Source organism: uncultured Dokdonia sp., assembly GCF_947492815.1.
In the GTDB taxonomy this organism is placed as follows: Bacteria; Bacteroidota; Bacteroidia; order Flavobacteriales; family Flavobacteriaceae; genus Dokdonia.
Map to the genome: position 1 here is coordinate 1 of NZ_CANLOB010000006.1, position 115,343 is coordinate 115,343.

The 115,343-nt window shown below is 33.5% G+C and carries 118 protein-coding genes and 1 riboswitch (1 of these 119 running past the window's edge); of the genes, 83 read left to right on the forward strand and 35 right to left on the reverse strand.

Features of this window, described 5'->3' with window-relative positions; all coding sequences use genetic code 11:
- Positions 1 to 156 precede the first annotated feature (156 nt).
- The 3 genes from Q1A01_RS07730 to Q1A01_RS07740 all read right to left on the reverse strand — a co-directional run bounded on the left by Q1A01_RS07730 (position 157) and on the right by Q1A01_RS07740 (position 3,858).
- The gene (locus Q1A01_RS07730) at positions 157 to 1,617 is read right to left on the reverse strand and encodes a magnesium chelatase (RefSeq protein ID WP_299678450.1); all 1,461 of its coding nucleotides are present in this window, start codon (positions 1,615 to 1,617) and stop codon (positions 157 to 159) included.
- A 264-nt stretch (positions 1,618 to 1,881) separates the two neighbouring features.
- Positions 1,882 to 3,003 (reverse strand): VWA domain-containing protein, encoded by a 1,122-nt coding sequence (locus Q1A01_RS07735; protein WP_299678453.1) that lies wholly within the window; start codon positions 3,001 to 3,003, stop codon positions 1,882 to 1,884.
- 324 nt (positions 3,004 to 3,327) lie between these two features.
- Positions 3,328 to 3,858 carry a fasciclin domain-containing protein gene (locus tag Q1A01_RS07740; RefSeq protein ID WP_299678456.1) on the reverse strand — a complete coding sequence of 177 codons (531 nt, stop codon included), beginning with the start codon at positions 3,856 to 3,858 and terminating at the stop codon, positions 3,328 to 3,330.
- A 576-nt stretch (positions 3,859 to 4,434) separates the two neighbouring features.
- Here Q1A01_RS07740 and Q1A01_RS07745 point away from each other — a divergent pair.
- The 14 genes from Q1A01_RS07745 (at position 4,435) to Q1A01_RS07810 (ending at position 20,562) form a co-directional block, all read left to right on the forward strand.
- The gene (locus Q1A01_RS07745) at positions 4,435 to 7,575 is read left to right on the forward strand and encodes a hypothetical protein (protein ID WP_299678459.1); all 3,141 of its coding nucleotides are present in this window, start codon (positions 4,435 to 4,437) and stop codon (positions 7,573 to 7,575) included.
- A 61-nt stretch (positions 7,576 to 7,636) separates the two neighbouring features.
- On the forward strand, positions 7,637 to 9,559 hold the full coding sequence (locus Q1A01_RS07750; RefSeq protein ID WP_299678462.1) for a S9 family peptidase: 1,923 nt from the start codon (positions 7,637 to 7,639) through the stop codon (positions 9,557 to 9,559).
- 43 nt (positions 9,560 to 9,602) lie between these two features.
- On the forward strand, positions 9,603 to 10,295 hold the full coding sequence (locus Q1A01_RS07755; RefSeq protein WP_299678465.1) for a DUF2490 domain-containing protein: 693 nt from the start codon (positions 9,603 to 9,605) through the stop codon (positions 10,293 to 10,295).
- Between the two features lie 111 nt (positions 10,296 to 10,406).
- Complete coding sequence (locus tag Q1A01_RS07760) at positions 10,407 to 10,772, forward strand: hypothetical protein (protein WP_299678467.1); 366 nt, start codon at positions 10,407 to 10,409, stop codon at positions 10,770 to 10,772.
- Complete coding sequence (locus Q1A01_RS07765; protein WP_299678470.1) at positions 10,769 to 11,242, forward strand: hypothetical protein; 474 nt, start codon at positions 10,769 to 10,771, stop codon at positions 11,240 to 11,242. The genes Q1A01_RS07760 and Q1A01_RS07765 overlap by 4 nt, the downstream gene beginning before the upstream one ends.
- A 130-nt stretch (positions 11,243 to 11,372) precedes the next feature.
- Complete coding sequence (locus Q1A01_RS07770; RefSeq protein ID WP_299678473.1) at positions 11,373 to 12,179, forward strand: helix-turn-helix transcriptional regulator; 807 nt, start codon at positions 11,373 to 11,375, stop codon at positions 12,177 to 12,179.
- A 71-nt stretch (positions 12,180 to 12,250) separates the two neighbouring features.
- A complete protein-coding gene (locus Q1A01_RS07775) occupies positions 12,251 to 13,969 on the forward strand; it encodes a serine hydrolase (protein WP_299678476.1) in 1,719 nt (572 codons plus the stop codon).
- Positions 13,970 to 14,155: 186 nt separating this feature from the next.
- Positions 14,156 to 15,004, forward strand: a complete 849-nt coding sequence (locus Q1A01_RS07780; RefSeq protein WP_299678479.1) for a hypothetical protein — start codon at positions 14,156 to 14,158, stop codon at positions 15,002 to 15,004.
- Positions 15,005 to 15,205: 201 nt separating this feature from the next.
- On the forward strand, positions 15,206 to 16,048 hold the full coding sequence (locus tag Q1A01_RS07785; RefSeq protein WP_299678482.1) for a Sir2 family NAD-dependent protein deacetylase: 843 nt from the start codon (positions 15,206 to 15,208) through the stop codon (positions 16,046 to 16,048).
- An 84-nt stretch (positions 16,049 to 16,132) separates the two neighbouring features.
- Positions 16,133 to 16,873 (forward strand): 5'-methylthioadenosine/adenosylhomocysteine nucleosidase, encoded by a 741-nt coding sequence (locus Q1A01_RS07790; protein WP_299678483.1) that lies wholly within the window; start codon positions 16,133 to 16,135, stop codon positions 16,871 to 16,873.
- A gap of 300 nt (positions 16,874 to 17,173) precedes the next feature.
- Complete coding sequence (locus Q1A01_RS07795) at positions 17,174 to 17,614, forward strand: hypothetical protein (protein WP_299678486.1); 441 nt, start codon at positions 17,174 to 17,176, stop codon at positions 17,612 to 17,614.
- Between the two features lie 210 nt (positions 17,615 to 17,824).
- Positions 17,825 to 18,616 carry a hypothetical protein gene (locus Q1A01_RS07800; RefSeq protein ID WP_299678489.1) on the forward strand — a complete coding sequence of 264 codons (792 nt, stop codon included), beginning with the start codon at positions 17,825 to 17,827 and terminating at the stop codon, positions 18,614 to 18,616.
- A 101-nt stretch (positions 18,617 to 18,717) separates the two neighbouring features.
- Positions 18,718 to 20,100, forward strand: a complete 1,383-nt coding sequence (locus Q1A01_RS07805; RefSeq protein ID WP_299678492.1) for a DUF2971 domain-containing protein — start codon at positions 18,718 to 18,720, stop codon at positions 20,098 to 20,100.
- A gap of 75 nt (positions 20,101 to 20,175) precedes the next feature.
- Positions 20,176 to 20,562, forward strand: a complete 387-nt coding sequence (locus tag Q1A01_RS07810; protein ID WP_299678495.1) for a VOC family protein — start codon at positions 20,176 to 20,178, stop codon at positions 20,560 to 20,562.
- A gap of 6 nt (positions 20,563 to 20,568) precedes the next feature.
- Here the strand turns inward: Q1A01_RS07810 and Q1A01_RS07815 are convergent, their stop codons facing one another.
- Complete coding sequence (locus Q1A01_RS07815; protein WP_299678498.1) at positions 20,569 to 21,780, reverse strand: DUF418 domain-containing protein; 1,212 nt, start codon at positions 21,778 to 21,780, stop codon at positions 20,569 to 20,571.
- A gap of 367 nt (positions 21,781 to 22,147) precedes the next feature.
- Positions 22,148 to 23,224, reverse strand: a complete 1,077-nt coding sequence (locus tag Q1A01_RS07820) for a methyltransferase (RefSeq protein ID WP_299678501.1) — start codon at positions 23,222 to 23,224, stop codon at positions 22,148 to 22,150.
- A gap of 662 nt (positions 23,225 to 23,886) precedes the next feature.
- Here Q1A01_RS07820 and Q1A01_RS07825 point away from each other — a divergent pair.
- Positions 23,887 to 25,104 carry a bifunctional alpha/beta hydrolase/OsmC family protein gene (locus Q1A01_RS07825; protein ID WP_299678504.1) on the forward strand — a complete coding sequence of 406 codons (1,218 nt, stop codon included), beginning with the start codon at positions 23,887 to 23,889 and terminating at the stop codon, positions 25,102 to 25,104.
- Positions 25,105 to 25,280: 176 nt separating this feature from the next.
- Positions 25,281 to 25,529 carry a GlsB/YeaQ/YmgE family stress response membrane protein gene (locus tag Q1A01_RS07830; RefSeq protein ID WP_299678507.1) on the forward strand — a complete coding sequence of 83 codons (249 nt, stop codon included), beginning with the start codon at positions 25,281 to 25,283 and terminating at the stop codon, positions 25,527 to 25,529.
- 117 nt (positions 25,530 to 25,646) lie between these two features.
- Here the strand turns inward: Q1A01_RS07830 and Q1A01_RS07835 are convergent, their stop codons facing one another.
- Positions 25,647 to 27,539: a TonB-dependent receptor plug domain-containing protein gene (locus tag Q1A01_RS07835; RefSeq protein WP_299678510.1), complete on the reverse strand. Its 1,893-nt coding sequence runs from the start codon at positions 27,537 to 27,539 to the stop codon at positions 25,647 to 25,649.
- Positions 27,540 to 27,605: 66 nt separating this feature from the next.
- Positions 27,606 to 27,838: riboswitch (cobalamin riboswitch) on the reverse strand.
- Between the two features lie 91 nt (positions 27,839 to 27,929).
- On the opposite strand from Q1A01_RS07835, the gene Q1A01_RS07840 reads away from it, so the two are divergent.
- The 4 genes from Q1A01_RS07840 to cobC are packed head-to-tail and all read left to right on the forward strand — an operon-like array spanning position 27,930 to position 30,821.
- Complete coding sequence (locus Q1A01_RS07840) at positions 27,930 to 28,433, forward strand: bifunctional adenosylcobinamide kinase/adenosylcobinamide-phosphate guanylyltransferase (RefSeq protein WP_299678513.1); 504 nt, start codon at positions 27,930 to 27,932, stop codon at positions 28,431 to 28,433.
- Between the two features lie 16 nt (positions 28,434 to 28,449).
- A complete protein-coding gene (gene cobT / locus Q1A01_RS07845; protein ID WP_299678516.1) occupies positions 28,450 to 29,484 on the forward strand; it encodes a nicotinate-nucleotide--dimethylbenzimidazole phosphoribosyltransferase in 1,035 nt (344 codons plus the stop codon).
- A complete protein-coding gene (locus Q1A01_RS07850; protein ID WP_299678518.1) occupies positions 29,485 to 30,246 on the forward strand; it encodes an adenosylcobinamide-GDP ribazoletransferase in 762 nt (253 codons plus the stop codon).
- Entirely contained in the window at positions 30,231 to 30,821 is a 591-nt protein-coding gene (gene cobC, locus Q1A01_RS07855; RefSeq protein WP_299678521.1) for an alpha-ribazole phosphatase, read from the forward strand. Before Q1A01_RS07850 ends, cobC begins: the two co-directional genes overlap by 16 nt.
- A 3-nt stretch (positions 30,822 to 30,824) precedes the next feature.
- Here the strand turns inward: cobC and Q1A01_RS07860 are convergent, their stop codons facing one another.
- Positions 30,825 to 31,472: a diphthine--ammonia ligase gene (locus Q1A01_RS07860; protein WP_299678524.1), complete on the reverse strand. Its 648-nt coding sequence runs from the start codon at positions 31,470 to 31,472 to the stop codon at positions 30,825 to 30,827.
- Between the two features lie 86 nt (positions 31,473 to 31,558).
- Between Q1A01_RS07860 and Q1A01_RS07865 the strand changes: the two genes are divergently transcribed.
- Positions 31,559 to 32,707 carry an ABC transporter substrate-binding protein gene (locus tag Q1A01_RS07865; protein WP_299678527.1) on the forward strand — a complete coding sequence of 383 codons (1,149 nt, stop codon included), beginning with the start codon at positions 31,559 to 31,561 and terminating at the stop codon, positions 32,705 to 32,707.
- Positions 32,708 to 32,954: 247 nt separating this feature from the next.
- A complete protein-coding gene (locus Q1A01_RS07870; protein ID WP_299678530.1) occupies positions 32,955 to 34,064 on the forward strand; it encodes a hypothetical protein in 1,110 nt (369 codons plus the stop codon).
- 4 nt (positions 34,065 to 34,068) lie between these two features.
- Here Q1A01_RS07870 and Q1A01_RS07875 read toward each other — a convergent pair whose 3' ends face one another.
- Both Q1A01_RS07875 and Q1A01_RS07880 read right to left on the reverse strand, forming a co-directional pair.
- Positions 34,069 to 34,491: a hypothetical protein gene (locus Q1A01_RS07875; protein ID WP_299678533.1), complete on the reverse strand. Its 423-nt coding sequence runs from the start codon at positions 34,489 to 34,491 to the stop codon at positions 34,069 to 34,071.
- Entirely contained in the window at positions 34,478 to 35,062 is a 585-nt protein-coding gene (locus Q1A01_RS07880) for a sigma-70 family RNA polymerase sigma factor (RefSeq protein ID WP_299678535.1), read from the reverse strand. The genes Q1A01_RS07875 and Q1A01_RS07880 overlap by 14 nt, the downstream gene beginning before the upstream one ends.
- A gap of 262 nt (positions 35,063 to 35,324) precedes the next feature.
- Between Q1A01_RS07880 and Q1A01_RS07885 the strand changes: the two genes are divergently transcribed.
- From Q1A01_RS07885 to Q1A01_RS07905, 5 genes are all read left to right on the forward strand, one after another.
- Positions 35,325 to 36,278, forward strand: coding sequence for an FRG domain-containing protein (locus Q1A01_RS07885; RefSeq protein WP_299678536.1), 954 nt, complete (start codon positions 35,325 to 35,327; stop codon positions 36,276 to 36,278).
- Positions 36,279 to 36,389: 111 nt separating this feature from the next.
- Entirely contained in the window at positions 36,390 to 37,301 is a 912-nt protein-coding gene (locus Q1A01_RS07890; RefSeq protein ID WP_299678539.1) for a hypothetical protein, read from the forward strand.
- 166 nt (positions 37,302 to 37,467) lie between these two features.
- A complete protein-coding gene (locus tag Q1A01_RS07895) occupies positions 37,468 to 38,400 on the forward strand; it encodes a LuxR C-terminal-related transcriptional regulator (RefSeq protein WP_299678542.1) in 933 nt (310 codons plus the stop codon).
- Between the two features lie 115 nt (positions 38,401 to 38,515).
- Positions 38,516 to 38,947: a VOC family protein gene (locus Q1A01_RS07900; RefSeq protein ID WP_299678545.1), complete on the forward strand. Its 432-nt coding sequence runs from the start codon at positions 38,516 to 38,518 to the stop codon at positions 38,945 to 38,947.
- A 140-nt stretch (positions 38,948 to 39,087) separates the two neighbouring features.
- Entirely contained in the window at positions 39,088 to 39,426 is a 339-nt protein-coding gene (locus Q1A01_RS07905; protein ID WP_299678548.1) for a DUF6249 domain-containing protein, read from the forward strand.
- A 166-nt stretch (positions 39,427 to 39,592) separates the two neighbouring features.
- Here Q1A01_RS07905 and Q1A01_RS07910 read toward each other — a convergent pair whose 3' ends face one another.
- Positions 39,593 to 41,788, reverse strand: a complete 2,196-nt coding sequence (locus Q1A01_RS07910; RefSeq protein ID WP_299678551.1) for an ATP-dependent DNA helicase RecQ — start codon at positions 41,786 to 41,788, stop codon at positions 39,593 to 39,595.
- Between the two features lie 85 nt (positions 41,789 to 41,873).
- On the opposite strand from Q1A01_RS07910, the gene Q1A01_RS07915 reads away from it, so the two are divergent.
- The 4 genes from Q1A01_RS07915 to lptB all read left to right on the forward strand — a co-directional run bounded on the left by Q1A01_RS07915 (position 41,874) and on the right by lptB (position 44,913).
- On the forward strand, positions 41,874 to 42,839 hold the full coding sequence (locus tag Q1A01_RS07915; RefSeq protein ID WP_299678554.1) for a KpsF/GutQ family sugar-phosphate isomerase: 966 nt from the start codon (positions 41,874 to 41,876) through the stop codon (positions 42,837 to 42,839).
- A complete protein-coding gene (gene tatC, locus Q1A01_RS07920; RefSeq protein ID WP_299678557.1) occupies positions 42,839 to 43,684 on the forward strand; it encodes a twin-arginine translocase subunit TatC in 846 nt (281 codons plus the stop codon). Before Q1A01_RS07915 ends, tatC begins: the two co-directional genes overlap by 1 nt.
- 60 nt (positions 43,685 to 43,744) lie before the next feature.
- Positions 43,745 to 44,095 (forward strand): carboxymuconolactone decarboxylase family protein, encoded by a 351-nt coding sequence (locus Q1A01_RS07925; RefSeq protein ID WP_299678560.1) that lies wholly within the window; start codon positions 43,745 to 43,747, stop codon positions 44,093 to 44,095.
- Between the two features lie 77 nt (positions 44,096 to 44,172).
- Positions 44,173 to 44,913: an LPS export ABC transporter ATP-binding protein gene (gene lptB, locus Q1A01_RS07930; protein ID WP_299679040.1), complete on the forward strand. Its 741-nt coding sequence runs from the start codon at positions 44,173 to 44,175 to the stop codon at positions 44,911 to 44,913.
- 67 nt (positions 44,914 to 44,980) lie between these two features.
- Here lptB and Q1A01_RS07935 read toward each other — a convergent pair whose 3' ends face one another.
- Positions 44,981 to 45,358 carry a MotA/TolQ/ExbB proton channel family protein gene (locus tag Q1A01_RS07935; protein WP_299678564.1) on the reverse strand — a complete coding sequence of 126 codons (378 nt, stop codon included), beginning with the start codon at positions 45,356 to 45,358 and terminating at the stop codon, positions 44,981 to 44,983.
- Between the two features lie 30 nt (positions 45,359 to 45,388).
- Entirely contained in the window at positions 45,389 to 46,423 is a 1,035-nt protein-coding gene (locus Q1A01_RS07940) for a serine hydrolase domain-containing protein (protein ID WP_299678567.1), read from the reverse strand.
- A 223-nt stretch (positions 46,424 to 46,646) separates the two neighbouring features.
- Here Q1A01_RS07940 and Q1A01_RS07945 point away from each other — a divergent pair, with 223 nt between their 5' ends.
- From Q1A01_RS07945 to folE, 3 genes are all read left to right on the forward strand, one after another.
- Positions 46,647 to 47,699 (forward strand): sensor histidine kinase, encoded by a 1,053-nt coding sequence (locus Q1A01_RS07945; protein ID WP_299678570.1) that lies wholly within the window; start codon positions 46,647 to 46,649, stop codon positions 47,697 to 47,699.
- Entirely contained in the window at positions 47,696 to 48,397 is a 702-nt protein-coding gene (locus tag Q1A01_RS07950) for a LytTR family DNA-binding domain-containing protein (RefSeq protein WP_299678572.1), read from the forward strand. The genes Q1A01_RS07945 and Q1A01_RS07950 overlap by 4 nt, the downstream gene beginning before the upstream one ends.
- Positions 48,398 to 48,529: 132 nt before the next feature.
- The gene (gene folE, locus Q1A01_RS07955) at positions 48,530 to 49,225 is read left to right on the forward strand and encodes a GTP cyclohydrolase I FolE (protein WP_299678575.1); all 696 of its coding nucleotides are present in this window, start codon (positions 48,530 to 48,532) and stop codon (positions 49,223 to 49,225) included.
- A 129-nt stretch (positions 49,226 to 49,354) separates the two neighbouring features.
- Here folE and Q1A01_RS07960 read toward each other — a convergent pair whose 3' ends face one another.
- Entirely contained in the window at positions 49,355 to 50,380 is a 1,026-nt protein-coding gene (locus Q1A01_RS07960) for a hypothetical protein (RefSeq protein ID WP_299678578.1), read from the reverse strand.
- A 591-nt stretch (positions 50,381 to 50,971) separates the two neighbouring features.
- Here Q1A01_RS07960 and cysS point away from each other — a divergent pair.
- The 5 genes from cysS (at position 50,972) to Q1A01_RS07985 (ending at position 55,085) form a co-directional block, all read left to right on the forward strand.
- Positions 50,972 to 52,456, forward strand: a complete 1,485-nt coding sequence (gene cysS, locus Q1A01_RS07965) for a cysteine--tRNA ligase (RefSeq protein ID WP_299678581.1) — start codon at positions 50,972 to 50,974, stop codon at positions 52,454 to 52,456.
- Positions 52,456 to 52,707 (forward strand): membrane protein insertion efficiency factor YidD, encoded by a 252-nt coding sequence (gene yidD / locus Q1A01_RS07970; protein WP_299678584.1) that lies wholly within the window; start codon positions 52,456 to 52,458, stop codon positions 52,705 to 52,707. Before cysS ends, yidD begins: the two co-directional genes overlap by 1 nt.
- A 72-nt stretch (positions 52,708 to 52,779) precedes the next feature.
- Entirely contained in the window at positions 52,780 to 53,712 is a 933-nt protein-coding gene (gene lgt, locus Q1A01_RS07975; protein WP_299678587.1) for a prolipoprotein diacylglyceryl transferase, read from the forward strand.
- A gap of 4 nt (positions 53,713 to 53,716) precedes the next feature.
- The gene (locus Q1A01_RS07980) at positions 53,717 to 54,205 is read left to right on the forward strand and encodes a DUF192 domain-containing protein (RefSeq protein WP_299678590.1); all 489 of its coding nucleotides are present in this window, start codon (positions 53,717 to 53,719) and stop codon (positions 54,203 to 54,205) included.
- Positions 54,206 to 54,239: 34 nt separating this feature from the next.
- Positions 54,240 to 55,085 (forward strand): class I SAM-dependent methyltransferase, encoded by an 846-nt coding sequence (locus Q1A01_RS07985; RefSeq protein WP_299678593.1) that lies wholly within the window; start codon positions 54,240 to 54,242, stop codon positions 55,083 to 55,085.
- 116 nt (positions 55,086 to 55,201) lie between these two features.
- On the opposite strand, the gene Q1A01_RS07990 is transcribed toward Q1A01_RS07985, so the two are convergent.
- The 7 genes from Q1A01_RS07990 to Q1A01_RS08020 form a co-directional block, all read right to left on the reverse strand.
- Positions 55,202 to 55,354 carry a DUF4295 domain-containing protein gene (locus Q1A01_RS07990; protein WP_299678596.1) on the reverse strand — a complete coding sequence of 51 codons (153 nt, stop codon included), beginning with the start codon at positions 55,352 to 55,354 and terminating at the stop codon, positions 55,202 to 55,204.
- A gap of 7 nt (positions 55,355 to 55,361) precedes the next feature.
- The gene (gene rpmG / locus Q1A01_RS07995; protein ID WP_299678599.1) at positions 55,362 to 55,544 is read right to left on the reverse strand and encodes a 50S ribosomal protein L33; all 183 of its coding nucleotides are present in this window, start codon (positions 55,542 to 55,544) and stop codon (positions 55,362 to 55,364) included.
- A 21-nt stretch (positions 55,545 to 55,565) separates the two neighbouring features.
- Positions 55,566 to 55,802, reverse strand: a complete 237-nt coding sequence (gene rpmB / locus Q1A01_RS08000) for a 50S ribosomal protein L28 (protein WP_299678602.1) — start codon at positions 55,800 to 55,802, stop codon at positions 55,566 to 55,568.
- Positions 55,803 to 55,878: 76 nt separating this feature from the next.
- Positions 55,879 to 57,126, reverse strand: coding sequence for a CinA family nicotinamide mononucleotide deamidase-related protein (locus tag Q1A01_RS08005; RefSeq protein ID WP_299678605.1), 1,248 nt, complete (start codon positions 57,124 to 57,126; stop codon positions 55,879 to 55,881).
- 5 nt (positions 57,127 to 57,131) lie between these two features.
- On the reverse strand, positions 57,132 to 57,473 hold the full coding sequence (locus Q1A01_RS08010; RefSeq protein ID WP_299678608.1) for an Hpt domain-containing protein: 342 nt from the start codon (positions 57,471 to 57,473) through the stop codon (positions 57,132 to 57,134).
- Positions 57,474 to 57,475: 2 nt separating this feature from the next.
- Positions 57,476 to 58,087: a fumarylacetoacetate hydrolase family protein gene (locus tag Q1A01_RS08015; RefSeq protein WP_299678611.1), complete on the reverse strand. Its 612-nt coding sequence runs from the start codon at positions 58,085 to 58,087 to the stop codon at positions 57,476 to 57,478.
- A gap of 12 nt (positions 58,088 to 58,099) precedes the next feature.
- Positions 58,100 to 58,876, reverse strand: coding sequence for a 3'-5' exonuclease (locus Q1A01_RS08020; RefSeq protein WP_299678614.1), 777 nt, complete (start codon positions 58,874 to 58,876; stop codon positions 58,100 to 58,102).
- A gap of 112 nt (positions 58,877 to 58,988) precedes the next feature.
- Here Q1A01_RS08020 and Q1A01_RS08025 point away from each other — a divergent pair, with 112 nt between their 5' ends.
- From Q1A01_RS08025 to Q1A01_RS08040, 4 genes are all read left to right on the forward strand, one after another.
- Positions 58,989 to 59,621 carry a hypothetical protein gene (locus Q1A01_RS08025; protein ID WP_299678617.1) on the forward strand — a complete coding sequence of 211 codons (633 nt, stop codon included), beginning with the start codon at positions 58,989 to 58,991 and terminating at the stop codon, positions 59,619 to 59,621.
- A 126-nt stretch (positions 59,622 to 59,747) separates the two neighbouring features.
- Positions 59,748 to 60,356 (forward strand): hypothetical protein, encoded by a 609-nt coding sequence (locus Q1A01_RS08030; RefSeq protein WP_299678620.1) that lies wholly within the window; start codon positions 59,748 to 59,750, stop codon positions 60,354 to 60,356.
- Between the two features lie 8 nt (positions 60,357 to 60,364).
- Positions 60,365 to 60,880, forward strand: a complete 516-nt coding sequence (locus tag Q1A01_RS08035) for a hypothetical protein (RefSeq protein WP_299678623.1) — start codon at positions 60,365 to 60,367, stop codon at positions 60,878 to 60,880.
- Positions 60,881 to 60,985: 105 nt separating this feature from the next.
- Complete coding sequence (locus Q1A01_RS08040; protein WP_299678626.1) at positions 60,986 to 61,600, forward strand: hypothetical protein; 615 nt, start codon at positions 60,986 to 60,988, stop codon at positions 61,598 to 61,600.
- 65 nt (positions 61,601 to 61,665) lie between these two features.
- Here Q1A01_RS08040 and Q1A01_RS08045 read toward each other — a convergent pair whose 3' ends face one another.
- From Q1A01_RS08045 to Q1A01_RS08070, 6 genes are all read right to left on the reverse strand, one after another.
- Positions 61,666 to 62,499, reverse strand: a complete 834-nt coding sequence (locus tag Q1A01_RS08045; protein WP_299678629.1) for a reverse transcriptase family protein — start codon at positions 62,497 to 62,499, stop codon at positions 61,666 to 61,668.
- Positions 62,499 to 62,789, reverse strand: coding sequence for a helix-turn-helix transcriptional regulator (locus Q1A01_RS08050; RefSeq protein ID WP_299678632.1), 291 nt, complete (start codon positions 62,787 to 62,789; stop codon positions 62,499 to 62,501). The genes Q1A01_RS08045 and Q1A01_RS08050 overlap by 1 nt, the downstream gene beginning before the upstream one ends.
- Positions 62,790 to 63,621: 832 nt before the next feature.
- Entirely contained in the window at positions 63,622 to 64,929 is a 1,308-nt protein-coding gene (locus tag Q1A01_RS08055) for a dihydrolipoamide acetyltransferase family protein (protein ID WP_299678635.1), read from the reverse strand.
- Positions 64,930 to 65,019: 90 nt separating this feature from the next.
- Complete coding sequence (locus tag Q1A01_RS08060; RefSeq protein WP_299678638.1) at positions 65,020 to 66,138, reverse strand: glycosyltransferase family 2 protein; 1,119 nt, start codon at positions 66,136 to 66,138, stop codon at positions 65,020 to 65,022.
- 4 nt (positions 66,139 to 66,142) lie between these two features.
- Entirely contained in the window at positions 66,143 to 66,760 is a 618-nt protein-coding gene (gene recR / locus Q1A01_RS08065) for a recombination mediator RecR (protein ID WP_299678641.1), read from the reverse strand.
- A gap of 3 nt (positions 66,761 to 66,763) precedes the next feature.
- Complete coding sequence (locus tag Q1A01_RS08070) at positions 66,764 to 67,405, reverse strand: protein-L-isoaspartate(D-aspartate) O-methyltransferase (protein WP_299679043.1); 642 nt, start codon at positions 67,403 to 67,405, stop codon at positions 66,764 to 66,766.
- Positions 67,406 to 67,536: 131 nt separating this feature from the next.
- On the opposite strand from Q1A01_RS08070, the gene Q1A01_RS08075 reads away from it, so the two are divergent.
- From Q1A01_RS08075 to miaA, 12 genes are all read left to right on the forward strand, one after another.
- Entirely contained in the window at positions 67,537 to 68,496 is a 960-nt protein-coding gene (locus Q1A01_RS08075; protein ID WP_299678645.1) for a Gfo/Idh/MocA family oxidoreductase, read from the forward strand.
- A gap of 10 nt (positions 68,497 to 68,506) precedes the next feature.
- On the forward strand, positions 68,507 to 69,172 hold the full coding sequence (locus tag Q1A01_RS08080; protein WP_299678648.1) for a hypothetical protein: 666 nt from the start codon (positions 68,507 to 68,509) through the stop codon (positions 69,170 to 69,172).
- 190 nt (positions 69,173 to 69,362) lie between these two features.
- Positions 69,363 to 70,250 (forward strand): 3-hydroxybutyryl-CoA dehydrogenase, encoded by an 888-nt coding sequence (locus Q1A01_RS08085; protein ID WP_299678651.1) that lies wholly within the window; start codon positions 69,363 to 69,365, stop codon positions 70,248 to 70,250.
- A gap of 12 nt (positions 70,251 to 70,262) precedes the next feature.
- A complete protein-coding gene (locus Q1A01_RS08090; RefSeq protein ID WP_299678654.1) occupies positions 70,263 to 70,757 on the forward strand; it encodes a hypothetical protein in 495 nt (164 codons plus the stop codon).
- Positions 70,754 to 71,335 (forward strand): GrpB family protein, encoded by a 582-nt coding sequence (locus Q1A01_RS08095; protein WP_299678657.1) that lies wholly within the window; start codon positions 70,754 to 70,756, stop codon positions 71,333 to 71,335. Before Q1A01_RS08090 ends, Q1A01_RS08095 begins: the two co-directional genes overlap by 4 nt.
- 22 nt (positions 71,336 to 71,357) lie before the next feature.
- Entirely contained in the window at positions 71,358 to 71,834 is a 477-nt protein-coding gene (locus tag Q1A01_RS08100) for a YcxB family protein (protein WP_299678660.1), read from the forward strand.
- A gap of 4 nt (positions 71,835 to 71,838) precedes the next feature.
- Entirely contained in the window at positions 71,839 to 72,471 is a 633-nt protein-coding gene (locus Q1A01_RS08105) for a M23 family metallopeptidase (RefSeq protein ID WP_299678663.1), read from the forward strand.
- A gap of 3 nt (positions 72,472 to 72,474) precedes the next feature.
- Positions 72,475 to 73,713 carry a DUF1015 domain-containing protein gene (locus Q1A01_RS08110; protein WP_299678665.1) on the forward strand — a complete coding sequence of 413 codons (1,239 nt, stop codon included), beginning with the start codon at positions 72,475 to 72,477 and terminating at the stop codon, positions 73,711 to 73,713.
- An 18-nt stretch (positions 73,714 to 73,731) separates the two neighbouring features.
- Positions 73,732 to 74,388: a YggS family pyridoxal phosphate-dependent enzyme gene (locus Q1A01_RS08115; protein WP_299678668.1), complete on the forward strand. Its 657-nt coding sequence runs from the start codon at positions 73,732 to 73,734 to the stop codon at positions 74,386 to 74,388.
- Between the two features lie 298 nt (positions 74,389 to 74,686).
- Positions 74,687 to 76,066 carry an exonuclease domain-containing protein gene (locus Q1A01_RS08120; RefSeq protein ID WP_299678671.1) on the forward strand — a complete coding sequence of 460 codons (1,380 nt, stop codon included), beginning with the start codon at positions 74,687 to 74,689 and terminating at the stop codon, positions 76,064 to 76,066.
- Between the two features lie 70 nt (positions 76,067 to 76,136).
- Complete coding sequence (locus tag Q1A01_RS08125; protein ID WP_299678674.1) at positions 76,137 to 76,952, forward strand: ion transporter; 816 nt, start codon at positions 76,137 to 76,139, stop codon at positions 76,950 to 76,952.
- On the forward strand, positions 76,945 to 77,859 hold the full coding sequence (gene miaA / locus Q1A01_RS08130; protein WP_299678677.1) for a tRNA (adenosine(37)-N6)-dimethylallyltransferase MiaA: 915 nt from the start codon (positions 76,945 to 76,947) through the stop codon (positions 77,857 to 77,859). Before Q1A01_RS08125 ends, miaA begins: the two co-directional genes overlap by 8 nt.
- A 37-nt stretch (positions 77,860 to 77,896) precedes the next feature.
- On the opposite strand, the gene Q1A01_RS08135 is transcribed toward miaA, so the two are convergent.
- The 8 genes from Q1A01_RS08135 to recN all read right to left on the reverse strand — a co-directional run bounded on the left by Q1A01_RS08135 (position 77,897) and on the right by recN (position 87,135).
- Entirely contained in the window at positions 77,897 to 78,604 is a 708-nt protein-coding gene (locus Q1A01_RS08135; RefSeq protein WP_299678680.1) for a response regulator transcription factor, read from the reverse strand.
- Positions 78,605 to 78,606: 2 nt separating this feature from the next.
- Complete coding sequence (locus Q1A01_RS08140; RefSeq protein ID WP_299678683.1) at positions 78,607 to 80,139, reverse strand: HAMP domain-containing sensor histidine kinase; 1,533 nt, start codon at positions 80,137 to 80,139, stop codon at positions 78,607 to 78,609.
- Between the two features lie 97 nt (positions 80,140 to 80,236).
- Entirely contained in the window at positions 80,237 to 80,830 is a 594-nt protein-coding gene (gene coaE / locus Q1A01_RS08145) for a dephospho-CoA kinase (RefSeq protein WP_299678686.1), read from the reverse strand.
- 262 nt (positions 80,831 to 81,092) lie between these two features.
- A complete protein-coding gene (locus Q1A01_RS08150; protein ID WP_299678689.1) occupies positions 81,093 to 82,043 on the reverse strand; it encodes a CdaR family protein in 951 nt (316 codons plus the stop codon).
- 9 nt (positions 82,044 to 82,052) lie between these two features.
- Complete coding sequence (locus Q1A01_RS08155) at positions 82,053 to 83,054, reverse strand: glycosyltransferase (protein ID WP_299678692.1); 1,002 nt, start codon at positions 83,052 to 83,054, stop codon at positions 82,053 to 82,055.
- Between the two features lie 674 nt (positions 83,055 to 83,728).
- Complete coding sequence (locus tag Q1A01_RS08160) at positions 83,729 to 84,550, reverse strand: SDR family oxidoreductase (protein WP_299678695.1); 822 nt, start codon at positions 84,548 to 84,550, stop codon at positions 83,729 to 83,731.
- A gap of 86 nt (positions 84,551 to 84,636) precedes the next feature.
- The gene (locus Q1A01_RS08165) at positions 84,637 to 85,020 is read right to left on the reverse strand and encodes a hypothetical protein (RefSeq protein ID WP_299678698.1); all 384 of its coding nucleotides are present in this window, start codon (positions 85,018 to 85,020) and stop codon (positions 84,637 to 84,639) included.
- Positions 85,021 to 85,434: 414 nt separating this feature from the next.
- A complete protein-coding gene (recN, locus tag Q1A01_RS08170; RefSeq protein ID WP_299678701.1) occupies positions 85,435 to 87,135 on the reverse strand; it encodes a DNA repair protein RecN in 1,701 nt (566 codons plus the stop codon).
- A 280-nt stretch (positions 87,136 to 87,415) separates the two neighbouring features.
- On the opposite strand from recN, the gene Q1A01_RS08175 reads away from it, so the two are divergent.
- The 10 genes from Q1A01_RS08175 to Q1A01_RS08220 all read left to right on the forward strand — a co-directional run bounded on the left by Q1A01_RS08175 (position 87,416) and on the right by Q1A01_RS08220 (position 96,041).
- Entirely contained in the window at positions 87,416 to 88,120 is a 705-nt protein-coding gene (locus Q1A01_RS08175) for a hypothetical protein (protein WP_299678704.1), read from the forward strand.
- 8 nt (positions 88,121 to 88,128) lie between these two features.
- Positions 88,129 to 88,416: a hypothetical protein gene (locus tag Q1A01_RS08180; RefSeq protein WP_299678707.1), complete on the forward strand. Its 288-nt coding sequence runs from the start codon at positions 88,129 to 88,131 to the stop codon at positions 88,414 to 88,416.
- A 232-nt stretch (positions 88,417 to 88,648) separates the two neighbouring features.
- Positions 88,649 to 89,365: a hypothetical protein gene (locus Q1A01_RS08185; protein WP_299678709.1), complete on the forward strand. Its 717-nt coding sequence runs from the start codon at positions 88,649 to 88,651 to the stop codon at positions 89,363 to 89,365.
- An 81-nt stretch (positions 89,366 to 89,446) separates the two neighbouring features.
- A complete protein-coding gene (locus tag Q1A01_RS08190; protein ID WP_299678712.1) occupies positions 89,447 to 90,004 on the forward strand; it encodes a hypothetical protein in 558 nt (185 codons plus the stop codon).
- Between the two features lie 214 nt (positions 90,005 to 90,218).
- The gene (locus Q1A01_RS08195) at positions 90,219 to 90,560 is read left to right on the forward strand and encodes a hypothetical protein (RefSeq protein ID WP_299678715.1); all 342 of its coding nucleotides are present in this window, start codon (positions 90,219 to 90,221) and stop codon (positions 90,558 to 90,560) included.
- Positions 90,548 to 91,051, forward strand: coding sequence for a hypothetical protein (locus tag Q1A01_RS08200; protein WP_299678718.1), 504 nt, complete (start codon positions 90,548 to 90,550; stop codon positions 91,049 to 91,051). Before Q1A01_RS08195 ends, Q1A01_RS08200 begins: the two co-directional genes overlap by 13 nt.
- A gap of 285 nt (positions 91,052 to 91,336) precedes the next feature.
- Positions 91,337 to 91,897 carry a hypothetical protein gene (locus Q1A01_RS08205; RefSeq protein WP_299678721.1) on the forward strand — a complete coding sequence of 187 codons (561 nt, stop codon included), beginning with the start codon at positions 91,337 to 91,339 and terminating at the stop codon, positions 91,895 to 91,897.
- Positions 91,898 to 92,356: 459 nt separating this feature from the next.
- A complete protein-coding gene (locus tag Q1A01_RS08210; RefSeq protein WP_299678724.1) occupies positions 92,357 to 92,989 on the forward strand; it encodes a hypothetical protein in 633 nt (210 codons plus the stop codon).
- Between the two features lie 182 nt (positions 92,990 to 93,171).
- Positions 93,172 to 94,284: a hypothetical protein gene (locus Q1A01_RS08215; protein WP_299678727.1), complete on the forward strand. Its 1,113-nt coding sequence runs from the start codon at positions 93,172 to 93,174 to the stop codon at positions 94,282 to 94,284.
- 122 nt (positions 94,285 to 94,406) lie between these two features.
- Positions 94,407 to 96,041, forward strand: coding sequence for an alanine/glycine:cation symporter family protein (locus tag Q1A01_RS08220; protein ID WP_299679046.1), 1,635 nt, complete (start codon positions 94,407 to 94,409; stop codon positions 96,039 to 96,041).
- 206 nt (positions 96,042 to 96,247) lie between these two features.
- On the opposite strand, the gene Q1A01_RS08225 is transcribed toward Q1A01_RS08220, so the two are convergent.
- On the reverse strand, positions 96,248 to 96,952 hold the full coding sequence (locus Q1A01_RS08225; RefSeq protein WP_299678730.1) for a hypothetical protein: 705 nt from the start codon (positions 96,950 to 96,952) through the stop codon (positions 96,248 to 96,250).
- Between the two features lie 144 nt (positions 96,953 to 97,096).
- Here Q1A01_RS08225 and Q1A01_RS08230 point away from each other — a divergent pair, with 144 nt between their 5' ends.
- The 18 genes from Q1A01_RS08230 to Q1A01_RS08315 all read left to right on the forward strand — a co-directional run.
- Positions 97,097 to 97,513 carry a hypothetical protein gene (locus tag Q1A01_RS08230; RefSeq protein WP_299678733.1) on the forward strand — a complete coding sequence of 139 codons (417 nt, stop codon included), beginning with the start codon at positions 97,097 to 97,099 and terminating at the stop codon, positions 97,511 to 97,513.
- 31 nt (positions 97,514 to 97,544) lie between these two features.
- Positions 97,545 to 98,423 (forward strand): helix-turn-helix domain-containing protein, encoded by an 879-nt coding sequence (locus tag Q1A01_RS08235; RefSeq protein ID WP_299678736.1) that lies wholly within the window; start codon positions 97,545 to 97,547, stop codon positions 98,421 to 98,423.
- 95 nt (positions 98,424 to 98,518) lie between these two features.
- Positions 98,519 to 99,391, forward strand: coding sequence for a nuclear transport factor 2 family protein (locus Q1A01_RS08240; protein ID WP_299678739.1), 873 nt, complete (start codon positions 98,519 to 98,521; stop codon positions 99,389 to 99,391).
- Positions 99,392 to 99,396: 5 nt separating this feature from the next.
- Entirely contained in the window at positions 99,397 to 99,762 is a 366-nt protein-coding gene (locus Q1A01_RS08245) for a hypothetical protein (RefSeq protein WP_299678742.1), read from the forward strand.
- 318 nt (positions 99,763 to 100,080) lie between these two features.
- The gene (locus Q1A01_RS08250; RefSeq protein ID WP_299678745.1) at positions 100,081 to 101,103 is read left to right on the forward strand and encodes a hypothetical protein; all 1,023 of its coding nucleotides are present in this window, start codon (positions 100,081 to 100,083) and stop codon (positions 101,101 to 101,103) included.
- Positions 101,104 to 101,690: 587 nt separating this feature from the next.
- On the forward strand, positions 101,691 to 102,545 hold the full coding sequence (locus tag Q1A01_RS08255) for a hypothetical protein (protein ID WP_299678748.1): 855 nt from the start codon (positions 101,691 to 101,693) through the stop codon (positions 102,543 to 102,545).
- A gap of 87 nt (positions 102,546 to 102,632) precedes the next feature.
- A complete protein-coding gene (locus tag Q1A01_RS08260) occupies positions 102,633 to 103,643 on the forward strand; it encodes a hypothetical protein (protein ID WP_299678751.1) in 1,011 nt (336 codons plus the stop codon).
- 27 nt (positions 103,644 to 103,670) lie between these two features.
- Positions 103,671 to 104,036, forward strand: coding sequence for a glyoxalase (locus tag Q1A01_RS08265; protein WP_299678754.1), 366 nt, complete (start codon positions 103,671 to 103,673; stop codon positions 104,034 to 104,036).
- 188 nt (positions 104,037 to 104,224) lie between these two features.
- Entirely contained in the window at positions 104,225 to 104,908 is a 684-nt protein-coding gene (locus Q1A01_RS08270) for a TetR family transcriptional regulator C-terminal domain-containing protein (RefSeq protein ID WP_299678757.1), read from the forward strand.
- A gap of 148 nt (positions 104,909 to 105,056) precedes the next feature.
- A complete protein-coding gene (locus tag Q1A01_RS08275; RefSeq protein ID WP_299678760.1) occupies positions 105,057 to 106,382 on the forward strand; it encodes an AarF/UbiB family protein in 1,326 nt (441 codons plus the stop codon).
- Positions 106,383 to 106,649: 267 nt separating this feature from the next.
- The gene (locus Q1A01_RS08280; RefSeq protein WP_089371592.1) at positions 106,650 to 107,657 is read left to right on the forward strand and encodes a beta-ketoacyl-ACP synthase III; all 1,008 of its coding nucleotides are present in this window, start codon (positions 106,650 to 106,652) and stop codon (positions 107,655 to 107,657) included.
- A gap of 161 nt (positions 107,658 to 107,818) precedes the next feature.
- Positions 107,819 to 108,127 (forward strand): hypothetical protein, encoded by a 309-nt coding sequence (locus Q1A01_RS08285; RefSeq protein ID WP_299678774.1) that lies wholly within the window; start codon positions 107,819 to 107,821, stop codon positions 108,125 to 108,127.
- 414 nt (positions 108,128 to 108,541) lie between these two features.
- A complete protein-coding gene (locus tag Q1A01_RS08290; protein ID WP_299678777.1) occupies positions 108,542 to 109,444 on the forward strand; it encodes a toll/interleukin-1 receptor domain-containing protein in 903 nt (300 codons plus the stop codon).
- Positions 109,445 to 109,492: 48 nt separating this feature from the next.
- Positions 109,493 to 110,158 (forward strand): hypothetical protein, encoded by a 666-nt coding sequence (locus Q1A01_RS08295; protein WP_299678780.1) that lies wholly within the window; start codon positions 109,493 to 109,495, stop codon positions 110,156 to 110,158.
- A 728-nt stretch (positions 110,159 to 110,886) separates the two neighbouring features.
- The gene (locus tag Q1A01_RS08300) at positions 110,887 to 112,059 is read left to right on the forward strand and encodes a hypothetical protein (protein WP_299678783.1); all 1,173 of its coding nucleotides are present in this window, start codon (positions 110,887 to 110,889) and stop codon (positions 112,057 to 112,059) included.
- 69 nt (positions 112,060 to 112,128) lie between these two features.
- Positions 112,129 to 113,838 (forward strand): S41 family peptidase, encoded by a 1,710-nt coding sequence (locus tag Q1A01_RS08305; RefSeq protein WP_299678786.1) that lies wholly within the window; start codon positions 112,129 to 112,131, stop codon positions 113,836 to 113,838.
- A gap of 328 nt (positions 113,839 to 114,166) precedes the next feature.
- Positions 114,167 to 115,153: a toll/interleukin-1 receptor domain-containing protein gene (locus tag Q1A01_RS08310; RefSeq protein WP_299678789.1), complete on the forward strand. Its 987-nt coding sequence runs from the start codon at positions 114,167 to 114,169 to the stop codon at positions 115,151 to 115,153.
- A gap of 128 nt (positions 115,154 to 115,281) precedes the next feature.
- Positions 115,282 to 115,343, forward strand: partial view of a hypothetical protein gene (locus Q1A01_RS08315; RefSeq protein ID WP_299678792.1) — the 5' portion only. It continues 718 nt past the right edge of the window; the window shows 62 of its 780 coding nt (coding positions 1-62); its start codon is at positions 115,282 to 115,284; the stop codon falls past the right edge of the window.

Consider the following 115,343-nt stretch of genomic DNA (forward strand, 5'->3'; position numbering starts at 1 on the left):
TCCAGAAATATAACTCCCATACAGATCATTAAATCGCATTCCATTTGATAATGGGTACTTACTTAATTTCTTATATTTAGGAAGACGAGACGGAAAGTTTTCTGTTTTTTGTCCTAAAATCTACAAAAAACAGAAAACAACCACCCATTTTACTTCCTACGACAATCCAGAAATATAACTCCCATACAGATCATTAAATCGCATTCCATTTGATAATGGGTACTTACTTAATTTCTTATATTCTACAAGTGCCCAGAGAACGAATTCTTTTACAAAATAAGAATCGGCGGTTTCTATAGTAGGTTGGTGTTTTTTTAGTAAAGCTGTCAATGGTGTGATACTATCCAGTTTTTCTTTATACGCTGCATCAGAAAGATCATCCTCTAGGACAAACCCACTTTGCTCAAAGAACCAAGACAATACTTCACCATACGGATCTTCATCTGTTTCTTTTGTTAGTTTTTCGATCTTTGGAAAGTAATCATCAAAGAGTGATTTTGTAGCCTCTCCAATTAAAGTTTTAGCCACAAAAGCTGCTCCCTCCTGCTCTCCTTCATACACTAACTCTACCTTTCCAGTAATCGCAGGTACAATCCCCATCAAATCACCAAAACGAATAGACGTTTGTGTCTCTCCGCTTATTAACATACGACGCTCTGCCGTACTCATTAAGTTCTCAAAAGCTGTGATACTCATACGTGCACTAATCCCACTCTTCTCATCAATAAACTCACTCTCACGTGCAACGAAACTAATTTCTTCCAATAAATCTCTCACCAAATCCGGCACATGTACCTTATCCTTCTGGCGCTCATCAAGACGCGCTTCCTGTTCTGTAATAGCTCTAGCGGTGGCCACATCTTCTGGATAATGCGTTAATATTTGCGAACCAATACGATCTTTCAGTGGCGTTACAATACTCCCACGATTCGTATAATCTTCAGGATTGGCGGTAAAAACAAATTGCATATCCAATGGCAAACGCAGTTTAAAACCACGAATCTGAATATCTCCTTCCTGTAAGATATTAAATAAGGCTACCTGAATACGCGCCTGCAAATCTGGCAACTCATTAATCACAAAAATACTACGATTTGCACGTGGAATCATCCCATAATGAATCACGCGATCATCCGCATAGCTTAATTTTAAATTAGCGGCCTTAATCGGATCTACATCTCCTACAATATCTGCTACCGTTACATCGGGAGTCGCTAGTTTCTCAGCAAATCGTTCCGAACGATGTATCCATTCTATAGGCGTTTCATCACCTTTTTCAGCAATCAATTCTGTCGCATAACGAGAAATCGGTTGCAACGGATCATCATTAATTTCTGATCCCGCTACAATGGGCATCCATTCATCTAATAGATTTACCATCTGTCTCGCCAGACGTGTTTTTGCTTGTCCGCGAAGTCCAAGTAAATTGATATTATGACGTGATAAAATCGCACGCTCTAGTTCTGGAATCACCGTATTTTCATATCCGTGTATTCCTGTAAATGTAGGCGCTCCCTTTTGCAATTTTTCAATTAAATGTTCGCGAAGCTCCTCTTTAATACTTCGTGATTCCCAGTTGGATGCCTTTAATGCTCCTAATGTTTTGATGTCTTTCATATATTTTTAAAAAGAGAAAAGAGTATAGAAAATAGAATATAGACCTAACTATACTCACTTTTTCACTTCTTTTCAAATGTTTTATTCTCTAGTTGGTCATTTCGGTACTATTTTCTTTCTGCCTTTCGGCGAAATCAAATCACTCAATGACCTATGTTTCTCTTACTATCCAACGTCCTGATTCCAGAAGCGAAGCGATCCTAACCCCATTTTCGCGACAGCGAAAACCAAAAATCTATGTTCTATATTCTTTTATCTTTATTCTTATTTAATACGTTTCTTCCGATTCGTTTCATAATCCTGAAAAATCATCTCTCCTAATCCCTTAAGTCCTGTATAAAAAGCTTTCCCTTGATTGGCTTCCGTAAAGGCATCTACAAATTGTTGCAAATACGGATCACTCGCAATCATAAAGGTGGTAATAGGAATATGTAATTTTCGCGCTTGACGCGCTTTTGCATAACATTTCCCTACAATATGCTGATCTAAACCATTTGGGTTTTTATAATACCGCCCATCTTTAAGACGTAAACAACTTGGTTTCCCATCCGTAATCATAAAGATTTGTTTGTTGGTATTACGCTGTCTGCGTAAAATATCCATAGCCAATTCTAAACCAGCCACTGTATTGGTATGATAAGGACCGACTTGTAAATACGGTAAATCCTTAATTTTAATAGGCCAGGCATCATTTCCAAATACAATAATATCTAAGGTATCTTTTGGATAACGTGTTGTAATGAGTTGTGCCAATGCCATCGCTACTTTCTTAGCTGGTGTAATTCGATCTTCCCCATACAAAATCATACTATGCGAAATATCAATCATCAACACGGTACTCATCTGCGCTTTGAAATGCGTTTCTTCCACCACGAGATCACTTTCGCGTAAGTTAAAATCTCCGACTCCATTATTTATTTGAGCATTCCGCAAACTTTCTGTCATAGAGATACGTTCTAGCGGATCGCCAAAACGGTACCCACGATAATCACCCGTATGCTCATCGCCTCGTCCACTCATTTTAGAACGGTGATTTCCTTGCGCGCTTTTCTTTAGTTTTCCAAAAATCTGATCTAATGATCGTTGTCGAATTGCACGTTCTGTCTTTTCTGTAATAGCACCACCTTTGGTACCATCAGGACGTACTTCTTCTCGGATATACCCTTTATCTTTTAATTCCTGTACAAAATCATCTAAGGTATACGCATCATTGGTCAAATTGTATTCTTGATCCAATTGCTTTAACCAATCCATCGCTTCATCAAAATCTCCTGATGTATGCGTGATAAGTTCTTGGAAAATATCAAGCAGTTTATCAAATAACGACTGACTCTCTGCTTCGTAGGGTTTAAAGACAAACCCTTTTCGTCTTTGTTCTTTTTTCATGCACTATAAAAATACGATAATTGTGGCAAATTACGCTTTCGCGAAAGCGGACTTAACATCGCTTTATGAGTAAAATAATATTTTGTATAAACTAAAAAACAATGAAACCGAATACCTTTTCCCCGTCCTAAAGGGTGAAGTATTCTAAAAATCTACTTATGTAAAGAATTTTTGTTCCCTTCAGGGCGAGGAAAACAAAAATTACGCTTTCGCAAAAGCAGACTTAACATCGCTTTATGGTTCCTAGGGTATGTCTGTATAATATGATAAAAATTACAAAAAATGCCTCCAAAGAGGCATTTATCAAAACTATATCAAAAGTACTTATGACTTTGGCATTAGCACACTTTCGATGGCATGTATGACTCCGTTTGAAGCATCTACATCTGTCATAATAATTACTGACGTACCACCTTTTGCATCTTTGATGACGACATTATTGCCGTTCATTTTTAACGTTATTTTCTCTCCTTTTACTGTATTTACGGAAAATTTTCCGCCATTATCTTTAATTGCTTTTACAACATCTCCAGCTTTATATTCTCCAGCAACTACATGATACATTAAAATATCTGTTAATGCATCTTTGTTTTCTGGTTTAAGCAATGTTGCTACTGTTCCATCAGGTAATTTGTCAAAAGCTGCATTGGTAGGCGCAAATACGGTAAACTGATTTTTTCCTGATAATACATCTACGAGTCCCGCTGCTTTTACTGCTGCTACTAGTGTAGAAAAATTTTCGTTACCCGCTGCAATCTCAACAATGTTTTTATCTTGACGGATAGTTCCTTCTTTTTCTGTAAAGGATAAAAAACTCATAGAGACACATACTAAAACTACTACTAATTTTTTCATAACGATTGGTTTTTAAATTCTGTTTAAAGATATAATCAAAATGATAAACAAAATATTAAAAGTTCGTTAATTTCTTAATTCCCCATTTGGGATACGTCAAAAATATAAGGAAGCTTATTAAAAATTTCAAGCTGAATTCCCTTTTCTCCACCCCTTCTTTTACCACAAAACAAACGCTCTTTCCTTCAGCTAGGGAAGGTAGATATATCGAGGCACGAGATATAGACGGAAGGGAGAGAAAAGTTACCTATAAATATCTTTCCCCCAGCAAAAGACTAGAGTGAGCTATTCTAAAACTGAACTCAAATATCTGTTTTTGCTACTATCAATGTTTGAAAATATGTTAATTACGCTTTCGCGAAAGCGAACTTAACAACCCTTTAAGATTTTGAACTTTCACATTTCCTTAACTTAGTCCGTTCAATAAAAAATTGATATGCTTTTACTACCAAAACCAAGTAGTATTTAGAAACTCTAAAAGCATACATTGCTACAAATTAAAATAACCAAATGAAACACTTTTTCTCACTCCTTTTCTTGTGCCTTTGTACTATTGCGAGCGCACAAAAATTAGACATGTCTGTACTTCAAGACATGGAACCTCGTAATATTGGACCTGGCGGTATGTCTGGTCGTGTAACGGCTATAGACGTCGTAAACGACAATCCAGATGTGATGTATGTAGGTACCGCTTCTGGAGGACTCTGGAAATCTACCTCTGGAGGGATTAAGTGGGACCCTGTTTTTGATAATGAATTAACAGCTTCTATTGGAGCCGTTGCCATCCAACAATCTAATCCAAGTGTGATTTGGGTAGGAACGGGAGAAGGAAATCCTCGTAACTCTTTAAATGGAGGATATGGGGTGTATAAATCCTTAGACGGCGGAAAGACATGGCAATCTATGGGGCTTGAAAAAACAAGACATATCCATCGTGTGATTATAGATCCTACCAATCCTGATGTAGTCTATGTAGGGGCTATCGGATCACCATGGGGCGTACATCCAGAACGTGGTGTTTTTAAAACTACCGACGGTGGAAAGACATGGAACAAAATCCTTTTTGCTAATAATAAAACAGGCGTTGCCGATATGGTGATGGACCCAACTAATCCTAATAAACTTATCGTTGCCATGTGGGAACACAAACGTGATCCTTGGTTTTTTAAATCAGGTGGTGAAGGTTCTGGATTACATATGACACATGATGGCGGAAAGACTTGGAAAAAGCTATCAGATAAAGATGGACTTCCAAAAGGAGAGTTAGGACGTATTGGTATTTCTATTGCACCTAATAAACCTAATGTGGTATATGCACTGATTGAAGCAAAAAAGAATGCATTATATCGCTCTGAAGATGGAGGTTTTAACTGGAAAAAAGTAAATGATAAAAGTGATATTGGAAATAGACCTTTTTACTATTCTGATATTCATGTAGATCCGGATAATGAAAATAGAATCTTTTCTGTATTTACCTATGTAAATGTATCTGAAGATGGCGGAAAGAATTTCTCTCAACTCATGGGAGCCTATGGTGTAGATAATGGAGTTCACCCAGATCACCACGCATGGTGGATTCATCCAGATAACGGTCAGTTTATGATTGATGGAAATGATGGAGGAATGAATATCACTAAGGATGGCGGAAAGACGTGGCGTTTTATTGGTAATTTGCCAGTAGCACAGTTTTACCATATTAGTGTAGATAATGAGTTTCCATATAATGTATATGGAGGAATGCAAGATAACGGAAGTTGGAGAGGTCCTGCGTATGTTTGGAAAGCACAAGGAATTCGTAATAGCTACTGGCAAGAGATTTCGTTTGGTGATGGATTTGATGTAGTACCAGATAAAGATGATAGCCGTTACGGTTGGAGTATGAGTCAGCAAGGATTTGTAAGTCGTTATGATTGGAAAACTGGAAATAACTATGGAGTAAAACCTACCCATCCAGATCCAGATGTATTTTTACGTTTTAACTGGAACTCGGCTATTAATATTGACCCATTTGATAATAGTACCATATACTTTGGAAGTCAGTTTGTACATAAGTCGACAGATAAAGGATTGACATGGAAGGTGATTTCGCCAGACTTAACAACCAACGACCCTGAAAAACAAAAGCAATCGGAATCTGGAGGATTATCTATGGATGCAACAGGAGCCGAAAATCACACCACTATTCTAGTCATTGAGCCATCACCTTTAGAGCGCAATATGTTCTGGGTAGGAACCGATGATGGTCGTGTACACTATACCACCGATGGTGGAAATAACTACACAGAAGTTACCAAAAACATTAAAGGATTACCTGAGGGTAGCTGGATTGTACAAATCAAAGCGAGTAATAAAAAGCAAGGAGAAGCCTTATTGGTAGCAAATGATTACCGTCGTTTCAATTATACACCGTATGCGTATCGTACACGTAACTACGGAAAAACTTGGGAGCGTATTGTAGATAGTAATGATGTACAGAGTTACACCCTTTCTATTATTGAAGATATTGAAGAGCCTAACTTGATGTTTTTAGGTACCGATGATGGGCTTTATATCTCATTAGATGCTGGGTCAAGCTGGGAAAAATGGACTAAAGGATTCCCTACTACTTCGGTAAAAGATTTAGTGATTCAGCCGAGAGAGCATGACTTAGTGATTGGAACCTTCGGTCGCGCGGCATGGGTACTAGATGATATCAGACCACTACGTGCTATTGCAAAGGACAAAAGTACGCTTTCGCGAAAGCTACAACTCTTTGATCCTCCTACAGCATACCAAGCAGCCTACCAACAACCTACAGGAAGTCGCTTTGGTGGTGATGCCCTTTACAATGCAGAAAATAGAGATCGTGGTGCACATATTTCTTATTATGTAACCAAAGTTGAAAAAGAAGCGTCTAAGAAGAAAGACGAAGATGAAGAGGATGAAACTTCTGACGATTCGGAAGTTAAAAAGGTTACTTGGGATTCTATCCATTTAAAAATATATGACGGCGATAGACAAATACGCCACTTAAAATGGAAGACACCAGATAGTACTGGGATTCATAAAACAAGATGGTTTATGAATGAAGCTGGTGGTGATAGACCATCACGTACTATTCGCAAGCGTAAAAATGAACCAGGAGGTGTTTCTGTAAAGCCAGGTACCTATCGTTTAGAAATGACTTACGGAGATCAGACAAGTACCTCATCTATTACGGTGGAGTCTGATCCTAGATTGGATGTACCTCAAAAAGCAATTAATGATGAGTATACCTCTGGAAAGACATTAGAAGGACTCACGCAAACAGCTGCTGATGCTGTAAAACAATTGGTTGAAAGTAAAACTATTGCGCAAGATTATAAGAAAATGCTGAAAAAGCTTGATAAAGACGATGCGCATAAAGAAGATCTGAAAGAGATTGGAAAAATGGTAAAACGTATAGATGAAGTCATTGCGTTATACTTAGGTAAAGAAGATAAACGTCAAGGAATTACACGTAATCCTGAAATGACAGTAATGCGTCGTATTGGTTTGGCTCGTGGTTATGCTGGTAGTCGTCCTAACGGACTCACAGCTACTGAAAACTTGTTGATCCAACAAGCAAAAGATCAGTTGCAAGAAGCATTAGAAACTACAAACACTTTCTTTACAGATGAGTGGACACCGTTCCAAACAAAATTAGAAGGACTGGATGTAACCCCTTTTAAAGAAATAAAGAGCTTTAAAATGGATTAAGAATATATACAGCCCCTCTCAAAAAAGAGGGGCTTTTTTAAACAACTAACAATCTAATCATATGAAAAAAGCAGTTTACCTTATCGTGTGCTTTACTTTAATTCTTTTCTCCTGTAAAGAACAAGTAAAAGAAAAATCACAAGAAGAACGTACCGTTGCACAATACTCTATTGAGCAATTTATGGATAATGAAAGTGCTGGGGCCAATGGCTTTTCTGCCAATAAATCCAAAGTATTAATTACCAGTAATCGCTCTGGTATTAATAATATCTACAGTACTCCTGTTAAAGGTGGTGAGCTTACGCCTATCACCCAAAGTGATAGTAGTTCTATATATGGAATCTCTTACTTCCCTAAAGACGACCGTATCTTATTTAGCATGGATGGGAATGGAGATGAAATTTTTAAAATCTTTATGAAAGATGAAAATGGTATCAAAGCCTTAACCCCTTTAGAAGGTGTTCGTACAAATTTTAGAGGGTGGGCAAAAAATGGAAAAAGTTTCTTTTATGGAAGTAATGAACGTGATCCACAATTCTTAGATCATTATGAAATGAATATTGAAGATTTTTCTTCTAAAATGATCTACAAAGTAGAAAGCGCTCGTGATTTTAATGCTATGAGCGACGATGGTAAATACATTACACTCTCTGAGGCCATCAATACCAATGATAGTGACTTGTATATTGTTAATACAGAAACCAACGAACAAAAGAAAGTGAATGCAACACAAAGTGGTAATGGGCATTTAGACTTTTCTCCAGATGGAAAAACATTGTATTTTTCTACAGATGCTGGAGCAGAAAATTCCTATGTAGCTAGTTATGATATTGCTACAGGAACGGTAGAGCGCGTCACAAATAATGAATGGCCGGTATTTAGTTATTACTTTACTCATAATGGAAAATACAATGTTTTCTTTACCAATGAAGATGCTAAGACCGTGATGAAAGTAACAGAAGCTGCTACTGGAAAAACCATTGAATTCCCAGAAATAGATGGGCAGTCTGTAACCAGTGCTAGTTTTTCAAGAGATGAATCTATGGCTTTACTACGAGTAGGAAACTCTGCAAAACCTACCAATATGTATGCCTATGATATGAGTACCAAGGCATATTATCAATTAACAGATGTACTCAATAAAGAAATCAATGCTGATGATCTTGTAGAAGGAAAAGTCGTTCGCTTTAATTCTTTTGATGGTGTCGAAGTACCTGCCATTTATTACCAACCGAAACAAGCAAATGCAAATAATAAAGTTCCAGCTATCGTTATGGTACACGGAGGTCCTGGAGGACAATCCAGACTCAATTTTAGTTCGCGTACACAATTCTTAGTAAATCATGGATATGCGGTACTAGCTGTTAATAATAGAGGAAGTAGCGGATACGGAAAAACGTTCTATATGATGGACAACCAAAACCACGGAGATAAAGACCTTAAAGACTGTATCGCTGGGAAAGATTGGCTAGCAGAACAAGATGTCATTGATGCCGATAAAATTGGCATTATGGGTGGATCTTATGGTGGTTTTATGACTATGGCAGCGCTTACATCTGCTCCAGAAGAATTTAAAGTAGGAGTAAATTACTTTGGTGTGACCAATTGGATGCGAACGCTTAAAAGTATACCACCATGGTGGGCTTCTTTTAAAGATGCTTTGTATGAAGAGATGGGAGATCCACATACAGAAGATTCTATTCGTTTAAAGCAAATCTCTCCACTATTCCACACTGACAAAGTAACTAAACCTTTATTAGTCTTACAAGGTGCTCAAGATCCTAGAGTACTTCAAGTAGAAAGTGATGAGATTGTAGCAGGTGTTCGTAAAAATGGAGTTCCAGTAGAATATGTGCTTTTTGAAGACGAAGGACATGGATTTGTTAAAAAGGAAAACCAAATAGAAGCTACAAAAAAAGTAATCGAATTTTTAGATCAATACCTAAAAGGCGATACAAGTAAGCTAGAAAAAACCGATCTTTAGTACTTTAATTCATTCAAAAAAACGACAATACATTATTAATTCTATGAAAAAAATATTTTTAGCGCTCGTACTCGTACTTATAACTACAAGCACCTATGCTCAAAACAATGGAGAAGATGATTTAGGAGCTTGGTATATGCTATTTACCAACAATAGAGTATCTGAAAAATTAAGTATCCATGCAGAAGTACAATATCGTAACTACGAGTTTGCAGATAATTTTAATCAATTGTTATTACGTACGGCGTTAAATTACCATATTTCTGATAAAGCTATGGCCTCTTTTGGCTATGGCTTTATTAGTACCGATCCTACATTTCCTGAACCAGATGGTGAAGAAAACATCTCAGAGCACCGTATCTATCAACAGTTTGTACTTCGTAACTCGGTGGGGAAATTAAAGTTTTCACATCGTTATCGTTTAGAACAGCGTTTTATAGATAATCCCCTTTCGGGAAATGATACGCAGCATCGTGCCCGTTATTTTTTAAGGCTTACATATCCTCTTAGTGACAAATGGTTCTTAACAGCGTATGACGAAGTGTTTATTAATTTACAGAATGAATTCTTTGGTCAAAACCGTTTATATGGTGCATTAGGATATAATATTTCTAAAAATCTAAGTACGCAAGTAGGCTACTTAAAAAATGATTTTAGAGTAGATACTTTTGATCGTTTTCAAATTGCTTTCTTTCTAAAAACAGACTTGAGAAAGAAGAAGAAAGAGGATTCGTAAATAGTAGCATCTAAAAAAAATAGATTGTATTTTTAAAATCACTTAATAAAATTTATTAAGTGATTTTATTTTTACTCCTTTTATAAAATGGATATTTTTCAAAAATATGGCTTGAGCTTAAACAATGATTACATTAGAAAGTATAGGTCTAGTAAACCTTGGTATGAAATTATAGCTTTTGCCTTGGAAGATTTTAGGGGTGATTATAAAGAGCTTCTTCATAATGCTTTATTATATAAAAAAATTATATATGAAAATCCAATGGAAAATAATCAAAAAGGGATGATCTCTGATGAAGAATATTATAAATATTGGGGGCTTATAAATGAAATAGAAGGTTATGGCTTTAATCATTTTTGGATAGATCTGTATAAAGATAAAGCCATTATTTCAGATCAATTTGATCCAAATTATAATAATGGATTAGAAATTCCTATTGATGATTGGATAGATATTCTAAAAGAATGTATGAAATGATTCGATCAGATACTACTTTAAACCAAATCGTTACATTTCTTGAATCCATTGATATCCTAGTACTAGAAAAAGAGTTGCCAGATGAAACCTTTCTTCCTGGATTACATCTATATGGAAATACCATTCAAGTAGATTTCAAAAAATTAAAATACCCTGGAGACTTATTACATGAAGCTGGTCATATAGCAACTACTGAAAAAGAACTAAGACCTCTAATAGGCACTAAAGAAATGGACCCAGCTTGGCCTTCAGATGGTGATGAGATTGCAACAATACTATGGTCATATGCTGCAGCAACTCATCTAAGCATTGATCTTACCATTCTATTTCATGCAGGAGGCTATAAAAATGATTCAGAATGGCTTATTGAGCAATTCACCAATAAGAATTATGTTGGATTACCATTACTTGAATGGATGGAGTTATGCGATAGTAAAGAATTTCCTATAATGAATAAATGGTTGCGATAAAATGGTATACAGCGTTTTTAGATGTAGCTATACATAAATTTCATTCTCTAGATAAAAAAGAGTATATTTTATCATAGAAAAATAAAAGATAACAATCATTAGTTATAGTATCTATAAGTGCTAGCAAAAAATGAAAGTATTAACAAAAGGACAATATTACGGTGATCAAAATTTAGAGGTGTCCTTTAATGGAATTCTGTTATCACGCTATATCTATACAGGTGCTAAAACGGATTGGCATTATCATGAAAATCCTTATTTCATGTATGTATTACAAGGCAATATGATGGATTGTAATACGAGAGCCAAAACACTTTGTCCTTCTGGAAGTTTAATGTTTAATAACTGGCAAGAATCTCATTATGGAAGTATGCATTCTGATACTGCAAGTGGATTTCATTTAGAGTTTGAAAGAACATGGTTTGAAAAGAATGGCATCGATTTGCAGATATTAGAAGGGAGTCAGCTTATTGAGAATCCACAATTACATCTTCTTTTTGCAAAACTATATAGAGAACTACTACTCTCAGACACCTATAGTAAAGTGTCTGTTGAATTTTTACTGCTTCAAATATCGGAAGCCTTAAGCAATATCAAAACGACACATATTCAAAAACCACCTATCTGGATAGAAGACTTAAAAGAATTGTTACACTACGATACAGCAGAACTAAGTCTGAAATATTTATCCGATCAATTACAGATACATCCTGTACATATTTCAAGAGCAGCTCCCAAACACCTTTCTATGAGTCTTGGGGAATATATACGGCAACAAAAACTTAAAAAAGCGATTCCGCTTTTGTTTGACAACTCTAAGTCATTAACAGAAATTACGTACCAAGCAGGTTTTTCAGATCAAAGTCATTTTAATCGGGTATTTAAATCTCATTTTGATATGAACCCCAGTTCGTATAGAAAAATACTAAAGAAATAGACGTAATGTTAATTTCATACAATTTCTGAATACCAGTATGCTGTAAGTTTGTAACTTAAACTTATAAAACAATGCTTAAACACATAACAATTCTAATAATACTATCGGTATCTATACTCACCAGTTGCGCTCAAAATGTTCAACAAAATTATGAGGGTGAATGGATAGGCTTTTTACCAAATAAAAATAGTTTCAATTTTCAGGTATCACTAGAGAGATTAGAAAACGACAACTATCATTTAATGATCATTAATGATGAAACACTTATTGATGAACCTATTGTTTCCTCTATCGAGGATGGCGTACAATTTACTTTGAACAACAGCTTGTTTTTCAATCTAAATTATAGTCAAGATACACAAACACTGACGGGTTTTATTAAAGGAGGAAAGCTTTTATACCATGTGAGTTTACAAAATAAAGGAAGTAACAAATTTGTCGGAGCATGGAATCCGTTTATGCAAGATAATGGCTTGCAATCTGATGATGTGATGCTGTATGTAGAATCCATGCAAGATGAAACACTCGTTGCTTTTCCTTTTTTCGGAGATCAACGATTTAGAGGCATGTGGACGCAAGACTTTACACAGAAAGGAAACATCCTTGAATTCACAGATGGGATGACCGGATTCAATTTTCGCGCCAAGCTATTAAAAACAACTATTGAATTAGAGATGTTTATGGCAGATGTCTTTATTACAAAAACCAGTTTAACCCACACCAATGATGGTTGGGAATATCATTCAGATTACGTACACCAACTACAAAACACAAATACACCTGCACAATTAAACGATGGTTGGGAAACAACCAATATCGATGCGTTTGGGATCAACAAAAGTGACCTAACACGATTAATAACTGATGTTGAAACTCAAAAATTAGTCAATACACATAGTATCCTTATCGCTAAGGAAAATAAACTCGTATTTGAAACCTATTTTGATGGATTTAACTCCCATATCCCTCATGACCTGAGATCGGCATCTAAAAGTATTTCTTCAGCTATTATTGGGATTGCGATTGATGACAACATCATAGAAAATGTTGATGAAAAATTATATGACTTTATCCCTAAACAATATCAATACACAAAAGACGCTCAAAAAGCAGCTATCAAACTCAAAGATTTGTTAACGATGAGTTCGGGATTGGATGTGAATAATCAAGCATCAGAAAACAATTATCAAGATCTGCGTTTCTCTAATAATTGGTTAAAGACCGTATTAGAAGCACCTATGGTCAAAGAACCAGGCGCCTATGCAGATTATGGATCTGCCAATCCATTCTTGCTAGGCGTTTATTTAAATGAACGTTTAGACATGCCTCTTGAAACCTATATGGACGAGAAGTTATTTACACCTTTAGGCATCACCAATTATATCAATCAGACAGATGATTCTGAGGTGACACCCTATTTTGGTGGCGGTATGTTGTTAACACCACGAGACCTCCTCAAATTTGGACAACTCTACCAAAATAAAGGGAAATGGAAAGGGCAACAGATTATCTCTAAAAAATGGGTGGAAGCCTCTTTTGGAAAATACGTACGATTACAAGACTACAATGATAAAAACTTGTATGGATATCTATGGTGGCATGACACCTATGAAGTCAATGGAAAATCCTATGAAGCAATTGAAGCTAGAGGTGCTGGCGGGCAATTTATTTTTATTCTTCCTGCACTAGAATCTGTGGTAGTGATCACTTCAGGGAATTTCAGAAACCGTAAAGGCAATCAACCCAGAGAGATTTTAAAGGACTATATTATTCCCGCATTGGTAAATTAGAAATTAGCGCGTATTATTATTTAGTGTAAACTCATACAATACTGGAGAAAAAGAAATGAAACCTTATAACTTAATTATTAAACAAAACTAAACAACACATACATACGTTATGTATTACATCAATCAATCTTAAAACTCATGCGCCTATTCCTTCGTTATTTTTTATGCTCGTTATGTATTCCATTTATGGCTTACGCTCAACAAGTAAATCCTGCCCTCACCTATTTGGGACAAAAACCACCAACAGTACAACCTGAGGTATTTGCTCCTGAAATCATTTCAAAAAAAGGCGAGTATGAGTTTGGATCTGTTTTTAATAGAGATGCTACACAGTTTTTTTACGGAGTACAGCTAGAAGGACGAACCGTTATACGCTATTCAGAACTTAAAGGAAACACATGGACAACACCTATAACCATTTTATCAAACCCAAAATATGGATTTAATGATCCTTTTTTATCTCCAGATGAACAACGATTATATTTTATTTCTCAAAAAGCACTAGACAGTTCAGGAGTCAAACAAGATCATGATATCTGGTATGTGCAACGTAACGGCAATAGTTGGTCAGAACCCATCAATGCTGGGCCGAATATCAACTCACCTTCTGAAGAATATTATATCTCCTTTACAAAGGAGGGTTCCATGTATTTTTCATCCAATAAAAACCAGAATCACTTTGATATTTATACTTCCGAATATACGAATGGTAAATTCCAAGAAGCGATAAAATTAGGACCATCCATTAATACCACTAGCTATGAAGCTGATGTCTTTGTGGATCCTAATGAGAAGTATGTGATTTTCTGCGCCACACGCTCTGAAGGATTAGGAAGAGGTGATCTCTACATTAGTTTCAAAAACCCAAATGGATCATGGACAAAATCTGTCAATATGGGAACCACCATTAATACTGAAGGTCACGAACTCTGTCCTTTTGTTTCTAGCGATGGAAAGTATTTCTTTTACACAAGTAACCAAGATATTTATTGGGTAAGCGCAAAAGTGATTGAGGAGTTACGACCTCGTAAGTAATCTTTTTTCCGCTTTCGCGAAAGCGTATACAAGAAACATAGGAGTCAGAACAAAACAATAAAACAAAAAGGCTCCTCCTCTCAATGCTTCTATTGTCTTTGTTATAACTCAATGATAAAAGAGTAAAAAAGGCTCAAAATTCATACATAAATTAAGTCTCATCAGGTCAATTATTGATTCATTTTCTAGTACTTTAGATATATGATTACAAAAAAGATTAAAGACCAATTACGATTTTGTTTAGAAAAGGGAAAGAAGATTTCATTTCTGGTAGGTGCAGGAATCTCAGCAGAAAGTGGAATCCCTACATTTCGTGGCGAGGGTGGTTATTGGGTTGTGGGCTCTAAAAATTACAAAGCACAAGAAATAGGAACAAAAAAATTCTTTGATGTAGCATCCCATGAAGTTCTTAAGTTCTACTTATACCGTAAATCTGTAACCGAGTATGCACAACCTAATGAGAGTCATTTTATGCTTAGAGAGATTGAATCTTTGATAGAAGATAATTTTGCGTTGATTTCTCAAAATGTAGATAGTTTACACAAAAAAGCGGGTAGTTCTGAAGATAAGACCTACCTCATTCATGGAGATCATGACTTCTTAAGATGTGGCGATGATTGTTCAACAGAGTTATATCCTTTTCCTAAAGATATACAATTGAAAAGCAGAGGAAAAGATCAACTCACAGAAGATGAAATTAAAATCTTAAAATGTCCAAAATGTGGTGAAGATCTAAGACCACACGTATTATGGTTTGATGAATATTACAATGAAAAATTCTTCAAAAAAGACACTGTACTTCGAATTTCAAAACAAACAGGTATCTTATTTATTTTAGGAACTTCTGGTGAGACAACCTTACCACAGATAATTGCTAAGAATGTACTTTCAAAAAATGGTACTGTCATAGAAGTTAATATTGATGACAGTTATTTCTCTGATTTACTGAAAAATAAAAAAAACGGTATGAGTATAAGGTCCAAAAGCAGTCCTTTTTTACTAGAATTAAAAACTGAAATTGAAAAACTTGTAATAACACTATAACGGTTCATTACTCACATCACTATATATACACATCCTAAATAGGAAAAAGCTACATTTGTGATTTCACACGTATAAAAGCAAAGAATGATCGGAATCATGAGTGCCATGCAAGAAGAAATTCAAGCATTGTTGAACCATTTAGAACATACAGAACAGTACACAAAAGGAAAGCGAACGTATTATAAAGGGACTCTTTTTAGAAAAGAAGCCGTATTAGTATTTTCCCGCTGGGGAAAAGTTGCGTCGGCAACAACAGCCACTCAATTAATCAATGATTTCGATGTAAACGAACTCATCTTTACGGGAGTAGCTGGAGGTATCCATCCTGATATGAATATTGGTGATATTGTTATTGGAAAGCAACTCGTGCAACATGATATGAATGCCTCCCCTTTATATGATATTTTTGAAATCCCTTTATTACATAAAACCTTTTTTGACACGCATCCAGAAAAAAGAAAACAACTCACAACTGCATGTCAACAATTCATTGATACGTATACCGATGTGATTCCAACAAAGGAAGCAAAAAGCCTACACATCTCAGATCCTAAAGTGGTGATAGGCGACATCGCAAGTGGAGACCAATTTATAAGCAAAGCATCACAAGTGCATTTTCTAACGACCCATTTGGAATCTGTAGTATGTGCAGAAATGGAAGGAGCTGCTGTGGCACAAGTATGCTACGAATATGAAATACCATTTTCTATCATCCGTATTATATCAGATAAAGCCAATAGTGAGGCCCTTGTAGATTTCCCTCTTTTTGTATCGCAAATCGCTAGTAACTATGCATTTGAGATTTTTAAAAATTATCTGCAATAAAAGGGAGTCAAGACTGGAAAAAATCAAGACTAAAAATAATATGTCTTAAAGTGTAACGGTCTTACGTCATGGAGCGTAGCGATCTTGAATCTTTTTAATAAATTGTGGAAAACCGTAAAATACTGTGAGTTAGGATATCTATATTCATCACTTGATAGCCGTTTGTAATGAATATAAACGTTTATGGTTTCTAACACCTATTCAAAACTCACTTATATACAGTTTATTACAAATCTATCTTTGAAAATTCAGTGTATCTGTACGATATAAACTAGTTAGCAACAAGGCAAAACAAACATTATGAAAAAACACAAAGACATACTCGAATCTCAAAAAAGATTTGTTCAACGCAGAGAAGACTTTTTGGAATTAAACTATAAATTCTATGATAATCTCGTAAGACAAATTGGAGAAGAACTTGAAATTCCAAACGGAAGTTTAATTAAATATAAAGCGGGAACTAATGACAACATAAATATTATCGAAAAATGGATGGAACTAAATGATGATGAAAGTTGCTCAATGCGTGTCGGAATAGTTGCTGATAATATTAGTCATACTGTAAGTCTTTCCAATTACAAAAATGGAAACGATTTTACTTTGAGCGTTATTTGTGAAGATGAACACAAAGAATTTGAATATAACTTGAAAACAGTTCAACCCGATTCAATTGACTTTAAAGACGTAACAACCTTCATTTCAGACTCTTTAGTTGGAAGTTATGACAAATGGAAATTTTAAAGAAATTCCAGAAAAGCCAGTTGCTAAAAAAAGCTATAATTAATACGGGGTTTAGTGTTAATCAAAAGGAAAGTGTATTTTTACTAAGTCCACAAAATATTTTGATTTGTCTTTAGAACAAAAAAGATAAAACAAAATAAAAAATTTTGACTAAGTGCTAAACTTCGTATTAAATATAGCTAAAACGTTGTGCGTCATATAATAAAACCATTGGGAAAGAAAAAAATAAAAATAGATTCATTTAATCCTTATGAAAACCGTTTTCCAAATCGGAAACTGGTTACAAGAGATGCTTTGTTATTAATTAAGCAATTACGTTCTGATGGATATAAAGTAGTTGTTGAACCTGAAAATAAACAACCCCTACAATATCTTTATAAGAAAGGAATAGCTGATTTTTTTGCTGACCCTGTTAATATAACTTTAATAGGTATTCCAATTGCAATCCTAACAAACGTAATCTCTAATGAACTTCAAAAGCTATTTGATAAAGATGAGACACTCGATAAAACGAACATAAATATCAAAATTGATAACTCAACTAAAACTTATAATTATCTAGGTATTCCACAAGACAAAAACAATACAAAGCTCATTAAGAAAAAACGCAAAGATTTAAAGGAAGGATTTGATAGGTGTTTTGAAATTAAATCACCTTATGATGATTTACCTACACCGGTATTTCTACAACATAAACCAAAAATTATTGGTTGGTGTGAACTTTGGAGTGATGATGACGGATTAAAATCTAACATGAAAATAATTGATAAAGTTGTAAAGAGAAGAATTTCTCAAAATCGACTTAACGGAATAAGCGTTACAGGAATAGCAACGAAAACTGAATGCTCTATATGTAAATCTGATTTTGTCTATTGCGAGCATATTCCCGGAAAAAAATATAAAGGCGAAAAATGTCTTAACAAAATAATTGAAAGTGATTATGTTGAATCAAGTATCGTAAAAGAACCTATTAATTCTCAATGCTTGATTGATTACAAATAATTAACAAACAAGTGAATATAAAAAACGTCTGTGTTTAACCGAAAAGTTAAGGTTTCAAAATCCGCTACTATTCTCATACTAGACCGTTAGCTATAAGTTAAATGAACTATAAAGAATCAGAAATAGAAAATATTTTTCTCAAAAGACTTAAGGAAAGTCTTGAGGATAAAAGTTTGAGAATCGTTAGTCAAGATAGGTGGAAAACACCTCTTTTGATAAGGTGGTTCGATATAGTTATATATAAAGGGAATAACCCCTTAGCAGTAATTGAAATTAAAGGCACGCTTGCTAACAAAAATACTTTAGCAAGAGCTACAGACCAAGTAAGATCATCACTTTCAATAACAAATGCTCGATTTGGAATTGTTACTGATAATGAAATATTTTTAATTTATGATAGAAATGAAAAAGAAAATGATTTTGTTCAATTAAATTTCAACGAACTACTAGGGAGAATCACTAATGTCGTGAATGTTACGACAAACGAAAGAACAAAAAGGCAAATTTTATCGATTATAAAGGAATCAGCAGAAATCCACTTATCTCAAAACTTTGAAATTTCAAATTTTCTAAAAGATGAAAAAATTATAAGTAAAATAAAATTCGATCCTAACAGAAACTCATATTATTTTGAGGACAGACTTAAAAATATAAAATCATTTGAAAATCAATTTTTCAATAAAATTTTCGAAGAATTTTCAGAAACAAAAATTTGCAGATATACAACACTAGATACACTTTTTAGTATGTTAAATTTCATTTCTTTTAGAATGAATGGTTTAGTTGGAATGAATGATAAATCTGAAGTCAACTATGTTGATAATTACTTAAATGGAGTTGAAAGACCGCTTTCCAAAATGCATCATAATACAATAATTGCATTAAACAAAAGATATATCACATCTTGTTCTAAAATATCTAGAAAAGATGAACTGACATTGTGGAGATTATATGCAGACGATGGAACTGGTGTTTGTTTGGTCTTTAATATTAAAAGAGAGAATCTTAATGATAAAGTTCTTATTCAAAGAGTAAAATATGCTGACCAAAATGGAAATCATCCTGAACTAGATTTTCTAAAACATATTCGAGAAGGTGTAGAAGCTTTAACTGGATTTACGTTTGAATTCAGAAACATTGGGTTATGGAAACATTTTTTTAAACCCTTTGACTATAAAATTGAGGAAGAAGTAAGATTGTTAGTAATTGAAGATCCAAATCTTAATCCATTAAACTCGAATTGGGTTAAAACCTATACGCATTCTATAATTAATCCATTTATTGATTTTCAACTTAATAATAGTGCTTTCCCAATTCATTTATCAGAAATTATTTTAGGGCCTAAATCGCCTGAACAAGATTCTAACACAGTTCAATTACGGGAAATGGTAAGAAGAAAGAGGAGTCATATTAATTTAAATAAAATAGACTCGGATTTGAAAGGACTAAAAATAACGACATCAAAAATCAAGCATTATAGATAAAAAAACTTCGCTAGCACTCATTGCAAACAAGCTTTAACAACAACTGCTTTTAAACCCAAAAACCCATCTTACTAAATGATTACGTTTTCATTCAATCACATCGCGCTTTCGGTTAAAGATGTAGATGCATCTATAGCATTTTATCAAAAGGTATTCCAACTTGAAGAAATTAAGAATACAGCTTCAGATTCAAAAACGAGGTGGCTATCCCTTGGCGAAGGAAAACAACTTCATTTGATTCCGCGTCCAAATGCAGAAATAAAAATAAATAAGGCTGTTCATTTTGCATTAGCAACATCAGATATTGATACATTTATCACACATCTAGCAGCATTAAACATTGAATACTCTGACTGGAAAAATACCCCAAACAAAGACTATGTGCGAAACGATGGAATCAAGCAGGTGTATTTTCAAGACCCTGATGGATATTGGATTGAAGTAAATAATGACACCCTATAGATGCTATTAATTCTTCTTTCTAATCCCCAACACCTTCCCATACGAAATACATCGCCAGATCCATTCTAAAGGGCCAAACTTAAAGAAGGAAAGCCAGAATTTACTCAGTAACACTTGTCCTATAAAAACACCCATAGCGAGTCCCATAGTCTGTATAGGTGATAAGGTTTGATACCATTGTAATCCTACTGAAGAGAATATCAATAACCCGACGAAGCTTTGTAGCAAATAATTAGTCAATGCCATACGTCCTGCATATTGTAAGGGACTTAGTAACTTTTTCCAAAATGAGTATTGAAAGGCATATGCGACCAACCACACAAGGAATAATGCCATTAAGGTATCGCTTATCTGCATACCATAGATAAACAACGTTCGCCAAAAAGAATCTTTCCAGATTTCAGTTTCCCATAAAAAGAATAGGAAAATTACTCTATACACATTAGAAAGTACAGCGATCCATAATACTGGCTTTTTGATACGTTGTATCCCTCTCGGAATATCTTGTAACCATCCCTTCTTCCCTATCGTTAATCCTACAATAAACATCGTAAATGCAATAGGCATTAAAGAAACAAATAAAACGGCTAGATTGCTTTTGTATTCTTGTATGCGTAACCGCATCCCATCCAAATAGGAGCCTTCTCGAATAGTAGTCACGATCGTTTCTGGAGTGTAACTGTTTAAATAGATTTCTGGTTGGTATCCTAAGGCAGCGGTGATCCATTCAAATAATGATCCATAAAATGGAAATAAGAAGATCACCAGCGCAATAATGATAAGCTGCTTAGGTTTCAGCTGTACTAATAGTAAGGTACAGAGTCCTAAAAAGGCATAAATATGAATCACATCACCAGACCATAAAAAGAGAATATGTGCGACACCAAACAAAAATAACGCGCCCATTCGGCGGAAAAAGAAGGACATCGGTATCCCTTTTCGCTTTAAGTTTACTAATTGAATACTAATCCCTACCCCAAATAATAAAGAAAATATCGGGAAGAATTTTCCATAAAAGAAAAGCTGTTGGAATCGAACGGCTAGTATATCTAGAGATGAAGTCCATTGTTGTGAAAATGCATCTTGATTCATAAAGACACAATTCATAATTTCTATATTGACTACAAATATGCCTAGGAGCGCAAAACCTCTAAGGACATCAAGGATAACAATTCTATGAGAAATGGGTGCTATCTTTTCAGTAGACGGATGTGTCATAAATCTCTTTGAAAGTAATTCAAAAATACAATATAGAAATGGGAATCTTGATCCAAATTTTCATAAGCGTATCCTGAATGTAGCTCAATTTACACTACAACACATTTTTTTTTTAAATTTTTAACTCTTAAATATTTAAACTTCTAAACACATCAACTCTGTTGACTTCGATACAATTTTAAATCATCACGTTGTTCTGATGTAAAACCACTCAGTCTCCCAGCTTTAACTCCATTTAAAAATTAGACATTAGGTACTTTTTCTGTAAAAATGTACCGAAGCTATCTTCTCTTCAACCTATCAACGTTTAGCAAATAACTTTTAAACATTTAAACTCTTAAATTTTTACGTCCTTAAATAGTTAAACTCACAAACTCACCTTATGTATTAATACCCAAAGTTCGACTTCTTCAGAGCCACGCCAATTCTGATCTCGCTTTGTCAAACTAGAAGCTTCTTTTACACGTTTCTTAAAACAGCGTTTTAATTGAAATCTCCCTCCTTCAGAAAGTTCTTTTTCAATAGGGTGTGTTGTTTTAAAGTTTGTAATTTGAAATAAGTTTGAGAATAAAATTACAATCTGTCCTTCTGGTAATAATCGTTGTTTTGCTTCCGCGAAAAAATCAGGAAATAAATGCTCATCATAATAAATAGCAGCATCAACATCGTCTTCTTGATTGGTTTTGGGTAACCAAGGTGGATTGAAAATAATGAGTTCTGTCGGGGTATCATAATTACCAAAAAGAGAGGCGAAATCTAACGCAATTTTTCTTGACAATTTCGTGTCTGACATAAAATCAGCCAATCCAATAATAGCATTTGGATTAATATCTGTACCATGTATCTTTTGAAATCCATATTTTAGAAGTTGTAAAGAAAGTACACCGCTTCCTATACCTACATCTATAGCCGTTTTTTTAGGACCTTCATAGCGTTTTAACCAGTTGTCAAAAAGAGTAAGATGATCAAAACGTGTTGGAAAATAAGTACCATAATAGGGATGTATCTTATTACGTAATACTGGTATGGAAATTCCATTAGTATACCATTGCCACGAACTGTTGAGTCCTTGTACTTGTGGAAATGATAATACAAAATCAGGTATTTCTGGATATAATTTTTTCAGCCAACCAATAGAAGGTGCTTTCTTTAAGGCTACTTTATGATCTTCAATTTCAATGAGAATACGATTAGATAATTTATGATATGTAGATCGAAACGTACGTTGTTCTTGAAATGATGTGTTAGGTAGTTTTTTATTAAGATAATTTTTTAATGCTTTGAGTACTACTAAGCCGTTGCTATAGAAATCTGATATGACTATAGATTTTCCTGCTTCTAAGGTTTTGATAGTTTGTATAACATCGGTCTTATTATCAAATAGGATTATGTGTTTTTTACTCGTAATAGGAGTTGGTCTGTTTACTCGTATTTCTGTACTCATAATATCATCTTTATTAGGTATTGCGTGAGGGATTGCAGTGGAAATCCCGCAGCCTGATCCCGATTGTGATCGGGAGAAGTGCGAGGAATTGTATCGGAAAGCCCGACCTTTATTCTGAATATAATTCAGGATAAAGGGCACGCCCATCTATAAAAAACAGGAATACCTGTATTTTTTTGGGTACAAAAATGGAATGAACATTGGTACTAAATAAAGTCATATTCTTTTGCATTAAAACGAATTGCAACGTAATGATAGCGGCAAAACGTATCGTTAAAATCACTAATAGATACTTTTCAGAAATCAGTCATTGGTCTGTTTACTGACGTTTTATGAGTAGAAATAAAGACTTAAAAGTGAGCCTTAGCTTTTTGCAAAAGTGAAGCAAAGAGATAATTAATATCAATAAGTACATAATACACGACGGAAGGTACGCTAATAAAACTTGTAAAAAGAGAAATAGACCCGTAATTCAGGATTCATACATAATAGGAGGTAGAAAATTTAGATCTATATAAAGTAGGGTTTCGTTATTTATTTTTTTGCTTAAAGCGAAAAAAAACGATACTTGAAGATAGGAATATTTGTACCTTAACAGATCAAAATTCGTTAGGTATTTTTTTGAAAACCGACTTAGCTAGACATCAAAACAAATCAACTTCATGAAATCACGTAAATTAACATTCATAAACGCAGAAGGGAAGTCTCTATCTGCTCGATTGGATCTTCCTGCAAATCAAGATCCTCATAATTTTGCCATTTTTGCCCATTGTTTTACCTGTAGTAAAGATTTTAGTGCTGTTCGAAATGTAAGTCGTGCGCTAGCGTCTGAAGGATTTGGGGTATTACGTTTTGACTTTATGGGATTGGGAAGAAGTGAAGGTGATTTTGCTGACACTAATTTTTCTACTAATGTCACAGACCTCATCAGTGCTGCCGAGTTTCTTACCAAAGAATACAAAGCGCCTTCGCTTATAGTTGGGCATTCCTTAGGAGGTGCTGCTGCTATTTTTGCGGGTGGTCAAATAGAGAGTGTACTTGCAGTAGCTACGATAGGAGCCCCTAGTAATCCGCAGCATGTGCAAAAACAATTAGGTAGTCGACTTGAAGTTATTAGACAAGAAGGACAAGCCAATGTAACGCTTGCCGGTCGTGATTTTACCTTCAAAAAACAATTTATAGATGATCTAGAAGCGTGTTCTTGTACAGATGCAGCTCGTAAACTCAATAAAGCCTTATTGATTTTACATTCACCGCAGGATGCTACCGTATCTATTAAAAATGCAGAAGAGATTTATCATGCAGCACATCACCCAAAAAGTTTTGTGACCTTAGATGGCTCGGAGCATTTATTAATTGATAAGAAAAATGCTTCTTATGTAGGTAAAGTAATCGCTGGATGGGCTGCTCGATATATTCCGGCTGTAGAAAATGATACAATAAGTACAACCTACCAAGTAGTGGCAAGTCTAGATGATGAAGATAAATATACCACCGAACTAAAGCTCGGGAATCATTATATGAAAGCAGATGAACCGCCAAGTATTGGAGGAAATGATTATGGACCTACACCGTATGAACTATTAGCGGGATCCCTCTCAGCGTGTACCGCTATGACCATACAAATGTATGCGAGACGTAAAGGATGGAAAATAGATAATGTAGAGGTACATACGAGTTATTCTAAATCCTATCCTCAAGATTGTCAAGCATGTGAAGATGATCCCACGGCAAAGATTGATACCTTCACACGTGTTGTCAAACTAACAGCAGATTCCCTTGACGACAAACAAAAAGCACGTATTCTACAAATTGCAGATAAGTGCCCTGTTCATAAAACACTACATAATGAGACGCAAGTGATTAGTACGTTAGAATAGTAATCACGTAATCATATTATAATTTAAACGGAGATTGTTACATACAATATGTGTAACAATCTCCGTTTTTTTTTATACTGGATACGATATATTCATACGTTTCTAAAATATACCTTCAAAAGTAAATCTCAAAAAAATCCATTACATTGTAGGTGTTAACAACTAAAAATCAAGACATGGGAATCATTGCAACACTTATTATTGGTGCTTTAGCTGGCTGGCTAGGTAGTAAACTGTACAGCGGTAGCGGGCTAGGTTTTATTGGAAATATTATTGTAGGTATTATTGGAAGTTTTGTCGGTTCGTGGCTTCTAGGAAAGCTGGGCGTAAGCCTAGGTTCTGGTTGGATTGGAGCCATACTCACTGGCGCTATAGGAGCGATTGTAATTCTATTCTTATTTAATCTGATTTTTAAGAAGAAATAATTGTATAAATACACAAACAAATAAAGCCCTTATCAATTATTGATAAGGGCTTTTTAATGATATGCTATATCTTATAAAGGAATATAGCATCTGCTTAATTCAACTAAGAATTATTTTTTATAAGAGATTTAATGTTACTCCTAGTTTTACGTTGGCACCTCTTGATGTAAATCCGAAAACATCTTGATAATCTTCGTTTAATACATTATCTACACTTAGTAAAAATCGCCATTTTTCATTTTTTAAAGTATGTCCAAAGGCAAGATTTACAAGACTAAAGCTTTCTAGTGTAACTTCTGTTGCTGGAAATTCTCTAAAGTCATTAGCCAATCTATCATCTGTATATTGATACGCTACAGAAGCAAATGTTCTTGGAGAAAAGTCGTATCCAACTGAGAAGTTAGCTTTGCTTTCTGGAATCAACACTGCATTATTTTCATTATCGATATACGTATAGTTCGCAGTTAATGATAAATTTTTAACAGGCGTAGCATTTACTTCTACTTCAATACCGCTCGTATTGACAACTTCTTCACTATTAAAATACCCAGCTTCAAAGTCAAATTGAATCACATCTGTTTCTTCTCTGTCAAAATATAAAGCACTAGCTCTAAAATTCTTTCCTAATTTCACTTCAACTCCTCCTTCTATCGTCAAGTTTTCTTCTGGATCTAATTCTGGATTTGGTCCGAAATTTCCAAATAATTGGTTTAATGATGGCGTAATAAAAGATGTACTATACGATCCAAATGGCTTTACATAGCTTCCTTCTCCAAATTTATAGGTATATGAAGGGTTAATATTATACGTGAAATTTGAACCATACTCACTATGATTATTCAGACGAGCTCCTGCATTAATATTTAAACCAAAATCAGATACATACACCACATTGGCATAGGGATCTACGATATTAAAATCTGGATTTTCATCAACAGTATTTCCTTCAAAAGTAGCTTGATTATCAATGACGTTCAAACCAACAATCGTATAGAAAGAATTATTAATCGTGTACTTATTATACACATCCAATATCAAATTCTCACCTTCTGCAAAGAATGGAAAATCAGAGATAAACGCTCTGTCAAATGTACTATACGATGCGTTTAAATGTACGCTCCCTTTATTGTACTTATATGTAGAAGAGATCCCTACTCTATACTGATCACTATTAAATTCGTTTCCAGGAGCATCAAAAAAGGCACCTCCATCAAAATCAGAATTAATATCTGTTATATTTCCAAAGATGTTTACAGAAAAAGCATCTGTAAACTGGTATCCAAGATTCAAATCAAAACTCTTTTTAGAAAATGCATCTCGCTCTGCTTCTCCTTCTTCTATTAAAGCAGCCGAAAGTCCGTCGGTAAATTGCTGATTATATCCAGCCTTATACGTAAACTTATCTAGCGTTCCGTTTACATTGACACTATTATTAAAATCTGATAATCTGTAGTCTTGATCATCTTGTGATTGGTTGGTCCCCACACTAGAATTGATCACAACATTTACAGCCTCATCACCAGCATCTTTAGTAGTAATATTAATCACAGCAGCGGCAGCTCCACTTCCATACAGTGTACTTGCAGCTCCTTTAATTACCTCTATCTTCTCAATATTTCCTAAAGATAAAAGACGTAAATCGTACTCACCGTTAATTTGAGATGGATCAGAAACCTGTACCCCATCTATAATCACTAGTACCTGACGGTTTCTACCTCCTCGTACAAAAACACCTAGGTTTTGACCTGCGTTACTTCTACTTCCATTTACTTCAATACCAGATTTTGTATTGATTAATTCAGCAACAGAACGTCCTTGATTTTTTTCAATTTCTTCTTTAGAAATGGTAATAACTGTTTTTCCAGAGTTTTCACGCTTTAATGCAAAACGAGAATCTGTTAATACCACTTCTTCTAATGTTTCAACAGTAGGTTGTTGGTTTTCTTGTGCATACGTACACACAGAAAAAAGCATTCCTAATGCTACAAACGCATTTGTTTTTTTGTTCATTTTTTTAAATTAAAATCGAGAATAGTATAATCACTATTATACGTAAACTTTTATCCCGAAAGTTTGACTTACTTTGCTGAATATGGCAGGTCTCCTGACTTATCTTATGTGATTTTACCTTCCCAGCAAATGCCAGTGGTCTTGTAGTAAATCACATCCTAAACGGTGCTAAACTTTAGTAGCAAAGAATTACAGTTGCGGGAACAGTTCTGGATTTAATAATAATAATTGCACCAGATTCCCTTTTAATCGATAACATCATAAACAGACGCTATCAAACCAAAATTCGGCGCGAAGATACTATCATTTTTACAATCAATACATATTTTCTTTACTATTAATTCAAAAAAACATAATCTTTGTATTCAAAAATTTCGAAAAATATAATCTATGATCTATTATATTACAGGTGGTGAACGTTCAGGAAAGAGTAGCTATGCACAAGCATTAGCAACTTCTTTATCTGATACTCCAATTTATATTGCAACCTCTCGCAATTGGGGTGGTGATCATACCGAACGTATTGATCGACATAAAGCAGATAGAGACGAGCGATGGACATCTATAGAGGAAGAAAAAAATATTTCTACCGTCGTTGCTACCAATGATGTGGTGGTGATAGATTGTGTGACGTTGTGGCTTACCAACTATTTTGTTGATACCAAAAACGATATTCAGCAATGTTTAGCTTTCGCGAAAGCGGAATTTGACAAACTAGCAAACATAGACGCCACAATTATTATCATTTCTAATGAAATAGGAATGGGTGTACACGCGCAAACAGAAGTGGGAAGAAAGTTTACAGAACTACAAGGTTGGGTGAATCAACACATTGCAAAACGAGCAGATAAAGCGACATTTATGGTCTCAGGAATTCCTATGACCCTTAAATAAATCCTACAAAAACAACATGATTATAACCACAAAAAACAGCGAACTAGAAGCTAGGCTTCAGCATAAAATAGATCTAAAAACAAAACCTATTGGTGCTTTAGGAATGCTAGAAAAAATTGCTTTCCAGATCGGCTGTATACAACAAACCGAAACCCCCGTTATTACACAACCAACCATTGTTGTTTTTGCTGGAGATCACGGCATTGCTGCCAAGGGAGAAGTAAATCCATTTCCGCAAGAAGTAACCTCGCAAATGGTGTACAATTTTGTACAAGGAGGCGCTGCTATCAATGTATTGAGTACAACCAATGATGTACATCTCAAAGTAGTAGATGCTGGTGTAAATCATACATTTGATAAAGACATAGCTATCACACATGCAAAAGTAGCTATGGGCACCAAAAACTATCAGCATGTTCCAGCAATGACGCTAGAAGAACTCAAAACCGCTTTCCAACATGCTGAAACCATTGTAACTGATTTACATAAAGAAGGAGTAAATACGATTGGATTTGGTGAAATGGGTATTGGAAATACCTCATCAGCATCCTTATTAATGAGCTATTTCACACAAACGCCTATTGCTTCATGTGTAGGGTCTGGCACTGGTCTCGACCAAAATGGAATTTCTAAAAAACAACGTATTCTAACAGAGGTGTATCAAAAATATGATATTCAAAACCCTAAAGAAGCACTTGCGACTTTTGGAGGATTTGAAATCGCCATGATTACTGCTGCTATTTTAAAAGCTGCCGAATTAAAAATGACGATCGCCATTGATGGGTTTATTGTAACTGCCGCTTTATTGGCAGCGCATGCAATGCAACCAAATGTGTTAGATTACTGCCTATTTGCACATACTTCAAACGAGCAAGGTCATATAAAGATGTTAGATTTCTTAAACGTGCAACCTATACTATCACTAGGATTGCGATTAGGAGAAGGAACTGGCGCTGCATTAGCAATCCCTATATTAAGAGCATCGGTTAATTTCTTAAAAGATATGGCTAGCTTTGAAAGCGCTGGCGTAAGCAGTGAAACAGCAAATTAAATGAAGAAAGAAATTCATATTTTTTTTACAGCCTTAATGTTCTTTACACGTATTCCGTGTCCTAAGTGGGTAGACCACAATCCTACCTATCTTAAAAAAAGTGCTCGGTATGTTTCATTAGTCGGTATTTTGGTGGGTAGTATTGCTGCCTTAGTTTTTTACGGCACTTCCTGTATATTGCCTTTAGAAATTGCATTGTTACTCAGTATGGCAAGTTCTATCTATACCACAGGCGCATTTCACGAGGATGGGTTTGCAGATGTATGTGATGGCCTTGGTGGTGGATGGACTAAAGAGAAGATTCTTCTTATTATGAAAGATTCTACATTGGGAACTTATGGTGTTATTGGCATCGGACTCTTATTGGCAATGAAGTTTGCTGCATTACGAGAAGTTCCTGTACACTATATTCCGTTAGCTATTATTTCTGGGCATAGTCTAAGTCGATTTATCGCTACTACCCTACTCTATACGCATCCATATGTGAGAGAGACAGAAGATAGCAAAGCAAAACCTGCTGCAAAAAATATTGGTATTGGTATTGTGATCGTGAGTGGTCTTATAGGGATGATTCCTTTGTTATTTTTTAAATCTCCTTTCGTGCTCTTGGTCATCATTCCTATGTATTTATCTAAAATGTATCTAGGTGCCAAATTCACGAAATGGCTCGGCGGTCAAACTGGTGATTGTGCGGGTGCTGTACAACAACTTTCTGAAGTCATTTTTTATATAAGCCTCATTGCATTATGGACATATATCTAGTACGTCATACCACTCCCAACATCGCAAAAGGTATTTGTTATGGGCAAAGTGATATAGCTCTTGCAGATAGTTATCCTGAAGAGTTCAAGATAATTTTAGATACCATTCCTAAAGGAGCGTATCATATTATTTCTAGTCCTTTACAACGTTGTTCCGCTTTCGCGAAATGGTATGCTGAGCTCGTCGAAGTAGCGTATACATCCCCTATTACTTATGACGATAGGCTCTTAGAATTAAATTTTGGAGATTGGGAACTCATGCCTTGGAATGATATACCGCAGAAAGATATAACTCCGTGGATGAATGACTTTGTAAACGTACGCGTTCCTAATGGAGAATCGTATATTGATTTAACGACACGAGTATATTCTTTTTTTGAGGAATTAATCCAATCAGCACAAACAAAGCCTATAATTATTGTGACGCATGCAGGTCCGATACGTTCATTGCTTGCTAAATTTCTAGAAGTTCCTTTGGAGAAATCATTCGGTATTAAAATTGCATATGGCGATGTGATTCATCTAAAAAAAGAAGACAACGCTATCAAAGTAATTACTGAGATTCCTGTTTTATAGTAGTTATTTTAATTGTAGTTCTGCAAAATTATAGTTGCTCGAAGTAGCTTTTCCAACCATTTGAATATCCAATCGGTTTTTAAAGAAAGGAGCATTTACGACAAGTGTATGATATTCGCCATTCTCCCCACAAGCATCTACACCCATTGTTTCTAATTCTTCTAGAAGAGTTACATCTATAGTTCGCCCTAAAAAATCAGGTCCTAATGTTTGATTACAAGAAACAATCATGGCTTCTATTCTGTCTTTAATCATTGCAAGGACTAATTCTTTTCTATCACCTTGCCATAAGGGTAAGATGGCTTCTATACTAGCAGTTTCAGATACTTTTTCTTCCCAAGCACGGTGTGAGGCTATATCTATATCTCCAAAAACAGCATGAGATACTTCATATGTTTTTACAAGATCTTTTAAGTGTTTGATGTAATTCACTTCATAATCTGCCCACGTACTATTAAAAAAATGAATAGGAATTCCAATAGCTTCAGCTTGCGCTATGAGGATTTCTTTAGGAATTCCGTGAGAGCGCGATCTGTCTCCATATTCATTCATCACATTAAGAAGTACCGTTGGTTGATATGTAGATTGCATTGCTTTGTAAAAAGCATAACAACTATCCTTACCACCACTCCAAGAACATAAAAACTTCATTGATAATTTTTTAATAATCAAAAATACCCTTCTATAGATGGGGATACAAAAAAAATAACGAATTTTGGTTTCTTAAATTTTTATCTATGCGATTTCTAGTCCTCTGTATATCTCTTTTGTTTGTTTCTATCTCCTGTAAAAAGACACAAAAAAATAATGCTATATCATCGCAAGAAGCTACCCAAGAGAAAAGAGTTGAACACATAGACTATGCAAAAGGGTTTTCTATCACACATTATACAAACTATACAGAAATAAAAGTAACTGCTGCTTGGCCAAATAGTAAAGAAACATTTACCTATATCTTAACCAAAGATAAAAGCGCTTATGAGCAAAAAGATGAAAATACTGTTATTGTAGAGCTTCCTATTAAAAAAATGGTCGCCATGTCTACCACAAATATTCCTTCTTTAGAGTATTTGGGTGTTGATGACTTTTTAGTAGGCTTTCCTAATCCTGATTATATATCTTCAAAAAAAACAAGGGCTCGAATCGATAAGGGAGAGATTAAAAACCTCAACAGTAGCATTGATATTAATATGGAACTCCTTTTAGAATTAGCTCCTGAACTAGTGATTGGTTTTTCGGTAAATGGCAATAATGAGACCTTAGATAAAATCGCTCAATTTGGGATTCCAGTTGTTTTAGATGGTGCATGGACAGAACAACATCCATTAGGTCGTGCGGAATGGATAAAATTTATTGCTGCTTTTTTTGATAAAGAAACAGAAGCGCATCAGATTTTTAAGCAAGTAGAGAAAGATTATTTAGATGCAAAGCAGATCGCTTCACATGTTACAGAAAAGCCTGTTGTATTTTCTGGTTCTCCCTTTAAAGATATATGGAATATTCCTGGTGGGAAGAGTTTTGTGGCAAAATATTTAGAAGATGCCAATACCGATTATGTTTGGAAAGACACACCAAATACAGGAAGTTTACAATTAAACTTTGAAAGTGTGTTAGTAAAAGCACAACACGCTCCCTTGTGGATAGGCGCAGGTAGTTTCAAAAGCAAAGCACAAATGCTTGCAAATAGTAAGAATTATGAACTCTTCGATGCTTATAAAAACAGCAACACCTTTACCTACACAAATAAAATAGGTAAAAATGGAGGTTTGTTATACTTTGAGTTAGGCCCTTTACGACCTGATATTATCCTCAAAGATATTATTGCTATTGCCCATCCTGACCTCCTACCAGAATACAGTCCTTTCTTTTTCAAGAGATTAGAATAAGTTCACTGTAAAAATCAATATATACATACTCATTTATTTCTTCATTTTCTTACGGAAACCCGTAATGGTGTATTGTATCATTTATGCATCTTTCAACTCTAAAGATTAAGAGTTAGTTAATTTTTTACGATCATGAAAATAAGTGCTTGCCTAGGGGAAGGGTGGGCGCTTTTTTCATACTACATCTCCAGTATCATAATCCTACTCTTTTGACGTTATATTGGGACACTAACCTATCAACACCTATATGTATAAACAGTTTTACGTTTCCCTAGCCTTACTTTCTTGCATATATCTAACAAATGCTCAAAACAGAACACTCCCTGATTTTCCAACACCTCAGAATGATTTTTACAGATCATTAGAAGAAGAGAAAGTAACCAATCCGTTGTTTTTAGAAGGCAATGTACGTGAAGTGAATCGCACATTCACACAGCATATATCTCCAGATAGTGACCAGACGTATACAGAGAATTATTATTACCTAATAAATACCGATAGAAAAATCACAAAATATACCACAGATAATGTCTTTGATGATATTACTGTAGAAAATCTAAATAGCGAACTACTTCCTATTATAGTAAATGATACAATTATCAAAGAAGATGATTTCTATACGTATATCTACAAAAAAGGAAAGCTCACCAATTATATGGCCTATGATATTGAAGGCGGGATGATGGATAGTATTGTATACAATTATAAAAATAACCAATTACACACGCGTACACATTACCGCTCTGAAGGAGCTATTGCATTTAATGAGGAAGATGAAATTGATGAATCTGTTATTTATTTTTCAGAGTTTACAATTTACGGATATGGAGAGGCTACCTATACGAAAACTGGACAATTGCAGACTTTATTACAACATGAATTTACTGTAGAAAGCGATCTTATAGATACCTATAAAAGTACTTATACTTATGATCCGAAAGGTCGTTTTAATAGTGTGAGTATAGTATCAGATCGTTATTTTTTAACGTACAAACAGCTTGATAAACATCCTAAAAAGTGGAAATTACAAGAAAATGAGACTGTGGAAGGCATGTACTTAGAAACTAATATAACAGTTACCTATGATAATCAAAACCGAATAGAAACCTATTCAAAAGTTGATTCTCAGAAAAACAATATTATATATGAAATATCCTATGATACTGATCGTAGTAAAAAAATAAAGGTAGCGAGAGATGATTATCACTTTCAGAAGGAGGCAATTATACATAGGGATCTTCTCTTTGAGTATACCTATGATTCTCAACATAATCCTACATATATTGCATCGTATATTCTATTAAATGACAAAAAAATAATAGATAAGTCTACAAAGTTAGCTATCGTCTATTACTAGTGCATTACCACTTATACTTTCGCTTTAAAATAGCGATCTCTACTAATAAAAAACCCGCAAGTACAATGGCACCATATACAAATGGACTTGTAGCCTCAATAGAAGTTTTAAAACTGAATAGTTCCCAAGTAGGTATTTGAAATGAAGGTATCTTATTCGTTACTTCTTGTAGGGTTTCAGAAACAGAAGTAAGTCCTACGTTCTGTATACTTACAAACCCTATTAAAAGTACAAAAATAATAGCGAGCAGACCCCAAACACGTTTTGAAATCAAGGGTTGATATACAATCGTAGTTTGTGAAGCTTTTGCTACTTTAATTTTATGCATAAGTGTTTCTGTAAAATCATACGATGGTGATTGTACAGCTACTTTTTGTATCGCTTTAGACACAACTTGATCTACTAATTTTTCTTCATTTTCTTTCATAACGCGCTACTAATTCTTTAGGTAATTGTGTTGCCATAATCGTATATAATTTCTTTCTACTACGAAAGAGCTTCACTTTTACATTATTTTTTGTTATTCCCGTGACCATAGCTATTTCCTCCAGCGTTTGCTCCTCAAGATAATACAACGTCACTAAAAAAGCATCTTCTTCTCGTAATTGTTGAATACATCGTTCTAGTTCTCCTCTTAATTCCTTGGCTTCAATGGCTTCAAGAATGCTTGCTGTTTTTTCTTCGGTAATCTCTTCTTGTATCTCTGCAGCATAATGTGTGGGTTGTTTCCGCTTTCGCGAAAGCGTATCCAGACACTTATGATACGTAATACTATATAACCATGTACTAAATTTAGACGTTCCCTTATAACTCTCCAATTTCTGAAATGCCTTCAAGAATACATCTTGCGAAACTTCTTCTGCATCTTCAGTGGTTTTTAGCATACGCAAACTAAGTGTATATACCATATGTTTATACCTATCTATAAGCGTGGCAAAGGCATTTACCTCGCCTGCCAACGTTTTGGTGATATAGATATGGTCATCTTGATGGGTCATTATACATACGTAAGACTATTTAAAGTATCATATGGTTACAGGATTTGTTAGAAAAGTTACTAAAAAGAACATACATGGGTGATCTACTGTTACCGAAATGCTTCTCATCTTCCATAAAACAGTAAGATTACATCATATCGTACTATCTTAAAATTCTATAAACTATTATAAATCAACTATATTTATAAGAGCATACGCTATATTTCATCAACGTACTCCTATTATAATATTCTTGTAATGACTAACTAAAATAAAAGCTCACATGGATAATTTAGACACTTATAATAATCTAAACGATAAGAGAAGTACTTTTTGCACATCGCATAACAGTTATCATTATACCATTGATACGATTGAACAATTTGATGAATGGTATAATAGTGAACTCTATCTAAACACAGAAGAAAAAAGATTTATCTATAGAGGAATGAGTTCTGCAACATATAAACTATACAACTCTGCGCAAAGGTTTTGGATACTCAACTCACTTACAAAATGGAAGGGTAAAGAAAATATTGAATATCTTAAAATGTTTAAGTTTATGCTGAATAGGGCAAAGAAAGATTTTCTATTCAAAAAAGTTTTTGAATTCTATAGGTTGAAAAATTGGGAAATTGATTTTCCATTAATGAGCATTCTTCAACATTATGGTGCTCCAACACCGCTTTTAGACTGGACCTATAATTTTGATGTTGGCTTATACTTTGCTACTGAAAAAATAAATTATCATGGAACTTCTAATTCTATTAAAGATTACTTTTCAATTTATAAAATCGATAAAGAGCTAAATCCAAATTATAATTTTATTAATTTAAAAGGAATACCAAGAAATGAAACTCCAAAAGTAGATGATTACTATAGGTATATTGATCAAGAGAATCTGATTTACTTTTTATCAGATTTTGAGGATAAAACAATTACCAAGAAAAATATCATAAGTCAGTTTACCTCGATTTATAATCAAAATATAATTCCTCAGGAAGGATTACTTATTTTCAATCCATTCCCAAATACCCCATTCGAAGATTATTTTAGAAATAGCCAACCTGACAACAAACCTATTTATTGCATTAATATTCATAAGCATATGGCAGAATACATTAGGAGACGATTAAAAAAGAAAAAGATTACGAAAGCATTTATCTACCCAAGTATAGCAGATAATGCGAAGAATGCATTAAACACCTATTTGGATGATATTACAAAACTCCAGTAAAACGATATTAAATGATTTGAAGTAACAATATCGGAAGCTATCCGTCTTGAGTTTGAATGGTTACATACAGCCATTTTATTTCTAACTAACGTTCAAGCGAATTCCGATTATATGAAAAAGTTAATAACGCTGAAAAACATTAAAACTGTACTTACATATTTAGTGATTTACTATTTATCTGTTAAAATGATTTGTTTTGCGATCCCTAAAATTCTTTTTATGCAGTTTAGAATTCCAAGTTATTCAGCTTATGTAACACTTGCTGAAATGTCAGAATATATGCATATGTGGTCATTTTTTGGCAGATCGCATAACTATAATATTTTTTTAGGAATTACAGAGTTTTTAATAGGTGCATTGATTCTATTTAAAAGAACACGATTAATAGCATTACTGATATCATTTGGCGTTTGCATTAATATATTAATTTTAAATATTGAATTTAAAATTCTATTTGCAACTTATCATATATTATTGGATTTTACGATCACTATTATTTTACTTTCAGGTTATCGAAAAGACCTTTACCGTTTTTTTATCAAACTTGGTGGTAAACGAAATGGGGTGATTTTAAAATCAAAAAAGAAAGTTGTTACATTATTTCCGTGTGTTTTTCTCATTCTAATTTCTGTTTCTTATTTCTCTTTTTCTTTATACGTGAAATCAACATATATAGGTGATGCAAACATCATTGGTGCATACACAATTGAAAAAATAAATATAAAGGACTCTATTTTTAAACCTAGTATAGGAGCTATTGGAAAAGAACCCATGATATTTCTTGAAAATAACAATCAATTTATATTATCTACAGAAGACACACTATATGTAGGTGCTTACAAAATAGACAATAAAGATATTATCATTACTCTTAATAACTCAACAAGATTTGGAATGAAATCTTTTACAGGCATCATGAATGCTAATCATTTAGAAGGAAAAAATGATAATGGAAATCCTATACATATATCTTATAAGAGAATCTCTGGCAAAAAAAATTATCTAAATGATTTGTATAGATAGTTACTCAAATTAGTACTACCTATTATTGTATGTCATAACTATTATATAAATACATACATATCTATTATATTTAGGAATGTGGAATATATCATACATATGCCTATAGTATATAAATGTCTTTCTGCTTAAAAAAGAATTTTACTTTTAAAACAGTTAATGCTCAATAATGAACGATAAGGATTACTTTTCTCATGTATATGAAATCGCGAGTCACCTCAACAAAGAGTTCTCTTTACATGCTGCGCTTCGTAAATCGTTAGAGAAGACTACTGAAATCTTGAATATTGAAACAGGATGGATTTGGCTGACTGAACCTGATAACGAATCTGTTTATTTAGCTGTTTCTCATAATTTACCGCCTGCGTTAAGCAATCATCCTGAACGCTTATCGGGTTGGTGTTACTGTATCAAGCAATACTTCGCAGACGATATTAGCCAGGCAGTGAACATCAGCGAAATTGCCTGCTCACGATTAAAAGATATCAGCTCAGGCACCAATGATTTAAAATTTCATGCAACTATCCCAATTATCATTAATGATCAAAAGGTAGGTCTCATTAACTTACTAAGTAAAGAAACACGACAACTTAATGAAAAAGAACTAACCATTCTGAATACGATTAGTGAATTGGTTGGAACTGCGATACAACGTACCCGTTTACAACATGCTACTAGTAATGTAGTGCCAGAAACAACCTTGAGTAAAATCTCTGAGGCAGTACTGTTTCCTAATATAGAAGCTATCATTTCATCTCTTGAAAGCACAAAGAGTGACAAAAACAAAATAAAAGAAGCTCTTAATAAAGCAGCAGACTTACAAAAACAATTAAAAACCCTACTTAAGGAAACAGTAGCAATAGAACAAACAGGAAAAACTATCCAGGAGTTTAGTTACCCGGAAATACCTATTACAAAACGAGAGCTTCAAGTACTTACACTTATAAAAAAAGGACTTACTAATGAGCAGATCGGCACACAACTATTCATCACAGAACGAACTGTCAAATTTCATATTACTGCCATACTCTCCAAACTCAATGCTACCAATCGTACAGAAGCCGTAGATATTGGTTTCAAAAGAGGACTTTTTAGTTTATAACCATTATTAAATCGTCATTACCTGTACCAAAGTACAGGTATCTTTCTGTACATAAGTTCGTTTTACATATCATTCTCTCTGTTGATATTTGTCCTAACTAATAAACATTTTATTTATGACACAACATATATATTTAGAACACGCAAACATTACCGTAAGTAACCTACAAGATGCGATACATTTTTTTCAAACTGCATTTCCTCATTTTAAAATACGTGGTGGTGGTAATGATGTTAGAGAATGGGTTCATCTAGGAGATGATCATACGTATGTTGCTATTAATCAAGCAACAGAAAATCATATAAAAGCTGAAAATAACTATGAGAAAATTGGCATCAACCATTTAGCATTTGTTGTGCCTAATGTAGAAGACATTACAAAAAATCTTTTAAGTAATGGGTATCAAAGAGATTACCCAAAACAAGTAGAAGAATTCAGGATTAGAGATTATTTTGCAGATGCAGATGGAAATCAGTTTGAATTTGTGCAATATCTCAGTGAGATACCCGAAGAAAGAAATAAGTATAGTAACTATGTCCGGAACTAAAATGTCTGTTTTACATTACTTTGATTCCTGTCTTAGTTTTCGCGCAAGCAAAAAAACTTTATAAATTATGTAACCGTTTTTAAAAACCTTCCGTCATATGAGCAAATAAATAATTTGTAATCAATTAAAAATCGACAATTATGGGAGGAGAAATTATCGTTGTATTATGCATTTTTGGATCTTTGTTTGGAATCGCATATCTACATTATTCTACACGTAACAAAGAGCGTTTAGCACTTATAGAAAAAGGAATGGATGCTGGAATCTTTAAGCAAACAAGAGAAGCACCACCTATTTGGAAAGTACTCGTACTGAATATAGCCTTATTATTAATGGGTATTGGGACAGGAATTCTAATTGCATTATTGTTTCAAGAAACATTAGGGTATCATGACGCACTATATCCAGGAATCATTTTCTTAATGGCTGGAACGGGCCTTCTTACGGGATTCTTCTTAACAAGAAAATTAGTAAAGTAACTGTATAACACATTGCTTTTGATAGTCAGGTGAGCATATGAGTATGCTTACCTGATTTTTTTTGCTATAAAAAATAGCAATAGTATATAGTTTTGTACTTAAATAAACTCAGCAAAACTCTCGCATTGCTAGTTATTTAAAAGCAGAAAAAGGAAAATATATCCTATTAATTAGCTACCTCGCTAATAAACTTGATCCGATAGAGACGTAATTCTTCGTCATCATAATCTCCATCAAACTCTTCAAGAGCTGCTTCTATACCGTCAGTTTCTGACTCCATAAAATACTCATGCAATTCTTCCTGTTGATCTTCATCTAGAATATCATCAATCCAATATGAGATATTAAGTTTGGTACCACTGTAGACAATCGCTTCCATCTCTTTAATAAAATCTGGCATTTCTTTACCCTTAGCAGATGCGATATCATCTAATGGCAACTTACGATCTACATTTTGAATAATGTATAATTTAAGTCCGCTATTGGCTCCTGTACTTTTGACAATAAGGTCATCAGGACGTAAAATATCATTTTCCGCCACATACTTCTCTATAAGAGAAACAAACTCTTTTCCATATTTTTTGGCTTTGCCATCTCCAACTCCATGAACAGAAGAAAGTTCTTCGATCGTCATTGGATATTTAATAGCCATATCATTTATAGAAGGATCTTGGAAAACGATATAAGGAGGTACATTTAATTTTTTAGATACTTTTTTACGTAAGTCTTTTAGCATCTCTACTAATTTCTTATCGGCTCCACCACCTTTGGCACCTGAGACAATTTGATTACTCGCGCTTTCATCATATACATGATCATCTGTCATCATAAATGACAATGGTGTATCTATAAATGTAAGTCCTTTTTCAGTAATTTTTATCACTCCGTAGGTTTCTATATCTTTTGAGATATACCCTGCTACAAGGGCTTGACGTAACAATGCATGCCAATACGTTTTCTCACGTTCTTTTCCACAACCAAAGAAGGGTTGTAAATGTGTTTTATGTGAGGTAATAATAGCATTTTCGGTACCTAGCATGGTAAAGACTAACTCTTTACTCTTATAAATTTGGTTAGTATCGCGTACTACTTTGAGTACTTTAACTAACTCATCTTTAGCCTCATGTTTCTTTTTAGGATGACGCATATTGTCATCTAGCATTCCTCCTTCTCCTGTCTCATTATCAAACTCTTCTCCAAAGTAGTGTAAGATAAATTTACGTCTAGACATGCTAGTCTCTGCATAGGCAACTACTTCTTGAAGTAAAGCTTGTCCTATTTCCTGCTCTGCTACAGGTTTTCCGCTCATAAATTTTTCGAGCTTCTCAATATCTTTATAGGCATAAAAAGCCAAACAATGTCCTTCTCCTCCATCACGACCTGCACGACCAGTCTCTTGATAATAACTTTCTATACTCTTAGGAATATCGTGATGTATTACAAATCGCACATCAGGTTTATCGATTCCCATTCCAAAGGCAATGGTTGCCACGACCACATCTACATCTTCCATCAAAAACATATCTTGATGTTTGGCACGTGTTTTAGCATCTAATCCTGCATGATAGGGTACTGCCTTCAATCCATTTACTTGGAGCGTTTGTGCTAATTCTTCTACACGCTTTCGCGAAAGACAATACACAATACCACTCTTCCCTTCATTCTGTTTTACAAATCGAATGATATCGCCATCAACATCTTTTGTTTTAGGGCGAATTTCATAATAAAGATTTGGTCTATTAAAAGACGCTTTAAAGGTGTTAGCATTAGTAATTCCTAAATTCTTAAGAATATCTTCTTGTACTTTAGGAGTTGCCGTTGCTGTTACCGCGATAATAGGAATATTATCACCTATACGTTTTATGATATTACGAAGATTACGATATTCCGGTCTAAAATCATGTCCCCATTCTGAAATACAGTGTGCCTCATCTATCGCTAAAAAAGAGATAGGAACAGATCGTAAAAACTCTGCGTTTTCTTCTTTGGTTAGTGATTCTGGAGCTACATATAGTAGCTTTGTAACACCTCTAGAAATATCTTCCTTTACGGTTTTAATTTCTCCTTTTGTTAATGAAGAATTTAACACATGCGCGATCCCATCTTCTTGAGAGATACCTCGCAGTGCATCAACTTGGTTTTTCATTAACGCAATTAATGGAGAAACCACGATTGCTGTACCTCCTTGAAGTAGTGCTGGTAATTGGTAACATAGTGATTTTCCGCCACCTGTGGGCATAATCACAAATGTATGATCTCCTCCAACAATACTTTTGATTACTTCTTCTTGAAGCCCTTTGAACTGCCCAAAACCAAAATATTTCTTAAGTGCAGCGTGTAAGTCTAATTGCCCAGTATTCATTTATTCTTGTGCATTTTTGCATACCTTTGTAGTATATAAATATAGTGAATTCCTTACGGTATACAAACCTAATAAAAACTAAATTTTGAATATTACTCAGCAAATAATTGCTAGCGCCCAGAAAACCATCGTTATAGAACAAGAAGCTATCGCGCATCTTCACTCCTTAATAGATGAAGAATTTGCAAAAGCAGTCGAAGTAATTTATAACTCTCTAGGACGTGTTATTATTACAGGAATAGGAAAAAGTGCCATTATTGCACAAAAAATAGTAGCGACTTTAAATAGTACAGGAACTCCTGCTATTTTTATGCATGCCGCCGACGCAATTCATGGAGATTTAGGAACCATACTACAAGATGATGTTGTAATTTGTATTTCTAAAAGTGGAAATACGCCTGAGATTAAGGTATTGGTTCCGCTTATCAAAAAAACAAACAATTCGCTTATTGCCATTACTTCTAATAGAGATTCTTTTCTAGGAACACAAGCCGATTTTGTACTACATGCGCATGTAGCAGTAGAAGCTTGTCCTAATAACTTAGCACCTACCACTAGTACAACAGCACAATTAGTCATAGGAGATGCTGTAGCTGTAGCCTTATTAGACCTTAAAGGGTTTTCTGATAAAGATTTTGCAAAATACCATCCTGGTGGAGCATTAGGTAAAAAATTGTACTTACGGGTAAGTGATCTTACTCAAATACACGAAAAACCATCTGTAGCACCAGAGGCAAGCATTAAGGAAGTCATCGTAGAAATATCTGCAAAACGATTAGGCGTTACCGCAGTAGTAGAAAACAAAAAAATTATAGGAATTATCACTGATGGAGATTTACGAAGAATGCTTTCTAAAAACGATAACTTTGAAGGACTCACCGCTAGAGATATTATGAGCGCTTCTCCTAAGACTATTGAGAATGATGCCATGGCCGTTACAGCAAAACGTATCCTAGAAGAAAACGGAATTAGCCAGTTATTAGCAACAGATCAAGAAACATATAGTGGTGTTGTACACATACACGATTTAATAAAAGAAGGAATTATTTAATGGCAGACCAAAAAACAAAAAAACAAGAAGCAGAAATGTCTTTCTTGGACCACCTTGAAGTATTACGCTGGCATCTTATAAGATCTACACTTGCTGTTGTGATTATAGGTATTGTCGCTTTTATTTTTATAGATTTTTTATTCGAAGTCGTAATTCTTGGGCCTTCATATCCTGAATTCGTTTCTTATGATATCCTTTGTAAAATATCCGGCCTAGTAGGTATGGAAAAAGGATGTATTGGAGAAGGAGATTTAGATTTTATTATCCAAAGTCGTAAAGTAGGCGCACAATTTAATACTGCTATCTGGACATCTATTACAACAGGTGTTGTTGTAGGTTTTCCATATATACTATATGAATTTTGGAAGTTTATCTCGCCAGGACTCTATGAAAATGAGCGTAAAAGTTCTAAAGGGTTTATTATAATTGCTTCTTTATTATTCTTTATGGGTGCATTTTTTGGGTACTATATTATTGCTCCTTTATCTATTAATTTCTTATCAGGTTTTAAAGTCGCAGATACTATCCAAAATGAGTTTGATATTGATTCTTATGTTGGTTTAATGAGAGCTTCTATCTTAGCTGCAGGTATTATATTTGAACTTCCTATTATTATATATTTTCTTACTAAAATTGGACTAGTAACTCCACAATTCTTACGGAAAAATAGAAAATATGCTTTAGTGATCGTATTGATTCTTTCTGCCATTATTACACCGCCAGATGTTTCAACACAAGTTATTGTAGCAGTTCCTATACTAATCTTATATGAAATAAGTATCGTAATAAGTCGCATTGTTATAAAACGAGAAGAAAAAAGACTAAAAAAGCAGCAAGCAGTATAAAGTTGTTGCAAATATAATATCATAAGATTTCCGCCTTCGCGGAAATAAAAAATAAAATCTATGAGTCAGAAAATAGAAGAATTTAATGAGTATCGTACACGTATGAACGATATGATCCTTGGTGATAACAATAAAATTGTTAAGCGTATTTTTAACTTAGATACTAATGCTTTTACAGCAGGAGCATTAGATATAAAAACAAAAGAACTCTTAGGCCTAGTAGCTTCTACTGTATTGCGTTGTGATGATTGTATAAAGTATCATCTTGAAACAGCATACAAAGAAGGCGTTACTAGAGAAGAGATGATGGAAACTATGAGTATTGCTACCCTTGTAGGCGGTACTATTGTAATACCACATTTACGTAAAGCTAGAGAATTCTGGCATGAACTAGAAACACAAAACGATTAACTAAGTAGCGTTAATACATTCCTAAAGTAATTGATGGTTTTATTACAAATCCATTGAAACACGTATATTTACGATCTATGAAGCTAAGTGCAGAAAATCTAATGAAATCATATAAAGGCCGAAAGGTTGTAAAAGGGATTTCTGTAGAAGTAAATCAAGGAGAAATTGTAGGACTTCTAGGGCCTAATGGTGCTGGAAAGACCACTTCTTTCTATATGATTGTTGGACTTGTAAAACCTAACGGAGGTACCATCCATTTAGACAATCAAGAGATTACCAAATACCCGATGTACAAACGTGCTCAAAATGGTATCGGATATCTTGCACAAGAAGCCTCTGTATTTAGAAAAATGAGTATTGAAGACAACATTCTAAGCGTCTTACAATTAACAAAGCTTTCTAAAAAAGAGCAACTTCATAAGATGGAAGAACTCATTGAAGAGTTTAGCCTTGGACATATACGTAAAAACAGAGGAGATTTATTATCCGGAGGAGAACGTCGCCGTACTGAAATTGCTCGTGCACTAGCTACCTCTCCAAATTTTATACTCTTAGATGAACCTTTTGCAGGAGTAGATCCTGTAGCAGTAGAAGACATACAACGTATTGTTGCTCAATTAAAAGATAAAAATATCGGTATTCTTATTACAGATCATAATGTTCAAGAAACTCTAGCAATTACCGATCGCACTTATTTAATGTTTGAAGGAAGCATCTTAAAACATGGTATTCCTGAAGAACTTGCTGCAGATGAAATGGTACGTAAAGTATATCTTGGACAAAATTTTGAACTTCGAAAGAAAAAAATATTTGATTAAAATAAATCAAAAACAGAAATCCCTTTTCAATACTGAAAAGGGATTTTTTATAATATAGTAAACAATACTAAGATTCTTCTTTTGTTGTTGCCATCTGAGATTTTATAGTCAATACTAACATGGCAGCCCTTCCAATTAAAAAAGTAATTAATCCGAAAACGGTAGTTAATAACGCAACTTTAACCCCTCCAGAAAACATAGGTTGTGATACATTTCCTATAGACTCAATAGCATCAAATGCAGAGATGAGTCCTATAGTAGATCCTAAGAATCCCCATATCATACCAAAAAGACTCAGATGCCCTAGCAACTGATGTACGTGTACTAATTTCTTTTTACCAAGTAAACCTACTATAAATAAAACGATAATAGTGATAATAATAAGTACTAAAGGTACCATAAACACAGGTCCGCCTTCCTGTATACGATCTATTAATTGTGACATAGTGTAATTAAAATATAAAGTTAGTAATAATTAATTTTTAAAATAGACTTGTAAAACCTGCATCATAATTTCCTGCAAAGAAGATGCATATGCATTACTCACAAGGGTCATAGAAGTCTCTTGTTCAGGAAAAAAAATAGCCAATGATTTAAAACCATCTATTTGACCACTCATGCCATAGGCTTGCATTCCCATAACAGGCATCCCTCCTAGCCCCATTCCCATGCCAGTACTCACATCTGTCATTTGTTGATATGAAGTTTGAGAGATAAGCCTTCCTGTATATAAGCCCGTCGTAAACATGTTTACTTCTGATGGAGTACTTACAATAGCCCCCGCCCCTCCAGGAGCACTCATATCTGTATACGCTGTGACCACTTCCCATTGATTATCCGACCATTGATAGGATATTGCCTCTTCCTTACTTTTAGGGCTATCTACACCTACAAATGTGCGTTCTAATTGTAAAGGAGTTATAATTCTAGCTTCAACAATATCATTAAAAGATTTTCCTGTGATATCTTCTGCTATATACCCTAACAAAATATAATTGGTATTACAATACGATGTATCCGTCCCAGGATCAAAAATAACTCCGTTCTTCACCATTCGACCTAACATACTAACTCTTGACTGAGGCATAAGCATCCATGTGCTAAAATCTTCATCTTCCGTAATATTGAATAAACCACTTTGATGTTTTAAAAGGTTCTTAATAGTAATCGACGAAGCATTAGGAAGTTTAGGAAAAAATGCACTTAAAGGTGTATCTATTTGTAGTTTTCCTTCCTCTATTAGTTGTATAATAATGGTTGCAGTATACATTTTAGTAACAGATCCAATACGATATTTGGTCGTTGCGATTGATTTATTTTCTTGCGCTATATTGGCATATCCAAAAGATTTCTGATATACTTCCTTTCCATCTTTATAAATAGAAATCCCTCCCATTGCCTTCTTGGTTGTATCAAGCGTCTCAAAAATGGCATCTAATTGATCTTCTTGTTGTACTTGAGCTACTAAAGGACAAAAACTCAATAAAAAAAGAAGTGTTATGTTTTTCATAAGTCGTTATAATTAATGATGATTGATAATTCAAATGTATCTTTTATACGCTTTCGCGAAAGCGTAATGCGATCAACTCCCATTTTTATACTTGTTATAACCATAAACCACTTCCAAACGACATTCTATCAAATTAAATACTAAGAATTGTCATTTAAGGAGGTAAATCAGTAATCTATCTCAAAAATCGGTATAGTTAAAAGATTTTACACACCTTTGTAGGATGCTAAAATCGATTCTAAAGGAATTAAAATTCACACCACTACACCTCTTATTATGGATAGGTGTCTGGTTGTTTTATACATACTTTTTTAGTTATGGCTCTAATAACGAACGATTTGTATTTTGGTTTTCGACAAGTTTATTACCTGTAACCATTAGCATTACCTATTTTGTATCTTATATACTTATTCCCAAATACCTCATTACAAAAAAGTATGTGAAGTTTGGTATCTATCTTTTTTATACACTTATATGTTCTGTATATCTGATACTTATCATTACGTTTATAAACCTTGTATTTCTATCTAATTTTGATATTCGAGAAATGCCACTATTATCTCGTAATGTCGTATTTGTATTGATACTCGTATACTTAGTGGTAAGTGTTGTATGTTTTGTTCAATTATTAAGATATAATCACAAAACAGCAAACCGTAATCAGGAACTTGAAAATAAATTACTAGAAGGAAAACTAGTATTAAAACAGAAAGAACTTTATTTGTTAAAACAGCAAATACATCCTCATTTTCTCTTTAACACATTAAATACCCTATATGGTTTTGCCTTAAAAGGATCTGAAGAAACGCCAGATCTTATTTTAAAACTCTCCAACTTGTTAGATTATATTCTTAATCAAATTGACAAACCTAAAGTCCCGTTATCTGAAGAAGTCAAACATATCGAATCCTATATAGGGTTAGAGCGTGTACGTTTTAGAGATTCTCTAAGAGTAGAATTTACGAAAGACATTCACAAAGAAATTAGTATTCCTCCAATGTTATTTATAGCTTTTGTAGAAAATGCTTTTAAACATGGAACAGCTATTGATGGTTTACTAGTGATCAATATGAGTTTAAAAACAACAACTAATCAATTGTTGTTTGCCATTCAAAATACGATACATCCAGATAAAATAAGTGCTGAAAGTCATGGTATCGGTATTGAAAACACAAGAAAAAGGTTAGAAAGTATTTTTCCAAACCAATATACACTAACCCAAAGTAAAAATGAAACTCATTATACTGTACAACTAGAAATACAATTACACTCATGAGTACAACGTATACAGCTATACTTGTAGATGATGAACCTACAGCAAGAGATATTCTCACTACACATCTTAGCAAAATAGATACTATAGAAGTAATCGCAAGTTGTAAAAATGCTTCTGAAGCCTTTTCTGTTTTAAGCAAACAACAGGTAGATCTTGTGTTTTTAGATATTAATATGCCTGAAGTGACAGGACTTATGTTTGCAAATGCCATTCAAGGGAAAAGCAAAGTGATTTTCACTACTGCTTACAGAGAGTATGCCGTAGATGGATTTGATCTTCAAGCCGTAGATTATTTATTAAAACCTATCTCTTTAGAGCGTTTAATGAAGGCGGTACACAAATTTACTGAAGAGCAAACAACTGCTGTACAAATAGCACCATCATATGATTTTACATTTTTTAGATGCGATCGAAAAATGATGAAAGTTAACTTTGATGCTTTATTATATACTGAAAGTTTAGGAGATTATGTGAAATTATATACCACGCAAGAAATATTAATTACAAGAGAAACAATAAGCACTATTTTAGATAAATTACCCAAACAACAGTTTATGAGAACACATCGTTCATTTATTATAAACATTTCAAAAATAGATAGCTTTACAAACGAACATATCACCATAGGACGCGCATCTATTCCCATAAGTAGGAGTTATAGAAATACTGTTGCTCACCACCTTACTACAATAAAATAAGTAGCTATAAAAACTATAATACTTATCTTTGCAAGCCAACTTAATTTGTTTCGACAGAAAGTAGGATAACAATAAAAAATTTCTAACAGAATTTATATACACCTATATATTCAAGGAAGAAATGACATGCTAATGAAGACAGAAATAGAAAAAAACACAGATCATTACCAAGAGCAAATAGAAGCAATAGGAGATGATCATGTAAGTTCAAGTGCAATCACTCCATTAAGAGATGATGCTTTTGAATTAAGTGATATTGAAAAAATAGCAAGCATCAAGAAAGATGTTGCTCATATTATGGAAACTTTAGGTCTTGATATGACCGATGATAGTTTAAAAGGAACCCCTACGCGTGTTGCAAAAATGTTTGTAAACGAAATCTTTGGAGGGTTACATCCTGATCGTAAACCCAAAGCCTCTACTTTTGACAATAATTACAAGTATGGAGAAATGCTTGTTGAAAAAAATATTGTTGTGTATTCTACTTGTGAGCATCACCTATTACCTATTGTAGGGAGAGCACATGTAGCTTATATCTCAAATGGAACTGTGGTGGGACTTTCTAAAATGAACCGTATTGTAGATTATTATGCAAAACGCCCTCAAGTACAGGAACGTCTTACAATGCAAATTGTACAAGAACTTCAAGAAGCTCTTGGAACAAAAGATGTAGCTTGCGTTATAGATGCAAAACATTTATGTGTGAATAGTCGTGGTATTCGAGATATAGAAAGTAGCACAGTAACCAGCGAGTTTGGAGGGAAATTTAAAGAAATCGCAACACGTAGAGAATTCCTTGATTATATCAAATTAGATACTGATTTTTAGTACACTATCTACAAACACAGTAAAATAGAAGTTTATATTGTGTCCAGTCGAAATGTATATATAACCCAATAAAAAGATCGTCTATTACTAGACGATCTTTCTACTTTATAAATTAAATAATAACTATTATCAGTAAGTAATAGTTCTATGTTCTGTATCTGGTGAAACGCTAAACTCATGTGCCCAATGTACACTTTGCCCAGAATTAATCGTGTAATAAAAAGGTGCTGCGGGTACTCCTACAGACCAATCTACTGTTCTCCTAGCGATATTACAGAAGCAATATCTAAATCCTTGCGCACTATTAGTATATGAAGGATATCCAACACCATTTCCTGTATAATTGATCTCGTAGTTTAAACGATTATACTTCTTTACAGTTCCCCAATAGTAGCGCCATCCAAAAAACCAATAACGCTTTCTTTTCTGTACTTTAGTAGAAAAACCTAAATTACTATAGAACCACCAGTATCCATTGAATTGTCTAGATCGCATACGATACTGTCCGCCAGTAAAATAATCATAATGAGTTACTCCTCTTTGATTGTCTGCTGTTGTTGCTTCTCTTTCTAAGTCTTCAGAGATATCTTCATTATTATTATGGCGATATACTAGTAATTCTTCGCTAATTTGTTGAGAATCTCCTTTCTCTATACGAATTTCACCTGCATTAAAATTTTCTAAAAAACCGGCTATTTGCTCACTCGCTCCTTGCTCATACTGATATACAAATTCTCCATTAACTCTAAAAACCTGATTAGCGACTCTAACCTCTCCGTTTTTATTTAATAAAAGATGCAACATATCATCATATGAATGTACAATGGCAACGTCTTCCATTTTAATTCCTAATTCATCTAATGTTGCTAAATCTGAATCATAGATAAAAAGTAAGGAATGATACCCATTCTCTGCAGATCTACTTCTAGCGACATCTAAAAGATCAGCATCTGATTCTTGTAACTCTCTAATAAAACCTTCCATCTCATCAAAGGAAGAGAATTCTAGCATTTGCGTTGTTGATTCGGCTTGTGCTTTTCCATCATTGGTTAGGTTTAAAGAGTCTGTGTCTTGTTGAAACTCTTCTACAGCATCATCTTTACTACAAGCAAAAATAAATGCACTCATCATTAGTAATATGAATATTCTTTTCATGATTTGATAATTAATTTTTCCTACTCTCTCTAAGGCTTTTCGGATTACGCCTTTTTAAATACCTGATCAGAGTACTGTAACATTCTGAATTAAAGATATTTACATCATCAATTCTTCTACAAATATTTAAGGAAATTATAAAGTTTACAAGAAGTATATATCTGTTTTCAGGGATAATCCACATCCGTTTTCAGGAATTCAGACACAACAATAAACTGCTCATTATCAGCAACAAAGAAGTTTCGCAATGATATATATTAAATAATAGGCGTATAAACTATTGAGAGACAAATGTTATGTAGATATATAACATGTAATACTACTATTTTTCAAAAAACATCCACTATTTAAGAAAAACAACATAAAATACTGTAAATCTATATGTTACAAAAAAAAAAAAAAAAAAAATCCTCTATAACCAGTTATCTAAATACTTTATTGATTTAAAACACACCTATAAATAGCTCAAATCATAAAATTACTAAGGAATCTATAGAAAAGCGACAAACAAAGAAATATGCTTTTGATATTGACATAAAGCATACTATCTTCGTTATCAATAAAGTTAACAATCATTTAAAAGCCCAAAAAATGGCATTATACAAAGAGCAACAACTAAAAATATACAATTCTCTCACTGGGAAAAAGGAAGATTTTATACCCCTTCTCGAAGGACATGTTGGAATGTATGTTTGTGGCCCTACAGTATATAGTAATGTCCATTTAGGAAATGTACGTACATTCATGAGTTTTGATATGATCTTTAGATATCTAAAACACCTAGGATATAAAGTACGCTACGTTCGTAATATTACAGATGCAGGACATCTTACAGATGATGGGGATCAAGGTGAAGATAAGATTGCAAAAAAAGCGCGTCTTGAAAAAATAGAACCTATGGAAGTGGTACAACAATACACTGTTGACTTCCACAATATCTTAAACACCTTTAATTTTCTCCCTCCAAGTATAGAACCTACAGCAACAGGGCATATTATTGAACAAATTGAGATTATTAAAAAGATCATAGAAAATGGATATGCCTATGAAAAAAATGGCTCTGTTTATTTTGATGTTGTGACTTTTAATAAAGATCATGAGTATGGAAAATTAAGCGGGCGTAAGCTAGAAGATATGATTGCTAATACACGTGCATTGAATGCTCAAGATGAAAAAGAAAACCCACAAGACTTTGCTCTTTGGAAAAAAGCAGGTCCAGAACATATTATGAGATGGCCTAGCCCTTGGGGAGATGGATTCCCTGGATGGCATCTAGAATGTACAGCCATGAGTACAAAGTATCTTGGCGATCAGTTTGATATCCATGGAGGTGGTATGGATTTAAAGTTTCCTCACCACGAATGTGAAATTGCTCAAAATGAAGCCGCTATAGGGACGGTACCTGTTCGTTACTGGATGCATGCAAATATGCTTACTCTTAATGGACAAAAAATGTCAAAAAGTACAGGAAATAGTATCAATCCAGGTGAAATATTTACAGGGGATAGTCCGCATTTAAGTAAAGGATTTGCACCTAGTGCAGCGCGTTTCTTTGTTTTACAGGCAAATTACAGAAGTATCCTTGACTTTAGTGATGATGCATTAGTTGCTAGTGAAAAAGGGTTTGGTCGCTTAATGGAAGCCATGAAAATCATGAAGTCATTAGAAACGGCTCCTAAAAGTAGTATGGACATTACTGCATGGAGACAGTCTTGCTATAATGCTATGAATGATGACTTTAATAGTCCTATTTTGATTGCCCAACTTTTTGAAGGTGTGAAACAAGTACACTTAATTAAAGATGGTAAAGCGACGATCACAGCAGACGATTTAAAATTACTGATACAAACGATGGAGTCTTTTGTATATGATGTGTTAGGTCTTGAAGATGGGGACGCTTTCGCGAAAGCGGATGACTCCAAGCTCTCTGGTGCTGTAGCATTATTAATCAAACTACGTAAAGAAGCACGTGAAAATAAAGACTTTGCTACCAGCGATAAAATACGTGATGAACTATTAGCATTAGGTATACAGCTGAAAGATGGTCGTGAAGGAACTACCTTTACCCTAAACTAATGCCATCTATTAAGAAAATAGCAATAGCGCCGTTTTTAGGTATTATTTGGTTTTATCAAAAGTTTATATCCTCTTGGACACCTTCGTCATGTAGATATACGCCTACCTGTTCTCATTACACAAAAGAGGCGCTTCAAACGCACGGCCTTATTAAAGGAAGTGGATTGTCTATAAAACGTATTTTATCTTGTCATCCTTGGGGTGGAAAAGGGTATGATCCTGTGCCTCCAAAAGAAGACAAGAAAAAATAAGTTAAGAATACCCAGAAGGAAAATGGACTTTGTTATCTTTACCCATACGACAATTATACGTTACAAATCACTATGATCGCACTTAAATTTACTTGGAATCCACTTACAGGAATAGATCTTGGTTTTTTAACCATTCACTTCTATAGTCTTATGTTTGTAGTTGCCTTTTCTTTAGGATACTATCTCACTAAAAAAGTATATAACAATGAAGGCATTGCTCAAGAAAAGTTAGATTCTCTTTTTATATACGCCGTAGTTTCTATTTTAATTGGAGCTCGTTTAGGACATGTTTTATTTTACCAAGACGAATTATTATCAGAAGATCCTCTATCTGTGTTTTTACCATTTCGATTTAATCCTGAATTTGAATTTACCGGTTTTAGAGGATTGGCAAGTCACGGAGCTTTTATTGTAGGTATGTACGGAATGTATAGGTATAATAAAAAAGTACTCAAAAAATCAATGCTATGGGTTTTAGATCGCGTATCCATACCTGTTGCATTAGGTGCTGTATTTGTACGATTAGGAAATTTCTTTAACTCAGAAATGGTCGGTAAAATTACAGATAGCTCACTAGGAATTAAATTTATACAAGACGAGTTTACGGAAAGACGCGCAACAGCTTTCACAAAAATAGATAATGGAAAAAAAGCCTTAAGAGCTCTTACAGAAGACCCTCAATATGCAGATGTAATTGCAGAGATTCCATATCGTTATCCAGGGCAATTAATGGAGGCAGCAGGCTATGTAATTGTATTTTTCATTATACTCTATATGTACTGGAAGACAAAGGCTTCTGAAAAGCTAGGACTTTTGTTTGGTACCTTTGTATTGCTACTGATGGGTGTTCGATTAATTGTTGAAAACTTTAAAAGAGAACAAGTAGAAGGTCGTGAAGATTGGATTTTAGGCCTTAACACAGGACAAATATTAAGTATCCCATTTATTTTGATAGGCATTTATTTAGTATTTACTGCATTGAATAGAAAAGATAAAGAAGCATAGTTGTATGAAAACCTTTCTAAAAATAACCTTCATTCTTTTTGCTTCTATAGCTGTATATAGTTGTAAAGAAAGTAAAAAAGATACTATAATTACAGAAACTGAATTTGTATTCACAAAGGAAGGAACGCTTACATTAACCAAAGCAGATGGTTCGCTTATTAAAACGATAGACGTTGAGTTTGCAGAAGATGACTATGAACGTGAGACTGGATTAATGCATCGTAGTAGTATGAAACCGCTTCAAGGAATGTTATTTATACAAGATATAGAACGTGTTCAGAACTTCTATATGAAAAATACACTCATTCCATTAGATCTTATTTTTATAGACAGTAATAAGAAAGTGGTTTCCTTTGCTGAAAATGCAAAACCTCTTGACTTAACAAGCCTTTCGTCTCAAGTACCAGCCAAATATGTCTTAGAAATTAACGGAGGTCTCTCTGAAGAGTGGATTATTGAGATAGGTGATACTGTTGATTGGACCAGAGATTAAAATGACTTCATTAATTTAAATCATAATTTTCAAGATGAATAGTTCAGAAAAGAATACTTTAAAAAATGAAAAACATTATGATAATGTATACAGCAAAGTTAATGTCAATAATATACTAAGTAAATTAGAAAACTTAGAAGCCTTTATGAATGATGCAACACGAACTGACACTAGTTGGGTGGGACTCTATCATGGTGATTTTCAACATCAACTAAAAGGTAAAAAAATTCTAGAGCTAGGATGTGGAGATTGTACCAATGCAGCTATTATGGCCGCATACGGTGCAGAAGTATATGCCAATGATATTTCTCAAAAATCAGGAGATATTATCAAACAACTTAATGAAAATTATGATTTTGAGTCAGAAATTAAGTTTATAGAAGGTGACTTTTTAAAATCAGAGCTTACTCATGATTTCTACGATATTGTAGTTGGAAAAGCCTTTGTACATCACTTAACGCATCAACAGGAAATTGAATTTACTGAAAAAATTGTATCCATATTAAAACCCGATGGTATTGTAAGATACTTTGAACCTGCAGTAAATAATAAATTCTTAGATTATTTACGATGGCTAACTCCTGTACCGGGTAGACCATCAAAAATTCAAAGGAAAAAGTTTAAGCAATGGAAATTAAATGATCCACATCCAGATAGGGATAACTCATCAAAGCATTATGAAAAAATTGGTGACACCTATTTTCATACAACTAATATTGTACCCATTGGGTCTATAGAGCGTTTTCATAGGATTCTTCCTAGGAAACATAGTCGAAAATTTAGAAGGTTTGCTTTTCGATTTGAAAGAAAATTACCTAATCTATTAAACTCATCCATAACAAGAAGTCATCTAGTAGAATACAAACAACCTAAAAAGTAATAGTTTAGAACAATAAATAACAAATAGCATATATGTTTTGTTATTACTGATGCTACTGCAACACAAAAAACCCGTCTTCAAATGAAGACGGGTTTTTATTATTCTATAAGTAAAACTTATTTCTTAGCTAAGAATTCGTTTACTTTATCTGGTGACATAACTGACTCAACAAAAGTGTAAGCTCCTGATTTTGGAGATTTCACCATTTTGATAGCTTTTGTCAAACGCTTTGATCCTGTCTGTAACGATGCTACTGATTTCTTTGCCATGTCTTACTTATTTTATTTCTTTATGAACCGTCATACGCTTAAGTACTGGATTAAATTTCTTTAATTCCATACGATCTGGCGTATTCTTTTTGTTCTTTGTAGTTATATATCTTGAAGTTCCTGGTTGTCCGGAAGCTTTGTGCTCTGTACACTCTAAGATTACCTGTACTCTGTTCCCTTTCTTGGCCATTTCTGTTACTCTTTATGGGATTTATTTTAAGAATCCTTTTGCACGCGCTTCTTTAAGCACTGCAGAGATTCCTTTCTTGTTAATATTTTTTAAAGCAGATGTAGACACTTTTAGTGTAATCCACTTATCTTCTTCAGGAATATAAAAACGCTTCTTTACAAGGTTAGCGTTAAATTTACGCTTCGTCTTATTCATGGCGTGAGAAACATTGTTTCCTACCATTGCTTTTTTTCCTGTAAGCTCACAAACTCTTGACATCTTAATAAACTTTTCTTGTTATTTCAAAACAGGGTGCAAATTTACATAAAATCTACAGCTACACCAAAACAAAATGCTAGTTTTTTGAAATTTCTTCATGTAATAGCTCTAATGCCTTGTTAACAGTCTTTTCTATCACTCTTTTTCTATGATTTCCCATCATAAAATGATATGCATTGCTTCCTTCTGGAGTAGCAATCCCGATATATACTGTTCCTACAGCAACATCAGAATCACCTTTTGTGGGTCCTGCATTTCCTGTTGTTGTAATCGCATAATCTGTATTGTACATTTTCTGCACTTGCACAGCCATAGCTTCAGCTACTTCAGCACTTACTACAGAATGTGCATCTATAAGCGCCTTATCTACTCCTAATACCTCTATTTTAGAACGCGTAGCATATGTAACAGTACTTCCTACTAAATAACCAGAAGCGCCTGCATTTGAAGCAAATCGTTGCACAACACTTCCTCCAGTACAACTTTCGGCAATAGAAAGTGTTTTCCTTTTGGTTGTTAAGGCTTTTCCTATGAGAAGTTCTAAGGGTCCGTTTTCTTCGTATCCTACAAAAACGTCTGCTACAAGAGGTACTAGTTTTTGTAATTGCACTTCCATTGCGGCATCTACATCTTCTTTTATAGCTCCACTAGTAGATAATCGCAAGCGCACACGTCCTAAGGAAGGCAAATAAGCTAGTTTGATCTCTGAAGGCAGTTCGTTTTCGAAAGCTTCTATACGCTGTGCAATAGCGCTCTCTCCCATTCCATACGTGAGTAATGTTTTGTGCAAAATATATGGAAGATGAAATTGTTCTTTTAATCTAGGAAGCACTTCATACTCCATCAACCCTTTCATCTCATGAGGTACACCAGGCATCGAGATAAATACTTTCCCATCTTGCTCCATCCACATACCAGGGGCCGTTCCATACTTATTTTTTAAAATAGTAGCCTTAGAAGGAACCAACGCTTGTGTTTTATTTGACTCTAGTAATGGTTTTTTTACGTATTTCTCAAATAAATACTCAACATGATCTAATACTTCTTGATTAAAGACAAGTTCATCATCAAAATATTCACAGAAGGTGCTTTTTGTAATATCATCTTTAGTAGGACCTAATCCTCCTGTTACGATAATGATATCTGAGTTCGCTTTCGCGAAAGCTAAACTTTCTAGAATGTGATCTTTATCATCTTGAACAGAGCTTATCTGATATACAGAAACACCAATAGCATTGAGAGCCTTTGAGATATAGGCAGAATTGGTATCTACAATTTGACCAATGAGAATCTCATCGCCTATTGTAATAATATGTGCTTTCATAAAGATTAGAAGTTAAAATCTTCCTTTAGTTCTTCTATAACAATTGTAAGGGTAGAGATAATCTGATCGAGCTGTTCTTGTATTGCTGAAGTAGGTTTGCTAGAATCTGACCACTTCTCCATAGCAGCGATTTGCTTCAATAAATCAATCCCAAACATATCAATATTTGGTTTCATTTTATGAGCAAACTGATATGCCATTTTATGGTTATCATTTTCTATAGCTGTTTGCATAGATAGCATATCTGGAGGAATCTCTTGTAAGAAGGTTTCTACAATTACACTTACAAAGCTATCATCACCACCAGCAATCTCTCTTACTTTTTCTAGGTTATAATTTTTTGTCATAACTATTTTACATTGATAGAAAACATCTCAGTATCTCCTATAAATCCTTTTAATTTATCATTTATAGCAACAGGTCCAACACCCGCTGGCGTGCCTGTAAATATAACATCTCCTATCTTAAGAGTAAAGTATTGAGAGACATAACTTATTAATTCGTCTATTTTCCATAACATATGTGCTGTGTTTCCATCTTGTAAAACAGCGCCATTTTTCTCTAATGTAAATGCAATATTATCTACATTTTCAAACGTACTCTTATCCAACCACTTCCCTATCACAGCAGCACCATCAAAGGCTTTGGCCTTTTCCCATGGTAGTCCTTTTGCTTTGAGACTAGATTGCAAATCACGTGCCGTAAAGTCAATCCCCAATCCTATTTCGTCATAATAGGTATGTGCAAATTTTTTATCTATGTATTTCCCTATTTTCTTGATCTTTACTAGAATCTCTACTTCGTGATGTACATCTTTTGAAAATTCCGGAATCACAAAAGGGTGTTGTTTTAGAAGAATCGAAGAGTCGGGTTTTAAAAAGACGACTGGATGATCTGGCCTTTCATTGGCAAGTTCTTCTATATGCTTTGCATAATTTCTTCCGATACAAATAAGTTTCATAGTATCTGTGGTTTAAAATAGTTTCGTATTAAAACCTCTAAGTTTTATAGCTGTCAACACTTTCTTAGTATATAATGGAAAATCTGCATTTTGAATCCATCCATAATAGCCTGGTTCATTTTCTAATACGGCTTCTACCAATTTTCCTTTATGCTTTCCAAAAGTAAAGATTTCTGCTCCTTTATCATCATACCCTATAAATCCTGCAAAATCTGCCGATTTTTTACGAGTACTAAACTCAGCTAATGATTTCATATTATTCTCTAACTCGTCATAACGATCTAGTTGAGATTTTAAAACTTCATAGGTAGCCATTGTATCTGCTGCTGCACTATGCGCATTGGTCAAGTCTTTATCACAATAAAACTTATAGGCTGCTACCAGCGTACGTTGTTCCATTTTATGAAAAATGTTTTGCACATCAATTGCATTCTTATTTTTCATATCAAAATCAATATCACAACGCAATAATTCTTCGGCTAATAATGGGATATCAAAACGATTAGAATTAAACCCTGCAAGATCTGAGTCTTTAATGATGTTATGAATTTCTGTTGCTTTTTGAGCAAATGTAGGTGCGTCTGCAATATCGGCATCACTTATGCCATGTACTGCTGTAGTAGCTGGTGGAATAGGTACTGTCGGGTTGATACGTTGTGTATATTCTTCTTCTCTTCCGTCTGGAAATACTTTCAGTATAGATATTTCTACGATGCGGTCTTTAGCTACTTGAATTCCTGTAGTCTCCAAATCGAAGAAGCAAATAGGTCTACTTATATTAAGCTTCATAAAGTTGTATTGAAACACAAAAATACAATTTGAAAAGCTATCCTCCGCCTTAGAGAAGGCTAAAAATATCAGAATATGTATCTTGTGGCTTTATTATTGAAGTATGACATTTATGAAGCTTTTTATACCATTATTTTTCCTCATATATCCATTATATTTCACAGCGCAAACTCCTGCCGTAGAACTCATAGAAGACAAACAAGCAAAACGGTGGACACTCTATGCTCAAAATAATACGGATATAGAACAGGAAGCTTTCCTCATGGTAAAAGGGGAAGGTTTTAGACGTAGTGCCGATAGACCTATCATCAAAAAAATACCACCTCATAGCAAAGTAGTCATGATCATATTGATTCCTTTAAAAGGTGCTACTCCAACGTATACAAAGATATTTACCTTTGAAGAACAATTACAAACTATTAAAAAACGTAAGGGCGAAGGGCAAGCAGAACGGGTTAATTTATTGCCTGTAGATCCGGAACAACTTACGGTCTTTATAGAAAACGATTGTGAAAAATGCAGCTATCTCACTGATTATTTGAGAAATCAAAGAATTAAACACCGTGCATTAGATATCAAAAAAAATAATGCTGTTTTCAACCTCATGTGGAAACATCTGAAAGATTCTGTTTCTGGTCGTGAACTCATTAAAATGCCAGTATTAATGCATCAAGAAAAAATGTATTTTGATATCATTGATATGGAGCATTTTATTCAGAATTTTAATTGGGAGAAAATTGATTAAGGTATACGCTTTCGCGAAAGCGCACTTAGCATCTATTCAATTATAAATCATAAAGTTATACTCTACAGGTTTATAATTTTAGTAATAATAGTATCTTTTCAAAAAAAACAATTCTTTAAATCGTACATGAATATACTTACAAGGCATTTCAACTATATATTAGTTGGGTCAATTTGCATTATCATAGATGTTAGTATCTCAAATGCTACTAATGGAAAAGGGCTTAATCTAGATTTTATAAATGATTTTTTGGGAGCCAGTCTTATATTTGTAGGTGTAAGATATTTACTTATTAACACAACTAGTACATCTCAACAATATTACAGCTATTTAAAAACAGCTCTTTATACGGCAAGTATATCAATATATTTTGGGGCGCTTGATTTTTTTGTTTTCCCACAACCTAGTTGGTTTATAATACTTAATATGTTTTTGCAACTCTTTGTTATCTACGGTGCGATAACGTTTTGCAAAGCAATGTTTATACTTACCGATCATGCAGAAGATTTTGAAAATAGAAATAGATGGAAAACAGCTCAATCACTAATAATTTATCTTACTTTCATTCCATATACTCTTATTCTTATCAATAGTATCTTTGAATTAACTGAATCAAACACGTACATAGATTTAAGCGCTAGATGGACACTATACATTATCCATTTACTATCTATACCGTTTGTCTATTTTATTTGGGTTCTATATACGACTAAACAACATATTAAACAAGTATAATAATCGCCATGAATACATTAAAACCTTCTTTCATTTTTATATTTTTTTGTACCTTTTTAGTGACTCAAATCTCTTTTGCACAAACAGAAGAGCAAAAAGCGATGGCAAAACTCTCTTTTATGATCGGTGATTGGAAAGGAACGGGTAGCTCCTATCCTAAAGATCAGAACAAACCCTATGATGTGCTTTCTAAAGTACGTTATGACTTAGACGGCGAGCTTCTCGTATTACGTCATAGAGGTACCAGAGACGGAAAACCTATATTGAGTTTACATACCATCATTTATTATAATGTAGAAGAAAAACAATATTATTACAATGCTTTTAGAAAGCAAGGAACACGTCCTTTTACAGGTAAAATTGTTGACGGAAAGCTCATCTGTACAATTGGGAATGAGTACCGCCTTATATTTCGGCGAACACCTGAAGGACTTTTTAATGAATATGGAGAAAAACTCATAGATGGAGTTTGGACCAAAAATTTTGAAGACCTCCTATACCCTACTTCAGAAATTACTTTTTAATTGCTTTCTTTTTACGTTAGTTCAACATACTCAGTATAGCATTTCGCGAAAGCGTATACGGAATATCTTTTTTTAGCGTTATAACTCTATAAATCCTATGACATTATGCTAAAAAAATTACCTTTCATTGTACTGCTTTTCTTAAGCTTTGCCGCAAAAGCGCAAGATCGCCCAATAAAAATTATAGATGAACAAGTAAAAAATCGTTTATTTCTGTATGCTGTAAATGAGAACGAAAAAGACCTTGATGTCATGATTACAGTGACAGGTACTGGTTTTAGACAAAGTAAAGCCAAGCCTAGATTAACTCGTATTCCAGCAACTTCCAAAGTAAATATCAAAAGTTTAATTATAGAACGTGGTAAAACACCTAATTATGAGTATGAACTTGTGGTAAATGATAGTTTATCTCGCAGAGCTCTTAAAAGACCTTTTGAGTTGGTGAAGATAGAGGCAAAACGACCTATTCTTATATATCTCACAGAAAAATGTACTACCTGCGATACACTTATTGCTAGCTTAGAAGAGAGCATCTATCTTTTTAAAACAGAAAAATTAAGTGATCAACCTAAAATGGAGGCCTATCTTACCAAGTCACTAGCAAACTCTGCAACGCCACTTGAATCACTTACAACTCCTATTTTGAATTTAGGAGGTAAAATATTTGTAGATATTGAAACCTACGAACAATTAATGGATAAGCTTAAAGAAATTGAATAGCCACAATGCCACCCCATAAAAAAAGCCTCATTTTTTAAATGAGGTTTTTTAAAATTCCGTTATCGTTATTTTCCACTATTTGCTCTATCTACCTTTTCTTTATACAAAAATAAGCCAGCAATTTGTTGTGGAGATTTGTTTTCAGTAGATTCTAATTTAGCCTTAAAGGATTTTGGAAGTTCTAAGTGATTATTCATTACGTGTAATCCTGTAACATTTGGATTTCTAGAATAATTAGTTTTCTTATGACTGATTTTGTAATCTGCAGTTATTATCTCTAAAATCTGAGGTATTTTAGACTTAAAATCTTTAGCAGATGAAAAAGTCATATCATCAACAAAAGAAGTAAACGTTGCTTCATTTTCTAGAGCGAATTTATTCAAAATATCACCAGTTTTAATAAAAACTAAATTTGCCAATGTTGAAGAAGTTGGAGCTCCTTGAGGTATTTGTCCCTTATAAGTAGTTAATTGAGTTAATATTCGAGATACTGACGGTGAAAATCCTTGACTTACAAACATTTTAAATACAGCTTCGATTTTAATTGACGGAAAAAAATCTTTTAAGTCAGTAGTAAATTTATATTTTTTACCCTGGTGCTTTTTTGCATTATCTATGTTGTCCTTTTTCTTCACAGCACCATAAGCATAAGAAGGCATTTTAATTTTTACTAAAATATTTCTATGAATTCTTTTCTGAATTACCTTAAGCCTTCTTTGACTTGGATGAATTATTCGTTTTTTTTGATTCCCGTTTGCGTCAAGTTTTGGTTTGCCAAATTTATCTCTTTTAATTTCTATCTTTTCTTTGTAAAAATTATCAATATTTCTAATAATCGATTCGATCTCTTTAAAATCAACTTTTAATGTGTAAGCTAAATGTTTGGTAGTTCGTATCATTATTTAGCAAAAAACTGGTTGATTAATGATTTTACAGAAGGAGCTATTATTTTAAAAGCTTCCTTTTTTTCTGGACTAATATCATCTCCATCTAGTGAAAGGAAAAATAATATTGGTAATGGTATACCCAAATTACTCGAAATAATTTTTAGTGTAGAAAGATTTGGTTCTTTATTATTATTTTCTATTTGAGATAAATATGCTTGCGTTATATCACAAAGCTGGGCGAATTGAGTTTGTTTGAAACCGTTTTGCTTTCTTATTGATTTTATTGCTAGTCCTAAATCCATAGAGTTAAATTGAAAAAATTAAGGGGTGTCGGGTCAGAATAAGTTCGTAAAGTCTTCGAAATGTGAAAATACCCTAGTGAGTAAATTAATTCCTCTAAATACTATACTCCAATCAATTGGTTTTACTTCACCATCTTTCTTGGAATCTTCTAAGTACTTAATTGCATTAGCTAAAAGAACTTTTTCTTCATCCGAGAAGGAACAACGTTTCTCGGAAAGGATGGTCTTCATACCTAGTATGAGATCATCAACGTACTGATAATTGCTTTTTTCACGCATATCTAATAATTTTAATTAAAAAGGCACTATTGCCTTGCCATATTACCAATATGCTTAATAATTAAATTCAATATGCGTTGTTCACAATATCACCCCCGAATTATTCCTTGCCATCTAAATGCCTTTTTACTTTTTGGCTTTTTGCCTCGCTGGCTTAACAAGTTATTAGCTGTTTTCTTCTTAATATAAGACTTTTACCACTTCAGATTTCAACTGAAACGGCTTCTAAGCATCCTACGCTAACGTTGAGCGCTTTTGCTATTGCCAATAGAACCATAATTGGTTGTGTAACTTAATACACTTTAGTAGCTTAAATTTAATTATTACAATTTTCAATACTCTTTCAAAGAACTGGCACAAAGATATAATATTTTTTAAGTTCACCAAATTTTTTTATAAAAAATATTACTGACAGTATATAAATATTATAATATAATACACTGAAAGTTATTTAATGTCTTTAAAATATTAATTCTTAAATCATTTATAATTACCCATAAAAAAAGCCTCATTTCTAATTGAAATGAGGCTTTTTAATTTGATATATCCTTTATTAGATTTCTCTATTCATGTCCCAAGCTTCTAGGTATTCGGCTACACGTTTTACAAACTGTCCTCCTAAAGCTCCATTCACGACACGGTGATCATACGAATGAGATAAGAACATTTTCATGCGAATTCCTATAAAGTCACCATCTGGTGTTTCAATCACTGCAGGAACTTTACGTATAGCTCCTAAAGCAAGTATAGCTACTTGTGGCTGATTGATAATAGGTGTTCCCATAATACTTCCAAAAGTACCTACATTAGTTACTGTGTAAGTTCCTCCTTGAGTATCATCAGGTTTTAATTTTCCACCACGAGAACGTGTTGCAAGATCATTCACCGCCTTTGTCATACCCACAAGGTTTAATTGATCTGCATTTTTAATAACAGGAACGATAAGGTTTCCATCTGGAAGTGCCGCAGCCATTCCTAAGTTTATGTTTTTACGTTTAATGATACGATCTCCATCTACAGAGATATTTATCATAGGGAAATCGCGTATTGCTTTTGCTACCGCTTCCATAAAGATAGGAGTAAATGTAAGTTTCTCTCCTTCTCTTTGCTCAAACGATCCTTTTACTTTTTTACGCCAGTTCCAAATATTTGTCACATCTGCTTCTATAAATGACTGTACATGTGCACTTGTTTGCACAGAAGCTACCATATGATGAGAAATCAATTTCCCCATACGTGTCATTTCTATAATCTCATCTTCCCCATTTACACTTACAGGACTTGGAGTAGCTTTTGGTGCAGCCTTCGCTACTTTTGGTGCAGCTGCAGGAGCAGGTGCTTGTTTTTCTGTACCACGTGTATCGATATACGCAAGCATATCATTTTTAGTCACACGACCATCTTTTCCTGTTCCAGCAATCCCATCAAGTTCTGTTTGTGAAATTCCTTCGGCTTTTGCCATATTCTTCACTAATGGAGAATAAAAGCGGTCTTCAGAACTCACTACAGGAGCTACCGTATCTTTTGCAACGGCTACTGTTTTTTCTACAGCAGCTATTGCTTTTTCAACAGTAGGCGTTTCTACTACTGTAGCCGGAGCAGCGTCGGTTGCAGCATCACCATCTGTTTCTATAATGGCAATAGTTTGCCCTACTTGAACAACATCATCTATTTCAAAAAGCTTTTCTACAAGAACTCCATCTACCTCACTTGGCACTTCACTATCTACCTTATCGGTAGCAATTTCTAGTACCGCTTCGTCTGCTTCTATAGTCTCGCCTACTTCTTTAAGCCAAGAGGTTAAGGTTGCTTCTGCAACACTTTCACCCATTTTTGGTAGTTTAAGTTCGAATCTTGCCATTTTCTTATGTAAAAGGTGTTTTTATTAAAATTTGTGCAAAAATACTATTTTTAACCGACTTCATATTAAGAAATTCATAATATTACATCTTTAAAAATGGAGTACTTCGCCTCTTCCTTCGCTACTATTGCTTCCTATTGCAAAGGTAGTATTTTTAGGTATAATCTTAAATGTAAGTTGCTTGTTTGCTGATTCTGAAATCAATGTAATACATCTGGTATAAGATATGGATGCTGCATCTAGAAACACTTCAGTCCCAGCTATAGCGTCTTTTAAGTCAGTAACTTTTTTTATAGATGCGCCTATTGATTTAGAAATCAATGATACAAGTTGCTCATTATCTGTTACTATCATATACATTTTAGGTAATACTGTAGATTTCTCTTTAGGTGTTTCAGATATACGCTTTCGCGAAAGCGTAGCCAACCACAATCCCATACGTACCACAATAGCTTCTATCGAATTACTATTAAAATGCTTGTAATAAAAAATACGCATTGCATCATAAAATCGTTTCCTATAGGTAGCATCTTTTGCAGTACTCTCTCCTTTATAATGCAATACTGTTGTTTCTCCAAAATAGTAGTTTAGATATCCTGTTTCTTCGATAGTATATGATAAGTCTATATCTTCTCCATACATAAAATACTGCTCATCAAATCCTTTTACCTCTGTATATACTGTATGTTTTAGAAACATAAACGCTCCTGCTAGTACTGTTATTTTTCCAGTTTCATATTGACCTAGTGTATTTACATAATAAGAAGCTCCGTTACCAAATATTTTTTGGAATGCGACTTTAGGTGTGGGTAAATTACGTTTACTCTCTGGTAAGAATCGTCCTGTCCCATCTACAAGACGTGCGCCTACGGCTCCTATTTGAGGTTTCTGAGAAGCAAAATTTAATAGTTTTTCAAAGGTATCTTCGCTTACAACAGTATCCGGATTCAGAATACAAACATAAGTTCCTTGTGCTTTTTCTACTCCTTGATTATTTGCTGTCGAAAATCCTACATTTTTCTCATTTGCTATCAAAATCACTTCTGGAAACAACTCGCGTACCATCGTACAACTATCATCCCGAGAATCATTATCTACCACAATAATCTCTGCATCTATCGTCTCTATAGCAGCTTGTACACTTCGGATGCAAAGCTCCAAAAAGTAGCGTACATTATAGTTTACTATGACGACTGAAAGTTGTTTCAAGTAATTAATTTTTTAAGGAAGATTCAAAAGGAATACGATGTAATATACTACGCCCTAAGGTAACCTCATCTGCATATTCTAATTCGTCACCTACAGAGATACCTCGTGCAATTGTAGAGGTTTGTACATTGTATTCTTCTACTTGTTTGTAGATATAAAAATTGGTAGTATCCCCTTCCATAGTAGAGCTTAGTGCAAAGATAATTTCTTTAACTTCACCTTCTTTTACCTTTTCTATTAATGAGAAAATATTGAGTTCTTGAGGTCCTATTCCATCCAATGGGCTGATCTTTCCTCCCAATACATGATATAACCCTTTATACTGGCTCGTATTTTCTATAGCCATCACATCCCGTATATCTTCAACTACACAGACTAAAGAAGCATCACGATTTGGATTAGCACAAATCTCACATAATGCTACATCAGAGATATTATGACATTTCTTACAAAACTTAATCGTATCTCGCATGGTAAGCAATGCTTCTGCTAGATGATGTGTCTGCGTTTCTGGTTGCCTTAATAAATGTAACACCAATCGCAAAGCTGTACGCTTTCCTACGCCAGGTAATTGTGACATCTCATAGACTGCATTTTCGAGAAGTTTTGAAGAAAATTCCATACCTTAATTCTTATCTTCCAGCAAAGGTACAAATCGAAACTCTCCAAATTCTTTTTTCTCAAATTTAGTCGCTTCTACACGTACAAATAAGGTCATTACTTGAGGATCGTCTCCCACAGGTATCACGAGTCTCCCTCCTATTTTAAGCTGACTCAATAATGGTTTAGGAACATAGGGTGCGCCTGCCGTTACAATAATACTATCAAATGGCGCATATTCTGGTAATCCTTTGTAGCCATCTCCAAAACTCAAAAACTTAGGTCGGTATCCTAATTTAGATAAAAAGAGTTTTGTTTTCTTGAATAGTTCTTGTTGCCTTTCTATAGAATATACTTTAGCCCCAAGTTCACATAAAACAGCTGTTTGATAGCCACTTCCAGTACCAATTTCCAATACTTGATCTCCTCGTTTTACTTGTAGTAATTCGCTTTGAAAAGCAACTGTATAGGGTTGTGATATCGTTTGATCTGCAGCTATAGGAAAGGCTTTGTCTTGATAGGCATGGTCTTCAAAACTACTATCCATAAAAAAGTGTCTCGGTATGTTCCCTATAGCATCCAATACCGCTTTATTAGTGACCCCTTTATTCTTAACAATCTCTACCAATTGTCTACGTTTTCCTTGATGACGCGTCGTATCCTTCATTGGCATAAAAATACAGTTTTAATTGGGCTTTCAAAGAAAAGATGAGCTAGATTAATTAACATCTTTTTTCTCTATGAAATTCTTAAAAAAAATCCCTGAAATAACCTTATTTTTGTGTAAAAATAAACCCTATGCTTAAAGCTGGAGTATTAGGTGCTGGGCACCTAGGCAAAATACACTTACGCCTTTTACAACAATCTGAAAATTATGAACTTATTGGTTTTTATGATGCTTCTCCTGAAGTACGTAAAGCCATCGCCTCAGAATTTGGGTATACCCCGTTTGATACGATGGAAAGTCTCATAGAAGCCTGCGATATGATAGATGTTGTAACACCTACTACACATCATTATGAATGTGCTAAGAAAGTAATTACTGCTGGAAAGCATTTATTTATAGAAAAACCCATTACCAATAAGATAGAAGAAGCAGAAGAGTTACTTGCCCTTGCCAAAAAACATAATGTACTTGGACAAGTAGGTCACGTAGAGCGTTTCAATCCTGCATTCATGTCTGTAAATGATTCCATACAAACTCCCATGTTTATAGAGGCTCATAGACTTGCAGAGTTTAACCCAAGAGGAACAGATGTGCCAGTTGTACTAGATCTAATGATTCATGATATAGATGCTATTTTAAGTGTGGTACAGAGTCCCGTAAGAAATGTATCTGCTAGTGGCGTTTCTGTGATTAGTGAAACACCAGATATTGCTAATGCTCGTATTGAGTTTGAAAATGGATGTGTTGCTAATCTTACAGCAAGTCGTATTTCTCTTAAAAATATGCGTAAAGCCCGTTTCTTTCAAAAAGATGCTTACATATCTGTCGACTTTTTAGAAAAGAAAGTGGAAGTTGTAAAAATGAAAGATGCGCCAGAACAGCCTGATGATTTTGCAATGATTCTACAAAACGCAGAAGGCATTAAAAAGCAAATCTATTTTGATAATCCTGATGTTCCTTCTAACAATGCTATTCTTGATGAGTTAGACGCTTTCGCGAAAGCAATAAAAACCAATACTACTCCTGTGGTATCATTAGAAGCAGGCACTGAAGCCTTACGTGTTGCAAAAATGGTCATTGCTAATTTCTAAAAAACAAATAATGTCCATACACAAACTCATTGTTGCTATTTTCATACTTGCTACTACAACAGTTTCTGCTCAAAAAAAGGCAGAAAAAGTGGAGCTCATTGATATGGTTAAAGATTTAATGATTACAAAAAAACAGGAATCTAACATCAAACAAATCTGGTGGATTCCTAGTGAGTATTGGAGAATTGCGCTTACAGATTCTCCCGACATAGGAGAAGAAATCATTCTAGATATAGAAAACAAGTTGGTAGGATACTCTCTTTTTTCTGTAGTAAATTCAGATATAAGCCCTTTTAGTGGTTTTAAGAAACGAGATGCCGCGATTACAATTATACATGATAATGAGATTTTATCACCTTTATCTGATGAAGAGATCCCTGCAGATATAAAAGAGCTCGTAGATGTATTTAGACCGACATTGGCAAGTATGGTAGGGCAATTAGGAGAACAAATGGTGTTTTATGTATTTAAAAATGAATTAGAAGATGGTACAACAGCAATCTCTCCATTAAATACAGGGAAGCTTCATGTAAAAGTAAATGACGAAGATTTTACGTATCGCCTTCCGCTACAATCAATGGTAGCTAAAAAAATATGTCCAGAAGATCAAGAAGCATTAAATGGAAATTGGGAATACTGTCCTTGGCATGGAGTTAAATTAACTGAGCAGAAATAATTACACAGGTTTTGCTAGAGTTTATACTGAGCATAGCCAAAGTGCGAAAGCATATATAGAATTAAATAAAGTTTCCGCCAGAGTTTATGCTGAGCGTGTTAAAGTGCATAGTCTAAGTTCGGGAGTTAAGTAACATTAATAAATATTAAATAAGATTTCCGTCTTCTCGGAAATAAAAATGAGTTATAATATGAAAAACATAGCAGTAATAGGTGCAGGAACCATGGGTAACGGAATCGCTCATACTTTTGCACAAAGTGGATACAAAGTACAATTAATAGATATCTCTCAAGCTTCTTTAGATAGAGGGATGGCCACGATTACAAAAAATTTAGATCGTCAGTTAGCTAAAGAACGTATTACAGAAGCTCAAAAACAAGCTACATTAGATAACATTACTACGTTTACAGACTTGAACGAAGGGGTTGAATATGCAGGACTTGTAGTAGAAGCTGCTACAGAAAATGTAGATTTAAAACTTAAAATATTTAGAGATTTAGACGCTGCTACTGGAGAAGATACCATCCTAGCAACCAATACGTCATCTATATCTATTACTCAAATTGCTGCAGTTACTAATCGTCCAGAACAAGTGATCGGAATGCACTTTATGAATCCGGTACCTATCATGAAATTAGTAGAAATTATACGTGGATATAACACTAGCGATGAAGTAACGAATACGATCATGGAAATGTCTAAAAATTTAGGCAAAGTTCCCGTTGAGGTAAATGACTACCCTGGTTTTGTGGCTAATCGTATTTTAATGCCTATGATTAATGAAGCTATTGAAACCTTATACAATGGAGTTGCAGGTGTTTATGAAATTGACACCGTAATGAAATTAGGAATGGCCCATCCTATGGGGCCGTTACAACTTGCTGACTTTATAGGTCTAGATGTATGTTTATCTATACTTGAAGTAATGCATGATGGATTTAAAAACCCAAAATATGCACCATGCCCATTATTAGTAAATATGGTACGTGCAGGAAAATTAGGTGTAAAATCTGGAGAAGGGTTTTATGACTACTCAGAAAGTCGTAAAGCTGAGAATGTAGCCAAAATGTTTGCTTAAAACTAAACCCTCATGAGTTTCAAAGGAAGTTATAGATATAGTATACTGTTTGCTGTTATTTTCTTTTTTTCTTGTCAAGAAAATAAACAAACTGATATAGAAGAAAGCAAACAGGAAAAAGTAGGAAGTGAAGAACTTAAAAATACTACCACGGATACTCCTGCAAATTTTCTTGCCATTGTATATAGAAATGTACTCAATGAAGTAACAGATATTAATTTAACGATAAAAAAAGAAGGAACTTTTATTTATTATCAAGCCCCACTAACTGAGACACCTGAAGGTGAGTACAAAACAACAACACTCTTGGGCTCTTGGTCAAAAAAAGATCATTGGATTGTATTAAAATTTGAAGACCCAAATGTAAAAGCTCATACTATTTTTATAGCAGCTAACGGTCAAGATGGTAACTTTAAAATTATTGATAATACTACAGTAGAAATAAATACTGATCTAGGAGAAATTTCAATGCTAGGAATACGCTGTCTCAAATCAATCATTCGATGAAAAAAAGTGTATATGACTTAACAAAAGATGATTGGAATACATTATTCCCTATAGCTCTTGAAGATCATAATCCTCATTGGAAAGATATTTATGAACAGGAAGAAAAGCGTATTATAGATGCATTAGGTAGAAAAACCATCTTAAGAATTGAGCATTTTGGAAGTACTTCCATTCCAGCTATAAAAGCAAAACCATATATAGATATTATCATCGAGGTATCTAAAGAACACCTTTTTGATGAACAAATCATTCATAGTTTTAAATCTCTTGGGTATGTCTATTTTGAAGTACCCAAAAGAGACGACATAGATGCTTATATGTCTTTTGGGAAAGGCTATAATGTTGAAGGTAAAAAAGAACAAATTTATCATATACATATGTGCCCCAAAGATAATTATATGTGGCAACAAGTTGACTTCAGAGATTACCTGAATACGCATATAGAAAGAGCAAAAGCCTATGAGGAGTTAAAAATTGCATCTGCTGCTATATTTAAAAATGATAGAGGGAGTTATGTACTTTCTAAAACCGACTTTGTTAATGAAACATTAACTATTATTAATAATACCACTTTATAAGTAATAGCCTTTAAGAAACATTATGCAGCAAATAACAACACATCCATATCGGTTAGAAAAAAAAAGATACTTTCAACTACTAGTAAAACTATTCTTTAGAAGAAAATGGTATCTCATCGTACTTATTGCTGCTATTATTATTTTTAATATTTCTAGCGTTAATGAAAATAGCTTTGCTCGTTTCTTTGTTATTTTCGGGGTTGTATATATTCCCATAAATATTTATAGAATTTATAGATGGGTGTATGCTAAAGGAAACGACAATTATTTTGTTGAAAGTGTATTAACTGTAGATGGCGCTGTTCTTTACTTCAAAGATATTGCAGATAATGAAACAAAAGTAAACATCACTACTTTTATTAAGATGTCTCAAACAGCGCAAGAATACTTATTATACTTATCGCAGAATAATTTTAGTTACATTCCAAAATCTGCTTTTAAAACAGACGAGGATCGCAACTATTTTGAGACTATTATAAATCAGCATATTACATCGTAATACTATGCTAACTATCACTCCATTTCAAGTTTGCACACTTATAATAGGATGTTGCTTTCTTATGGGTTGTCAAGAAAAACAAGTAGAAGAAAAAACAACACCAAAAGAAATCATTAGCGCCCCACAAAGTAAGAGTAAATTATACGTTTTAGATAGCATATTTGAAATGCACAAAGAATACACCTCTATGACATTTGATTTCCCTGTAGGCAAACCTACTTCTAAAGGGTATTATAATGCTCAAGAATTTAGAGAAAATGATCATTTAGGAGAAGACTGGAATGGTGTTGGAGGTGGTAATTCTGATCTAGGAGATCCTATTTATAGTATTTCAAATGGGTATATCCACTCCTCAAAAAATATTGGAGGAGGCTGGGGTAATGTTATTAGAATTATACATTCACACAAAAACAAGTATTACGAATCTATTTATGCACATTGTGATACTATATTTGTAGAAGAACATCAATTTATTAAAAGAGGTGAAAAAATAGGAACTATTGGCACAGCTAATGGGTCTTATTTAGCACATTTGCATTTAGAACTTAGAGATAGTATTTTTATGGATATAGGAGCTGGATATAGCACTCATACAAAAGGATACATAAACCCAACAGAATTTATTAAAACCCATTAGACTTTGCCTACTATCATTCCATTTCGAGCTGTTCGTCCTACCAGAGACAAAGTAGGCCTTGTCGCCTCAAGATCTTATGAAACCTATTCTAAAAAAGGTCGCAAATTTAGAATGGATAGAAATCCCTATTCATTTTTACATATTGTCAATCCTGGATATAAATACCATAAAGAGATTATTGGTAAAAAGGCGTTTAAATTAGTTCGTAATCGCTATCAAGAATTTAAAGAAGATGCTGTTTTTCTTCAAGAAGAACAACCATCATTTTATATCTATAAAATCATTGATCGAAAAGGTCAAGTTTTTTGTGGTCTTGTAGGAGGTGCTAGTGTATTTGATTATGAAAATAATCGCATCAAGAAACACGAAGATACTTTAGAAGACAGAGAAGAGTTGTTTAAAGAATACCTAGACACCGTAGGTTTTAATGCAGAGGCAGTACTCCTCACCTACCCAGATAATGATGCTGTTTCTAAGATCATTCAGGAAGCTACACAAGAGCGCGCTGAATATGAATTTACGACTACCTATAGAGATACCCATTATGTCTGGCCTTTAAGTAACACCAAAAGTATTGCAGCTATTCAAGAAGCATTTGCAAAAATGCCACAACTTTATATTGCAGATGGACATCATCGTTCTTCATCATCCTACCTCCTTGCAAAAGATCACCAAGAAAATGATCCGAATTACCATAAAGAGGCAACATATAATTATTTTATGAGTTTCTTTATTCCTGAATCACATGTACGCATTCATGAATTTAATAGACTCGTAAAAGATCTTAATGGATTGTCTAAAGAAGAATTTCTTATTGCATTAGATACCGAATTTAGAATTGAAAACAGAGGTGTTGCAGCATATACTCCAAGCAAAAAGCATCACTTTTCTATGTATTTAGATGGAGAATTTTATTCCCTTTATTTACGTAAAAGCAATTATAACTTTGAAAATACACTGGAAGCACTGGACACTCAAATATTATATAAGACAGTGCTGGAACCTATATTAGGGATTTCAGACTTGCGTAATGATGCACGTATTTCTTATGCTGGAGGAAAGAAAGATATGGTATATGTAAAAAGCGCTATAGATAAAGGAGAATATACTGTAGGGTTTGGAATGGTTCCATTAACCATGGAAGAGCTTAAAACTATTGCAGATGATGGATATACCATGCCACCAAAAAGCACCTATATTGAACCCAAATTACGAAGCGGTATTACTATTTATGAATTTTAATACGCTACTAAAAATTATATGAGTATTAAAGAAAACATCCAACAGTTACAACATAACATTCCTAGTACGGTAACACTTGTTGCTGTATCTAAAACCAAACCTGTCTCAGCAATACAAGAAGCTTATGATGGTGGACAACGTATTTTTGGTGAAAATAAAATCCAGGAGATGTCAGAAAAATGGGAACAACTCCCTAAAGACATTCAGTGGCACATGATAGGTCATGTACAAACCAATAAGGTTAAGTTTATGATTCCATACGTAGACCTCATTCATAGTGCAGACAGGCTTAAACTATTTAAAGAAATTAATAAGCAAGCTGCATTAGTAAATCGTACAGTAGATGTCTTATTGCAAGTAAAAATTGCAAAAGAAGACACAAAATTTGGCATGCCTATTCCTGAAGCAACCGCTTTTTTAAAAGAAAATCAATCAGAAAACTACCCTAACATCAATATTGTAGGGCTGATGGGAATGGCATCTTTTACAGATGACATGACACAGGTAGCAGCTGAGTTTAAAGTATTGGAAGGGTTATTTATACGCTTTCGCGAAAGCAAAAACCTCTCCACCCTCTCCATGGGTATGAGTGGCGATTACCAACTTGCTATAGAAAACGGGAGTACCATGGTACGGGTAGGAAGTGCTATTTTTGGAGCAAGAAATTATAATTAAACCATGGAGCATGGTGGTTTATTTTTAAGAATGGTCTATTTTTTAAAACCATTCTTAAAAATATTTCCGTAAAATAGTACTAGACTACCAACTTGCGATAGAAAATGGAAGTACCATGATCAGAGTGGGCAGTGCTATTTTTGGCGTTAGAAATTATCTATAGAATTAACAACTCACATCCCTGAAATCTATAAAATAATAGTATATTATACTCTTTTACATAACACACCTATGTGTTATCACAACAATATATTAATATAAAAACGATAAGAAATTCCCTAATTTCTGGGAATTAAGAATGTACGCGATTTTAGACATAGAAACGACAGGTGGTAAATACAATGAAGAAGGTATTACTGAAATTGCTATTTATAAATTTGATGGTCATACGGTTGTAGATCAATTTATAAGTTTGGTGAACCCTGAACGTCCTATCCAAGCATTTGTCGTTAATCTTACCGGTATAAATAATCAAATGCTACGTAGTGCTCCTAAATTTTATGAAGTTGCAAAACGTATTATTGAAATCACTGAAGGTTGTATTATCGTAGCACATAATGCACAATTTGATTACCGTATTCTAAGTTTAGAATTTGATCGATTAGGATATCCTTACGAGCGAAAAACATTATGTACTGTAGCACTGTCTCAGGAATTGTTACCTGGTCATAAAAGCTATAGTTTAGGAAAATTAGTAAGAGCACTTGGTATTCCTATTACAGATAGGCATCGAGCTAGTGGAGATGCAATAGCAACCGTAAAGCTTTTTAAAATGCTACTAGCAAAAGACACCGAGAAAAAAATTATCCAAGCATCTGTACGCGCTTTTCCTAAAAAAAATATAGATAAGAAACTCAAAGACATTATTAATGACGTTCCTTCTGTATGCGGAGTCTATTATATGCATAATGTAAATGGTACTGTTATTTACATTGGAAAAAGTAAGAATATTAAAAAACGGCTTACGCAACACTTTACAAGTGACAATCGTAAAAGTAAAAAAATACAAGAAGATGTAGTTGCTGTTACTTATGAAGAAACAGGGAGTGAACTCATTGCTTTACTAAAAGAAAACGAAGAAATAAAACGTAATAAACCTATTTTCAATAGAGCATTACGCAGAACAAAATATAAAATACAGCTTACACATTATATAGATGAAGATGGTTATATAAATTTTAAAACAGAAAAAGCTGATGGTCGTAAAAAAGGAATCACAACCTATAGTTCTATTGCTTCAGCCAAATCTCATTTAGAAAAAATAACAGAAAGTTATACTCTCTGTCAAAATAAAACTGGCCTCACAAATTCTAAAGGAAGCTGTTTTGGTCACTCTATAAAAACATGCGAAGGTGCTTGTGTTCGCAAAGAATCACCTGAATTATATAATAAAAGAGCACAAAACTTTATCAACACTTATAGCTATGAAAACAAAAGTATGCTTGTGATTGATAGAGGACGTGATGTAGATGAACGCTCTGTAGTACTTATAGAAGATGGTATTTTTCAGGGAATTGGTTTCTATAATTTAAACTTTCAACTCAACAACATTGATATCTTAAAATCTATTATTACAAAAATGGATAATAATAGAGATGCACAACATATCATACAAAGTTATTTACGAACCAAAAAAGTGCAAAAACTTATCCCGTTATCAAATATTCCCAATTCCTAAGTATTTAGTACTTTTACCTCTATAAAACCAATCTTTGGAAGCGAAAAGCAATAAAAACTGGAAGCATAAAATGCATGAAATTATCTATGAGGCAGATACGCCTCAAGGTAAACTCTTTGATGTTATCCTTCTTATTTTAATCCTTGCAAGTATTGTACTTGTAATGTTAGAAAGTGTTGAAAGCCTTAGAAGCGAATACGGAGATATCTTCCAGATAGGAGAATGGATTATTACTATCTTTTTTACGCTAGAGTATTTTGCGCGCATCATTACTGTAAATAAACCTAAGAATTACATCTTTAGTTTTTATGGTATTATTGATTTTATATCTACAATACCTTTATACTTATCTTTTTTTATAGTAGGCTCCAATGCACTACTTACATTTAGAGCGCTTCGATTATTACGAGTTTTTAGGATTCTAAAAGTAACACGTTATATAGGAGAATCTAACAAACTCACAAAAGCACTTGTAGATAGCAAGACTAAAATAAGTGTCTTCCTGTTTACCGTACTTATTATCTGTATCATTTCTGGTACAGTAATGTACTTAGTTGAAGGTAAAGAAAGTGGTTTTACTAATATTCCTGTTAGTATTTATTGGTGTATTGTGACCCTTACTACGGTAGGCTATGGAGATATTCATCCTATTACACCTTTAGGGCAATTTCTTGCTTCTATTATAATGATTATGGGATACGGTATCATTGCAGTACCTACAGGTATTGTAAGTGCAGAGTATACAAAAAGCGCTTTAGACGATACTAGTAACCAAGACGAACATATACACACCAACACACAGTCGTGTTCAAACTGTAATCATGACACCCATCATGATCATGCAAAGTTTTGTAATCACTGTGGTTATTCTTTAGATAATGACTAAATACCTTATTGCAGTTGTTGGTCCTACGGCAATAGGAAAAACAGCATTATCTATTAAAATAGCACAACATTTCCAGTCAGAAATTATCTCTGCAGATTCTCGTCAATTTTACAAAGAAATGAATATTGGTACCGCAGTACCTGATCCCGATGAACTAGCTGCTGCAACACATCACTGTATTCAGCATATTTCTATAGAAGATACCTATAGTGTTGGTCATTTTGAAAGAGAAGCTATCTCACTTTTAGACACTCTCCATAAAACACATCCCTATGTAACGATGGTAGGAGGTTCTGGCATGTATGTAGATGCCGTGATACGAGGACTAGATCAATTTCCCGATGTAAAAGAAGGCGTTAGAGAACAACTAAACACCTTATTTGAATCTGAAGGAATAGAGGCTTTACAACAACTCCTTAAAGAAAAAGACCCTGTGTATTATGAACGTGTTGATATTCAAAATCATCAACGGGTAACACGTGCACTTGAAGTTTACCTTTCTTCTGGAAAACCTTTTTCTTCTTTTTTAAACAAACCCAAGCCTAAACGACCTTTTGAAACTATTAAAATTGGACTTTCAGCAGATAGAGCTGTGATTTATGACCGTATCAATAGACGCGTTGATATCATGGTGGCCAATGGTCTTGTAGAAGAGGTTCAGGGTTTGCTTTCGCGAAAGCGGTTAAACGCATTACAAACAGTGGGTTATAGAGAACTCTTTGAACATTTTGAAGGTGCTATTTCTTTAGAACAAGCTATCGAAAATATTAAAACAAATACCCGCCGATTTGCCAAAAGACAAGGTACGTGGTATCGAAAAGACCCCTCCATTACTTGGTTTGATTACCAAACGCCTTTTGAAGAAATTGCCGACTTTATACATAAGAAAACGTCCCATGATTCATAGGACGTTTTCTTACTTTCTTCACTAATACCGTTCCTATTTAGAGGGCTTTAACCACCAATCTAAATCCTTCACCGTGAATATTTAATATTTCTACAGTATCATCTTTCTTAAGGTATTTACGAAGTTTTGCAATATATACATCCATACTACGAGATGTGAAGTAATTATCGTCTCTCCATATTTTTGTAAGTGCAAGTTCGCGAGGCATTAAATCATTTTCATGCAATGCCAGCATACGTAATAATTCGTTTTCTTTTGGAGAAAGCTTGATAGGCTCTTCTTCTTTATACGTTAAGAAACGAAGTTTTGAATTCAAGTGGAAATTCCCGATAGTAAATTCAAATTGTTTACTATCTGCTATAGAATCGACACTCTTACGTTGTATAATAGCTTTGATCTTCATAAGAAGCACTTCACTATCAAAAGGCTTGTTAAGGTAGTCGTCTGCTCCTACTTTGTATCCTTTAAGAACATCTTCTTTCAATGCTTTTGCCGTTAAGAAAATAATAGGCACATCTGCATTTTTCTCACGTATTTCTTTCGCTAGCGTAAAGCCATCTTTATAAGGCATCATTACATCTAGTATGCAAAGATCAAAATCGTCTTTTTTAAATTTTTCGAAGCCTTCCATACCATTTTTAGCATGCGTGACATCGTAATCGTTCATAGAGAGATAGTCTTTTAAGACTGTTCCAAAGTTTGGATCATCTTCTACGAGTAAAATCTTTTTGTTTTCAGTTTCCATAATTATGATATTAGTGGTAATTTAATGATGAATGTACTTCCTTTTCCCTTCTCACTTTCCACAAAGATTTCTCCTTGATGGTCTTCTACAATCTGTCTGGCATAGGCTAATCCTAAACCATGACCTTTAACATTGTGAATATTCCCTGAATGTTCACGATAGAATTTTTCAAAAACTTTACGTTGTGCTGCTTTTGACATTCCATCTCCTTGATCTTTAATTTTGACATAAATAAAATTCTTTACATTTTCTGTAGAGACATCTATTTTAGGTTCTTCTGTAGAATACTTAACAGCATTCTCTAACATATTAACGATCACATTTGTAAAATGTGATTCATTTGCCAAAACTGATGATTTTGGAGCATCTAAATGCATCTCGATATAACCATTGCGATCTTCAACAATAAGAGATACATGTTGCACGGCATCTTCTATTATATCATGTAACTTATAACGTTCTTTACGTATATCGAGTTCATTCTTTTCTAATTTTGAGATACGTAATACATTTTCTACTTGTGCATGCATCCGTTTATTCTCATCTCGTATCATCTTATGATAATAGGATACTTTCTCTGGATTGTTTGATATCTTAGGGTTCTTAACAGCATCTAATGCTAAATTAATAGTTGCAATAGGTGTCTTAAACTCATGCGTCATATTATTAATAAAATCCGTTTTAATCTGTGAGATTTGACGTTGTTTATTTAATTGGTGTAAAGCACTTGAATATGCAATTACAATAATTAATGTAAATATGACAGATAGCACAATCATTCCTATTATGGAAGAGATTACTATTTTTTTCTCTCCAGGAAATTCAGCGTATAAATAATAATCTGTTTCTCCGTTTTTATCAATAAAAATAGGCGCTTGATAAAATTGGGAAGAGCCTTCAAATTCAAAGTTTTCTGAACGAACTTTGGTTAAAAGATCGTTATCAAATATTCCAAATTCAAAATCTGTTTCTAGATCTCTTTCTACAAGCTCTAATGTCATAATGCGTTGTATCTCTTCTACAGAGGCTCGCTTATGAATAGGCTTTTTGGCTAATACATCACTTATTAGATTCTCATGAGCAACCTTTTCAAAGTCACTAAGTTTAGATATTTCCTGTATTTTACCTTGACTAGATAGATTTCCATCCAGTGATCCTCTACTCAAAATTTGCCTAGAACTAAGATTAAAATAACGCTTAAACTCTACGCTATCTAGATTACGATCAAATGCAGGAGCTGACAGTTTAAAATCTTGTTGTAAGATTCCATTACGATATAAAAAAACATCGTTTGTAATAGGGTCTTCATTTATAAAGAAATATTCATCAAAGGTCAGATCATCAAGGACTCCTATACTATCTATTAATCGATCTACAGAATAATAATAATCTTTAAACTCCCTGTCTTGTATTTTCTCGGCTACTTTTACGACAGCTCTTTTAGCTCTAAAAGAGAATTGCTCTCTTTTTGCTTCAACACTATCTAATATCCAATATCCTTGTACAAAAATGATCCCTATCAATGATAGGCTCATAAGTGTAATCAAAGCGTAAAACAGTTTTTTATTCACTAATCAAAAGTAATATTTTAACATTTAGCCGGCTTTCCATTTAACCAAATGTTAACAGCTTTTACCAATTACGATTAATTCTTAGAAGTATATGATTGTGAATACGTGATACTTTTTCTTCTGTTTGCTCAATAAATACATTTTCAATACAGAAATCTGATAATGACATTTTCTTTGCATCATCCCATTGCGCTTTCATACGATCTTTAATTTCTTGTTCAGAACTTTGATCACGATCTTTAAGTCGCTCTATACGTATATGCATAGGTGCAATAACCAATAGCATGAAGTCACATTTCTTATATCCATCATTTTCAAAAAGTATTGCAGCTTCTTTAATAACGTATGGACTATCTTGTTGCTCATACCAGCGCTGAAAGTGTTTTGCTACTCTAGGGTGTATAATAGCATTTAGTCGTGCTAACAGATATTTATCCTTAAATACCTTTGATGCTATATACGCTCTATTAGGTTTGTCTTTGATATAGGCGTTCTCCCCTAGTAATTGAATGATTTCAGAACGAATCTCTGGGGAAATAACCATGAGATGTTTGGCTTCATTATCTGCTATATATACAGGAACCCCAAGTTTTTTAAAAAAACCCGCTACTGTTGTTTTCCCACTACCAATACCGCCAGTAAGGCCTACAATCATACTATATTATAATTAATCACTTATTAAGTAACCTGAAATAATAATCAGGCTTTCTGTCATTAAATCAATAGGATACATTAGAAGATCTATGATACTACATGTACATAACAAAATGTCATATTTTATGGTGTACGTATACTTCATTACGAAGTTCTAACACATACTGTTGGTTAAAATTAACAATAAAAATGATACTTTGTTTAACTTTTATATAGAAAAACACTTCAAAACCTATAAAAATAAGAAAATAGGTTAAACAAAATCAATTCACTACAATATATTTTATCTGTTTGGTAGCGAGTCTTATGTTTTTTGCTGACTTTGAAGATCTTCTGACAGTAAGTGCAATAAAATCATCTTCTACATTTCGATTTTTAAAATCACAAACCACTTCAAAATCATTAGACGTAATAGACTCATAGGCATCTATAGGTACTGTAAAATAAACATCTACCGTTTTAGGAAAGATCTTAACAGCAGTGCCTCCTGCATTGATTAATTTTACAGGAATACTGAAAGAGCCTTCTGTAAACTTTGCCACTCCCTGAGTATATGTAATTGCATAGGAAGATAGTCTTACCTCTTCATGTAATGCCAAGGAATCTATAGATAATGTTACTGCTATATTTTCAGATACTTCAGCTATATTTTTAGGAACTGTCTGTACACTTGTAATGGTATCTATATAAGCTTTAGGACCAACTATACGAACCGTAGCAGGTTCTAAAGCGGCCTTTCCATTTGGTCCATATCCTGTTTTATATTGTGTTACAACAGAAGATTTTACAGGTATATCTTTACTTGCTAATGAATCTATTTGAATCGCAACTTGCTGTGGACTAATGGCTGTTACCTCAGAGACACCAGAAAAAGCATTGGCTATTTCTAAAGGGTGTCCTTCAGGAATATATCTGTATTGCTTGTTTGATGTTTTCTCTAACTGATTAAAATCAATAGCAAGTTCAAAATCTGAAAATTGATTGGATAGTAGTGCAAATCCAGATAAACGTGTAGTCACGTCAAGCGTATTGGGTTGTATCGTACTCACTACTTTATCAATAGGTGTGCTTACTACACTCACAGGAAGACTATAGATCTTAGTATAGTCTTTGGAGAGTTTAATTAGAATCGCCAATACTGTTGTAAGCAAGAGAAAAAATAAAAACTCTCTTACATTAGCTCTTTTAAATGTGATTCCTTTAAAAATAGACATACCTCTAAATTACTTAAAAAATAAATGAGGGAATTTTTTTTGTGGTTCTTTCCCTAACCATCGCACAGCTATAGTAGATTTCAAAAACCCTGTACCATACCCATAAAACTGTACAATTGTAGCTGCTATTGCCATCACACCAATAGAAATACTTTTAGTAGTGACCATTGCATGTACACCTATAAGAACGAAATATCCTATCACAGCATATACAAAAACCAGCCACCCAAAAATAGCCATTAGGATACTAAAGAGTATTCCTACTAAAAATAAGGTAGGAAACCAATACGTGATTTTTGCCGAACTAGGATGCCAACTATTTAATATAGGACGTACCATACCAAATTTATGTACTTGCTTATAAAATTTAGACCAAGAGATACGACGTTTATGATATACATAAGCATCTGTTAGTAATCGTGTTTTAAACCCTTTTTCCCATAAGCGTAATACTAAATCAGGATCTTCTCCTGGATGGATTTTTCCAAAACCTTGACTTGCTTCAAATGCTTTTTTGGACAATCCCATATTAAAGCTACGTGGTTGAAACGTATTCACTTGTTGCTTTCCACCTCGTATACCTCCTGTTGTTAAAAAAGAAGTCATACTATAATTGATAGCCTTTTGTAAGGCCGAAAACGAAGGATGTGCTGCATCGGGTCCTCCAAAACAATCTACATAATCCATGCGCAAGGCTTCATCCATTACACGTACATATTGTGGTGGTAGTATACAATCAGAATCTAATATGATAAAATAATTTCCGGCGGCGCGCTCCATCCCATAATTTCTAGACGGTCCAGGTCCGGAATTAGGTTTTGGTAAATATGTAATCGTTAATCTATCTGTATAAGCAGCAATTACCGAATCACTAGGTAGTGATGATCCATCTTCTATAATCACAATCTCATACGGTAGTTGTGTGTCTTGACTTACAAAACTATCAAGTAACTCCTTGATTTCGTCTGGACGATTGTATACAGGTATAATAAATGAATACGATAATTGCATAGCGCAAATATAGGTAATCCACGAATCCCGCTAACGCCTAAAAGATGAATTTTCTATTTGTTGTATACGCTTTAACGCTTCGCTCTCCCTACGGTCGTAAACCTGCCTACCGGCAGGCAGGTCTCGCAAGCTCGATTTATCATTTCATTCTCCCTACGGTCGTGAACCTGCCGGCCGGCAGGCAGGTCTCGCAAGCTCGATTTATCATTTCATTCTCCCTACGGTCGTGAACCTGCCTGCCGGCAGGCAGGTCTCACAAGCTCGATTTCGCGAAAGCGGAAAAACCTTACCTCAAAAGCAGCTTTTAAAATAGAATCATTTTTTTCTAGAAGGAGAAGTTAGTATGATAGAAACAAACTACTCTATTTCACGAAGAGCGTTTAAGTTTCCCCTCTAGAAAGAGGGGATTAAGGGGTGTGTTATTAATACATATCAAAGCAGAAATAACTCCCCTCCGCCTGTATCTCGTTCCTTAATACATTCACCTATTTTCATGAAGAGCGGTATTTTTGTTTGGCTTTCGCGAAAGCATAAAAAATAGAGTAACACTCTATTTTAGAGTATTACTCTATTTTCGTTCCTTCTTTTTACTTAAAAAGTAGAAGTTTTTTATACCTCCCTCAATCCCTTCTTTCTAGGAGGGAAGTTAAAAATTATGGTTTCCTCTTTGAGGATTATTCTTGGTCTTTTACAAAAGCATCCATTACCTCTTTACTTACTCCTGTATTACTGAAACCTCCATCATTATAAAGGTTTTGCATGGTTACACGTTTTGTAAGATCTGAAAATAAGGTAACAGTATAATCAGCACAATCTTGTGCCGTTGCATTTCCTAACGGACTCATTTTTTCTGCAAATGCAATAAATCCATCAAATCCTTTTACGCCTTGTCCTGCTGTTGTTGGTGTAGGTGATTGCGAAATGGTATTGACACGCACATTCTTTTCTTTTCCAAAATGGTATCCAAAACTACGCGCAATAGATTCTAAAAAGGCTTTATTATCTGCCATGTCATTATAATCTGGAAATACACGTTGTGCTGCCATATAGGTTAAGCCAACAATACTTCCCCACTCGCTCATGGCATCTTTCTTATATAAGGTTTGCATTGTTTTGTGAAAAGAAACAGCACTTACGTCCCATCCTTTTTCTGTCCATGCATAGTTTTGATCTGTATAGGAACGTCCTTTACGCACATTTACAGACATCCCAATAGAGTGTAGTACAAAATCTAATTTTCCGCCTAAGATTTCTTGTGCTTTCTCTACTAAGTTTTCAAGATCTTCTATAGAAGTGGCATCGGCAGGAATAATTTCAGAACCTGTTTGTTCTGCTAGTGTATTTAATGTTCCCATACGCATTGCAATAGGTGCATTGGTCAATACAAATGTTCCGCCTTCCTCATGTACACGCTCTGCGGTTTTCCATGCTATAGAATTTTCATCTAATGCTCCAAAAATGATTCCTTTCTTTCCTTTAAGTAAGTTATACGCCATTATAATATCGGTTAAAAGTTGATTTCCGTTTTGAAGGACAAATATCGGCGTTTATTTTTTAATATGTATGAACTACTTTTCGTTTTTCATTCTTCTATTTTTTCTAATTGAGATATTTCAAAAACATATCCTTCTATTAACCTTTTATCTATTTCTCTAGATGATAAATAGTCAATTTTAAACGCTAAGAATAACTTCCCGTCCAAAATATGATATGTCCCATTACCATATAAATCTGCTATATATCCTACAACACCACATGCTCTAGATGTTTTCTCTTTTTTTCGTTGTTCTTTTATCATATAAGGTGAATACCCTCTGTGAAGGATGTATGTAAACTGAAAATCATCTTTAATAGTAATGTATTGTAATTTATTTGTTGTTATGTAAGTCCCATTTTCTATTTTTTCCTGAGCGTGTATCGTATGGGAGATTAATAACCAACCTATTAGAAAAGTATATTTTAACATCGCGTTCTATATTTGATACGAAAGTAAATTTGACTTTTTACAAATGAAAACGAAAATGAGGCAACCATCATTTCTACAAATAGAGAAGGTCGTATGGATTAGTTAAAATAGTTTGTAAAAAAAAGAAACCTGCGGTTTAGGGACCACAGGCTTCTTTACGAACTTGAGTATAGTACTATAGTTTAGATACAATAAAACATCCCCATCTTATTATATCAGGGATGAACTAACACATAACACCAAAATCCCCATTTCGAAGTGCGTTAGTTCCCCCCACAAATCATGAATAGCACAAATATATAAGGTGCCATTACTATTATTTTAAATAGGTACATTGAAAAAAAAAGCGTGTTTTTTACGGATTCTTTTGTGTTGTTTGTCGGTAAACAGCACAATTTTACGTAAGGTAATGCATTAATTCAGCAAATTACGTGCATGTTCTAGCGCGGCTGTTGTTTGATTATTTCCGCCTAGCATTGCGGCAATCTCTACAATACGATCATCTGGAGAGAGACGTACAATTTGTGTTCTTGTTTTCTCAGCTTCATCTGTTTTAAAGACTTTGAAATGAGAAGCGCCCTGTCCTGCTATTTGTGGTAAATGCGTAATACTGATGAGTTGCATGGTATTCCCCATGTCTTTTAAGATAGCTCCCATTTTGACAGCTACTTCCCCACTCACTCCTGTATCGATTTCATCAAAAATAAGGGTAGGTAATTTTTTATGTCGGCTTAATACTGCTTTGATTGCCAACATTACTCTGGATAATTCTCCTCCAGAAGCACCTTTTCCTAGTGGTTTTACGTCCATACCTTTATTGGCAGAAAATAAAAACGCTAAGGCATCCTGACCGTTAGACATTAAGTCTTGTAAACGGGTTACTTCTATATGCAATTGTGCATTTGGCATTCCGAGTTCTACTAATATCTTTTCGATAGAGGCTTTTAATTTCGGAATGGCTTTGGAACGTTTATCGTGTAATTGGGTAGCGATTTTTTGGGCTTCCGCTTTCGCGAAAGCGATCTCTTGCTCAATCACTGCAATTTGATCATCTACGTTTTGTACTTCGAATAACTCGGCATCCAGACGTTCACGAACTTCAATAAGTTGTGTCACTGAATCTACCTGATGTTTTTTCATCAAGTTATACAACAACTGAATTCTGTTATTGGTTTTTTCTAAAGTGAGTGGGTCTGCATCTACGCCACTCGCTAAGTCTGCAAGTTCCTGAGATAGATCATCTACTTCTATAAAAACACTATGTAGTCTACTATATAAGGCTTCATACTCATTTCCAAAACCACTGATTCTTGATAAAGCTGCTCTTGCTTCAGATAATTGATCTAAAATCCCTACATCATCCTGTCCAAGTTTCTGTTGTGCCGTGGCAAGATTCTCTTGGATTTCCTCAGCATGACTGAGGGTTTTCAGCGCTGTTTCTAATTGTTCGAACTCCCCTTCTATGAGTTTGGCCTCATCCAATTCATTAAATAAAAAAGACTGGTAATCAAACTCTAATTGCGCACGCTGTTTCTTCTCTTGGATTTGTTGTAAGTCTACGAGTTTATCCTTCCAGATCGTATACTGTTGTTGGTATTTTTTACGAAGCGGCAGTGCATTAGCAAAAGTATCTAGTACTTCAAACTGATAGTCATTATGAGTAACATCTAAGGTTTTATGCTGACTATGGATATCAACCAGTCGTTCTCCTAAGGCGCCTAACTGTGCTAATGTCACAGGGGTATCATTGATAAACGCACGGCTTTTTCCAGATGGTAAAATCTCCCGACGGATGATGGTTGCCTCTTCATAATCCAGATCATTCTTTTTAAAAAAGGATTGTAACTGGTAATCGGATACTTCAAAAATCCCTTCGATGATACATTTGGACGTCATATCGCCCATACTAGAACTATCGGCGCGTTTCCCTGTAATCAATCCTAATGCTCCTAAGAGTATAGATTTACCCGCACCGGTCTCACCTGTAATCACAGTAAACCCATCATTTAGACCTAATTGCGCCTCTTCAATAAGCGCATAGTTTTTTATGGATAAGGATGTAAGCACGTACTCGTTATTTGAATTGATGGTGTAAAGATAGTGGAGTTTCTCCATATTCCAAATGGAAATTGCAATATAATTTGGAAAAATTCCAAATTTATGGAGTGAATTGTAGTTTTTGTTTAGATTTATTTAGGTGGATTACGGGAAACCGTAAGGGGAATTGGGGAGGATTTTGGAGATTGGGAAGTATGTATATTAAAAACGTTTACAACCGTTTTAAACGGGTATAAACGAATTGTTAGCTATTTAAAAGACTATGAATGTATTGGTTATGATTTTTGTGGTATTTTAGAGGTTGTCATATAAACAAGTTGCCACACATTAAAATAAAGTGAATAAAACAAAACAAACACCATTAATTGTTCTCAAAGGACTTGAACCATATATTGATAAAGTTGGAGAAAATTTTATAAATGTTGATTCTGAGAAGGATTTAATTCGGTTTTCTGATATTGATACGGAATCTGAATTCCATTTTCATATTAAGGAATATAGAGTTAAAGGTCAATTTCAAGTTCTAATAGAATATAATCCACATTCTGAATTAACAACTGACAAAAGAAAATTATGGATACAAGGAACTGAAATCAGCAAATATTTCGATGTTTGGATTAAGCATTTAAAAATGTATGATACTGTAAAATCCATATTTGAAGACCCAATTATAGAATCATTTAAAGATGATTATTATACAGAATTTGAAATTATTGAAGAAGAAAAAGATAAACCTTTAAAGCCGAAACAAATTCTGTTATTAGATGCCTATTTTGAAAAGGTCGCAAAAAAATTAGATAAGCATATAACGGAATCTAACTCTGAGGAAATTGACGAAATAAAAAATGATATTTCAGAATTAAGAGATAATTTATCTAGTAAGACGAAAGTATGGATTGCTAATAAGGTTTGTTGGATTTGGGCCAAAATGACTAAGCTTGGACCAAAACTTATGAAAGATTTTGTGAATGAAGGAAATAAACAAATAGTTAAAGAAAGTGTTTCACAAATTATTGAATTTGGAAAAAACCTATTAACCTAAAATTAGAAATGGACGAATACAGAAAAAAGTTAAACGATAGTTTTAAGAATGGCATTTATGGCAATGAAAAGAACAAAGAAAAATACCTCAATGGCTTAAAAGTCATCAGAGCTGAGCATAAATCTTTTTTCGAAAATAAGCCTGATGGAAAAAACCAGATAGAAGACTATGTTGTGCCGAATAATTTCACAGGAAAACCTTTATTAGGTTTAAATTATCAATCTGAATTGACACCTAAATTAAAATCAGATTTAATTGAGCTATGGGAATCTATCTTCTTAGATATAGATGAATAAAAAACGTGTGGTAACACTATATATAGCAAATTGGACGATTAGTGTTTAACCCCAAAGTCGTTGTCTATTTGCAAAGTTGCCAAATTTTAAAATTTGACGATTTCTAATAAAAAAATAAATAGTAAAATTTAAAAATCCGGCTTGTGTTAATTCGAAAAGAAACTGCTTATTTTCAGCGCTACTTTTCATATACTGAGCCGTTATACCTAATTAAAAAGAATTCTAAATTTAAATGAAAGAAGAATTAGAACTTTTACAATCTGAACTCAATAAAAGTTATAATGAATTACTTAATATAGAGAGTAATAAAATAACAGTTGAACCTGACTTTACGTTTGAATCCAATATTGAATTAAAAGATAAAGATAGAAGTTGTAAAATTTACCCATTTTTTTTTAGCGAAATTCCGAAATACGTTTTTGAATGGGATGATTGTCCAATTTTTGAAATTTCAAGTACCGACATTAAAAGACAAGGAAAAATAATAATTGACTGGGTGTTAGAAAAATCAATACCATCAAAAATTCAAACTCAATTTCCGGAAATAGAACTTAATGAACTGGCAAAATATTATGAAAATGGAGAAGGAATAAAAGGTGAGTTCATAGAAAGTTGGAACATTCTGGAAGAAGTTTATAATCAATGGTTATCGATTGAACCTCGTGAAGAATATAAAGATCTTATAAGGTTGATTAAAAAAATGAGAGATTTTAAACTTGATGAATTATTGCGAGTTGGAACACAATTGTCTGTTTTCATTTTATCAAGATCAAGAAGACATGGAATAGATGAAAATAAACCTCAAATAAGGATAACTTTCTTAGGTGCTAGTAAAATGAAAATATATTCCAATTTGAAGAACAAAAAGAAAAGTTTGGAGTGTGAAGTAAAATATGAAGGGTATCTTGAGAGAATTGTAAAAGAACTATTAAAAGAAAAAATAAAATAAAAAGGCATAACAATTTGTATAGTTCATTTGCTCCCTGCGGGAAGCAAACGCACCATACGAGGGGCGTAGTAGGTAATTAAGATGGAAAAACTATTAGAAGATATTGACAAGGTTGAATTCACCACAGGAACTAACTTCAGTTACGACTTGGATAGAGAATTCAAATTGATTGCTTCTAAACTTGAACCAATCCAAAAAAAATATTTAAAGTCTGACTTTAATCGATTTTTAGAAAAAGGAAGGTTTGCAGTACTTAATGCATTTGGTGGTGGAATTCTATTTCTAAAGGTTCCAGAATCAATTGAGAAGATAAAAATTGAATCCCTAACTGATTCGAAGGGTTTTAAAGCCTCAGTTCTATTTAATTCTGAGTTTAGAAGAATCGAGAATACTAAATACAAACCTGACGCGGGAAGAATAGAATCAACTAGATGGAATGTTGAGTTGATATTTCCGAACTTTTTCGAATATGCAAAAGAGGTACAGATAGCACTGCTTCTGATAATTGGAAAAATAGTTAAACGAATTTGTGAATACGGACGAACCAATTTTGCTTACATGAAGATTGAAAATGAATTCCAAATAGAATTGCTTATTGACAATCGGATTGAATCAAAGCTTAAAGTCGAAATAAAGTAAAAACTACCTACAACACTGTATATAGCAAATAGGACGTTCGGTGGTCAACAAAAGTTTAGTGCTATTTATAAAGTCCGCCAAATTAAAAATTTGGCGTTTATGAGAAAAAGATAAAAGCAAAATATTTATATTTAGCTAAGTAATAAACCGAAACACAAGTGCTTATCACCTGCCCTGCATTTCTTATAATGAACGCTCTATAACTAATTTGATTATGAATAGTGAACTAACAAAGAACACATTAGATTGGTGGGAAAAAAAGCGGATTTGGTATAATCTAATTGTACTGATTTTTGGTGTATGGCAAATTATTAATGAACGACCTGATACTTTCAAATACGAAGATATTATTGGAGTTGTATTATATGGTTTGGGAGCAAATATTCTCTACTCTATTGGAATACTAATTGAACTACTAGATGAATACTATGTTAAAACGTTTTTCAAGTTCAAAAGGTTTAGATGGTTCTTTCTAGTAATTGGAACATTATTTTCAATTTTTTATACTACTTGGTTGATCATACTATATTATAACGGACCCGTATGGACATGGTAATTAAAAAGGAAATAAAAGACGACAATGAGTTTTACCTTTATATCAATGGAAAATTGATTTACAAAAGATGGTTGAATTTAGGCTATGGTAAAGTTTTTGACACACATACTTTCGGAAAATATACTGATTATAGTATTACAGATTTTGACCTTGAGGAAACACCAGAACTAATTCATGTTAAAGCAAATTTAAGATTATTGACAACTGAACAAGGCGGAAGAAAAACTGGATTCAAAAGCGGATTAAGACCAAATCACGTTTTTGAATACGAAACAAATGAGCAATTTAAATATACGTATATAGGAGATATTCAATTTGAAGAAGGTGAATTAATATTACCAGGAGAAACTAAAGAAGTTTTAGTTAGGTTTTTATCAAAACAACCGATTGATGAATATATGAATATTGGAAGAAAATGGTGGATTCATGAAGGAGCAAGAAAAATTGGAGAAGCAGAAATAAAAGGAATTGAATTTCCTAAAATTGAATAAAAATCGACCTATAGACCCACTCTCGTCAGTTTGCAACTGGTAGTCTTCCTCTTTAATCCTTTCTAAATTCTTACATATCTTTATACCCTTTAGCGCTTCGCTCTCCCTACGGTCGTGAACCTGCCTGCCAGCAGACAGGAAAGCGGAATACTAAAAAAACAAAAAAAATCTCAATTACTAATACTCGCCTACTTACAAAAACCCTCTCCGATTTTCAATTCAGTCTATATTTGTTACATTAGTTCCTTAACCACTCAATCGTATATAAAATCGTTACTACACATTTTGAAAAAACTGCTACGCATAGTAATCTTACTTTTAATTTTGACTTCTTGTTCTATTAAAAATGGGGTGGTAAGACAGATAAATTCTGAATTCAAAACAAAATATCCTGAAATAAAAGACTATTCAAAAACCAAATATCAAGAGAAACTTAGAAAACAAATTTTGCCCAAGTTTTTAGATGATTATAAACTTTCTGATTCTAATCTATACATTATAGAAACTTTTCAAAACAGAGGCGGACACCACGTAGCAACTAAATATCAAACTGTTATGACGTATTTCTGGCAAGATGGAAAATTAATTGAAGTGTATCAGGTGAATAATAACAATGAATTAAAAATAAAGAAAGAACAGTATTGGGGTTCGGAAAATATTATTCCGACATTTAAGTTTATAGAAAAGCAATTTGTAGCAAATAAACTTGACTCTATTATAAGAGTTTCAGAAAATCTTTGGAAACATCAGTTCAGTCACGCGGGAGAATATTTTATAACCGAATTAGACAAAGATTTAAATATTTTGAAAATTATAAAGTGTGCAGAGTTTGGCGGGTTTGAATAAAAACGTATACACATTACAAGCAATTAGTTATTTAATCACAATGAAGACATATTTGCTAGTCTGTCCCCCTCGCTAGCGCTCGTCTGTGACGAGTGCCGTATTGAGTAAGTAACCAGAAAATTTGTATACAAAGGCTATATGCAACTAACGCTATAGATAGATGTTATTGTTTTTAGAGTGCCCTATGATTTTAGTATCCGTCTAAGACGAGTACTAGCGAGGAAATGAAATCCATTCTAACATATCTTATGAAAGGGTAAAAGAGCTTTTTCCAATGGCAAATATCATTGCATCAAGAGATTTAGAACGCTTTAGCTACCCTAAAACGGTTGATGTAGTATACTGTGATAAATGCAGAGAATTAAGTGAAAAATATAATTGAAAATAAAATATACTTATATATGTATATCGTTTACAATAAAGTTAGGTCATTTAAATTTTCAGTACCTTTCATAAACAATGAAAATATTTGATTTATTATGCTTTGAACATCATTCAAATTTAAATGTCCCCAATGCGAGTATTATCGAAGAAATACTCAATGAAATTATTACTCCTGAGTTAGAAAAAATAGGACTTACTAATAAGAAGTATAAATATAAATGGAGTAGTGACTATAATGTTAATGGCATAAAAACAAGTGTTCGTTTTCATTATCGTGGGTTAAGCGCAGGATTTACAATTGGTCAGAGTTTTAAGTGTATTCCTTCCACAAAGATTTTAAAATATCCTAAAGATAAATTCCATCTTTTCGAGCATGTAGACTTTTTCAATACTAACAAAAAATTATCTCTTTGGAATCGTAAAATCTTTGAAATAGGACTTAAAAAATTTATCTCTAAAGATCTAAAAAAAATTCGTAAACATATAGTTTCCTGTGATTCTATTCAAAAAAATATAGACATCGCTTTAAGACAAATCAATAGTACAAGATCAGAATACGAAATCCATGATCCTGATCAAAAATATGTACTTGCTTTTCTTTATGCAACATTGGGAGATAAAGAAAAAGCCCAAAATACGATGAAAGAATATGCTATAGAGAAGAATTTAGTGCATAATGATCTTTTTAAATATCTTGAAAACGTGTAAAGTAATACCTAATTATTATGTTTCACTCCGCTACTACCTATTTGTAACTGGTAATCTTCCATAATAATCATTCCTAAATTCTTACATATCTTTATACCCTTTCGCGAAAGCGAAATAAACCCTAACTAAAAATCATTTAAAATTCTAAGTCATTATATTTAGACATCTAAAGTCACATTTTAATGATACTACAAACTGTACACATACAAAACCTAAATGATCCTGTATTATTTTTTTATGGGTGGTGGCAGTTTTCGGTATGTTTATTTGCATGTATTGCATTGATTGCGATCTGGTGGCATATTGGTAAAAAGCAACATGACTTTGGGCAAGTATGGTTGGCGCTTTCAGTATTGTGTTGGAGTATTTCTGGTGCTTTTGAAATTTATTTTATCAAAACAAACACAACATCTGAAGTCATTATTGAGGGTTGGCGTAGTATCTGGTCCTTATTGAATAGTCTCTTTATTTTGTTGGCGTTACCTTGGTTTCGGTATTTACCTGAGGCTATTGGACATATTATCAAATCAAAGTATTGGATCTATATTGTGGGGATTCCTTTTTTGTTCTCCATACTCCCTACATTAAGTCGTATGATATCGGGTACCGTGATTGCGATGATCAATGAACTGGATGTGTATTATGCGCTGTTTACCTTACTTTTTTTAGGATATGTTTTATGGGAATCCTTTTTAAAACGACGCCTCAAAGCATTGGCATTTTTAGCTTTGTTCTGTATTCTTATTGCTTTAGTCGCTCAAATCTATAAGGTATATGGCACCGAAATGAATCTCACCTTATTGTCTGCGATTTTTAAAACTTCACTGATCATGATTTTCTTTGCTCTTGCCTTAAGTTGGGTGAAAGAACTCGCAGAGAATATTATTCCAAACTCAGATGAGTTATACATCACATTTTCAAAAAATAAATTGTCTTCTGGAAAGATAGAACACCTCATCTTCTTAAAAGGGTTTCCAGGGACTGAAAAGCGAAAAGTAAAATTGACGCCTGCCCTATTTGAATTGTTTTTAAAATTTGCGCAACGTAAACACTCCGAAAATGATTGGTTGGAAATTAAACCCAAGAACTTCGCTATGTCCAATAAGACGTTTGATATTAATGACTATAACCAAGTGAAAAGATTGCTTGTTGCTATCCTAGATGGTGTCTTTGGAAAAGACTCTTGGACTGTAGATCATCACTTACATCCGCTCAAAACTACCCTTTTTGAAATGTCAGAAAAGCGAGATCGAAAAATTCGTTTAAAAATACATTCAAAAAACATATCGCTATAAGTCAAACATTTACATGTTTTTGTCAGTAGTTTTTTTACTGACATTTTTAGATTCTTTCTGATAAAGTCTCCATTAAAAAATTCAATTTTAAAGATTGCAGTCTAAATCATAAAATTAGAATGATGACTTTAAAACAACGTATCCTAGTTAGTGTCTTTATCAGTATCCCTTTTGTCAATCATGCACAACAATCCAGAGGATTAGACGAACAGATTAATGACGCTTTTATGCCTTTTGCCACATGGTGGGAAGATTTTATACTTTCTACTGTCACCATCTTTGGGTATGGAATTCCAATCGTTTTGATTTTATTGCTTCTTGGAGCTATATTCTTTACGGTGTATTTTGGCTTTGTAAACATCAAACATTTTCCAACGGCTATTCAAGTGGTGAGAGGGAAGTATGATGATTTAGAGTCTTTGAATATTGAAACTACAGCTCAGGTTTATGAAGTAGAAGGAGATCTTGTAGATACCATAAAAGATGAAAGTCATCATGGAGAGGTGAATCATTTTCAGGCATTAGCCACTGCTGTTTCTGGAACTGTTGGATTGGGAAATATTGCGATGGTTGCTGTTGCTATTTCTATAGGAGGTCCAGGTGCTACCTTCTGGATGATTATTGCAGGATTACTTGGGATGTCATCAAAATTTGTAGAATGCACCTTAGGGGTAACATACAGAGATATTGATAGTGACGGGAATGTATATGGAGGGCCTATGTATTATTTATCCAGAGGACTTAAAGAAAGAGGTCTCGTTAAGCTTGGTAAATTTTTGGCTATTGTATTTGCCATATTGTGTGTTGGCGCATCCTTTGGTGGTGGAAATGCCTTTCAAACCAATCAGGCAGCAGCTCAAATTATTTCAAGATTTGGAATTGAAGGAGCAGCTTCTGGAAGTATCATAGGATTCATTTTTGCGGTAGTTGTTGGTATTGTCATTATTGGAGGGATTAAACGAATTGCTAAAATCACTGAAAAAGTAGTCCCCGTCATGGCTGTACTCTATGTCGCTTCGGCTTTATTCATTATTTTTTCAAATTTTAGTTTTATAGATGATGCTATAGGTTTAATCATCACAGAAGCGTTTACACCCAAAGCAACGATTACTGGTGGGTTTATTGGTGTGATGATTCAGGGCTTTCGTCGTGCGGCATTCTCCAATGAAGCGGGAGCTGGTTCGGCGGCTATTGCACATGCTGCTGTAAATACAAAATATGCAGCTTCAGAAGGTCTTGTAGGATTATTAGAACCTTTTATAGATACTGTAGTGGTTTGTAGTATGACTGCTATTATTATCGTCATGTTTAATATGGAGGGTGCTTTTGTGTATGGAGATGTCATTAATGGACAAGCCTTACTCGCAGATGGATCAAGATTGGGTGGTGTAAATTTAACTTCCATGGCGTTTGACAATGCCATTCCTGGATCATCATATGTGCTTGTGATTGCCGTCACCTTATTTGCCTTTTCTACGATTTTATCATGGTCTTACTATGGATTACAGTCTTGGAAATATTTATTTGGAAGAAGTAAATGGGTAGATTTAACCTATAAAATTATCTTTTTACTATTTACCATTTTAGGAGCTGCTATCACGCTAGATGCCGTGATAAAATTTTCAGATGCTATGATTCTTGCGCTCGTGTTTCCTAATATGATAGGGCTATTACTCCTGTTCCCAAAAGTAAGAAGTGAAATGAAACGGTACTTAGATGCTATTAAAACATTAAAATCAAAAAAGGCTACCTCTTAAAATTTATAATACTATAGTGCAACTGTTTTGTTGTTATAAAAAGCCCTTTAATTAGCTGTTGTACATTTTGAGTAATTTCATTGATTTTTTCCCTAATGCTAAAAAGAGTATCGACGAATTTTTTTAGTTCTTCCTTTAGGATGGAGGTAAAAACTAAAAAATTCACTAGAAAATTAGAGTCATAAACATCTGAATGCACAACAGGTTTAATTGTTTTCTTCATCTAGCAAAGGAATTAAACTTTCTTTAGATACATTGAATTGTTCTTTTAAAAATTTAAAAAACACCTTTTCATATATGTTTTTATCAAATTCAAAGGTGAGAGGTGTTTTTTCTAGGGTATTTCTAAAAGCAGGATCTGATAAAATGTTTTTACCCTTATTATCAAATTGCCAAACATATGAATGTTCTTTTTTAAACACTTTCACATGATACCCGCCACAATCAAGTGGTTCTACATGATCACAATACGGACATGTATATAGTTTTATGAAATTTTGTTTTAAATCATATACAGATGTAAAAGGAATATCTTCTACTTCTTTTTCACCCTTCTCAAAGAGTACTAGAAATTCTTCATCAGCTATAGGTAATTTTAAAAGTGATTTTATCAATAGGGTGTGAAAAGCAGTATCAGAATTACTTTTTAAGAGACCAATCCAATTAAAAAGCAAAGGGGTTGTATTTTCATAATGAACATCTAACAAACTACTCAATGGTTGTTGATCTATAAAGATTTCGTAAAAAAACCGTTCATTGTGAGGAACGGTTTCACACTTTTTACCAACTCTGATTACTTCATAATCATAGGTACGAGTATCTTGATAGATCTTTTCAACTAATTGTAAGCTAGATGGAATATCTAAACTTCCTTTTTTATTTGAAAAATAATGCAATGAGAGTGTATTCAAAAGTACTTTATATATGCTGTGGCTGCATGTTTAATATATAATAAGAGATCAAATATACATATCTAATGTGTTTTATTAGAAAATGCCTTTTATAACTTTTTCCTATCTTTAAAATACCAAAACAACTCACCAAACAAAAATAATATGAATCTAGTTCTTAGAAATATCCTTGCTGTCATTATAGGATGTATAGTAGGAAGTATTGTCAATATGGGATTGATTACACTAGGACATTCTGTAACACCTATACCCAATGTAGATCCCAATGATATGGTTGCTATGAAAGAAGTGATGCCTTCCCTAGCACCTAAATTTTTCATCTTTCCATTTTTAGGACATGCATTAGGAACTTTAGTAGGTGCCTTTATTGCTGGAATGATTAGTAAAACCGCTACAATGCGAAGTGCACTTATTGTAGGGGTGTTTTTTTTAATAGGCGGTATTACAATTAATATCATGTTGCAAGGTCCAACTTGGTTTACTATTGTAGATATTGCGTTAGCATATATTCCTATGGCGTGGATTGGTGGAAAAATAGCGCAACGAATGGCTCAAAAATAATTTTTCATAGTAGTTATCATACTCATTTTTAATGTCTCAAGATATTCCTCAAATAGCCTTTAAGACCAATCATAATGGACTAAAAGAGATAGAAATTATTACCATAGAAAGTTTGATGGAACGAAAAGAGACATTAGATCACTTTCCTGAAAAAGCACATCAGGTTCGTTTTTATTTATTAATATACTACACAGAAGGTATTACAGAGCATTTGGTAGATTTTGTTTGGCATTCTATTCGAAAAAACACTTTATTATATCTCACAAAGGGACAAATCAACGCCTTTAAATTTACTCCAGATGTAAAAGGATATATTGTCTTATTTACAGAAAACTATTTTAAGAATCAGTTAAGTACATTGCCTAGAAATACCGTAATACGCTTATTTACATCACACCTCTTCTCCCCTATTATTCAAGTTCCTGAAAGTTCACAGGTACCTGATTATTTTCAGTTGTTTTACAAAGAGTTTTATAAAGAAAAACACGCTTTTAATAAAGAGAATATTATAAATGCTTTATACACCATTATATTTTCAAAACTAGAACAACTAAAACAATCACAAACCTTTCATATACAAGAGTCTGATAAACTAGCGACATTTCTAAAGTTTAAATCATTAATAGAACACCAATATTCAAAAAGTAGAAATGCCGATTTCTATGCGTCAGAGATGAATATAAGTTATAAGCACCTCAACACTATTTGTAAGGAGATTGTACATAAAACAGCCAAACAATTTATAGATGAATTTATAATTTTGGAAGCTAAAAGACAGCTCATAAACTCTTCTATTAAAAGTACCGAACTCGCCTATGCTTTAGGTTTTGAAGAACCAACCAACTTTGTAAAATACTTCAAGAAGCACGCTACAGTAACCCCAAATGAATTCAAAAATCTTCATAAATAAGCTTTAAGGTTCGACATTAACCATTTTTTGAAATACTTACACCTAGTATTCCCATAGTAGGCTAGGTACTTTTGTGTCATCATAAAATCATCATAATGAAACACATCACCCTTGCTTGCCTTGTACTTATCACAGTACTTTCTTGCAAAAATGACACTACAAAACAAGAAATCACAGAACCTAAAAAACAAACAATTATGGAACCCACAAACAAAGAAAAAGCCATCGCCTTATTAGTAAGCTTAGAAACAGGAGATCAAACTCCTGTGGCATATATTAACCCTACAAATTATGTACAACATAACTTAGGCGTTGCTGATGGATTAGAAGGATTTGGAGCTGTATTACAAAATGCACCCGAAGGTGGTTTTAAAGCCAATGTCGTTAGAGCTTATGAAGATGGCAATTATGTGTTCTCACATACCATTTATGATTTCTTTGGCCCAAAAATAGGGTTTGATATTTTTAGATTTGAAGAAGGAAAAATTGTAGAGCATTGGGATAACTTAATAGATATCAAAGCAGCAAACCCTAGCGGACATACACAAACAGACGGTCCTACCCAAGCAACTGACTTAGATAAAACAGCTACAAACAAAGAACTGGTAAGTGATTTTGTCAATACTATTCTAGTAAAAGGTGAAATGGACAAAATAGGTAACTATTTTACTGGAGATACCTATACGCAACATAACCCTGATATTGCCGATGGCCTCTCAGGTTTAGGACAAGCCTTAGAAGGAATGGCTAAACAAGGAATTACGATGGTATATACTAAAACACATAAAGTATTAGGAGAAGGTAATTTTGTGTTAACAGTGAGTGAAGGAACATTTGCAGACGCCCCCACTTCTTTTTATGATTTATTTAGAGTAGAAGACGGAAAGATTGTTGAGCACTGGGATGTCATGGAAACTATTGCTCCAGAAGCAACACATCAAAATAATAATGGTAAATTCAATTTCTAAATCCTATGAAAAAGATTTTCTTCATCCTTTTTGCTGGTTTCCTATTGAGTTGCCAACAAAATACAAATGACAGGAAACCCTATGTTATTGAGATCACTACATTTGCTTATAAAACATCTGTAAATATTGATGAATTCTGGAAAGAAGATGCAAATATTCAAGCCAAATTCACGAGCAAACAACCTGGCTTTATAAGTCGTGAAAGTGGGTATTCAAAAGAAAACAATGAAGTACTAGTTGTGGTCAAATGGAAAAACCAAACAAGTGCTGATGCATCCATGCAAAAATTTATGACAGACACATCAGTAACGACTTATGCAGATATGATAGATGCCCCATCCATGAAAATGAAACGGTATCAAGTCAAGTAAATATTATATAGTTAACCCGTTGTGCATTTTGATAAAATAACTAGTAATTGTCCTATTAATCTTCATTATATATCTCAAATCCTAAAGGAAGTGATGAAGATTTCTTCGATTCACCCTTCAGGGAGGGGAAAAAATCAAGAAATCTATTCAAAATGCACAACGGGTTATAGTTAGAAAAATTACAATAGCGATTTGAAGAATTTCAAATCGCTATTATTTTATACCTAATCATTACCTAGTATCGGGTATTTTAAAAAACACATATTATTGTATATTGGCTGCTACTTGAAACAAAAACTCATATTACCATCATCATCTATGAAATCCCTATTTCTTTCAACAATCATTTGTCTATTTTTTATTCCACTAACTCAAGCTCAAGAAATCGAAGAAGCTGGGTATATTGAAATAAGTACAGACCGTATTAAAAATACAAATATCAAGAGTATAAAAGAGGAGTCCGACTGTTATGTAGAACAAGAAAAACCTCCTTATAAATTTGAAGATTGTGGAGAAAAAATAAAAGAAGAGTATGATAAAAATGGTCATCTTACTTCTTTAAAGTTATATGAAGATGGTGATTTAACTGACACCTATACATACTTATATGAGGGAAATAAACTTGTAAGTGAAAAAGATGATGATGGAGAAGATACTACTAAAAAAACATATCGTTATAACGCATCAGGATTACTTATTGAAAAAAAGGAATATGATAACAATACACTAGAGTATCATTATACATATGCGTATAATACAAAAGGTCTTATGATAGAAAAGGAATATACTTCCTTAAGAGAAGATAGTGGTGCATTTGGTGGTACCACCTATTCTAAAACAATCTATACCTATAATAATAACGGGAAATGTACGTCAGAAACCGAATACCACAAAGATGGACGTGAAAAAAATAAAATCATATATGAACATAGTAATACTAATGGACATACTATTTTAGAAAAAGAGAAACATGACGAAAACGAATATGTATCTCAATATTCTATCACCTATGACACTAGAGGAAATATTACTGAAAAAATCTTATATAGTTATTATGGAAAACAAGAAGAAAGAAGAGTAAGAACTTTTGACACAAACAATAATGTACTTACTTACGAATCTTATAATGAAGATAATGTTCTTGTAAATCGTGTTGTATATACATATAATGCTCAAAACGATCCAATTCAAGAGGTTAGCACTAGAGGTAAAGACGATCAATATATTAGAAAATATATGTACGAATATGATGAGCGAGGAAATTGGATTACAAGAGTAACTCAAAAAGATGAAAATGAGTATATCTCTAATGAAATAAAACGTACAATTAAGTATCATTAATACCATCATTGCCTTTACGATATAGGATACTTCTCTTAGTACGCTTTCGCGAAATCGAGCTTGCGAGATTCACGACCGCAGGGAGAATGAAATGATAAATCGAGCTTGCGAGACCTGCCGGCAGGCAGGCAGGTTCACGACCCAAAGGGAGAGCGAAGCGTTAAAGCGTATACAACAAAACAAAGAACTTGTAACAAATACCCATATATAAAGACTATTATAGGACGTAGCATTTAATTAATGATCGCTATATTTCAATGAATAAAAGTATTAAAGAACAAAAAAAAGAAATTATCACTAGAGAAATTAAGAGATTAAAAAATCAAAATCGCTCATTAAAAAAAATGATACCATACGGTATAACATTTTTTATTATTATCTCTTTTGTTCTTCCCTTTTTTCCTAATATGAAAGGAAATATCACTCTTGAAAACCTAGGATATATAGAATCCTCTCTAATTAATTGTGTCATATTATTTGCTTTCTATATTGTTTTCTTCTTGTTAACCTTACGGATAAACAATAAAAAAATAGATCAGTTTAAGAAAACAGTTTTATAGATATTTGTATTAAAATGTAGAAAACAAATGTCCTCTATAAAAAAACCAAGAAAGCTATTTCCTAAACATACTATTGTTGAAGAACATCCTACTACCATTTGTTATAAACTACCTGCTGTTGTTTTTAAATATCCTTTTTTTAATGAAGGTGTTCAGGCATACCAAATGAAAGGACATGCAATCACCAATGGAACATTAGATGCTATAGACATAATTCCGAATAGACAACTTGAGTTAAAGGGCTTTATTTTTCATACATCACATTGTGGTTCTACATTACTAGTTAGAATGTTGCAAACAACTTCGCACATTAGAGTTATATCAGAAACAGAAGCCATTAATGGCTTATTACTTTCTTACGTATTACATAATCTCCCAAAAGAAACTGTTCAAAAACAATTAAAAGAAATTATTGAAAGTTATTGTCAACCTTTAGGTGATGAGAAGCATGTGATTTTTAAACTTACTTCTTGGAATATATTTATGATAGATGTATTTCTAGAACTTTATCCTACTACAAAATGGATGTATCTCGATAGAAAAACAGAAGAAGTTGTCGCTTCCTTAAAAAAATCTGACGGTGGCTTTGCGCAATGGTGGGAATACCCAACTGACTATCCTAGGAAGTATTTTACAGCAAAAGAATATAGATATACTACAAAAGAAGATTACCTAACACATATGGTAGAGCAGCATCGAAAACAAGCCAAACTTCATAAGAACGCACAAGCATTATATAGTAATTACATTACCTTAATAAATGATTTTGAAAACATCATAACACATTTTAAGCTCCATCTCTCTGACCAAGAAATTGAAAATGCAAAAAAAGCTACTACATACTATTCAAAATCTATAACGAAAATAACGTACTCTAAATAGTTTCTATAAACATTCGGTTAAAAAAAAAAGGTTCTCATTAAAATTATTAGTATTTTAATGCATAGTAAACTATAGCTGTTTGTGTAAATGATTAAAGTAGAATTACTTCAGAGAAATAGTCTCATCTTTGGGATTCCATTGTTATTAATTATTGGAGTTGTACTACTTACACAATCGCAAGTTTTTACAACACAATCATCGTTACTTTCTATAGGAGTTACTGCCGATCTATTAGTGACCATACCACTAGTCTACTTCTTACTTATTAGAAAAACCAAGATTCCAAAAACCACGATTGTACCTTTTCTAATTTTAGGAATGATACTCTGTAGCACACTAATCCCACAGGAAAATCAAACGTATTTTTTACTCTTTAAAAAATGGATTTTTCCTCTTGTAGAAATTACAGTTATTACCTATATCATTTATAAGGTAAGAAGTGTTGTAAAACAATACAATCTCAAAAAGAATACTACCATTGACTTTTTTACAGCTTTAAAAAACACATGTAAAGAAATACTTCCTAAAACAGTAGCTATAGCATTAACAACAGAAATTGCGGTATTCTATTATGGATTTATCTATTGGAAAAAAAGAACCTTAAAGAAAAATGAATTTTCATATCATAAAGAAACGGGTAGTCTTACACTACTTGCAGCAATTATATGTATAATAGCTATAGAAACTATTGTATTACATGTTGTTATCGCAAAGTCAAGTACGATAGCAGCTTGGATAGTGACTTTCTTAAGTATATATTCGGGGATTCAATTATTTGGCTTTTTAAAGTCTATTTTAAAAAGACCTATCAGTATCCAAAATGAGAAAATCTATCTTAGATATGGTATCATGAGTGAATCTATCATAGCTATAAAAGATATAGATACCATACTACTATCATCAAAGGATATTGATGCAAAAGAAACTCGTACGTTATCCTTTCTAGGATCTCTGGAACCTCATACTATTATTATTACACTAAAAAAAGAATACACATTAACTGGGCTATATGGTATTCAAAAGAAATATAAAAAAATAGCCTTTTCTGTAGATGATAAAATAAGGTTTAAGAATACTGTTGAACATTTTATTAACTAAAGAATTATCATTTAAAAATCAATCCCTATGGAATACGCAGTTACATCAATCAGAGCTTTTATTGGCGCCAAAGATTACGAACTTTCAAGAAACTTTTATCTTGATTTAGGTTTTGAAGAACGAAAAACAGGTCCTAAAATGTCGTATTTCAGATTGGGTGATTTTGGTTTTTACTTGCAAGATGCCTATGTGAAAGATTGGGTCAATAATACCATGTTATTTCTAGAAGTAAAAGACCTGGAAACACATTTACTTCGTATGAAATCACTAGAGCTTGATAAAACCTATAAAAAAGTTAGAATCTCACACATACATTACAATGATTGGGGTAAAGAATTCTTTCTATATGATCCCTCTGGTATTTTATGGCATATTGGTGAGTTTAACAACTAGCATATAGTATACATAAACTTATTGTTCTTCGATGAAATTACTCAAAATATACAACAAGTACAGCGACAATAAAATAACGTCACCTCCCGCTTCTTTCAAATATTTTGAAACAACTTTAACAATATATTTTGTTTAACGATTTAAATAATTAGGTAAACATTAATTATCTTTACTGTAGAATCATACTTATGGCTACAGCAAAGAAAACAACCAAGAAAAAAATAACCGCTACAGACATCATTTCTAAGTACATGGATCATGTCTTAGAACATGGCGAAGTTCCAGTAACGATCTATAAATTTTGTAAAGACATTAAATGTACCGAAGCCGAATTTTATGAGCATTTCGGTTCGTTTGAAGGATTAAAACAACATATCTGGATAGCACTTTATGATAGTACGGTTGCTACATTACACAAAGACAAAGATTTTGAACAGTATCCTAATAAAGATAAGATGCTTTCATTTCTCTATACCATATTTGGTAATTTTACTGCTAATAGGAGCTATATCCTTTTTGTATTGAAAGAACATGCAATGCCTCTTAAAAATTTAGCACAGCTTAAAGAATTACGCACAAAAGTACGTCACTTTGCTACAGAACTTATAGAAGAAGGTAATGAAGACAAAACCTATAAAATCACAAAAAATCCTGTACAATTATTTAGCGAAGGCGCATGGGTACAGTTTTTACTCCTCCTTAAATACTGGATGAATGATAATTCTGCTGGATTTGAAAAAACAGATGTTGCTATTGAAAAATCAGTAAAAGCCATTTTTGACGTATTTGAAACGACGCCATTGGAAAGTATTATTGATTTAGGAAAGTTTTTAGTGAAAGAGAATTTTGCTTTTGCAAAATCGAACTCGTGAGACCTGTCTGCCGGAAGGTAGGTTTACAACCAAATAGAGAATGAAGTGTTAAAGTAAAGATTCCTTCCTTCGAGGGAATGAGAATTAATAAAACAATGAGATTTCCTTCTAGGAAATTAAAATCAAAACCTCTCCAAGAGGAAAGCCTATGAAAACAATAGATCACATACCTACTAACAAATTACAACGCGCATCAAAATTGGTTAAAACTGGGGCTAAGGTTGGAGTAAATTATGTGAAATATTATGGAGAGAAGGTAGTAAACCCTTCATTATCTAAAGAAAAATTAAACGAAAGTAATGCCGAAGATATATACGACGGCTTAAAAAGTTTAAAAGGAAGCGCACTAAAAGTGGCTCAAATGTTAAGTATGGAAAAAAACATTATGCCAAAGGCATATGTAGAGAAGTTTTCACTTTCTCAATTTTCAGTACCACCTCTTTCTGCACCTTTAGTACGTAAAACTTTTAAAAAGTATTTGGGGAAATACCCAGAAGATTTATTTGATACGTTTGAAGCTCAAAGTGTAAATGCTGCTAGTATAGGACAAGTTCACAAAGCTATACTGGATGGGAAAAAACTTGCTGTGAAAATCCAATACCCTGGAGTTGCAGATAGTATCAGTAGTGATCTGGCTCTAGTGAAACCGATTGCTTCTAGAATGTTTAATCTACAAGGAAAAGGAAAAGAAAAGTACTTTAAAGAAGTAGAAGATAAACTTTTAGAAGAAACCGATTATACACTAGAGCTAGCACAAAGTATGCAAATGGTAGAAGATTGTGCTGCTATCCCTAATTTACAGTTTCCAAGGTATTATGCAGACTTATCTAGTGAACGTATCCTTACCATGGATTGGATGGATGGACAACACTTAAGTGAGTTTGTAGCTCAAAATACTAGTCAGAAAGCTGCAGACCAATTAAGTCAAGCATTGTGGGATTTTTATATGTTCCAAATGCATCGTCTTAAAAGAGTACATGCAGATCCGCATCCAGGAAACTTTTTAGTAAATGATAAAGAGCAGCTTATTGCGATTGATTTTGGATGTATCAAGCACGTTCCAGAAGAGTTCTATACCCCCTACTTTGAGTTAGCTGAAAAAGAAAACATTAATAATCCAGAAATTTTTAAAGAAAAATTATTCGAATTAGAAATTTTAAGAGAAGATGATACACCAGACCAGATCAAATTCTTCTCAGACTTGTTTCATGAGATGTTAAGTCTATTTACAGAACCTTTTCATCAAGAAACATTTGATTTTAAAGACACTACTTTTTTCGATAAGATCGCTGCATTAAGCGAAAAATATAGTAAAGATACTGAGATTCGAAAAATGAATGGAAATCGCGGAAGCAAGCATTTCCTATATATAAATAGAACATTTTTTGGACTCTATAATTTAATGCATGATTTAGGAGGACGTATCAAGGTAAATAACTTTGAACAATACGCCTATAAAAATCGTGTCGCATAAAGCATAATAATTTGATTAGCCAAGCTTTTCAATTATTTGGTTAGGTTGTTTTAAAGAGAGCGCTTTCAGTCGGGCGCTCTTTTTTTGTTATAGATTATGAATATCCTACTATTACTATGCGTGCATACTAAACGATCTACGCTTTCTTCCTAAAAGGTAACCAAAAACATATATTTGTGATACGTGTTTTTTCACTTTCGTGAAAACATATAAAGTAATACTTATACGTCACCATCTGATTGTGTGACCTTTAAAATAAAAACCTATATGTATAATTCTAGAATCGCCGGATTAGGCGCATATGTTCCTGAAAATGTTGTTACTAATGATGATCTATCAAAACTGATGGATACAAATGATGCTTGGATACAAGAGCGCACTGGAATTAAAGAACGTCGTCATATCAAAAAAGGAGATGGAAATTCTACTGCAAAAATGGGCGTAAAAGCTGCTACAATTGCTATAGAACGAGCAGGCCTTACTAATAAAGATATAGATATGATTGTCTTTGCCACCTTAAGTCCTGATTATTACTTTCCAGGTTGTGGGGTACAGGTACAACATCTTATGGGTATGGAAACTATTCCTGCGCTAGATGTACGTAATCAATGTAGTGGTTTTGTGTATGCACTCGCTACAGCAGATCAGTTTGTAAAAACAGGAATGTATAAAAACGTACTCGTGATTGGTGCCGAAAATCATAGTGGAGGTCTTGACTTTACAACTCGTGGTAGATCGGTTTCTGTTATTTTTGGTGATGGTGCCGGTGCTGCGGTATTAACACGTGAGGAAGATACTTCTAAAGGAATCCTCTCTTCTCACTTGCATAGTCAGGGAGAACATGCTTTAGAACTTTCCCTTAAAGGCCCAAGTACAGAACAATGGGTACCAGAAATTATAGCAACAAACCCTACAGAAGATATTCCATATTACCCGTATATGAATGGGCAATTTGTATTTAAAAATGCAGTGGTTCGTTTTTCTGAAGTCATCAAAGAAGGTCTTGCCAAAAACAACTTAACTGCAGAAAATATTGATATGTTGATTCCGCATCAAGCGAATCTTCGTATTGCACAGTTTGTACAAAAGAAATTTGGCCTAACTGATGATCAGGTGTTTAATAATATTCAGAAATACGGAAATACCACGGCAGCATCCATTCCTATTGCATTAACAGAAGCATGGGAAAAAGGAAAAGTAAAAGAAGGAGATACCGTAGTACTTGCAGCCTTCGGTAGTGGATTCACATGGGCTAGTTCTATTATTAAGTGGTAAGTACGGTACAATTTCCTTTCAGGAAATCACTTAGCCATCTTCTATTAGAACTATAAAACATGAATTAACGGTAAGTGGTTGTTATTGCTTTTTTGTAAACTGCGAAGCACAAAAAACAATAACGTTCTGCTCCAAAATGAATGTAATAAGTTATCGTATGTATGTCAAAACAAGCATCTAGTTTAAAAGACGATTTTGAAAAGGAATTAGAAAAACTCCAATCAGACACTGTTTTATCTCCCCAATACAGAAAACGTAAAACAATCATCTGGTTGATACGTACCATCATTGCCTGTATTCTATTTGTAATTTTCTGGAAGCACACATGGGTACGATGGGCATTGATCGCTTACGTCCCTTTAAATCTTTTTAGCTTGTTTTCTATTTATGGCAGTAAAGCTATTATGAATAGAAGTATACAAAAAACGCGTCGTAAGATAGAAGACGCTGAACGCCATTTTGAAGAGTAAACTACCTTGAGGTATTTATACGAAACTGCCTTTTAATTTCAAGATGAGCCTGCTGGCAGAAGCAAGTTCAACTGTTTATCTTATATGCGTTTTACAGACTTTATAAAATAGTGCTTCTCTAATAAAATCAAAGATTCAGGTATACGCTTTCGCGAAAGCGATCTTGCAAGACCTGTCTACCAGAAGGCAAATTCACAACCAAAAAGGAGAGCACAGCGTTAAAGTGTATAAAACAACTTATAATACTCAAAATGAAGTGTTATGCTATTGTAGCTCCTCATTTCAACATGACACTTCCCTACCCTTCTTTCTTTAGAGAAAATCATTTGTTACCGTATGGAAACCCGTAAATAAAAACATACGGGTTTTACTATTTTCACTAATTACAATAACCTTTTAATCAACTAGACACTATTGGAAATAGAAATTAATTACCCAAGAGATAAATTTGATAACGAACTGGAATATTTTATTAAAAAAGGAGAAGGTATTTATCAAAGATTTAAGGAGTTATCACGTAATAAACAACAATTAGATGGTTTCTACAGACAATTAAAGATCTGGAATGAAGAAGTGATGATGTTTTTAAAAAATAGACTCAGTTCACCTGAGAATCCACATGTACTCCGTTTTAAAAAAATAAATTTAGTAGATGGACAAACGTTGATGAAAGCATTAAAAGGAGAAAAAATAAATACTACTCAAAGAAATTACGAACACCTCCTAAGCTGTAATCAAAAACAAATAGATATTCTAGTAACATTAAAAAACACTTCTAAATATATGCCCGTAGCAGCACATTTTTCTACAAATACCACAACAAAAAATGATTCAAAAAAAGGAATCTTCATAAGTCATTCTAGTAAAGACAAAAAGATTGTTAGACAATTAATAAATATTCTAGAAGACATTGGTGTTTCCAGTGAGAAAATCTTTTGCTCATCGTATGAAGGATATGGTGTGAAGTTAGGGGATGATTTTCTTGTAACCATCAAGGAAAAATTAAGTACTAATATTTTAGTTCTTTTTATTTTATCTGAAAATTTTTATGCGAGTCCTATGTGTCTTTGTGAAATGGGAGCTACTTGGATAAAAACAAATCGTCATATCCCAGTAATTGTACCTCCATTTAACTTCGAAGACGTTAAAGGTGTGATTCCTACAACCAATGGTATGAAAATTAATGAAGCATCAAAATACGAAACCTTTAAAGAGTATATAGAAGATTATTTTGATTTAAAGCCTATTAAAAATGTAATATGGAAAGGAAAAATAGATAATGCATTAGAAAATATAGAGCGATTATTAGCTATATAAAAACACTCTAAAGTAAACCCCAATTCTCATTGATTAACTTATATATACATGACTTATATAGAAACGCTTAATAAGCTTTTAGAAAAGAAGATAGAACGTCAAGCTCTTTTATCTCAGAAAAGCAAAGAGTTTAAGGCCCTACATGATACTATTTCTGGGGCAAAAAAAGGAAGATGGCTAGGTTCTTCATACTTACTTATAAAACGAATTCTTTCTATATTTATAGGAGTTGCGTTAATTCTTATTGCATTATTTTTTTTACTATTCCCTGAAATTATTTTAGAAAACCAAGAACTTCATGATAGTTTGATGAAAGGAGCAAAAGCGCATTATTTAGAAGTTACTGGAGAAACCATTACACAAACTCTAATAAATATAACTTCAGATGAATATGATTTTAACTATAACAGTACCGCATCTATGTTAGAAAATTTAGAAGATGGTATGGAAAAATCACTCGAAAAAGAAATCATCTTAGGTTTTCAGTCTCTGTCAGGACTTTTGATCATTCTAGCATTTGTATTTCTTTATATAAGTAGAATGTCTAGAAAAATGAAAGTTCGCAATCAGAAAATATCTAGCGCAGAAACCATAACACAAGAAATCATCCAAAGTTTTACAAAGAATATCATTGAAGAAGAAAAAGAACTTATTCTTTTACAAGAAATGATACGTACTTCTATAAAAGATAATACACCTCCTCATAGACCATAACAATCATACGTTTACTAAAATTTAGTTGTATACGCTTTCGCGAAAGCGTAACAAGGCTTAAAAGAATTAGGATTCATGCTATAAAAAAGTCATGTAGTATGAGTCTTGAGACAAAAGTGATTCTGAGTCATCTCGACAAAAGGAGAGATCACACAAGTAACTTACAATTATCCGATTTCCAACCTACGGCAGGCAAGCTCGTCACTCATACCTCGTTCTGTCGAAATAACGAGGTTTGATTTCTCTTTTATTCGCTTTCGCGAAAGCGGAACAAGACTTAAAAGAATTAGGATTCATGGCTATAAAAAAGTCATGAAGTATAATTCTTGAGACAAAAATGATTTTGAGTCATCTCGACAAAAGGAGAGATCACACAAGCAACTTATAATTATGCGATTTCCTACCTACGGCAGGCAAGCTCATCGCTCATACCTCGTTCTGTCGAAATAACGAGGTTTGATTTCTCTTTTATACGCTTTCGCGAAAGCGGAACAAGACTTAAAAGAATTAGGATTCATGGCTATAAAAAAGTCATGAAGTATGAGTCTTGAGACAAAAGTGATTCTGAGTCATATCGACAAAAGGAGAGATCACACAAGTAACTTATAATTATGCGATTTCCTGCCTACAGCAGGCAAGCTCGTCACTCGTACCTCACGAAATAGTCTAGCATCAAAACTGTAACATTCAAAAAAATAGCAAGTCTTTAGAAAAATAAAACTTTCAAAATGATCCGTAAACCATCACTATTACTCGCACTTATTTTCTTAATAAATCCATTTCTATCTATGGCATGTAGTATGTACAAGATCACAAAAAATGGAATTACTATTGTCGGGAACAATGAAGATTGGCTAAGTCCTAACAATCAGTTTTGGTTTGAAAAAGCAGATCAAGGTAACTATGGGGTGATGTATATGGGATTACTTGACAATTTTGCTCAAGGAGCCATTAACGAAGCAGGATTAGTATTTGATGGATTTGCAAATCCAGAATTAGCTATAGAAAATACAGACGGGAAATTAAATATTTCTATTGGAACGGCTATCAGAAATGTGATGCAAACCATGAGTACTGTAGAGCAAGTAAGTGACTATTTAAACACTATAAACTTAAGTTCCTTATCTAGTAGTCAAATAGTTTTTGTCGATAAATCAGGAACCTACCTAATCGTAGAAGGTGATCTATTTATTATAGGTGAGGAATCTGAAAAAGCATTCTCAAATTTCTATTACTCACAAATCGCTTCTGAAGATGAAGTAGAACTAGAAAACTTCCAAAACGGACGTTCATTTCTAAATAAAACTGAAGGAGAATCGTCTTTAACCTACTGTGGAGAGGTAATGAAAAACTTATCTAATACTGATGTGTTTTCTACACAATACTCTACCGTATATAACTTAAATACACTTACGGTGAGGGTATATCTTTTTCATGATTATACAGAATATATTGACATTGACTTGAAGAAGGAACTCAGTAAAGAAAATCATAAAACCATGATTGCCGACCTATTTCCAAAAGAATCCATCGGTAGTAAACACTATCAAAACTACAATGATACAGAAAACCCTACGCGTTTCTTAGAAAGTATTATAAACTCAAAAGAGTATTCAGAAAAAGAACTTACAGAAGAAGGATTCAATACTATTGTAAACATGATAGGATATGAATGGATAAGAAAAGAAGATCCTACAACTGCTATTAAAGTTTTTGCTTATGGTGTTTCCTTAATGCCTAATGATGCAAACTTATATGATAGCTTAGGAGAAGCGTATTTTAAGAATAAAGACTGGAGTAATTCTATTATAAATTATAAAAAATCTTTAACTCTTGATACCTCCAATGAGAATGCAGTAACGATGATCAAAAAAGCAGAAGAGAATAAATCAAAAAGTTAATTAAAAGAGGAATGTTGTGTAACAAATTTTCTGACCATCCGTCAACAGATTGAACTTACATATCAATCAATGAAAAAAATTACACTCCTCCTTTTCGTCATAGGAATCCTATCGTGTCAATCTCAAACAACAAACAGAAAACCTACAACAAGCAACTTTGAACAAGGGTCAAATAGCACCATTTCAAACCTCACACCTGAGCGTATTGATAACCTAGAACTATTAGGTAAAATCTGGGGGTTTTTAAAATACCATCATCCCGCAGTAGCTAAAGGAACCTATCAATGGGATTATGAATTATTTGCATTTTTACCTAAATATCTAGAAACTACAACCAATGATAGAGATCAATTACTACTAGAGTGGATACAAACTTTAGGTGAAGTTCCAGCTTGTAAAAAATGCACGTCCACTTCTAATAATGCACAGATTAAACCCAATTTGAATTGGATAGAACATCATAAATTAAAGGCAAGCTTAAAAGAAGTACTACAACATATTTATCGCAATAGACATCAAGGCAAACAACAATATGTCTCTATAAAACCTTTTACAGGAAATCCACAATTCAAAGAAGAAACATATCCAGCACCTACCTATCCAGATGACGGATACAGATTATTAGCGCTATATAGATACTGGAATATCATTCATTACTTCTTCCCATATAAACACATCACTGATAAAAATTGGGATACAACACTAAAAGAATACATCCCGCTATTTATAAATGCAAAAAACGAACTTGAATACGAACTCGCTGCTATAAAAATAATTGGAGATGTTCAAGATACCCACGCAACACTGTGGGAAGGGAATGATAAACTTAAAGAATGGAAAGGTAAAAACCTCCCTCCTTTTAGAATGCAGTTTATAGAAGATCAACTTGTAGTTATAGATTATTATAATGAGGCATTAAAACAAGAAAAAAATATTGAAATAGGTGATATTATCACAACCATCGAAGGGCAACCTATAGAAACGTTCATTAAAAAACTATCACCTATTACCCCTGTTTCTAATAAGGCCTCTTTATATAGAAAATTAGCCAGTACTCTCTTGCGTTCTAATAAAGATAGTATTGATGTGGGTATTATTAGAAATGGTAAAAAAGCATCTTTTCAAGTTGCCGTATATCCAAGAAAAGAATTAGATCTTCAGCGCTGGTTTGATCAAGATAAAGAACAGCGATTTTACTTTTTAGATCACAATATAGGCTACTTGAGTGTGAAGCATATCGAAAAAAGTGATATCTCAAAAATTAAAAAAGAGTTCATAAATGCCAAAGGAATCATTATCGATCTACGTCATTATCCAAATACGTATATCCCTTATTTATTAGGTAGCTATTTTGTAGAAGAGTCGACACCTTTTGTAAAATTTACAGTACCTAATAAAAATAATCCCGGCGAATTTACATTCAGCAAACCGCTCTCCATTCCACCTTCCAAAAATCCATATACTGGGAAAGTTGTTGTCTTGGTGAATGAAAATTCTCAAAGCCAATCAGAATACACAGCAATGGCATTTCAAGCAGGTGTACATACTACCGTAATAGGAAGTACAACCGCTGGCGCAGATGGTGATGTTTCAGAAATTGAATTACCTGGTGGACTCGTCACTATGATTTCTGGAATTGGTGTTTATTATCCTGATGGTACCGAAACACAACGCGTAGGTATTATTCCTGATATTAAGGTTATTCCTACCATACAAGGCATCAAAAATGGAAAAGATGACGTACTGGAAGCAGCAAAAGCTTTTATTTTAAAGGACTAAAAATAATCGAATAATCGTATTCCTTTATACGCTTTCGCGAAAGCGAACCAGGGAAACTCACGACCATAGAGAGAGCGAAGCAATAAAGCGGAACAAGACATAAAAGAATTATAAATCAGGACTAAAGTTAAAAAGCTCCTTCCCTCAGCGAGGGAAGGTGGATATATCCAGGAACGAGATATAGACGGAAGGGAGAGATCAAACTACTAGTTGAATAAGTTTATCAAAGTATTACAATCTTCAACAAAACTCCTATAAATAAGAGGTTTATCTTTTTTATAGTATTTTAGGTAACTATATACATTGTTTGTAAACTATAAACTCAAAAATGCAAGAAGAAGAAAAATTTGACTTTTTTATTAGTCACGCGTCTGAAGACAAAAAAACTTTCGTTAAGCCCCTAGTTAAGATGTTAACAAATAATGGTTTTAATGTATGGTATGATGAACTTACACTAAAAATAGGAGACTCTTTATTTAGTTCAATTTCAAATGGTATAAAAAACTCAAGGTACGCGATTTTAATATTGAGTAAAAGTTTCTTTTCAAAACAATGGACCAAAAAAGAATTAGAAACACTTATTAGTAAAGAGGTTTACAATGAGAAAAATATTATTCTTCCAATATGGCTAGGTATAGACTTTAAAGATGTTTATAACTTTTCACCAATGTTAGTCGATAAACTAGCTGTTCAAGTAACCAATAACGAAATAGAAAAAGCATACAATGCGATTTTAAATAAATTTGAAGATAATGTAATAACTCAAAATTCAGTTGAGAAAATAGTAAACGATATTATCAATTTCAGTAAAGATGATAGAAAAAAATATATCCTTGATTTAGAAACTAGAATAAAAAATCTATTTTATTATTCTAAAGAGTTTTATGAGTGGTATACATCTGATGATGCATTCGGAGATAAAGACTGGGATGATGAAATTCATGAAAAAAAAGATTTTGAATTATTAACAAAATACAACTTACCTGTCGGTTTAAGTCACAATAATGAATATCATGCAGATTTTGACATGAAAACAATTATAAGGCTTTGCAAAAAATGGATTAATCAAAAAATTTCCTTAAGTGAAGCTGCTTTTTTGGAATATATGCTTGATGATGGAATAGATACTGACCCTCATTTTATTTTATATGGAGAACTAACGAAGCATCTAAAAGATCATCATGCATATTATTCTAGTTTAGCTGGAATTTACAACGCAGGAATAAAAAAAAGAATTAGTGAGGTAGAATTAGAAAACGCAAGATCTAAAGCTTTCGCTAAATTCTACAATATAGATAATATTAAGATAGAATAGATAAAAAATACAACAACATATAAAACAATGTAAATTTCGTGTTTAACTCCGAAGGTTTTCTTTTTACAATATCGTTCAAGCTTATCTATTATTTTTAATTTGGCAATAAACAAAACAAATCAATTTCTATGAAAAAAATAATAACTTCTCTCTTAATCATATGTTCTCTAAATAGTATCGCTCAAGAAAA

What these genes read in the sequence shown, in the direction of transcription:
- Q1A01_RS07785 (WP_299678482.1), top strand. Translation starts at nt 15,206, where the DNA reads ATGATTACAAAAAAGATTAAAGACCAATTACGATTTTGTTTAGAAAAG.
- Q1A01_RS07945 (WP_299678570.1), top strand. Translation starts at nt 46,647, where the DNA reads ATGCTAAAATCGATTCTAAAGGAATTAAAATTCACACCACTACACCTC.
- Q1A01_RS08050 (WP_299678632.1), bottom strand. Translation starts at nt 62,789, where the DNA reads ATGGATTTAGGACTAGCAATAAAATCAATAAGAAAGCAAAACGGTTTC.
- Q1A01_RS08305 (WP_299678786.1), top strand. Translation starts at nt 112,129, where the DNA reads ATGAAAAAAATTACACTCCTCCTTTTCGTCATAGGAATCCTATCGTGT.
- Q1A01_RS07890 (WP_299678539.1), top strand. Translation starts at nt 36,390, where the DNA reads ATGAAAAAGTTAATAACGCTGAAAAACATTAAAACTGTACTTACATAT.
- Q1A01_RS07940 (WP_299678567.1), bottom strand. Translation starts at nt 46,423, where the DNA reads ATGAAAAACATAACACTTCTTTTTTTATTGAGTTTTTGTCCTTTAGTA.
- Q1A01_RS08230 (WP_299678733.1), top strand. Translation starts at nt 97,097, where the DNA reads ATGAATCTAGTTCTTAGAAATATCCTTGCTGTCATTATAGGATGTATA.
- Q1A01_RS08210 (WP_299678724.1), top strand. Translation starts at nt 92,357, where the DNA reads ATGAAAATATTTGATTTATTATGCTTTGAACATCATTCAAATTTAAAT.
- miaA (WP_299678677.1), top strand. Translation starts at nt 76,945, where the DNA reads ATGACTAAATACCTTATTGCAGTTGTTGGTCCTACGGCAATAGGAAAA.
- Q1A01_RS08015 (WP_299678611.1), bottom strand. Translation starts at nt 58,087, where the DNA reads ATGAAACTTATTTGTATCGGAAGAAATTATGCAAAGCATATAGAAGAA.
- Q1A01_RS08240 (WP_299678739.1), top strand. Translation starts at nt 98,519, where the DNA reads ATGAAACACATCACCCTTGCTTGCCTTGTACTTATCACAGTACTTTCT.
- Q1A01_RS07835 (WP_299678510.1), bottom strand. Translation starts at nt 27,539, where the DNA reads ATGAACAAAAAAACAAATGCGTTTGTAGCATTAGGAATGCTTTTTTCT.
- Q1A01_RS08030 (WP_299678620.1), top strand. Translation starts at nt 59,748, where the DNA reads ATGAATATACTTACAAGGCATTTCAACTATATATTAGTTGGGTCAATT.
- Q1A01_RS08035 (WP_299678623.1), top strand. Translation starts at nt 60,365, where the DNA reads ATGAATACATTAAAACCTTCTTTCATTTTTATATTTTTTTGTACCTTT.
- Q1A01_RS08250 (WP_299678745.1), top strand. Translation starts at nt 100,081, where the DNA reads ATGAAATCCCTATTTCTTTCAACAATCATTTGTCTATTTTTTATTCCA.
- Q1A01_RS08260 (WP_299678751.1), top strand. Translation starts at nt 102,633, where the DNA reads ATGATTAAAGTAGAATTACTTCAGAGAAATAGTCTCATCTTTGGGATT.
- Q1A01_RS08085 (WP_299678651.1), top strand. Translation starts at nt 69,363, where the DNA reads ATGAAAAACATAGCAGTAATAGGTGCAGGAACCATGGGTAACGGAATC.
- Q1A01_RS07865 (WP_299678527.1), top strand. Translation starts at nt 31,559, where the DNA reads ATGCGATTTCTAGTCCTCTGTATATCTCTTTTGTTTGTTTCTATCTCC.
- Q1A01_RS08135 (WP_299678680.1), bottom strand. Translation starts at nt 78,604, where the DNA reads ATGGAAACTGAAAACAAAAAGATTTTACTCGTAGAAGATGATCCAAAC.
- Q1A01_RS07950 (WP_299678572.1), top strand. Translation starts at nt 47,696, where the DNA reads ATGAGTACAACGTATACAGCTATACTTGTAGATGATGAACCTACAGCA.
- Q1A01_RS07895 (WP_299678542.1), top strand. Translation starts at nt 37,468, where the DNA reads ATGAACGATAAGGATTACTTTTCTCATGTATATGAAATCGCGAGTCAC.
- Q1A01_RS07755 (WP_299678465.1), top strand. Translation starts at nt 9,603, where the DNA reads ATGAAAAAAATATTTTTAGCGCTCGTACTCGTACTTATAACTACAAGC.
- Q1A01_RS07840 (WP_299678513.1), top strand. Translation starts at nt 27,930, where the DNA reads ATGATCTATTATATTACAGGTGGTGAACGTTCAGGAAAGAGTAGCTAT.
- Q1A01_RS07740 (WP_299678456.1), bottom strand. Translation starts at nt 3,858, where the DNA reads ATGAAAAAATTAGTAGTAGTTTTAGTATGTGTCTCTATGAGTTTTTTA.
- Q1A01_RS08140 (WP_299678683.1), bottom strand. Translation starts at nt 80,139, where the DNA reads ATGAGCCTATCATTGATAGGGATCATTTTTGTACAAGGATATTGGATA.
- Q1A01_RS07905 (WP_299678548.1), top strand. Translation starts at nt 39,088, where the DNA reads ATGGGAGGAGAAATTATCGTTGTATTATGCATTTTTGGATCTTTGTTT.
- Q1A01_RS07790 (WP_299678483.1), top strand. Translation starts at nt 16,133, where the DNA reads ATGATCGGAATCATGAGTGCCATGCAAGAAGAAATTCAAGCATTGTTG.
- rpmB (WP_299678602.1), bottom strand. Translation starts at nt 55,802, where the DNA reads ATGTCAAGAGTTTGTGAGCTTACAGGAAAAAAAGCAATGGTAGGAAAC.
- Q1A01_RS07960 (WP_299678578.1), bottom strand. Translation starts at nt 50,380, where the DNA reads ATGAAAAGAATATTCATATTACTAATGATGAGTGCATTTATTTTTGCT.
- Q1A01_RS07750 (WP_299678462.1), top strand. Translation starts at nt 7,637, where the DNA reads ATGAAAAAAGCAGTTTACCTTATCGTGTGCTTTACTTTAATTCTTTTC.
- Q1A01_RS07885 (WP_299678536.1), top strand. Translation starts at nt 35,325, where the DNA reads ATGGATAATTTAGACACTTATAATAATCTAAACGATAAGAGAAGTACT.
- recR (WP_299678641.1), bottom strand. Translation starts at nt 66,760, where the DNA reads ATGGAATTTTCTTCAAAACTTCTCGAAAATGCAGTCTATGAGATGTCA.
- Q1A01_RS07990 (WP_299678596.1), bottom strand. Translation starts at nt 55,354, where the DNA reads ATGGCAAAGAAATCAGTAGCATCGTTACAGACAGGATCAAAGCGTTTG.
- rpmG (WP_299678599.1), bottom strand. Translation starts at nt 55,544, where the DNA reads ATGGCCAAGAAAGGGAACAGAGTACAGGTAATCTTAGAGTGTACAGAG.
- Q1A01_RS08025 (WP_299678617.1), top strand. Translation starts at nt 58,989, where the DNA reads ATGAAGCTTTTTATACCATTATTTTTCCTCATATATCCATTATATTTC.
- Q1A01_RS08295 (WP_299678780.1), top strand. Translation starts at nt 109,493, where the DNA reads ATGACTTATATAGAAACGCTTAATAAGCTTTTAGAAAAGAAGATAGAA.
- Q1A01_RS08165 (WP_299678698.1), bottom strand. Translation starts at nt 85,020, where the DNA reads ATGTTAAAATATACTTTTCTAATAGGTTGGTTATTAATCTCCCATACG.
- Q1A01_RS08190 (WP_299678712.1), top strand. Translation starts at nt 89,447, where the DNA reads ATGGAAAAACTATTAGAAGATATTGACAAGGTTGAATTCACCACAGGA.
- Q1A01_RS07910 (WP_299678551.1), bottom strand. Translation starts at nt 41,788, where the DNA reads ATGAATACTGGGCAATTAGACTTACACGCTGCACTTAAGAAATATTTT.
- cobC (WP_299678521.1), top strand. Translation starts at nt 30,231, where the DNA reads ATGGACATATATCTAGTACGTCATACCACTCCCAACATCGCAAAAGGT.
- Q1A01_RS08215 (WP_299678727.1), top strand. Translation starts at nt 93,172, where the DNA reads ATGATACTACAAACTGTACACATACAAAACCTAAATGATCCTGTATTA.
- Q1A01_RS07880 (WP_299678535.1), bottom strand. Translation starts at nt 35,062, where the DNA reads ATGACCCATCAAGATGACCATATCTATATCACCAAAACGTTGGCAGGC.
- Q1A01_RS08105 (WP_299678663.1), top strand. Translation starts at nt 71,839, where the DNA reads ATGCTAACTATCACTCCATTTCAAGTTTGCACACTTATAATAGGATGT.
- Q1A01_RS07935 (WP_299678564.1), bottom strand. Translation starts at nt 45,358, where the DNA reads ATGTCACAATTAATAGATCGTATACAGGAAGGCGGACCTGTGTTTATG.
- Q1A01_RS08235 (WP_299678736.1), top strand. Translation starts at nt 97,545, where the DNA reads ATGTCTCAAGATATTCCTCAAATAGCCTTTAAGACCAATCATAATGGA.
- Q1A01_RS08265 (WP_299678754.1), top strand. Translation starts at nt 103,671, where the DNA reads ATGGAATACGCAGTTACATCAATCAGAGCTTTTATTGGCGCCAAAGAT.
- Q1A01_RS08200 (WP_299678718.1), top strand. Translation starts at nt 90,548, where the DNA reads ATGGACATGGTAATTAAAAAGGAAATAAAAGACGACAATGAGTTTTAC.
- Q1A01_RS07980 (WP_299678590.1), top strand. Translation starts at nt 53,717, where the DNA reads ATGAAAACCTTTCTAAAAATAACCTTCATTCTTTTTGCTTCTATAGCT.
- Q1A01_RS08245 (WP_299678742.1), top strand. Translation starts at nt 99,397, where the DNA reads ATGAAAAAGATTTTCTTCATCCTTTTTGCTGGTTTCCTATTGAGTTGC.
- Q1A01_RS08185 (WP_299678709.1), top strand. Translation starts at nt 88,649, where the DNA reads ATGAAAGAAGAATTAGAACTTTTACAATCTGAACTCAATAAAAGTTAT.
- Q1A01_RS07795 (WP_299678486.1), top strand. Translation starts at nt 17,174, where the DNA reads ATGAAAAAACACAAAGACATACTCGAATCTCAAAAAAGATTTGTTCAA.
- Q1A01_RS08300 (WP_299678783.1), top strand. Translation starts at nt 110,887, where the DNA reads ATGATCCGTAAACCATCACTATTACTCGCACTTATTTTCTTAATAAAT.
- Q1A01_RS07735 (WP_299678453.1), bottom strand. Translation starts at nt 3,003, where the DNA reads ATGAAAAAAGAACAAAGACGAAAAGGGTTTGTCTTTAAACCCTACGAA.
- Q1A01_RS08160 (WP_299678695.1), bottom strand. Translation starts at nt 84,550, where the DNA reads ATGGCGTATAACTTACTTAAAGGAAAGAAAGGAATCATTTTTGGAGCA.
- Q1A01_RS08080 (WP_299678648.1), top strand. Translation starts at nt 68,507, where the DNA reads ATGTCCATACACAAACTCATTGTTGCTATTTTCATACTTGCTACTACA.
- Q1A01_RS08275 (WP_299678760.1), top strand. Translation starts at nt 105,057, where the DNA reads ATGAAAACAATAGATCACATACCTACTAACAAATTACAACGCGCATCA.
- Q1A01_RS08125 (WP_299678674.1), top strand. Translation starts at nt 76,137, where the DNA reads ATGCATGAAATTATCTATGAGGCAGATACGCCTCAAGGTAAACTCTTT.
- Q1A01_RS08285 (WP_299678774.1), top strand. Translation starts at nt 107,819, where the DNA reads ATGTCAAAACAAGCATCTAGTTTAAAAGACGATTTTGAAAAGGAATTA.
- Q1A01_RS07780 (WP_299678479.1), top strand. Translation starts at nt 14,156, where the DNA reads ATGGCTTACGCTCAACAAGTAAATCCTGCCCTCACCTATTTGGGACAA.
- cobT (WP_299678516.1), top strand. Translation starts at nt 28,450, where the DNA reads ATGATTATAACCACAAAAAACAGCGAACTAGAAGCTAGGCTTCAGCAT.
- Q1A01_RS08280 (WP_089371592.1), top strand. Translation starts at nt 106,650, where the DNA reads ATGTATAATTCTAGAATCGCCGGATTAGGCGCATATGTTCCTGAAAAT.
- Q1A01_RS07860 (WP_299678524.1), bottom strand. Translation starts at nt 31,472, where the DNA reads ATGAAGTTTTTATGTTCTTGGAGTGGTGGTAAGGATAGTTGTTATGCT.
- Q1A01_RS08100 (WP_299678660.1), top strand. Translation starts at nt 71,358, where the DNA reads ATGCAGCAAATAACAACACATCCATATCGGTTAGAAAAAAAAAGATAC.
- Q1A01_RS08115 (WP_299678668.1), top strand. Translation starts at nt 73,732, where the DNA reads ATGAGTATTAAAGAAAACATCCAACAGTTACAACATAACATTCCTAGT.
- Q1A01_RS07765 (WP_299678470.1), top strand. Translation starts at nt 10,769, where the DNA reads ATGATTCGATCAGATACTACTTTAAACCAAATCGTTACATTTCTTGAA.
- tatC (WP_299678557.1), top strand. Translation starts at nt 42,839, where the DNA reads ATGGCAGACCAAAAAACAAAAAAACAAGAAGCAGAAATGTCTTTCTTG.
- Q1A01_RS08155 (WP_299678692.1), bottom strand. Translation starts at nt 83,054, where the DNA reads ATGCAATTATCGTATTCATTTATTATACCTGTATACAATCGTCCAGAC.
- Q1A01_RS08150 (WP_299678689.1), bottom strand. Translation starts at nt 82,043, where the DNA reads ATGTCTATTTTTAAAGGAATCACATTTAAAAGAGCTAATGTAAGAGAG.
- Q1A01_RS08095 (WP_299678657.1), top strand. Translation starts at nt 70,754, where the DNA reads ATGAAAAAAAGTGTATATGACTTAACAAAAGATGATTGGAATACATTA.
- Q1A01_RS08220 (WP_299679046.1), top strand. Translation starts at nt 94,407, where the DNA reads ATGACTTTAAAACAACGTATCCTAGTTAGTGTCTTTATCAGTATCCCT.
- Q1A01_RS08195 (WP_299678715.1), top strand. Translation starts at nt 90,219, where the DNA reads ATGAATAGTGAACTAACAAAGAACACATTAGATTGGTGGGAAAAAAAG.
- Q1A01_RS07850 (WP_299678518.1), top strand. Translation starts at nt 29,485, where the DNA reads ATGAAGAAAGAAATTCATATTTTTTTTACAGCCTTAATGTTCTTTACA.
- Q1A01_RS08090 (WP_299678654.1), top strand. Translation starts at nt 70,263, where the DNA reads ATGAGTTTCAAAGGAAGTTATAGATATAGTATACTGTTTGCTGTTATT.
- Q1A01_RS07820 (WP_299678501.1), bottom strand. Translation starts at nt 23,224, where the DNA reads ATGAGTACAGAAATACGAGTAAACAGACCAACTCCTATTACGAGTAAA.
- Q1A01_RS08045 (WP_299678629.1), bottom strand. Translation starts at nt 62,499, where the DNA reads ATGATACGAACTACCAAACATTTAGCTTACACATTAAAAGTTGATTTT.
- lgt (WP_299678587.1), top strand. Translation starts at nt 52,780, where the DNA reads ATGATCGCACTTAAATTTACTTGGAATCCACTTACAGGAATAGATCTT.
- folE (WP_299678575.1), top strand. Translation starts at nt 48,530, where the DNA reads ATGAAGACAGAAATAGAAAAAAACACAGATCATTACCAAGAGCAAATA.
- Q1A01_RS07745 (WP_299678459.1), top strand. Translation starts at nt 4,435, where the DNA reads ATGTCTGTACTTCAAGACATGGAACCTCGTAATATTGGACCTGGCGGT.
- Q1A01_RS08180 (WP_299678707.1), top strand. Translation starts at nt 88,129, where the DNA reads ATGGACGAATACAGAAAAAAGTTAAACGATAGTTTTAAGAATGGCATT.
- Q1A01_RS07770 (WP_299678473.1), top strand. Translation starts at nt 11,373, where the DNA reads ATGAAAGTATTAACAAAAGGACAATATTACGGTGATCAAAATTTAGAG.
- Q1A01_RS07875 (WP_299678533.1), bottom strand. Translation starts at nt 34,491, where the DNA reads ATGAAAGAAAATGAAGAAAAATTAGTAGATCAAGTTGTGTCTAAAGCG.
- Q1A01_RS07870 (WP_299678530.1), top strand. Translation starts at nt 32,955, where the DNA reads ATGTATAAACAGTTTTACGTTTCCCTAGCCTTACTTTCTTGCATATAT.
- Q1A01_RS08120 (WP_299678671.1), top strand. Translation starts at nt 74,687, where the DNA reads ATGTACGCGATTTTAGACATAGAAACGACAGGTGGTAAATACAATGAA.
- Q1A01_RS07815 (WP_299678498.1), bottom strand. Translation starts at nt 21,780, where the DNA reads ATGACACATCCGTCTACTGAAAAGATAGCACCCATTTCTCATAGAATT.
- Q1A01_RS08310 (WP_299678789.1), top strand. Translation starts at nt 114,167, where the DNA reads ATGCAAGAAGAAGAAAAATTTGACTTTTTTATTAGTCACGCGTCTGAA.
- Q1A01_RS07925 (WP_299678560.1), top strand. Translation starts at nt 43,745, where the DNA reads ATGAGTCAGAAAATAGAAGAATTTAATGAGTATCGTACACGTATGAAC.
- Q1A01_RS07730 (WP_299678450.1), bottom strand. Translation starts at nt 1,617, where the DNA reads ATGAAAGACATCAAAACATTAGGAGCATTAAAGGCATCCAACTGGGAA.
- lptB (WP_299679040.1), top strand. Translation starts at nt 44,173, where the DNA reads ATGAAGCTAAGTGCAGAAAATCTAATGAAATCATATAAAGGCCGAAAG.
- Q1A01_RS08010 (WP_299678608.1), bottom strand. Translation starts at nt 57,473, where the DNA reads ATGACAAAAAATTATAACCTAGAAAAAGTAAGAGAGATTGCTGGTGGT.
- Q1A01_RS07900 (WP_299678545.1), top strand. Translation starts at nt 38,516, where the DNA reads ATGACACAACATATATATTTAGAACACGCAAACATTACCGTAAGTAAC.
- Q1A01_RS08020 (WP_299678614.1), bottom strand. Translation starts at nt 58,876, where the DNA reads ATGAAGCTTAATATAAGTAGACCTATTTGCTTCTTCGATTTGGAGACT.
- recN (WP_299678701.1), bottom strand. Translation starts at nt 87,135, where the DNA reads ATGGAGAAACTCCACTATCTTTACACCATCAATTCAAATAACGAGTAC.
- yidD (WP_299678584.1), top strand. Translation starts at nt 52,456, where the DNA reads ATGCCATCTATTAAGAAAATAGCAATAGCGCCGTTTTTAGGTATTATT.
- Q1A01_RS08005 (WP_299678605.1), bottom strand. Translation starts at nt 57,126, where the DNA reads ATGAAAGCACATATTATTACAATAGGCGATGAGATTCTCATTGGTCAA.
- Q1A01_RS07825 (WP_299678504.1), top strand. Translation starts at nt 23,887, where the DNA reads ATGAAATCACGTAAATTAACATTCATAAACGCAGAAGGGAAGTCTCTA.
- Q1A01_RS07985 (WP_299678593.1), top strand. Translation starts at nt 54,240, where the DNA reads ATGAATAGTTCAGAAAAGAATACTTTAAAAAATGAAAAACATTATGAT.
- coaE (WP_299678686.1), bottom strand. Translation starts at nt 80,830, where the DNA reads ATGATTGTAGGCCTTACTGGCGGTATTGGTAGTGGGAAAACAACAGTA.
- Q1A01_RS08070 (WP_299679043.1), bottom strand. Translation starts at nt 67,405, where the DNA reads ATGAAGGATACGACGCGTCATCAAGGAAAACGTAGACAATTGGTAGAG.
- Q1A01_RS07830 (WP_299678507.1), top strand. Translation starts at nt 25,281, where the DNA reads ATGGGAATCATTGCAACACTTATTATTGGTGCTTTAGCTGGCTGGCTA.
- Q1A01_RS08255 (WP_299678748.1), top strand. Translation starts at nt 101,691, where the DNA reads ATGTCCTCTATAAAAAAACCAAGAAAGCTATTTCCTAAACATACTATT.
- Q1A01_RS08040 (WP_299678626.1), top strand. Translation starts at nt 60,986, where the DNA reads ATGCTAAAAAAATTACCTTTCATTGTACTGCTTTTCTTAAGCTTTGCC.
- Q1A01_RS08055 (WP_299678635.1), bottom strand. Translation starts at nt 64,929, where the DNA reads ATGGCAAGATTCGAACTTAAACTACCAAAAATGGGTGAAAGTGTTGCA.
- Q1A01_RS07805 (WP_299678492.1), top strand. Translation starts at nt 18,718, where the DNA reads ATGAACTATAAAGAATCAGAAATAGAAAATATTTTTCTCAAAAGACTT.
- Q1A01_RS08075 (WP_299678645.1), top strand. Translation starts at nt 67,537, where the DNA reads ATGCTTAAAGCTGGAGTATTAGGTGCTGGGCACCTAGGCAAAATACAC.
- cysS (WP_299678581.1), top strand. Translation starts at nt 50,972, where the DNA reads ATGGCATTATACAAAGAGCAACAACTAAAAATATACAATTCTCTCACT.
- Q1A01_RS07775 (WP_299678476.1), top strand. Translation starts at nt 12,251, where the DNA reads ATGCTTAAACACATAACAATTCTAATAATACTATCGGTATCTATACTC.
- Q1A01_RS07810 (WP_299678495.1), top strand. Translation starts at nt 20,176, where the DNA reads ATGATTACGTTTTCATTCAATCACATCGCGCTTTCGGTTAAAGATGTA.
- Q1A01_RS08270 (WP_299678757.1), top strand. Translation starts at nt 104,225, where the DNA reads ATGGCTACAGCAAAGAAAACAACCAAGAAAAAAATAACCGCTACAGAC.